This is a genomic window from Marinithermus hydrothermalis DSM 14884, assembly GCF_000195335.1.
Lineage (GTDB): Bacteria > Deinococcota > Deinococci > Deinococcales > Marinithermaceae > Marinithermus > Marinithermus hydrothermalis.
Genome location: NC_015387.1, coordinates 125,001 through 234,630 on the forward strand (window position 1 = coordinate 125,001; position 109,630 = coordinate 234,630).

110 protein-coding genes, 2 tRNA genes, 2 pseudogenes and 3 riboswitches (1 of these 117 running past the window's edge) are annotated in these 109,630 nt (G+C 69.1%); of the genes and pseudogenes, 63 read left to right on the forward strand and 51 right to left on the reverse strand.

The genetic code is table 11. The annotated features are described in order from the left end of the window. The first annotated feature begins 88 nt into the window (after positions 1-88). A complete protein-coding gene (locus tag MARKY_RS00680; RefSeq protein WP_013702947.1) occupies positions 89-1,642 on the forward strand; it encodes a DEAD/DEAH box helicase in 1,554 nt (517 codons plus the stop codon). Between the two features lie 57 nt (positions 1,643-1,699). On the opposite strand, the gene MARKY_RS00685 is transcribed toward MARKY_RS00680, so the two are convergent. The 4 genes from MARKY_RS00685 to glmS form a co-directional block, all read right to left on the reverse strand. Beyond that, positions 1,700-2,344: an FMN-dependent NADH-azoreductase gene (locus MARKY_RS00685; protein ID WP_013702948.1), complete on the reverse strand. Its 645-nt coding sequence runs from the start codon at positions 2,342-2,344 to the stop codon at positions 1,700-1,702. A gap of 113 nt (positions 2,345-2,457) precedes the next feature. Beyond that, positions 2,458-2,994, reverse strand: coding sequence for a peptide deformylase (locus tag MARKY_RS00690; protein WP_013702949.1), 537 nt, complete (start codon positions 2,992-2,994; stop codon positions 2,458-2,460). A 49-nt stretch (positions 2,995-3,043) separates the two neighbouring features. Further along, complete coding sequence (locus MARKY_RS00695; RefSeq protein ID WP_013702950.1) at positions 3,044-4,417, reverse strand: HD-GYP domain-containing protein; 1,374 nt, start codon at positions 4,415-4,417, stop codon at positions 3,044-3,046. A gap of 561 nt (positions 4,418-4,978) precedes the next feature. Then, complete coding sequence (gene glmS, locus MARKY_RS00700) at positions 4,979-6,793, reverse strand: glutamine--fructose-6-phosphate transaminase (isomerizing) (RefSeq protein ID WP_013702951.1); 1,815 nt, start codon at positions 6,791-6,793, stop codon at positions 4,979-4,981. A 724-nt stretch (positions 6,794-7,517) separates the two neighbouring features. Between glmS and MARKY_RS00705 the strand changes: the two genes are divergently transcribed. The 3 genes from MARKY_RS00705 (at position 7,518) to uvrB (ending at position 13,139) form a co-directional block, all read left to right on the forward strand. Then, positions 7,518-10,268, forward strand: coding sequence for an S-layer homology domain-containing protein (locus MARKY_RS00705; protein ID WP_013702952.1), 2,751 nt, complete (start codon positions 7,518-7,520; stop codon positions 10,266-10,268). Between the two features lie 76 nt (positions 10,269-10,344). Next, complete coding sequence (locus MARKY_RS00710) at positions 10,345-11,040, forward strand: tetratricopeptide repeat protein (RefSeq protein WP_013702953.1); 696 nt, start codon at positions 10,345-10,347, stop codon at positions 11,038-11,040. A 95-nt stretch (positions 11,041-11,135) separates the two neighbouring features. After that, positions 11,136-13,139, forward strand: coding sequence for an excinuclease ABC subunit UvrB (gene uvrB / locus MARKY_RS00715; protein ID WP_013702954.1), 2,004 nt, complete (start codon positions 11,136-11,138; stop codon positions 13,137-13,139). Between the two features lie 7 nt (positions 13,140-13,146). On the opposite strand, the gene MARKY_RS00720 is transcribed toward uvrB, so the two are convergent. Continuing rightward, a complete protein-coding gene (locus MARKY_RS00720) occupies positions 13,147-14,433 on the reverse strand; it encodes an E3 binding domain-containing protein (RefSeq protein WP_013702955.1) in 1,287 nt (428 codons plus the stop codon). 121 nt (positions 14,434-14,554) lie between these two features. Here MARKY_RS00720 and MARKY_RS00725 point away from each other — a divergent pair. From MARKY_RS00725 to trmH, 4 genes are all read left to right on the forward strand, one after another. Then, a tRNA-Gly gene (locus MARKY_RS00725) sits at positions 14,555-14,630 on the forward strand. A 65-nt stretch (positions 14,631-14,695) separates the two neighbouring features. Beyond that, positions 14,696-15,802 carry an ATP phosphoribosyltransferase regulatory subunit gene (locus MARKY_RS00730; protein ID WP_013702956.1) on the forward strand — a complete coding sequence of 369 codons (1,107 nt, stop codon included), beginning with the start codon at positions 14,696-14,698 and terminating at the stop codon, positions 15,800-15,802. Beyond that, positions 15,799-16,428: an ATP phosphoribosyltransferase gene (gene hisG / locus MARKY_RS00735; protein WP_013702957.1), complete on the forward strand. Its 630-nt coding sequence runs from the start codon at positions 15,799-15,801 to the stop codon at positions 16,426-16,428. The genes MARKY_RS00730 and hisG overlap by 4 nt, the downstream gene beginning before the upstream one ends. Positions 16,429-16,450: 22 nt before the next feature. Beyond that, entirely contained in the window at positions 16,451-17,122 is a 672-nt protein-coding gene (gene trmH, locus MARKY_RS00740; protein WP_013702958.1) for a tRNA (guanosine(18)-2'-O)-methyltransferase TrmH, read from the forward strand. Here trmH and MARKY_RS11750 read toward each other — a convergent pair. Beyond that, entirely contained in the window at positions 17,097-17,516 is a 420-nt protein-coding gene (locus MARKY_RS11750) for a hypothetical protein (RefSeq protein WP_013702959.1), read from the reverse strand. The two genes, trmH and MARKY_RS11750, sit on opposite strands and share 26 nt — an antisense overlap. A gap of 49 nt (positions 17,517-17,565) precedes the next feature. Further along, positions 17,566-17,650: riboswitch (cyclic di-GMP riboswitch) on the reverse strand. A 68-nt stretch (positions 17,651-17,718) separates the two neighbouring features. Next, a riboswitch (cyclic di-GMP riboswitch) is annotated at positions 17,719-17,803 on the reverse strand. A 219-nt stretch (positions 17,804-18,022) separates the two neighbouring features. Here MARKY_RS11750 and MARKY_RS11755 point away from each other — a divergent pair. From MARKY_RS11755 to MARKY_RS00760, 3 genes are read left to right on the forward strand one after another with little or no spacing between them, the layout of a single operon-like run. After that, positions 18,023-18,712 (forward strand): hypothetical protein, encoded by a 690-nt coding sequence (locus tag MARKY_RS11755; protein WP_148230383.1) that lies wholly within the window; start codon positions 18,023-18,025, stop codon positions 18,710-18,712. An 18-nt stretch (positions 18,713-18,730) separates the two neighbouring features. Beyond that, positions 18,731-19,522 carry a hypothetical protein gene (locus MARKY_RS00755; RefSeq protein ID WP_013702961.1) on the forward strand — a complete coding sequence of 264 codons (792 nt, stop codon included), beginning with the start codon at positions 18,731-18,733 and terminating at the stop codon, positions 19,520-19,522. Further along, positions 19,519-20,304 carry a hypothetical protein gene (locus MARKY_RS00760; protein ID WP_013702962.1) on the forward strand — a complete coding sequence of 262 codons (786 nt, stop codon included), beginning with the start codon at positions 19,519-19,521 and terminating at the stop codon, positions 20,302-20,304. Before MARKY_RS00755 ends, MARKY_RS00760 begins: the two co-directional genes overlap by 4 nt. Here MARKY_RS00760 and MARKY_RS00765 read toward each other — a convergent pair. The 9 genes from MARKY_RS00765 to MARKY_RS00800 are packed head-to-tail and all read right to left on the reverse strand — an operon-like array spanning position 20,301 to position 29,406. Continuing rightward, on the reverse strand, positions 20,301-23,246 hold the full coding sequence (locus MARKY_RS00765) for a carboxypeptidase-like regulatory domain-containing protein (protein ID WP_013702963.1): 2,946 nt from the start codon (positions 23,244-23,246) through the stop codon (positions 20,301-20,303). The genes MARKY_RS00760 and MARKY_RS00765 overlap by 4 nt on opposite strands. Then, a complete protein-coding gene (locus MARKY_RS11850) occupies positions 23,243-23,707 on the reverse strand; it encodes a hypothetical protein (protein ID WP_013702964.1) in 465 nt (154 codons plus the stop codon). The genes MARKY_RS00765 and MARKY_RS11850 overlap by 4 nt, the downstream gene beginning before the upstream one ends. After that, positions 23,704-24,903, reverse strand: a complete 1,200-nt coding sequence (locus MARKY_RS00770) for a type II secretion system F family protein (RefSeq protein ID WP_013702965.1) — start codon at positions 24,901-24,903, stop codon at positions 23,704-23,706. Before MARKY_RS00770 ends, MARKY_RS11850 begins: the two co-directional genes overlap by 4 nt. A 2-nt stretch (positions 24,904-24,905) precedes the next feature. Beyond that, entirely contained in the window at positions 24,906-26,561 is a 1,656-nt protein-coding gene (locus MARKY_RS00775; protein WP_013702966.1) for a GspE/PulE family protein, read from the reverse strand. Next, positions 26,558-27,745 carry a type IV pilus biogenesis protein PilM gene (locus tag MARKY_RS00780; protein WP_013702967.1) on the reverse strand — a complete coding sequence of 396 codons (1,188 nt, stop codon included), beginning with the start codon at positions 27,743-27,745 and terminating at the stop codon, positions 26,558-26,560. Before MARKY_RS00780 ends, MARKY_RS00775 begins: the two co-directional genes overlap by 4 nt. Before the next feature lie 4 nt (positions 27,746-27,749). After that, on the reverse strand, positions 27,750-28,205 hold the full coding sequence (locus MARKY_RS00785) for a PulJ/GspJ family protein (RefSeq protein ID WP_013702968.1): 456 nt from the start codon (positions 28,203-28,205) through the stop codon (positions 27,750-27,752). Then, a complete protein-coding gene (locus MARKY_RS00790) occupies positions 28,202-28,558 on the reverse strand; it encodes a type II secretion system protein (protein WP_013702969.1) in 357 nt (118 codons plus the stop codon). The genes MARKY_RS00785 and MARKY_RS00790 overlap by 4 nt, the downstream gene beginning before the upstream one ends. Further along, on the reverse strand, positions 28,555-28,983 hold the full coding sequence (locus MARKY_RS00795) for a hypothetical protein (protein ID WP_148230384.1): 429 nt from the start codon (positions 28,981-28,983) through the stop codon (positions 28,555-28,557). Before MARKY_RS00795 ends, MARKY_RS00790 begins: the two co-directional genes overlap by 4 nt. Before the next feature lie 42 nt (positions 28,984-29,025). Further along, positions 29,026-29,406, reverse strand: a complete 381-nt coding sequence (locus MARKY_RS00800; RefSeq protein ID WP_013702971.1) for a type II secretion system protein — start codon at positions 29,404-29,406, stop codon at positions 29,026-29,028. 164 nt (positions 29,407-29,570) lie between these two features. On the opposite strand from MARKY_RS00800, the gene MARKY_RS00805 reads away from it, so the two are divergent. Then, positions 29,571-30,731: a VanW family protein gene (locus tag MARKY_RS00805; RefSeq protein WP_013702972.1), complete on the forward strand. Its 1,161-nt coding sequence runs from the start codon at positions 29,571-29,573 to the stop codon at positions 30,729-30,731. Here MARKY_RS00805 and MARKY_RS00810 read toward each other — a convergent pair. Further along, positions 30,728-31,960 carry a 2,3-bisphosphoglycerate-independent phosphoglycerate mutase gene (locus tag MARKY_RS00810; protein WP_013702973.1) on the reverse strand — a complete coding sequence of 411 codons (1,233 nt, stop codon included), beginning with the start codon at positions 31,958-31,960 and terminating at the stop codon, positions 30,728-30,730. The genes MARKY_RS00805 and MARKY_RS00810 overlap by 4 nt on opposite strands. Positions 31,961-32,210: 250 nt before the next feature. Here MARKY_RS00810 and MARKY_RS00815 point away from each other — a divergent pair, with 250 nt between their 5' ends. From MARKY_RS00815 to MARKY_RS00840, 6 genes are all read left to right on the forward strand, one after another. Continuing rightward, entirely contained in the window at positions 32,211-32,627 is a 417-nt protein-coding gene (locus MARKY_RS00815) for an Hsp20/alpha crystallin family protein (protein ID WP_013702974.1), read from the forward strand. A 28-nt stretch (positions 32,628-32,655) separates the two neighbouring features. After that, complete coding sequence (locus MARKY_RS00820; protein WP_013702975.1) at positions 32,656-33,069, forward strand: Hsp20/alpha crystallin family protein; 414 nt, start codon at positions 32,656-32,658, stop codon at positions 33,067-33,069. Between the two features lie 21 nt (positions 33,070-33,090). Then, on the forward strand, positions 33,091-33,567 hold the full coding sequence (locus MARKY_RS00825) for a cation:proton antiporter regulatory subunit (RefSeq protein ID WP_013702976.1): 477 nt from the start codon (positions 33,091-33,093) through the stop codon (positions 33,565-33,567). A gap of 9 nt (positions 33,568-33,576) precedes the next feature. Next, positions 33,577-34,713 carry a cation:proton antiporter gene (locus MARKY_RS00830; RefSeq protein ID WP_013702977.1) on the forward strand — a complete coding sequence of 379 codons (1,137 nt, stop codon included), beginning with the start codon at positions 33,577-33,579 and terminating at the stop codon, positions 34,711-34,713. Then, the gene (locus MARKY_RS00835) at positions 34,710-34,982 is read left to right on the forward strand and encodes a hypothetical protein (protein WP_013702978.1); all 273 of its coding nucleotides are present in this window, start codon (positions 34,710-34,712) and stop codon (positions 34,980-34,982) included. Before MARKY_RS00830 ends, MARKY_RS00835 begins: the two co-directional genes overlap by 4 nt. Before the next feature lie 67 nt (positions 34,983-35,049). Beyond that, positions 35,050-35,892, forward strand: coding sequence for an SDH family Clp fold serine proteinase (locus tag MARKY_RS00840; protein ID WP_013702979.1), 843 nt, complete (start codon positions 35,050-35,052; stop codon positions 35,890-35,892). On the opposite strand, the gene prpB is transcribed toward MARKY_RS00840, so the two are convergent. From prpB to MARKY_RS00865, 5 genes are read right to left on the reverse strand one after another with little or no spacing between them, the layout of a single operon-like run. Next, positions 35,876-36,775: a methylisocitrate lyase gene (gene prpB / locus MARKY_RS00845; protein ID WP_013702980.1), complete on the reverse strand. Its 900-nt coding sequence runs from the start codon at positions 36,773-36,775 to the stop codon at positions 35,876-35,878. The two genes, MARKY_RS00840 and prpB, sit on opposite strands and share 17 nt — an antisense overlap. A gap of 14 nt (positions 36,776-36,789) precedes the next feature. Next, the gene (locus MARKY_RS00850; RefSeq protein WP_013702981.1) at positions 36,790-38,169 is read right to left on the reverse strand and encodes an MmgE/PrpD family protein; all 1,380 of its coding nucleotides are present in this window, start codon (positions 38,167-38,169) and stop codon (positions 36,790-36,792) included. Next, positions 38,169-39,686 carry a tripartite tricarboxylate transporter permease gene (locus MARKY_RS00855; protein WP_013702982.1) on the reverse strand — a complete coding sequence of 506 codons (1,518 nt, stop codon included), beginning with the start codon at positions 39,684-39,686 and terminating at the stop codon, positions 38,169-38,171. The genes MARKY_RS00850 and MARKY_RS00855 overlap by 1 nt, the downstream gene beginning before the upstream one ends. Further along, a complete protein-coding gene (locus tag MARKY_RS00860; RefSeq protein ID WP_013702983.1) occupies positions 39,687-40,121 on the reverse strand; it encodes a tripartite tricarboxylate transporter TctB family protein in 435 nt (144 codons plus the stop codon). Beyond that, entirely contained in the window at positions 40,118-41,092 is a 975-nt protein-coding gene (locus MARKY_RS00865; RefSeq protein WP_013702984.1) for a Bug family tripartite tricarboxylate transporter substrate binding protein, read from the reverse strand. The genes MARKY_RS00860 and MARKY_RS00865 overlap by 4 nt, the downstream gene beginning before the upstream one ends. Before the next feature lie 246 nt (positions 41,093-41,338). On the opposite strand from MARKY_RS00865, the pseudogene MARKY_RS00870 reads away from it, so the two are divergent. After that, positions 41,339-42,358 (forward strand): annotated as a pseudogene (locus tag MARKY_RS00870) (Gfo/Idh/MocA family protein); the annotation flags it as partial. Here MARKY_RS00870 and MARKY_RS00875 read toward each other — a convergent pair. Genes MARKY_RS00875 through MARKY_RS00885 form a run of 3 tightly spaced genes read right to left on the reverse strand, consistent with a single transcriptional unit; the run spans position 42,355 to position 44,935 of the window. Then, entirely contained in the window at positions 42,355-43,440 is a 1,086-nt protein-coding gene (locus MARKY_RS00875) for a saccharopine dehydrogenase family protein (RefSeq protein WP_013702986.1), read from the reverse strand. The pseudogene MARKY_RS00870 and the gene MARKY_RS00875 overlap by 4 nt on opposite strands. Positions 43,441-43,500: 60 nt before the next feature. Further along, a complete protein-coding gene (locus MARKY_RS00880; protein ID WP_013702987.1) occupies positions 43,501-43,992 on the reverse strand; it encodes a DedA family protein in 492 nt (163 codons plus the stop codon). A 7-nt stretch (positions 43,993-43,999) separates the two neighbouring features. Further along, the gene (locus MARKY_RS00885; RefSeq protein WP_013702988.1) at positions 44,000-44,935 is read right to left on the reverse strand and encodes a calcium/sodium antiporter; all 936 of its coding nucleotides are present in this window, start codon (positions 44,933-44,935) and stop codon (positions 44,000-44,002) included. A 577-nt stretch (positions 44,936-45,512) separates the two neighbouring features. Between MARKY_RS00885 and MARKY_RS00890 the strand changes: the two genes are divergently transcribed. The 5 genes and pseudogenes from MARKY_RS00890 to MARKY_RS12265 all read left to right on the forward strand — a co-directional run. Further along, positions 45,513-50,534 carry a RecQ family ATP-dependent DNA helicase gene (locus MARKY_RS00890; protein WP_013702989.1) on the forward strand — a complete coding sequence of 1,674 codons (5,022 nt, stop codon included), beginning with the start codon at positions 45,513-45,515 and terminating at the stop codon, positions 50,532-50,534. Next, a complete protein-coding gene (locus MARKY_RS00895) occupies positions 50,531-51,796 on the forward strand; it encodes a magnesium transporter CorA family protein (protein WP_013702990.1) in 1,266 nt (421 codons plus the stop codon). Before MARKY_RS00890 ends, MARKY_RS00895 begins: the two co-directional genes overlap by 4 nt. After that, positions 51,793-52,278 carry a hypothetical protein gene (locus MARKY_RS00900; protein WP_013702991.1) on the forward strand — a complete coding sequence of 162 codons (486 nt, stop codon included), beginning with the start codon at positions 51,793-51,795 and terminating at the stop codon, positions 52,276-52,278. The genes MARKY_RS00895 and MARKY_RS00900 overlap by 4 nt, the downstream gene beginning before the upstream one ends. After that, positions 52,253-53,932 (forward strand): hypothetical protein, encoded by a 1,680-nt coding sequence (locus MARKY_RS00905; protein WP_013702992.1) that lies wholly within the window; start codon positions 52,253-52,255, stop codon positions 53,930-53,932. The genes MARKY_RS00900 and MARKY_RS00905 overlap by 26 nt, the downstream gene beginning before the upstream one ends. Positions 53,933-54,054: 122 nt before the next feature. Beyond that, positions 54,055-54,189: pseudogene (locus MARKY_RS12265) on the forward strand (transposase); the annotation flags it as partial. Between the two features lie 1,899 nt (positions 54,190-56,088). On the opposite strand, the gene MARKY_RS00915 reads toward MARKY_RS12265, so the two are convergent. The 7 genes from MARKY_RS00915 to cas10 all read right to left on the reverse strand — a co-directional run bounded on the left by MARKY_RS00915 (position 56,089) and on the right by cas10 (position 62,601). Further along, positions 56,089-56,165: transfer RNA gene (locus MARKY_RS00915), tRNA-Arg, on the reverse strand. An 84-nt stretch (positions 56,166-56,249) separates the two neighbouring features. After that, entirely contained in the window at positions 56,250-57,005 is a 756-nt protein-coding gene (cas6, locus tag MARKY_RS00920) for a CRISPR-associated endoribonuclease Cas6 (RefSeq protein ID WP_013702994.1), read from the reverse strand. Positions 57,006-57,009: 4 nt separating this feature from the next. After that, positions 57,010-58,164 (reverse strand): type III-A CRISPR-associated RAMP protein Csm5, encoded by a 1,155-nt coding sequence (gene csm5, locus MARKY_RS00925; RefSeq protein ID WP_013702995.1) that lies wholly within the window; start codon positions 58,162-58,164, stop codon positions 57,010-57,012. Continuing rightward, positions 58,161-59,057, reverse strand: a complete 897-nt coding sequence (csm4, locus tag MARKY_RS00930) for a type III-A CRISPR-associated RAMP protein Csm4 (protein WP_013702996.1) — start codon at positions 59,055-59,057, stop codon at positions 58,161-58,163. Before csm4 ends, csm5 begins: the two co-directional genes overlap by 4 nt. Positions 59,058-59,060: 3 nt before the next feature. Continuing rightward, positions 59,061-59,786 (reverse strand): type III-A CRISPR-associated RAMP protein Csm3, encoded by a 726-nt coding sequence (gene csm3 / locus MARKY_RS00935; protein WP_013702997.1) that lies wholly within the window; start codon positions 59,784-59,786, stop codon positions 59,061-59,063. Next, on the reverse strand, positions 59,786-60,205 hold the full coding sequence (gene csm2, locus MARKY_RS00940) for a type III-A CRISPR-associated protein Csm2 (protein WP_013702998.1): 420 nt from the start codon (positions 60,203-60,205) through the stop codon (positions 59,786-59,788). The genes csm3 and csm2 overlap by 1 nt, the downstream gene beginning before the upstream one ends. After that, complete coding sequence (gene cas10, locus MARKY_RS00945) at positions 60,205-62,601, reverse strand: type III-A CRISPR-associated protein Cas10/Csm1 (RefSeq protein ID WP_041658141.1); 2,397 nt, start codon at positions 62,599-62,601, stop codon at positions 60,205-60,207. Before cas10 ends, csm2 begins: the two co-directional genes overlap by 1 nt. 179 nt (positions 62,602-62,780) lie before the next feature. Here cas10 and MARKY_RS00950 point away from each other — a divergent pair, with 179 nt between their 5' ends. The 4 genes from MARKY_RS00950 (at position 62,781) to MARKY_RS00965 (ending at position 66,398) form a co-directional block, all read left to right on the forward strand. Next, positions 62,781-63,998 carry a TIGR02710 family CRISPR-associated CARF protein gene (locus MARKY_RS00950; protein WP_041657745.1) on the forward strand — a complete coding sequence of 406 codons (1,218 nt, stop codon included), beginning with the start codon at positions 62,781-62,783 and terminating at the stop codon, positions 63,996-63,998. Positions 63,999-64,000: 2 nt separating this feature from the next. After that, on the forward strand, positions 64,001-64,255 hold the full coding sequence (locus MARKY_RS12185) for a hypothetical protein (RefSeq protein ID WP_148230385.1): 255 nt from the start codon (positions 64,001-64,003) through the stop codon (positions 64,253-64,255). Between the two features lie 126 nt (positions 64,256-64,381). Next, on the forward strand, positions 64,382-64,936 hold the full coding sequence (locus MARKY_RS00960) for a glycoside hydrolase family protein (RefSeq protein ID WP_013703003.1): 555 nt from the start codon (positions 64,382-64,384) through the stop codon (positions 64,934-64,936). Then, positions 64,872-66,398 (forward strand): ABC transporter transmembrane domain-containing protein, encoded by a 1,527-nt coding sequence (locus MARKY_RS00965; RefSeq protein ID WP_083804401.1) that lies wholly within the window; start codon positions 64,872-64,874, stop codon positions 66,396-66,398. The genes MARKY_RS00960 and MARKY_RS00965 overlap by 65 nt, the downstream gene beginning before the upstream one ends. Positions 66,399-66,417: 19 nt before the next feature. Here the strand turns inward: MARKY_RS00965 and MARKY_RS12190 are convergent, their stop codons facing one another. Further along, positions 66,418-66,711 carry a tyrosine-type recombinase/integrase gene (locus tag MARKY_RS12190; protein WP_169311726.1) on the reverse strand — a complete coding sequence of 98 codons (294 nt, stop codon included), beginning with the start codon at positions 66,709-66,711 and terminating at the stop codon, positions 66,418-66,420. A 4-nt stretch (positions 66,712-66,715) separates the two neighbouring features. Next, the gene (locus MARKY_RS12195; protein ID WP_281004374.1) at positions 66,716-67,021 is read right to left on the reverse strand and encodes a tyrosine-type recombinase/integrase; all 306 of its coding nucleotides are present in this window, start codon (positions 67,019-67,021) and stop codon (positions 66,716-66,718) included. 45 nt (positions 67,022-67,066) lie between these two features. Here MARKY_RS12195 and cas1 point away from each other — a divergent pair, with 45 nt between their 5' ends. The 11 genes from cas1 (at position 67,067) to MARKY_RS01025 (ending at position 74,911) form a co-directional block, all read left to right on the forward strand. After that, positions 67,067-67,600, forward strand: coding sequence for a CRISPR-associated endonuclease Cas1 (gene cas1 / locus MARKY_RS12020; protein WP_052297136.1), 534 nt, complete (start codon positions 67,067-67,069; stop codon positions 67,598-67,600). Then, complete coding sequence (cas2, locus tag MARKY_RS00980) at positions 67,597-67,872, forward strand: CRISPR-associated endonuclease Cas2 (RefSeq protein WP_013703005.1); 276 nt, start codon at positions 67,597-67,599, stop codon at positions 67,870-67,872. The genes cas1 and cas2 overlap by 4 nt, the downstream gene beginning before the upstream one ends. A gap of 497 nt (positions 67,873-68,369) precedes the next feature. Continuing rightward, the gene (locus MARKY_RS00985) at positions 68,370-68,600 is read left to right on the forward strand and encodes a hypothetical protein (protein ID WP_013703006.1); all 231 of its coding nucleotides are present in this window, start codon (positions 68,370-68,372) and stop codon (positions 68,598-68,600) included. A gap of 110 nt (positions 68,601-68,710) precedes the next feature. Further along, the gene (locus MARKY_RS00990) at positions 68,711-69,799 is read left to right on the forward strand and encodes a PDDEXK family nuclease (protein WP_013703007.1); all 1,089 of its coding nucleotides are present in this window, start codon (positions 68,711-68,713) and stop codon (positions 69,797-69,799) included. Positions 69,800-69,842: 43 nt separating this feature from the next. After that, positions 69,843-70,493: a PIG-L deacetylase family protein gene (locus tag MARKY_RS00995; protein WP_013703008.1), complete on the forward strand. Its 651-nt coding sequence runs from the start codon at positions 69,843-69,845 to the stop codon at positions 70,491-70,493. Further along, positions 70,490-70,909, forward strand: a complete 420-nt coding sequence (locus tag MARKY_RS01000) for an archease (protein ID WP_013703009.1) — start codon at positions 70,490-70,492, stop codon at positions 70,907-70,909. Before MARKY_RS00995 ends, MARKY_RS01000 begins: the two co-directional genes overlap by 4 nt. 10 nt (positions 70,910-70,919) lie before the next feature. Next, a complete protein-coding gene (locus MARKY_RS01005; RefSeq protein ID WP_013703010.1) occupies positions 70,920-72,359 on the forward strand; it encodes an RtcB family protein in 1,440 nt (479 codons plus the stop codon). A gap of 15 nt (positions 72,360-72,374) precedes the next feature. Then, positions 72,375-72,995 (forward strand): HAD family hydrolase, encoded by a 621-nt coding sequence (locus tag MARKY_RS01010; protein ID WP_013703011.1) that lies wholly within the window; start codon positions 72,375-72,377, stop codon positions 72,993-72,995. A 1-nt stretch (position 72,996) separates the two neighbouring features. Next, entirely contained in the window at positions 72,997-73,341 is a 345-nt protein-coding gene (locus MARKY_RS01015; protein ID WP_013703012.1) for a DUF3208 domain-containing protein, read from the forward strand. 42 nt (positions 73,342-73,383) lie between these two features. After that, complete coding sequence (locus tag MARKY_RS01020; RefSeq protein WP_013703013.1) at positions 73,384-73,836, forward strand: IS607 family transposase; 453 nt, start codon at positions 73,384-73,386, stop codon at positions 73,834-73,836. A 40-nt stretch (positions 73,837-73,876) separates the two neighbouring features. Then, positions 73,877-74,911: a M42 family metallopeptidase gene (locus MARKY_RS01025; RefSeq protein ID WP_013703014.1), complete on the forward strand. Its 1,035-nt coding sequence runs from the start codon at positions 73,877-73,879 to the stop codon at positions 74,909-74,911. Positions 74,912-74,978: 67 nt separating this feature from the next. On the opposite strand, the gene MARKY_RS01030 is transcribed toward MARKY_RS01025, so the two are convergent. Both MARKY_RS01030 and MARKY_RS01035 read right to left on the reverse strand, forming a co-directional pair. Continuing rightward, complete coding sequence (locus MARKY_RS01030; protein WP_013703015.1) at positions 74,979-75,197, reverse strand: hypothetical protein; 219 nt, start codon at positions 75,195-75,197, stop codon at positions 74,979-74,981. Further along, positions 75,194-75,835 carry a hypothetical protein gene (locus tag MARKY_RS01035; RefSeq protein ID WP_013703016.1) on the reverse strand — a complete coding sequence of 214 codons (642 nt, stop codon included), beginning with the start codon at positions 75,833-75,835 and terminating at the stop codon, positions 75,194-75,196. Before MARKY_RS01035 ends, MARKY_RS01030 begins: the two co-directional genes overlap by 4 nt. Positions 75,836-75,875: 40 nt before the next feature. Between MARKY_RS01035 and MARKY_RS01040 the strand changes: the two genes are divergently transcribed. From MARKY_RS01040 to MARKY_RS01055, 4 genes are read left to right on the forward strand one after another with little or no spacing between them, the layout of a single operon-like run. Next, complete coding sequence (locus tag MARKY_RS01040; protein ID WP_013703017.1) at positions 75,876-76,622, forward strand: metallophosphoesterase family protein; 747 nt, start codon at positions 75,876-75,878, stop codon at positions 76,620-76,622. After that, entirely contained in the window at positions 76,597-77,529 is a 933-nt protein-coding gene (locus MARKY_RS01045) for a DNA polymerase III subunit (protein ID WP_013703018.1), read from the forward strand. Before MARKY_RS01040 ends, MARKY_RS01045 begins: the two co-directional genes overlap by 26 nt. Next, on the forward strand, positions 77,498-78,292 hold the full coding sequence (locus tag MARKY_RS01050) for a PSP1 domain-containing protein (protein WP_013703019.1): 795 nt from the start codon (positions 77,498-77,500) through the stop codon (positions 78,290-78,292). The genes MARKY_RS01045 and MARKY_RS01050 overlap by 32 nt, the downstream gene beginning before the upstream one ends. Continuing rightward, entirely contained in the window at positions 78,289-78,573 is a 285-nt protein-coding gene (locus MARKY_RS01055; RefSeq protein ID WP_013703020.1) for a hypothetical protein, read from the forward strand. Before MARKY_RS01050 ends, MARKY_RS01055 begins: the two co-directional genes overlap by 4 nt. A 2-nt stretch (positions 78,574-78,575) precedes the next feature. On the opposite strand, the gene MARKY_RS01060 is transcribed toward MARKY_RS01055, so the two are convergent. Continuing rightward, on the reverse strand, positions 78,576-79,502 hold the full coding sequence (locus MARKY_RS01060) for an ABC transporter permease (RefSeq protein ID WP_013703021.1): 927 nt from the start codon (positions 79,500-79,502) through the stop codon (positions 78,576-78,578). Beyond that, entirely contained in the window at positions 79,502-81,367 is a 1,866-nt protein-coding gene (locus tag MARKY_RS01065) for an ABC transporter permease (protein WP_013703022.1), read from the reverse strand. Before MARKY_RS01065 ends, MARKY_RS01060 begins: the two co-directional genes overlap by 1 nt. A 124-nt stretch (positions 81,368-81,491) precedes the next feature. Between MARKY_RS01065 and ubiE the strand changes: the two genes are divergently transcribed. The 3 genes from ubiE to MARKY_RS01080 are packed head-to-tail and all read left to right on the forward strand — an operon-like array spanning position 81,492 to position 83,422. Then, positions 81,492-82,202, forward strand: coding sequence for a bifunctional demethylmenaquinone methyltransferase/2-methoxy-6-polyprenyl-1,4-benzoquinol methylase UbiE (gene ubiE / locus MARKY_RS01070; RefSeq protein ID WP_013703023.1), 711 nt, complete (start codon positions 81,492-81,494; stop codon positions 82,200-82,202). Continuing rightward, positions 82,195-82,728, forward strand: a complete 534-nt coding sequence (locus MARKY_RS01075; protein ID WP_013703024.1) for a hypothetical protein — start codon at positions 82,195-82,197, stop codon at positions 82,726-82,728. Before ubiE ends, MARKY_RS01075 begins: the two co-directional genes overlap by 8 nt. Positions 82,729-82,738: 10 nt before the next feature. Further along, positions 82,739-83,422 carry an FAD-dependent oxidoreductase gene (locus tag MARKY_RS01080; protein ID WP_013703025.1) on the forward strand — a complete coding sequence of 228 codons (684 nt, stop codon included), beginning with the start codon at positions 82,739-82,741 and terminating at the stop codon, positions 83,420-83,422. Here MARKY_RS01080 and MARKY_RS01085 read toward each other — a convergent pair. Genes MARKY_RS01085 through MARKY_RS01110 form a run of 6 tightly spaced genes read right to left on the reverse strand, consistent with a single transcriptional unit; the run spans position 83,387 to position 88,085 of the window. Beyond that, positions 83,387-84,367: an A/G-specific adenine glycosylase gene (locus MARKY_RS01085; protein ID WP_013703026.1), complete on the reverse strand. Its 981-nt coding sequence runs from the start codon at positions 84,365-84,367 to the stop codon at positions 83,387-83,389. The genes MARKY_RS01080 and MARKY_RS01085 overlap by 36 nt on opposite strands. A 10-nt stretch (positions 84,368-84,377) precedes the next feature. Continuing rightward, positions 84,378-84,809: a CoA-binding protein gene (locus MARKY_RS01090; RefSeq protein ID WP_013703027.1), complete on the reverse strand. Its 432-nt coding sequence runs from the start codon at positions 84,807-84,809 to the stop codon at positions 84,378-84,380. A 4-nt stretch (positions 84,810-84,813) separates the two neighbouring features. Beyond that, positions 84,814-85,644: a metallophosphoesterase family protein gene (locus tag MARKY_RS01095; RefSeq protein WP_013703028.1), complete on the reverse strand. Its 831-nt coding sequence runs from the start codon at positions 85,642-85,644 to the stop codon at positions 84,814-84,816. 3 nt (positions 85,645-85,647) lie between these two features. Next, positions 85,648-86,496 carry an NAD+ synthase gene (locus MARKY_RS01100; protein ID WP_013703029.1) on the reverse strand — a complete coding sequence of 283 codons (849 nt, stop codon included), beginning with the start codon at positions 86,494-86,496 and terminating at the stop codon, positions 85,648-85,650. Further along, complete coding sequence (locus MARKY_RS01105; protein ID WP_013703030.1) at positions 86,493-87,353, reverse strand: nitrilase-related carbon-nitrogen hydrolase; 861 nt, start codon at positions 87,351-87,353, stop codon at positions 86,493-86,495. Before MARKY_RS01105 ends, MARKY_RS01100 begins: the two co-directional genes overlap by 4 nt. 6 nt (positions 87,354-87,359) lie before the next feature. After that, entirely contained in the window at positions 87,360-88,085 is a 726-nt protein-coding gene (locus tag MARKY_RS01110) for an alpha/beta hydrolase (protein ID WP_013703031.1), read from the reverse strand. Positions 88,086-88,177: 92 nt separating this feature from the next. Between MARKY_RS01110 and MARKY_RS01115 the strand changes: the two genes are divergently transcribed. The 10 genes from MARKY_RS01115 (at position 88,178) to MARKY_RS01160 (ending at position 97,103) form a co-directional block, all read left to right on the forward strand. Continuing rightward, positions 88,178-88,975: a DUF4388 domain-containing protein gene (locus tag MARKY_RS01115; protein ID WP_013703032.1), complete on the forward strand. Its 798-nt coding sequence runs from the start codon at positions 88,178-88,180 to the stop codon at positions 88,973-88,975. 29 nt (positions 88,976-89,004) lie between these two features. Next, positions 89,005-90,360 (forward strand): alanine/glycine:cation symporter family protein, encoded by a 1,356-nt coding sequence (locus tag MARKY_RS01120; RefSeq protein ID WP_013703033.1) that lies wholly within the window; start codon positions 89,005-89,007, stop codon positions 90,358-90,360. Between the two features lie 21 nt (positions 90,361-90,381). Further along, positions 90,382-90,693, forward strand: a complete 312-nt coding sequence (locus tag MARKY_RS01125) for a hypothetical protein (RefSeq protein WP_013703034.1) — start codon at positions 90,382-90,384, stop codon at positions 90,691-90,693. Further along, a complete protein-coding gene (locus tag MARKY_RS01130) occupies positions 90,690-91,253 on the forward strand; it encodes a UbiX family flavin prenyltransferase (RefSeq protein ID WP_013703035.1) in 564 nt (187 codons plus the stop codon). Before MARKY_RS01125 ends, MARKY_RS01130 begins: the two co-directional genes overlap by 4 nt. After that, a complete protein-coding gene (gene ispD, locus MARKY_RS01135) occupies positions 91,238-91,903 on the forward strand; it encodes a 2-C-methyl-D-erythritol 4-phosphate cytidylyltransferase (RefSeq protein WP_013703036.1) in 666 nt (221 codons plus the stop codon). The genes MARKY_RS01130 and ispD overlap by 16 nt, the downstream gene beginning before the upstream one ends. After that, on the forward strand, positions 91,891-92,727 hold the full coding sequence (locus MARKY_RS01140; protein WP_013703037.1) for a 4-(cytidine 5'-diphospho)-2-C-methyl-D-erythritol kinase: 837 nt from the start codon (positions 91,891-91,893) through the stop codon (positions 92,725-92,727). The genes ispD and MARKY_RS01140 overlap by 13 nt, the downstream gene beginning before the upstream one ends. Positions 92,728-92,773: 46 nt before the next feature. Then, positions 92,774-92,881: riboswitch (TPP riboswitch) on the forward strand. 25 nt (positions 92,882-92,906) lie between these two features. Next, positions 92,907-93,950: a thiamine ABC transporter substrate-binding protein gene (locus tag MARKY_RS01145; protein ID WP_013703038.1), complete on the forward strand. Its 1,044-nt coding sequence runs from the start codon at positions 92,907-92,909 to the stop codon at positions 93,948-93,950. Between the two features lie 9 nt (positions 93,951-93,959). Continuing rightward, complete coding sequence (locus tag MARKY_RS01150) at positions 93,960-95,513, forward strand: ABC transporter permease (RefSeq protein ID WP_013703039.1); 1,554 nt, start codon at positions 93,960-93,962, stop codon at positions 95,511-95,513. A gap of 49 nt (positions 95,514-95,562) precedes the next feature. Continuing rightward, positions 95,563-96,480, forward strand: a complete 918-nt coding sequence (locus MARKY_RS01155) for an ABC transporter ATP-binding protein (protein ID WP_052297188.1) — start codon at positions 95,563-95,565, stop codon at positions 96,478-96,480. Beyond that, positions 96,477-97,103 carry a thiamine diphosphokinase gene (locus tag MARKY_RS01160; protein ID WP_013703041.1) on the forward strand — a complete coding sequence of 209 codons (627 nt, stop codon included), beginning with the start codon at positions 96,477-96,479 and terminating at the stop codon, positions 97,101-97,103. Before MARKY_RS01155 ends, MARKY_RS01160 begins: the two co-directional genes overlap by 4 nt. Here MARKY_RS01160 and MARKY_RS01165 read toward each other — a convergent pair. Continuing rightward, positions 97,094-97,582, reverse strand: coding sequence for a hypothetical protein (locus tag MARKY_RS01165; protein ID WP_013703042.1), 489 nt, complete (start codon positions 97,580-97,582; stop codon positions 97,094-97,096). The two genes, MARKY_RS01160 and MARKY_RS01165, sit on opposite strands and share 10 nt — an antisense overlap. Before the next feature lie 40 nt (positions 97,583-97,622). On the opposite strand from MARKY_RS01165, the gene MARKY_RS01170 reads away from it, so the two are divergent. Together MARKY_RS01170 and MARKY_RS01175 are read left to right on the forward strand one after the other, a co-directional pair. Further along, positions 97,623-97,859, forward strand: a complete 237-nt coding sequence (locus MARKY_RS01170) for a hypothetical protein (protein ID WP_013703043.1) — start codon at positions 97,623-97,625, stop codon at positions 97,857-97,859. A gap of 54 nt (positions 97,860-97,913) precedes the next feature. Next, positions 97,914-99,029 (forward strand): C39 family peptidase, encoded by a 1,116-nt coding sequence (locus MARKY_RS01175; RefSeq protein ID WP_013703044.1) that lies wholly within the window; start codon positions 97,914-97,916, stop codon positions 99,027-99,029. 19 nt (positions 99,030-99,048) lie between these two features. On the opposite strand, the gene MARKY_RS11355 is transcribed toward MARKY_RS01175, so the two are convergent. From MARKY_RS11355 to MARKY_RS01200, 5 genes are all read right to left on the reverse strand, one after another. Further along, positions 99,049-99,690 carry a hypothetical protein gene (locus tag MARKY_RS11355; protein ID WP_148230386.1) on the reverse strand — a complete coding sequence of 214 codons (642 nt, stop codon included), beginning with the start codon at positions 99,688-99,690 and terminating at the stop codon, positions 99,049-99,051. A 115-nt stretch (positions 99,691-99,805) separates the two neighbouring features. Next, the gene (locus MARKY_RS01185) at positions 99,806-100,027 is read right to left on the reverse strand and encodes a hypothetical protein (protein WP_013703046.1); all 222 of its coding nucleotides are present in this window, start codon (positions 100,025-100,027) and stop codon (positions 99,806-99,808) included. 128 nt (positions 100,028-100,155) lie between these two features. Further along, positions 100,156-101,073 (reverse strand): arginase family protein, encoded by a 918-nt coding sequence (locus MARKY_RS01190; protein WP_013703047.1) that lies wholly within the window; start codon positions 101,071-101,073, stop codon positions 100,156-100,158. A 195-nt stretch (positions 101,074-101,268) separates the two neighbouring features. Beyond that, on the reverse strand, positions 101,269-102,738 hold the full coding sequence (gene guaB / locus MARKY_RS01195; protein WP_013703048.1) for an IMP dehydrogenase: 1,470 nt from the start codon (positions 102,736-102,738) through the stop codon (positions 101,269-101,271). Positions 102,739-102,772: 34 nt separating this feature from the next. Further along, positions 102,773-103,036 carry a hypothetical protein gene (locus MARKY_RS01200; protein WP_013703049.1) on the reverse strand — a complete coding sequence of 88 codons (264 nt, stop codon included), beginning with the start codon at positions 103,034-103,036 and terminating at the stop codon, positions 102,773-102,775. A gap of 137 nt (positions 103,037-103,173) precedes the next feature. Between MARKY_RS01200 and MARKY_RS01205 the strand changes: the two genes are divergently transcribed. From MARKY_RS01205 to MARKY_RS01225, 5 genes are all read left to right on the forward strand, one after another. After that, positions 103,174-104,307 carry a M28 family peptidase gene (locus tag MARKY_RS01205; RefSeq protein ID WP_013703050.1) on the forward strand — a complete coding sequence of 378 codons (1,134 nt, stop codon included), beginning with the start codon at positions 103,174-103,176 and terminating at the stop codon, positions 104,305-104,307. 22 nt (positions 104,308-104,329) lie between these two features. Then, the gene (gene panC, locus MARKY_RS01210) at positions 104,330-105,163 is read left to right on the forward strand and encodes a pantoate--beta-alanine ligase (protein WP_041657752.1); all 834 of its coding nucleotides are present in this window, start codon (positions 104,330-104,332) and stop codon (positions 105,161-105,163) included. Next, entirely contained in the window at positions 105,160-106,239 is a 1,080-nt protein-coding gene (locus MARKY_RS01215) for a type IV pilus twitching motility protein PilT (protein WP_013703052.1), read from the forward strand. Before panC ends, MARKY_RS01215 begins: the two co-directional genes overlap by 4 nt. 62 nt (positions 106,240-106,301) lie before the next feature. Further along, entirely contained in the window at positions 106,302-107,327 is a 1,026-nt protein-coding gene (locus MARKY_RS01220; protein ID WP_013703053.1) for a tagatose 1,6-diphosphate aldolase, read from the forward strand. 45 nt (positions 107,328-107,372) lie between these two features. Then, the gene (locus MARKY_RS01225; protein WP_013703054.1) at positions 107,373-108,650 is read left to right on the forward strand and encodes a thymidine phosphorylase; all 1,278 of its coding nucleotides are present in this window, start codon (positions 107,373-107,375) and stop codon (positions 108,648-108,650) included. On the opposite strand, the gene MARKY_RS01230 is transcribed toward MARKY_RS01225, so the two are convergent. After that, positions 108,647-109,579: an L-lactate dehydrogenase gene (locus tag MARKY_RS01230; protein ID WP_013703055.1), complete on the reverse strand. Its 933-nt coding sequence runs from the start codon at positions 109,577-109,579 to the stop codon at positions 108,647-108,649. The genes MARKY_RS01225 and MARKY_RS01230 overlap by 4 nt on opposite strands. Before the next feature lie 14 nt (positions 109,580-109,593). After that, positions 109,594-109,630: the final stretch of an amidase gene (locus tag MARKY_RS01235; RefSeq protein WP_013703056.1), read on the reverse strand. It continues 1,415 nt past the right edge of the window; only the last 37 of its 1,452 coding nucleotides appear in the window; the start codon falls outside the window, past its right edge — the gene reads right to left on this strand; the stop codon is at positions 109,594-109,596.

Here is a 109,630-nt window from a genome sequence, read left to right on the forward strand (position 1 = left end):
CCATACTGGAGGGGTTTAGGGACGACCCCACCCCCCTTGCGTTACCGGTTCCGGGCCCGCGAGGCAGGTGGGTCCCGGAAAGGAATGCATGCAGTTTAACGAACTTTCTTTAAAGCCGGAGGTGCAGCAAGCCCTTCGCGAGCGTGGGTTCACCACGCTGACCCCGGTCCAGGCCGCTACCCTACCCCACGCCCTCGAGGGCCGGGACGTGATCGCGCAGGCCCGTACCGGCACCGGCAAGACCCTGGCGTTTGCCCTGCCGATCGCGGAGCGCCTCGAGCCCGCACGCGCTAAGGGGCGCGCCCCGCGTGCCTTGGTGCTGGCGCCCACGCGGGAGCTGGCCCTCCAGGTAGCGGGGGAGCTGGACTGGGCCGCGCCGCACCTCGAGGTCCTCACGGTTTATGGGGGGACCGGGTACGGGCAGCAGGCCCAGGCTTTGCGCCGGGGGTGTGACGTGGTGGTGGCTACGCCGGGGCGGGCCTTGGATTACCTGAGGCGGGGCGTGCTGGACCTTGCCCGCGTGGAGGTCGTGGTGCTGGACGAGGCGGACGAGATGCTCTCCATGGGGTTCGAGGAGGACGTGGAAGCCTTGCTCGCCGCGGCGGTCTCCGCGCGCCAGACCCTGGTGTTTTCCGCGACGATGCCGTCTTGGGCGCGTCGTTTGGCTGAGCGACACCTGAAGGATCCTTTTGTGGCGAACCTCGTGAAGGACGAGGCCGTGACGTACCGCGAGCTCGCGATCGAAGCGCCGACCGCGACACGCATAGCGGTGCTTTCGGACGTGCTGCACGCGTACGGGGCGGGCCGTGCGATCGTCTTTACCCGCACCAAGGCGGAGACGGACGCGTTGGCTACGGCCCTCGCGGGGAGGCGGCATGCGGCGGAGGCGGTGCACGGGGACCTTAGCCAGGCTGCGCGGGAGCGCGTGGTGGCCCGTTTCCGCAAGGGGCTGGTGCGGGTGCTGGTCGCGACGGACGTCGCCGCGCGCGGCCTGGACGTGCCTGAGGTCGAGCTGGTGGTGCACTACCGCTTGCCGGAGCGGGTGGAGGTGTACCAGCACCGTTCCGGCCGGACCGGACGGGCGGGCCGTACGGGCACGGTGGTGTTGCTGTATGGCCCGCGCGAGCGGCGGACGGTGGCGGACCTCGAGCGCGCCTTGCGCCGGCGGTTCGAGCGCCTTGCGCCTCCCACCCCTGGAGAGGTGCAGCGCGCGCAGCTGGCCGCGCTGCTCCAGCGCGCGGCGGCTCAGCCCGAAGCGGACCGAGCGGTGTGGCGGGAGGTGGCGCGGGACTGGGTGGCCCGCGGGGACACCGAGTCCCTCGCGGGGTTGCTCGCGATGCTCCTTGGAGGCGCCCCGCCCCAACGGAGCCTCCTGACCGGGGAGGAGGGCTGGGTGACCCTCGAGCTTAAAGGGCGTAACCTCACGACCGCGCGGGTGGTGGGGGCGTTGCGGCACGCGGGAGCGGGGGAGGTCGGCCGGGTGAGCGTGGGGAGTACCGCTGCGGTGGCGTACGCGGACCTCAGGCCCGCGGACCTCGAGACGCTGGACGCGAACGCGGCGCGGGGGATCGCGATGCGTGTGGCGGAGGCGGTGCAGACCGAACCGCGCCCTGTACGGCCTCGCCGTGCGGTAGCGCGGTAGGGTGTTAGGTGGTGAACGCCCCGGGGTGAGCCCCGGGGCGTTGTGTTTGCTGGGGGGTTAGGCCCCGACGGGTTCCGCGAGCTTTCGCGCGAGCGCGGCGGCTTGATCGAGGGCTTCTTGGATGATGGATTGGGCGCGGTCGGGGTGCTGGTTCATGCCTTCGGCGATGACGGTGTGCACGTCGGTGATCCCGATGAAGTTGAGGGCGGCGCGGAGGTAGCTTTGGGTGTGCTCGAAGGCATTCATGGGCGGGGTGGAGTACACGCCGCCGCGCGCTTCGAGGATCACCGCGGTTTTACCTTTGGCGAGGCCTTCGAATCCGGACTCGGTGTAGCGGAAGGTCTTGCCGGCCACGATGACCGCGTCCATGTAGGCCTTGAGGAGGGGGGGGTAGCCGAAGTTCCACATGGGCGCGGCGAAGACGATGAGGTCGCTCGCGAGGAACTCTTCGACGAGTTCGTTGAGCCGGGCGGTCTTCGCGGCTTCCGTTTCGGTAAGGGGAGTGTTTTGGGCGAGTTTGTTCCAGGCGTTGAAGACGTCGGCGTCCAGGAGGGGAAGGTGGGTGGCGTACAGGTCGAGTTCGGTGATCTGGGCGTTGGGGTTGGCGGTGCGGTAGGCCTCGAGGAAACGCTGGCCGAGCTGGAGGGAGACGGACTGATCGAGGGGTTTGGGGTTCGCTTTGACGTACAGGACGTTTCGCATCGTGGTACCTCGCTTCGCGTGTGGGTTTGGGCCTGGGGGATGACCGATCCCAGGCCGCTATACGATCTAAACCGCTTTACAAAAAAAAAGTTTGTGAGGTGTGTCACCAGGGCTTAGCGGGCGTAGGGGCTGTGCGCGCGGTAGCGGCGCTCGAACTCCTGGCGCGTAACGATCGTTTTCACGTCCACCACGCGATCGATCGCCAGGATGCCGTCCAAGTGATCGATCTCGTGCTGCAAAAGCTCGGAGAGGTTGTGCGCCTCGCCAGCCCGCACCTCGTGCCAGGTCCCGCGAAGGTCCTGGTACCGCACGGTGACCTCGCGGTGCCGCTCGACCTGCATGAAAATCGAGAGGAAGCTCAAGCAAGCGTCCCAGACCACCATCGTTTCCGGGCTTTTCGCGGTGATGGTGGGGTTGATCAAGGGCCAGGGACCGAGCTCGGGCAGGTTCAGGAAGACGATGCGTTTAAGGACGCCTATCTGCGGTGCGGCGATCCCCCGGCCGTACGTCGTGGTCGCGCGCCAGTGCGCGAGGGTGTCCCGCAGGTCCTCCACGATCCGCGCGACCTCGGGGCTCGTGGGGTCCTCGACCGGTTCGGAAACCTCGCGCAGGAGGGGGTTGCCCAGTTGCAGCACCTCGCGTACCGCCATCGCGTCTCCCGTTACCGTCTTACCGTCTAGTGTAAGGCCTCCGCGAGGGCTAGGGGGAGTCCTCGGGGGCGGAGGGCTCGAGGAACGGGAGGCTCGAGGCGGTGGCCTGGAGGAAGACCTCCCGGTCCTTCCAGATGGGGTCGGTCTTCCAGATCTCGTGGAAGAGCCGGGCCAGCTTGGGGTCGAACTGGATGCCGGCAAGGTCGAGGATTTCCTGCATGGCTTCCTCGGGGGTCTTGGCTTTTTGGTAGGGGCGGCCGGCGGTCATGGCCTCGTAGGCGTCGGCGAGAGCGACGATGCGCGCCCACAAGGGGATTTCGTGGCCGGCGAGGCCGTCGGGGTAGCCGCGGCCGTCCCAGCGCTCGTGGTGGTGCTTGATGATGGGGAAGACCTCGCCGAGGTAGCGCTCGGCGGGTTTAAGCAGAAAAACCCCGCGCTCGGGGTGGCTTTTGATGATGCGGAACTCCTCCTCGGTGAGGCGGGTGGGTTTGAGGAGGACGGCGTCGGGGATGCCAATCTTGCCGATGTCGTGGATCTTGCTGCCGAGCTCGATCTTTTTGCGTTCGATTTCGTCGATGCCGGCGGCTTTAGCGAGGTCCACGGCGATGGCGGTGACGCGTTCGGAGTGCATGCGGGTGAAGGGGTCTTTGGCGTCCAGGGCCTTCATGAGGAGTTCGATGGTGCTGTCGAAGGCCTCGCGGAGCTTGACGAACTCGTCCCAGTGGTACCGGGAGTAGTAGAGGGGGATGAGGAAGAGCAGGACCGAGAACCCGCCCCATCCGCCGAGGAGGGGCGGGTCGGCGCTGTAGAGGCGGGCGAGGAGGAGGGAGACGGGGGAGAGGAGGAGGTAGCTGAGGGCCAGCCAGCTGACGTTTTCTGTCCAGATCTTCCGGAAGGTGGCGCCGGTGGCCAGGTGAATGGCTACGGAGACTAGGGTGATATTGATGATGAAGAAGGTGAAGGCAGCGAGGGAGATGCCTACGCCGGCGCTGAGGTCGTACCCGCCCGCGCTGAGGGGCAGGACCTGGGTGAACGTGTAGTACACCAGGGCCGCGAGGCTGGTGGCTATGCCGTTTTGCGTGCGGTTGAACAGGTCCTTGTACCAGGGGTAATGGGGTTTCCCGAAATCTTTATCGAAGGCGAAGATGAAGACGAGCAGGGGCGGGACCCAGGCGGGGAAGAGGACCACGGCCGCGAGGGCGATGATGAACAGGTGGGAGATGGAGGCGTTGAAGGGGAGGGGCACTTTGATTTGCTTGGCCCACAGGACGATCAAGCCCCAGAAGAAGACGTCGTACCAGTGATAGCTGGTGGCCCGGGGCAGGAACTGATAAAGCGCGAAGTCCAGCGCGAGGAAGGCGAGGAATAGGAAGCCGATGTAGCCCAATACTTTCGGAGGAGCTAACGGAACTTTTAACCGCATCTTGGTTCTACTGTAGCAAAAGCGCTTGCGGGTGGGGAGGGCTGCGGCCGGGATAACGGGATAAAAGGAAAAAGGGCCGACTGGCCCTCTCCTAGTTCGTTACCTTGTTGCCTAGGATTTTAGTTCCACTCGAGGCTAGCACCAGCCGCAATCCCGAGCGCCACCAGGCTGAGCACCAGTCCGAGGAGTTTCGCGAAGGTCTTCTTCATTCTGCATCCCTCCCTTCCTTTCGTGTGCCTTGAGTATACCTAGTGGGTGCAACCAGTGTCAATAGGGAGTAGCTTATATATACTTAGTAAAATATGTTTCCTAGTCACAATTATTTATATTTGTAAAGCCCCTATAACATCCAGCCCAATCGGAGCCAGATCGAACGCTCCGACCGGGGATGCCCTGGAATGCTGTATGGAATTTCAAATCCGGAAATGTCTGACGTATATGGATTCCCCCAAATGGGGGATACCCCAAACGTCCCAATCCATGATACAAAGAAAGTTTACGAATCGCTACCATAAAGCACCCTGCGCCTTAATCAAGGCGCAGGGCACAAGGATCTAGGGACTACTCCACCGTCACGGACTTCGCCAGGTTACGCGGCTGATCCACATCCCGCCCCAACAGCACCGCGATCTCGTACGCCAAAAGCTGCAGCGGCACCACGCTCACGATCGGGCTCAAAAGGGGATGCACCCGCGGCACGTAGATCACATCCTGCGCGAACCGCCGGATCTCCTCGTCCCCGTCCGTCGCCACGGCGATGATATGCCCTCCCCGCGCGCGTACCTCCTGCACGTTCGAAAGCGTCTTCTCATAGAGGGGCCCCTCCGTGGCCAGCACCACCACCGGCAGGTGCGGGTCGATCAACGCGATCGGACCGTGCTTCATCTCCCCCGCCGGGTACGCCTCCGCGTGAATATAACTGATCTCCTTCAGCTTCAACGCGCCCTCGTACGCCGTAGGCGCCTGAATGTGCCGCCCCAAGAACAAGAAATCCGTGGCCTGATGGTACTTCTCCGCCACGTGCGCCACCACATCCCGCCGCTCGAGCACCTCCTCCACCAGCCGGGGCAGGCGGCGCAACTCCCGCAGCAGCTCGAGCGCCGCCGCCTCCTCCAGCGTGCCTCGAGCCCGCCCCAACCAGATGGCGATCAAGCTCATCGCGGCGAGCATCGCGGTGTAGGCCTTGGTGGAGGCCACGCCGATCTCCGGCCCCGCGTGAATGTACAGCGTGGCGTCGGTCTCCCGGGTGATCGTCGAGCCCTTCGCGTTGATCACCCCGAGGCTTTTCGCGCCCCGGCGCTTGGCCTCGCGCAAGGCCTCGAGGGTGTCCACCGTCTCCCCGGACTGGCTGATCACGATGGCCAGGGTGCGTTCGTCCACGACCGGGTCGCGGTACCGGTACTCGCTCGCGATCTCCGCCTCCACCGGGATGCGGGCCAAAGCCTCGATCAGGTACTTGCCCACCCACCCTGCGTAGAACGCGGTGCCGCACGCGATGACGTGCACCCGATCGAACGCGTGCGGGTCCAGCTCAATCCCCAGCGCGACCTCGGCGTTTTCCTCGTGGAGCCGCCCACCCAGCGTGTTCTGCAGCGCGGTCGGCTGTTCGAAGATCTCCTTGAGCATGTAGTGCGGGTACCCCCCCTTCTCCGCGTCCTCGAGGCTCCACTCCACCTCGACGACCTCGCGCTCGAGGGGCGCGCCCTTGAGGTCCGTGACCCGCACCGCGTCGCGCGTGATGACGGCCATGTCCCCGTCGTGCAGGAAGATCACCCGGCGGGTGTAGGGGAGCAGGGCCGGCACGTCCGAGGCCACGAGGTTCTCCCCTTCCCCGAGCCCGATCACGAGGGGGCTCACGGTGCGGGCCACCACGATCTCCTCGTGGTTCTGATGCGCGACCACGATGGCGTACGCGCCCTGCACCTCGGCGAGCGCGGCGCGCACCGCGGCCTCGAGGTCCCCCTGGTAGTGCTCCTCGATGAGGTGCGCGAGGACCTCGCTGTCCGTCTCGCTCGCGAAGGTGTGCCCGCGCTCGAGGAGGCGTTCCTTTAGGGGGAGGTAGTTCTCGATGATCCCGTTGTGGATCACCACAAGCTCCCCACGCTCGGTGGGGTGGGGGTGGGCGTTGGCGTCGGTGGGGGGGCCGTGCGTGGCCCAGCGGGTGTGCCCCACGCCGAGGTGGCCCTTGAGGGGCGTTTCTTCAAGGGCACCGGCGAGGACCGAGAGCTTCCCGGCTTTTTTCGTGACGTGCAGCCGGCCGTCCGCCTTGATGGCAACGCCGGCCGAGTCGTACCCGCGGTACTCCAAGCGCCTGAGTCCGTCGATCAGGACGTCCGTTGCGTTCCGAAAACCGATGTATCCAACGATTCCGCACATGGGTCAAACTCCAAACCGTGCTTGGGTTGAGGGATCCTGGGGCCTACGAGGGGCGTAAGGAACGGCTCACGGCACACCCGCCGCGCGCGGCGCGCGCCGTTCGTGTACACCCCCATCTTGTGCAGCGTGCGGGCTTGGATCGCTCACTGGACCCTGCCCCGCGGTTGTCCCGCCCTCACGGGCATGGCTTTCCCTTGGGGCTTTCATGAGCGGGAGGGAGGGGTCCGGCCCCCTGGCGGCATCCGCGGAATCCTTCGACCTTTCCCGGGAACTCCCGGTTATCCCTCGGGCTGGCCGGCTTTCACCAGGAGTACAGCGAATCCTCATGAGGGTTCGCGTTCCGGTGTACGCTACCAGCCGTTTGGGTCCGCCACCTCGTAAGGTGAGCGTTGCGTGGCTCACCCCCTGCGCTCCCCGCGGTTAAGCGTTCTCACCTCCTCTCCCCCTTGCTCGCCCCTACCGGGGGCACCGTTAGTATACTCAAAGGGCGGAAGATTAAAAGTAAATGTGCTTGACAGCCTAGTGGGATCTGGGTAGTATGCATCCTGGATGCGTCTTGGCAAGACCCGAGCACTCTATTCCCGTCGCACCTTTGCTCGCGAGGGTCTTGTTTTGGCGTATCTGGCGCGGGCAACGTCTTGATTCGGGAGAGGAAACACGGCAACTCGCCCCGAGCCTTGCACCTCCCGCGTCGCAGGAAATCTTTTAGGAGGTGTAGGCAAGTATGAAGAAGCGGCTCGTAGTTCTTTTGGCCGGTCTCCTGACCGTGCTCTCCATGGGCTTCGGCTCGGCCCAGTTCTCCGACGTGCCGGCCGGTCACTGGGCCAAGGAAGCCGTGGAGAAGCTCGCGGACGAGGGGATCATCCTGGGCTTCCCGGATGGCACCTTCCGGGGTAACGAAGGCCTAACCCGCTACCAGGCGGCCCTCATCATCTTCCGCGTGCTGGAGACCATCCGCGAGGAGCAGCTGGCCCAGCTGGATGAGGAAACCCTCACCGCGCTGCGCAACGCGGTGCAGGAACTCGCCGCGGAGCTCTCCTCCCTCGGCGTGCGGGTGGGGGCCCTCGAGGACAACGCCGCCACCAAGGACGACGTGGCCCGCCTCGAGGCCGCCATCAACGAGCTGCGTGCGCAGCCCGTGCCGGAGCCGGGCGTGGATGAGAAGGCGCTCCGCGAACTGGCCGAGCGCGTGGAGGCCGCCAGCATCGCTGCGGACACCGCGCTGGCCCAGGCGCAGCAGCTCAACGAGCAGCTGGGCGCGGTGGAGGGCGACCTGGCCGCGCTGCGCTCCCTGGTGGAGGCCAACGCCGACAGCATCAAGGCCCTCAACGACCTCGCGGTGCTCCTGAACCAGGATGTCCTCGAGCTGCAGGACCGCGTGACCGCCCTGGAGAAGGTCGGGCAGCCTGACGTGAGCGGGCTGGCCAGCCAGGACCAGGTGGTCGCGGTGCAGGAGTTCGCGACCGCGCTCCGCAACGACCTGGTGAACCTGTCCAACCGGGTGAGCGCCCTGGACACCCAGGTCGCGGACATCGATGAGCGCCTCCAGACCGTTGAGGCGAACGTCTTCACGGTCACCGGCTCGGTGAACGCGACCTACGAGGTGCGCCGCAGCTGGGGCGCGATGGAGAACTTCGATATCGACCGCGTCATCCCGGACACCGCCTTCTCGAGCGGAGACGGGAACAATAACGATCTGATCGTGGACGAGGAGGACCTGGGCGACGTCAAGGAAGGCGCGACCGACGTCTCCGTCTCCCTGGAGTTCGCCACCCAGACCCGGGACGGCACCTCCACGCCCGGCGGGCTGAACCTCCACGAGGCCGTGGTCGAGTTCGGGATCACCCCGGACTATTTGGTCGACACCGACGGTGACGGCAACGCGGACGCGGTCGGCTACGTCTTCTACGTCAAGGACTTCGACACCGTCTTCTCCATCGGCAACGCGCCCCTGACCTTCTCCTTCGGCCAGAACCCCACCTGGAAGTTCACCGAGTACCTGGGCGACAACGACGAGAACGGGCGCGGCGACGGGTTCGTGGCCACCTTCGAGCCGGGCTTCGGCACCTTCACTGTCGTGTACGGCTCCAAGGGTGCCGACGACGGCGACAACGAATACTTCCGCGGGGCGCGCTTCGCCACCAACCTCGGCGACAACATCCACCTCGGCGCCTCCGTCCTCGAGGAAGGCGCGGACTTCCCGAACAACCCGGATCCGCGCCAGGCCTTTGGCGTGGACGCCTCCGTCACCCTCGGGCCGATCACCGCGAGCGGCGAGTTCGTGAGCTCCAAGGTTCAGAGCGCCGCTGAGGCGGACACCGTGATCGTCGCCAAGGTCGAGCTCGAGCCCAGCGAGAGCTTCTCCGCGACGGCGGCCTACTTCTCGGTGGACCCCGATTTTGACGGTACCAATAACGCGGGTATGTCCAATGACGTGACCGTCAACGGCTTGGGCGGCGACGACAACGAGGCCGAGTTCGGCGCGAACACCACTGGGTTCGAGGTGACCGCGGACGTCATGCTCGGCGCGTTCGAGGCCTCGGTCACCTACAAGAACCAGACCGACTTCCAGAACGCGAACGGCGCCTCCAGCGACGACTTCACCCGGCTTGACGCGGATGCGAGCCTCGCCCTGGGCGTCTTCACCCTCGAGGGTAACTTCACCAACTACACCAACGCGACCCAGCCCGCCGAGAGCGTGATGGGCGCCAGCGCGAGCCTGAACCTCGCGGCCTTCACCCTGAAGGGCTTCTTCGACACCACCAGCGTGGGCGGCGTCCAGGTCGAGCAGAACGCCGACGCCGGCTTTGGGGACCCCGAGGCCACCACCCAGTTCGGCGTGGAGCTCACCCACGACGGCTCGGCCGAGAACGCCCTCATCGGCGGCCTCGACCTGACCGCGCGCTACACCGCCTTCCCCGTCGCGGGCGGTGACGACAGCGAGATCCTGGTCTACGGTGACCTCGACGCCAAGCTCGGCATCATCAACCTCAACCCGATCTTCCGCTTCCGCAGCCTGAGCGGCGCCACCCCGGTGAGCACCACCAAGTTCGGCGTGCAGGCGAACACCGAGCCCTTCGCCCTGCCGCTCGAGCCGAGCCTGATGGGCGGTTACGTCACCCGCAGCACCAACGACAACAGCACGCCCGTCAGCGAGACCGCCTACTACGCCGGCCTGGAGTTCAACAAGTTCCTCTTCGAGAACTCCACCGCCAAGGTCGCGTACGGCGCCTACATGGGCTCCAACATCAACAACGTCCTCGTGGGCAGCGCCGAGAACGCCTTCGACGCCTCGGCGGACAACCTGTACGCGAACACGGGCGCCCTTGAAGGCCGCGTGACCGGGCTGTACTTCACCTGGACCTACTACGACCTCACCTTCGACTACGCCGACTTCAACGTCGACAACAACGGCACCATCACCCACGCGCAGGCCTTCAAGATGGCCTACGAGGTCGAGTTCGGCGAGAAGTAAACTCCAAGCTGATGCCGCCCCCGCCACCCGGCGGGGGCGGTTCCCACTTCTCATACCCCAAGGCTAGACTGAGAGCATGCGACGCCTCGCGGCGCTCTGCCTCACCCTCGCGAGCCTCGCGGCCGGCCAGGGCCCCCTAGGGTACGTTCACGGCCTGGTGGCGCGCGGCGAGTACGCCCTCGCCCGCATCACCCTCCAGGACGCGGTTCAGACCCACCCCACCGAGGCCTGGCGCCTCCTCGCGGAGATCGCCCTCATCGAAGGCCGCCTCGAGGAGGCCGCCCGCGCCCTCGAGGCCGCCCGAAAGGCCGGGTTGGATGCGGGGCCCTACTACTGGCTCCAGGGCCGCCTCGCCCTCGCACAAGGGGACTACGCCAAGGCCTGGAGCGCCCTGCGCGCCGCGGTGATCTACACTGGAAACGCGCGGTACGCGCTCGACTGGGGCCTCGCGGGGCTCGTGCAAGGGGACGCGGCGCGGGCCACCCAAGGCTTCGCCAAAGCCCAACGCGCCGGCGCGGACGGGCAGGCCGCGTACCTCGAGGGCCTCGCCCTTCTCGCCCAGGATCCCGAGGCCGCCCTCGAGCGCTTCCGCCAAGCGATGCGCGACCTGCCCCCCGAGCACCCCGTGGCCCTCGAGGCCCGGTACTGGGCGGGCCGGGCCCTGGAGCGGCTCGGGCGGGTGCGGGAGGCTCGGGCGGTGTACCGGGGGCTGCTCCGGATCGACCCGGACAACGCCCTCGCCCAGGCGGCGCTGGACCGGGTTGGGCCTTGAGGGGTCTACGCCCTGGGCCCGACGCGCCGCGTTCTGCCTGACCAAGGTGCCGCTGGGGGGATTCGCGCCAGGGCTTCCGGGGTAGACTAAGACACGTGTTCCGTTACCGCGGTCCAGAGCCCAAAGGAGACCAGCCCGAAGCGATCCGCGCCCTCGTGGAGGGCCTGACGGACGGGGCGCGTTTCCTCACCCTTCTCGGCGCGACCGGAACCGGAAAGACCGTCACCATGGCCAAGGTCATCGAGGCCATGGCCCGCCCGGCTCTCGTCCTCGCACCGAACAAGGTGCTCGCCGCGCAGCTCGTGGCCGAGTTCCGCGAGCTCTTTCCGGAGAACGCCGTCGAGTACTTCATCAGCTACTACGACTACTACCAGCCCGAGGCGTACGTGCCGGGGCGGGACCTCTACATCGAGAAGGACGCCGCGATCAACCCCGAGATCGAACGCCTGCGGCACTCCACCACGCGCAGCCTCCTCACGCGGCGCGACGTGATCGTGGTGGCCTCGGTCTCCGCCATCTACGGCCTGGGCAACCCCGAGGACTACCGCGCGATGCACCTCGTCGTCGAGGCCGGCGCGACCTACCCCCGCGAAGCCCTGATCGAGCGCATGGTCGAGCTCTTCTACGAACGGAACGAGGTCGAGCTCCAGCCCGGCCGCTTCCGCGCAAAAGGGGAGACCCTCGAGGTCTGGCCCGCCTACGACACCGAGCCCGTACGCATCGAGCTGTGGGGGGACGAGATCGACCGCATCAGCGTCGTGCATCCCGTCACCGGCGAGCGCCTCAAGGAACTCCCCGGGTTCGTCCTCTACCCCGCCACGCACTACGCCACCCCCGAGGCGCGCCTCGCCCCCGCGATCCGCGCAATCGAACAGGAGCTCGAGGAACGCCTTAAGGAGCTCGAGGCCCAAGGGAAGCTCCTCGAGGCCCAGCGCCTCAAGGAACGCACCCTGTACGACCTCGAGATGCTGCGCTTGATGGGGCACTGCAAGGGCATCGAGAACTACGCGCGCCACCTCTCGGGGCGCGCGCCGGGCGAGCCGCCGTACACGCTCCTCGATTACTTCCCCGAGGACTTCCTCACCTTCATCGACGAGTCCCACGTGAGCGTTCCCCAGCTGCGCGGGATGTACAACGGGGACTACCAGCGCAAGCGGATCCTGGTGGAGTACGGGTTCCGCCTGCCCAGCGCGCTCGACAACCGCCCCCTGCGCTTCGAGGAGTTCCTCGAGCGCACCGGGCAGATCGTCTTCGTCTCCGCGACGCCCGGCCCGTTCGAGCTCGAGCACTCGGACCGCGTGGTGGAGCAGATCATCCGGCCTACGGGCCTCCTCGACCCCAAGGTGACGGTGAAGCCCACCGAGGGGCAGATCGAGGACCTGATCGGCGCGGTCCGGGAGCGGGCCGCGCGGGGGGAGCGCGTCTTGGTCACGGTCCTCACCAAGCGCATGGCGGAGGACCTCACCGCCTACCTCACCGAGCACGGGGTGCGCGCGCGGTACATGCACCACGAACTCGACGCGTTCGAGCGCCAGGCCCTCATCCGCGACCTGCGCCTGGGGCACTTCGACGTCCTCGTGGGGATCAACCTCCTGCGGGAAGGGCTGGACATTCCCGAGGTCAGCCTGGTCGCGATCCTGGATGCGGACAAGACCGGGTTCCTCCGCAGCGAGCGCAGCCTGATCCAGACGATCGGGCGGGCGGCGCGCAACGCGGCGGGCGAGGTCTTCCTCTACGCGGACCAAATCAGCGAGGCCATGCGTGCGGCGATCGAGGAGACGCGCCGTCGCCGCGCCAAGCAAGAAGCGTACAACAAGGCCCACGGCATTACGCCCCAAACGATCCGAAAGGCCGTGCGGGCCATCGTCAAGCCCGAGGACTTCGGGGAGGCGGTTCTCGAGGCGGTGGGGGAGGACCCGGAGGACCTCAAGGAACAGATCGCCGCGCTGGAGCTCGAGATGTGGCGGGCCTCGGAGGCGCTGGACTTCGAGCGCGCCGCGGAGCTCCGCGACCGCATCCGCGCCCTCGAAGCCCGGCTCATGGGGTTGCCCGAGCCCGCAGCGGAACCCAAGGCCAAGCGCCGCCGGCGGCGGCGCTAGGGCGAGGTCAGGCCAGGAGGATGGGCCGCTCTAGGTAGTAGGCCACGCGCTCCAGGAGGCGTTCCGCTTCTTCCGCGGGGTACTCGCTCAGGGAGAGCAGGCCCAGCCCTTCCGGTAGGCCCGCGCGGCCCAGGGTGAGGAGCGGGGTGCCGGGGAGGACCACCTCGTCCAGCGCGGTCGCCTCCAGGGAGAGGACCGCGAGCCCCTCTCCCGGCTCGCACGCCTCCTGCAAGGCTTCGAGGGTAGCCTTGAGCCCCGTGGCGGGCGGTACGGCGTAAGCCCGCACCCGGCCCTCCTCGTAACTCCCCACGACAGGCGGGAGGGAGGCACCGAGCTCCTCCAGCGCGCACGCCGCGGCCCGGTACACGAAGAGCAGGAGCGGCACCCGAACGCCCCAGGCCTCCGCGAGGTCCCGCGCGGCCGCAGCGGCTGCTTCCAGCGAGACCACCCGGCGGTAGACCGGGCCGAGGGTGGCCGTCGCGCCCGACGCGGTGGGAGTGGGGACGGGGACGGGGGCTACCGTCGCGTCCTCGAGCTCCAGGTCGACCGCCTCGTCCTCCCCCTCGGTGCCCGCGGCTGCCAGCGCAGGCGCCGTTTCCGGAAGGGGCGGGGCGGTCTCGAGGGCGGCTTCGTCCGGGCCTAGGACGGGCGACGGCACGTCCTCCCAGGTGAGGTGCTCCGCGCCGGGCGTAGCTTCAGGGGCCAGGACGGGCGGGGCGTCCTCCACGGAGGCCTCGAGGGGCTCCTTGGCCTCCACCGGGGGGCGTTCCTCCTCCGAGGCCGTTCCGGCGTCCGGCGGGGTGCGGGCGGGCTCCTCTTCCGGCGTGAGGGCGTCGAGGTCCGGCATCTGGGGAGGGTCCGGCCACGTCAGGGCCTCTTCCGGCGAGGATTCCGCGGGAGGCGGGGCGGGCTCGGGGGAGGCTTCCGCCCAGGTCAGGGCCTCCTCCTCGGGTGGGGATTCCAGGTCGTCCAGGTCCAGCTCGAACTCCCACGTGGTGTCCTCGGGGGCAGGGGAGTCCTGGGAGGAGGTGGGCACCAGGTCGTCCAGGTTCAGGCCCTCCTTTGCCAGGGCGGCTTGCGCGGCGCTCAGGTCGGGCACCTCGGCCGGCGGTGCGGCGGCCTCCGCCGGTGCAGGGGGCAGGTCCACCTCGCCGGCCATGACCTTGGCCAGGTAGGCGAGGATGTCCCGCTCGACGATGGTGCCGTCCGGTCCGGTGCCTTTGAGTTCCCGCCAGTTGATGCCGTTCTCCTCGGCCAGCCTGCGGGCAAGCGGTGTGATCTTGGGTTCCGTCATCGTGCCTCCCCTATGAGGCTTATCATAGCAATTCTCGCCGACCGGGCGGATCATGAACGCGTGGGCCTCGAGGGGGAGTTGAAGCACCCGGCCGGGTGTGGTAGTATTTGGCGTGCTGAGCGCGGGAGTAGCTCAGTTGGTAGAGCACAACCTTGCCAAGGTTGGGGTCGCGGGTTCGAGTCCCGTCTCCCGCTCCATAGCCTTCCCCCCGCCCGTCGGGCGGGGGGTCGCCTTTCCTCGCGCCGCCCCTATACTGGGGAGGATGATTGCGGAAGGGACCCGCTACCACCTCCCCCCCGAAGCCCACTTGCGCCAGCAGCTGCTGGAGCGGCTGCGCGACCTGTTCTACGCCTGGGGGTACGAACCCATCGAGCTCCCGGCCCTCGAGGTCCACGACCTCACGCATCCCCTGGAGCGCCGCGCCTTTAAGCTCGTGGACCGGAACGGCCAGGTCCTCATGCTGCGGAGCGAGTTCACCACGGCCGTCGCTCGCCTGGTGCGCGCCTACCCCGAGGCGGTCCTCCCGGTGCGCTACCAGTACGCGGGGCCGTTGTGGCTGCGCGAAGCGGACGCGGAGCTCGGCCGCATGCGCGAGCACACCCAGGTGGGCCTCGAGCTCATCGGGGTTTCCTCCCCCGAGGCGGACGCGGAACTCCTCGAGCTGGCCTGGGAGGCCCTCAAGGTCGCCGGGGTGCCCGAGGCGCGGATCGAGGTGGGGCTGCCCTCGTTCGTGCGAGACATCCTCGAGGCCGCCCGGCTGCCGGAGGACGCCACCGAGGCCCTGCGCCGCGCGGTGGACCGCAAGAACACCCCCGAGCTCGAGGCGCTGGTGGAGGCCCACCGGCTCCGGGGGCGGGTGCGGGAGGCCATCCTGGCCCTGCCGGACCTGTACGGAGGCGTCGAGGTGCTGCGCGAAGCGCGCGGGTACGCCCTCAGCGAACGCGCCCGGATCGATCTGGACTGGTTAGAGCGCGTCCTCGAGCTGCTCCCCGAGGGGCTCGAGGTGCTCTTGGACCTGGGGAAGGCCCGGCGGTACGAGTACTACACCGGGATCCACTTCCGGGCCTACACCCCCGACTTTGGCCTGCCCCTCATGGGGGGCGGGCGGTACGACGGCGGGTTATTGCCATTCGCCGCGGGGTTCGCCTTGGGCCTCGAGCGCCTGATGGAGGCCCGCCGCGCCCAGGCGGCCCTCGAGCCCCCGGAGGCCATTGCGACAGACCGGGCGCTGGCCCGGCGTTTGCGGGCGGAAGGCAAGCGCGTGGAGCTCGCCTGGACCGCGGACCTCGAGGCCCTCCGCGCCTACGCGCGGCGGCGCGGCATCCGGTACCTGGCGCACGAGGGCCGGCTCGTGGAGGTGGAGCCGTGATCCGGGGGAAGTACCGCCTGGTGGTGGCTCTGCCCAAGGGGCGCATGTTCGCGGAAGCGGTGCGGGCCCTGGAAGCGGCGGGCCTCGAGCTGCCCGAGATGCAGGGAACGCGCGTGTTGATGCACGGGATCGAGGGCGGCGTGGCGGTCCTCGAGCTACGGAACGCGGACGTGCCGGTCTACGTCGAGCTGGGGATCGCGGACGTGGGCGTGGTGGGCAAGGACGTGCTCCTCGAGGCGGGGCGGGACGTGTACGAGCCGGTGGACCTGGGGTTCGGGGCCTGCCGGCTCTCCTTGATCCGGCACCCGGAGGCCCGGGGGCCGGTGCGGCGCATCGCCACCAAGTACCCGCGGTTCACGCAGGCGTGGCTGCGGGAGCGGGGCTGGGTGGCGGACGTGGTGAAGCTCTCAGGGAACATCGAGCTCGCGGCGCTCACCGGCCTGGCGGACGCGGTGGTGGACGTGGTGCAGACCGGTGCGACGCTGCGCGCGGCGGGGCTGGTGGAGGTCGAGGTCCTCGCGCGCTCGAGCGCGCGGCTCGTGGTGAACCGCGCGGCCTTGAAGCTTAAGCGGGAGGTGCTGCGCCCCTTGATCCGGCGGTTGCGGGAGCAGGCGCGGACGCGCTAGGGGACGGGCTAGAATAGGGGACGTGACGCCGGAGCGCTACCGCAAGCTACGCGCCGTTTTGGATAAACGCCAGCCGGACCTGACCGTGCTCATGGAGAACGTGCACAAGCCGCACAACCTCTCCGCGATCCTGCGCACGGCCGATGCGGTGGGCGTGTACGAGGCCCACGCGGTCAACCCGACGGGCGGGGTGCCCACGTACAACGAGACCTCCGGGGGCAGTGAGAAGTGGGTGTACCTCCGGGTGCACCCGGACATCGCCACGGCCGTACAGCACCTTAAGGAGCGCGGGTTTTTGGTGTACGCCGCCCATCTTTCGGACGAGGCCGTGGATTACCGTGCGGTGGACTACACCCGGCCGGTGGCGGTGCTGCTCGGGGCGGAGAAGTGGGGCGTGAGTCCCGAGGCCGCGGCCCTCGCGGACCGGCACATCGTGATTCCCATGATGGGCATGGTGCAGTCGCTGAACGTCTCGGTCGCGGCGGCGGTGATCCTCTTCGAGGCCCAGCGGCAGCGGCAGGCGGCCGGCCTTTATGACCGCGTCCGGCTGGACCCCGAGACGTACCGCCGCACCCTGTTCGAGTGGGGGTACCCCAAGCTCGCGGCCCTTTACCGCAAGGAGGGCCGCCCGTACCCCGAGCTGGGGCCGGACGGGGAGGTGCGCGCCCCTACGGGCGGGCCAGCTGCAGGGTGATCACGCTCCGGTATGTGCCCTCGGGATCCCCGGGCACGAGGCGCACGGTGAGCGGCAGCCGCGCCCGCCAAGCGCCGCGTCCAGCGGTGAGTACCCGCGGGGCGGCGGAGAGGGGCACGCCCCCGAGCCGAAGCCGCTCCGGCGGCAGCGTGGTCGGGCCGACGAGCGGGGTGCTCGAGGCCACGAGCGTCCAAGAGGTGTTGGCGATCACGAGGATCTCGAGCGCTTCCGGCGTGACCCGGCCCTCGTGCACGGTGACGGGAACCTGCTGGGTCTCGAGGCCGTTCACGTAGAGCCTGAGGATCTCCGGGATCTTGACGGCCACACCGGTTTGCGCCCAGGCCAGGCTACCCCAGAGCAGGCTCAGCGTGATCAGCACGATCAGGCGCCGCACCGCGACCACCTCCTCGCTTCGCGTTGGGGGGCCGGGGGTGCGTGCCGTTACGGCGTTCGGCCGGTTGCACCACTGGCTCCCCGTATCCCTTGGTGCCCAGGTTGGGAGTACGGTTCATCGCCTCCGAACGCTCCTTTCAGGAGACCTGGGGTCGGATCGGGCGCCTGACCGGCGGGCGTGGATTGTGAAGGGAAGGAAGGTGTACGCCCTCGGCCGGTTGCGCCACCCGCTCCACCTGCCCCAGGCGCCCAACGTGCAGGACAGGCTTCATCGCTTCCGAGGGGACGGGTCCTTTCCCGTCCACCCTTAGTGTACGCGCGTGGCGTGGCGTGGCGTACCCCTAAATGGGGGAGGGGTAGGCACGGCGGGGAGTTTATTGGTATAACTCTGTACCAGGAGCCGTAAGCGGCGATGACCCGCCCATTCCCAACTCGGGCGCCAAGGGAGGGCGGCGAGCCAGTGGCGCGACCGGCTTGCGGCCTCTTCATCTGGAGGTGATGATGCGTATGAAGAGGCGCTTACGGCTTTTGGCCTTCGGGACGGTGTTGGCCGCTATGGGGGCGATGGCCCAGAGCAGTACCGACTTCAACTTCAGCTTCCCACAGTACGCCTTCGTCTACACCAACCTGAGCTCCGTGGACTTCGACTTCACCGCCAGCGGTTCGGGCGCGAACCCCGGTCAGGCCCCGGCGGCGGACGGGGTGGCCACGCAGCCTAACCTCGAGGCCTGCATCGAGAGCATCCTGAGCACGACGGTCAGCTCGGGGAGCTTCACGGCGAACGACACTGCGGCGGGCACGACCGCGTTCGGGGGGAGCTGCACCTTCGCGCCGACCAACGTGACCCGTAGCGGCTTCACGGTGGACTGGGGCGGCCTCGCCTCCCCGGACGGCAGCCTGCTCGTCGTGACCAACATGAGCACCTGGGCGGCCAAGGCCAGCCTGGACGCGGCGAATCCCTTCGCCACCGGCGGCCTGACCCTCCAGGTGTACGACGGCACGAACTACCAGAACGTCACCACCACCCCGGTGAACGTCGGCGTGATGAACGGCACCCGCACCAACGCGTTCTACACGCAGTACGCGAACGCCTACGTGGTGCCCCTGACCTACCAGCTGGTCCTCGATGACCCGATCGGCCTCAGCCCCACGACGAACGACAGCGCGACGGTGATCTACACCGTGGGCGCGCCGTAACGGGGTAGTATAAAGCCTATGTTCGCTGGGTTGGCGCGGCTCCCCCGAGGCCTGATCGGGGGGGCCGTCCTCCTGTGGAGCTGGGCGGCGGCGCAGGCCGGGATCGGCGTGGCCCCGCCCCGCTTCGAGTTCACCGCGACGCCCGGCCAGACGCTTCCCGCCACCGTCACGGTCTTCGCGGCGGAAAGCCCGACGCTCAGGATCGTGCCCTCGGTCACTGACTGGCTCTTGGACCCCGCGGGCACCCTCCTCGTGCTGCCCCCGAACAGCCACGCCTACAGCGCGGCCCCCTGGATCCACCTCGAGGCCAGCCCCTTCGAACTGACCGCGGACGCCCCGCGGGACATCCGGTTCAACCTCACCGTCCCTGAAGGAGCGAGGGGAACCTACTGGGCGGCGCTGGCCTTCACCACCGAGCCGCAACCCGGGGTGCAGCAAGGGGTCGAGGTCCTCATCCAAACGCAGATCCTGGCGATCGTCTACGTCACCGTTGCAGGCACGGAACGCCCCGGCGCGGAGATCGCCTCGACCTTCGTGGAGACCGACGCCGCCGGCCGCCGCTACGCCGTGGCCGACGTGATCAACACCGGGAACGTGTACCTGCGCCTCCAGGGGAGGCTCACCCTGAAGAACACCCAAGGCGCGACGGTCCGGACCCTCGAGCTCGGGGAGCGGGTGCTTTTGCGGGACGGGGTGGTGCGCTACCGCGTGCCGCTACCGGAAGACCTGCCCGAGGACACGCTGCTCGCCGCCTTTGAGATCGCCGGGGTAGGCCCGGAGACGCTCTACGGTGAGGTGATGCTGCGATGAGGTGGGGGTGGCTGCTCCTCGCCTTATGGTGGGCCAGCCCGGCCGGAGCACAGACGCTCTATTACTACGAGTACCCCTTGCGTGTCGCTCCGGCCGCGCTCGAGTACCGCCCTACGGAGCAGCTCTTGTTCTGCAGCGCGATCACCCAACCCCCCGGCCCCCTGCCCTCGGGCGGCGTGACCCTCAAGAACCTCCCGGCAGCTTTCGCGGCCGGATGCCCGTTGGACGCACCGCCCGTGGTGGTGTGGGGGGAGGACCCGGCGAGCGGGCAGGTCGCGTACGCCCTCGAGGTGAGCGGTCGGTTCTGGGGGATGGAAGGGCCGGGCCAGCGCACGACCCCGGACGACCTGATCGCCCTTCTCGAGCAGGCGTACGCGCTGCGCGTGCTGGGGGAGGGGGGCGGAGCAGCCCCCCGGCTCGAGATCGCCCCCCAGCTGCGCACTCCTCCCTACGCGCCGGGTGCGGCGGACGCCTGGACGGCCCTAGAGCCGGTGCAGCTCGTGGGATTCGCCACGCCGGAGCAGCGCGCGTACCGCCGGTACCGGCCGAGGGACGGGATCTGCCAACTGATCAGCGGGGGGCGGTACCGGCGCTGCTGGAGCGTAACCTTCGTCTGGCACCTTCCAGTACGGCTCGTGCTGACGGGGGGAGAGGCGGGCCGGTTCACGCTGCGCCTTGGAGTGGACACGATCGAGCAGCGCGCCCGCGCCGCGACGCTCAGCGCGCGCGGCGGGCGGCTGGAGGCCCCGCGCCTCGAGCCCGTCCCGTTTCCCCTGCCCTAGGGCGTGCGCTCGCGCACGATGAGCGTGCGCTCCAGCACGACCTCGCTCCCATCCGGTCGCACGCCCACCGCTCGTAGCGTCAGCCGCCCTTCCGCATCCTGTGGCACCTCCACCCGCCCCGCCCAGTCCGCGCCGTTACCCTCGAGGGGTGTGGCCCGCCCCGCGATCGCGAGGCGCGTTTCGGTCATGGGCGCGTACCAGTGCACGCGGACCGGGATCGCCTGGCCGGGGGCGGCGAGCGGTGGGGCGCGCAGCACGCCCCAAGGCGCCTGGGGGTTCACGCCGAGGAAGAACGGCAGCCGGGCGACCTCCCGACCCTCGAGCTCCGCGACGACGAGTAGGGGCAGGGTGGGCGGAGCGTTCTTGGGAAGGTAGACGCGGCCCGTCCACACCTCCCCGGAGTGGAGCAAAACCCCGAGCGTACGTTCGCCCAAACGCACCCGCACGCGCGTGGGCTGGCCCTCGACCCGCACGGTGATCCGCGGGGCCGCGCCGGGCGGCAGGGTGGTGGCCTCCGGCGTTACCGAGAGCAGTTGGACGGGCCGGGGCGTGAAGGTTCGACGGGGGGGTGGCTGCACGGTAAGCGTCGTTTCCGCCGTAGCTCCCGCGGTGAGGCGTACCGTGGCCCTGCCCTCCAGGACCGACCATCCCGCGGGGAGTTGCGCTTCGAGGAGCTCGAGCGTGTAACGGCCGGGGGCGAGCCCCTCGACGTGGAAGCGCCCCTGGGGGTCCGTGCGGAGCGTGACCGCGCGGCCCGTATCGTCTTGAAGGCGCAGGAGGAATGGCGTACCCTCGATGGGCTCGGGCACCCCCTCGCGTAGGGCCACCACCCGGCCCTGCAGCGCGGCGCGCTGGGCGACCTCGAGCCGCACCCGCTGGGTTTCCTTGAGGCGCACCTCCACGACGCGTTCCGCCGTGACGGGGACGAGGCCCGCGGGCAGGCGCGCCACCTCGAGGCGCACCGGGTACTGCCCCGGCGGGAGCGCTACGCGAAACGCTCCGGTCGCGTCGGTACGGACGCGCTGGGGCCCGATCTGCACCCAGAGTCCCTCGAGGGGAGGCGCGTCCGGCCCGACCGCCACGACCCGGCCTTCGAGGAACCCCACCGCCCGGCCGCCGAGCGCCGCGCTGAGGGGTTCGGGCACCGGGAGCGCGAAGGGGAGCGTCCCCTCGAGCGCGACGCGGGTCGTGTCCTGCACCCAGTCGCGCGCGGCTTCCAGGGAGAGCAACGCGTTCCCTACGGGCGCGTGGAGGCTAAGGCCCGTGGATAACCCCGGCGCCAGGGGAGCCCAGCGCACCGTTCCGGAAGCGCCTACTCCCCCACCCCCCCACCGCACCCCGGCGGAAAGGACGGGTTGGAAGGGCGCAAGGCCCAGCTCGAGCCCCGCGGTGTACCGGGTGAGGGCCTGGGGTTGCTCGAGGTGCAGTTGCGTGGAGAGGTCCGTGCCGAAACGCCCCGCGCGGTGCGTGGCCGCGGCCTCCACCCGCACCTCCTGTAGCGGGGGAAGGAGCGGGATGCGGGCGGCGGCCTGCAATCGGCTGCCCTCGGCTCCGGTCTCGAGGCCCAGCGTGACGGGAACGGGCGCTTCCAGGCCCAGGCGGTCCAGGGTGGTGGCGGCGGCGAGGCGCCAGTCCTCGAGGCGCGGCAGGCCCTTCGGGGGACTTTCGAGCTCGAAGGCCGCGCTGAGGCTAGCGCTGCTGAAGCGGATGGTGTGCGGGGTGAGGTCGAGGCTGAACCCGATCCGGAGGGGGGCTTGGGCCTCACCCACCACGCGCAGCTGGGCGCTCCAGGGGAGGGGGGCGTTGCGCGCGGCGTAGTGCGTCTCGAACCGAGCGCGCAAGGGTTCGGGCCGGAGGGTGAAGGCGTACTCGAGGCTGCGGTTGGGATCGGGGCGCTCGAACCCCAGGAAGGAAAACTCGGCCCACTCCTCGAGGCTCACGCGGAAGGCGTACTGCCGTCCGGGGGGCGTCCAGCGGAAGGCGCCCTCGGCGCGAAAGGGAGCGGGTTGCAGGGCGAGGTCCGCCTGGAAGGGACCCGTCCCGGCACCCCCCGCGAGTTCGATGGCCTCCCCCGCCTTAAGGCGCAGCCGCCAGGTCTTCCCCTCCAGGCGCGCCTCGGCCGAGGGAGGCTGGCCTAGGGCGTAGGTGGTGCGCGCGTTGAGGGCCACGAAGTCCGATACCTGGCCGCTTAGCCCGAAGGCCAGCGTGGGGGGGGTGGGGGGGGCGTAACGCGTTTGCGCCGCGCCCAGCAGACGAAAGGGCTCCTGGGGCGCGGCCTGGGTTCCGGCGGGCGCAACGCGCACCACCCCTTGAACGACCGTCTCCGGGGCGCGTTCGGAACGCACCTGAACCCGGAAGGTCCCGAACCCCTCCACCCGCAGCTCCAGGGTGCGGGCGGCCCCGGCCTCGAGGGCGACCGTCTGGCGGGCGACGAGCCGCCCCCGGGCGTCCGCCAGGCTCACGTGGAACCGGTCCGGGCCGTTCCCTTGGTTCTCCACCCGCACGGGCACCGCGCCGTACCGGGTGAGGGGCCGGACCTCCTCGGGCCACTCGGCCTCCAGCCCCGGCCGGAACCCCACCGTGCTCACCACCCGCGCCTGCGCGCCGCCCAGCCGGAGGGTGAGCTGGTGCCGGGTGCCTTCCCGCGCGTTCGGGGGAACGCGCAGCGTGACGGCGAGGAACGCAGGGCGGTCCGGCTCGAGCGCCAGGGGCTCGAGCCGGGACAAGAGGGGCCAGCTGGGGGACTGGGTCAGCTCGGGCGCGACGCGACCCGGCGCGGGGCTTTCCAGTTGGAAGACGTGCGTGACGGTCTGGCCGGGCAGGACGGTGCGCGGGGTGGGGGATCGGACCGCTAGGTGCACCGCTGCGGGCTGCGCGAGGGCCAGGCCCAGCCCCCCCAGAACCCATCCCCAGACCCAAGCCAGGATCCGGCCGCGCTTCACGGTTCTTCCTCCTCTAAAGGCGCGTCCTCGAGGCGCACGCCGAGCTCTAGCTCGAGGGTGAGGCGGTCGCCGCGGGGGGTGAGGGGGGTGAGGGTGTAGCGCTCCACCCAGACGGGGTAGTCCAGGGTGGGCAGGGCTTCCAAGAACCGCACGACCTCCGGGTAGGTGCCCTCGAGCGTGAGGTGGAGCTGGGGCGGGCTGGGGGTGAAGGCGTTCAGCGTGGCGCCGCTCGCCTCGAGGGTTTGGAGGATCACGTGGTACAGCTCGTTGAGCCGCGCGGGGGGCAGGGGGCGGGCGCGCTGGGCGGGGGGCAGTAGCGCGGCGCTGAGGGCGTCGCGGCGCGCCTCGAGGGCCTGCGCTTCCGCGACGAGCCTCTGGTAGCGGGCCCAGCTCGTTTGGATCCACACCCCTCCGAGGGTGAGGACGACGAGCGGGATGAGCCAGGCGAGTCGTGCGTTCATCGTTGCGTGATCAGACTCGACAGATCGAAAAGCGGCAGGTACAAGGCCAGGGCGACGAGGAGGATGCCCACGCCGAGGAGTACGGTGAGGATCGGTTCGATGCTCGCGGAGAGGCGCTTGACGGCGTAGTCCACCTCCCGCTCGAGGTGGCGCGCGGCCTGGTCCAGCATCGCGTCCAGGCCGCCGGACGCCTCGCCGACCGCGCTCATGCGGGTGAAAACCGGTAGGAAGACCTCCGGGTGGCGCGCCAATGCGGCGGAGAAGGACTCTCCCCGGACGACGCTTTGCAGCACCTCGTCGACGGCGTGCGCGATGAAGGCGTTCCCGGCCAGGTCGCGGGTGGCCTCGAGGGCCTGCGTGATGGGCAGGCCGCTGGCGTAGAGGGTGGCGAAGGTGCGGCCGAAACGGCCCAGCCCCGCCTTGTGCAGAATGGGGCCCAGCACGGGCAGGCGCAACGCCAGGCGGTCCAGGCGGTACGCCCCGGCGGGGGTGCGGTAGTAGGCGCGCAGGGCGTACCCGGCGAGGAGCAGGCCCAGGCCGATCAGCCAGCCGTACGTTTGCGCGAACGCGGAGGCGGCGAGCAGGGCTTGGGTGGGCCAGGGCAAGGCGGCGCCGGCGCTGCTGTAGAGCCGGGCGAAGACCGGGATGACGACGAGGAGCAGCACCGCGAGGGCGACCCCGACCACCGCGAGGACGAACCCCGGGTACATCAACGCGGTGCGGATCTTCTGGTTGAGTTCCTCCGCTCGCTCCAGGTACTCCGCGAGCCGCGCGAGGGTCACCTCGAGGGCGCCGCCCGCCTCCCCCGCGGCGATGAGGTGCCGCATGAGGGGCGGGAAGACCTCCGGGTGGTGCGCCATCGCGTCGGCGAGGGACTCGCCCGCCTCGATGCGCTCCCGAACCTCGCGCGTGGCCTGCCGGAGGGCCGGACTGGGGCTTTCCTGCGCGAGCGTGACGAGCGCCTGGGTCAGGGGCACCCCGGCCGCGACGAGGGTAGCGAACTGGCTGGTGTACAGCGCGAGCGCGCCGAGCGCGGGCCGGCGCACGAAGCGCCGGAAGGGTTCACGCCGGAGGCGCAGCGGGTAGAGCCCCATCTCCCTAAGGCGCAACCGCGCCTCGCGGGGACTGCCTGCCTCGAGCGTCCCCTGATAGAGTTGCGTTCCGCTGGCGTCCGTCGCTTGATAACTGAACCGCATCCTTACCCCTCAAGCATACCGATAACCCGCATCAGTTCGCTCACCGTAGTCTGCCCTTCCCGGACCTGCCGTACGCCCGCGTCGCGCAAGGAGCGGTGCCCGGACTCCTGGAGGCGCGCGCGCAGGACGGCTTCGTCCGCCCCCTGGCCGATCGCACGGAGCAGCTCGGCGTCCGGCGCGAAGATCTCGAACAACCCGATCCGGCCCTTATACCCCAGGCCGCGGCAGTACGTGCACCCCGCGCCTTTTCTTTGCGCCTCGGGTGCGGCCTCTCCCAGGAACGCGGCCTCCTCCGGGCTTAACGGGCGCCACTCCCCGCACTGCGGGCACACCCGGCGCACCAGGCGCTGCGCGACGGCCCCGATCAGGGTGGAGGCCACCAGGTACCGCTCCGCCCCCATCTCGAACAACCGGCTGACCGTGGAGACCGCGTCGTTGGTGTGCAGCGTGGCCAGGACCAGGTGTCCGGTCAACGCCGCGCGCAGCGCGGTTTCGAGGGTTTCCGCGTCGCGCACCTCGCCCACGAGGATCACGTCCGGGTCCTGGCGCAGGATGGCCCGCAGGATCTCCGCGAACCCCAGGCCGAGCCGAGGCTGTACGGGGATCTGGTTGATCCCCTCCAGCGGGAACTCCACCGGGTCCTCGATCGTGACGAAGTTCCGGGCTGGGGTGTAGATGTGCTCGAGCGCGGCGTACAGCGTGGTGGTCTTGCCGCTCCCGGTCGGGCCGGTCACGAAGAGGATCCCGTACGGACGGCGCAGCAAGGTCTCGAAGCGCGCCAGATCCTCAGGGAACATGCCGAGCTCGGCCAGCCCGATGCGCACCCGGGTGGGGTAGATGATGCGCGCGACGAGCTTCTCCCCCCACAGGGTGCCCATGGTGGAGAGCCGCACCTCGTGCCGCCGCCCCTCGAAGACGAAGGTGAAGTGCCCGTCCTGCGGCCGCCGCCGCTCCGCGATGTTCAACTGGGCCAGGACCTTAAACCGCGCGATCAAGGGCGGCTCCTGCTCTTTAGGGACCCGCCGGACCTCGGTGAGCACGCCGTCGATGCGCAGGCGCACCGCGAGGTAATGCTCGCGCGGCTCGAGGTGCAGGTCGGAGGCTCCCGCGGCGATCGCTTCGTGCAGTAGCGCGTCCGCGAGTTGCACGGCCGGCGCGGCGCCCACGGCCGGGTCGGGCGGGGCGGCCTCGAGGGCTGGGGGTGGCTCGGGCGCCTCGGCGGGCGGCTCGGTGCGGCGGTGTTGGTCCAGCACCTCGAGGATTTCCGAGTCCGGCGCGAGCTTGGGCACGATCTCCTTGCCGGTGATGTACCGCAGCTCGTCGATCAGGGCGAGGTCGGAAGGGTGGGCCATCGCGACGTAGAGGCGGTTGCCTTCCAGGCGGTACGGCAGCACCCGGTGCGCCCGCGCGAAGCGGGGGTCGACGAGGGCCAGGGCCTTCGGGTCGATCTCGAGCTGCTTGGGGCGCACCAGCTCCGCGTGCTGCTGGTCGGCCAGGACCTGGGCGAGCTCCTCCTCCTTGATCAGGCCCTTGCGTAAAAGGACCTGGCCCAACCGGTCCCCCGTGCGGCGCTGTTCGGCGAGGGCCTCCTCGAGCTGCTCGGGGGTGATGCGCCCCAAGGCGACCAGCAACTCGCCGAGTTTAGGGTTGAGCGTCAAGGTTCACCTCCCACGCGAACACCTCCGCGTCCCGCTCGATGCTGGCCAGCTCCCCGTGAAGCCGGGCCGTGAGGGTGACGGGCGCGTACGGGTCCAGCGCCTTGCCCACGAGGCGCACGCGCGCGGGGTCCGCCTCGAGGCGCTCGAGCCAGAGGGTGGGGGGCATGGGCCTGGACGACCTGGCGCAGGGTGTGCACCCCGACCCCTTGCGGGAGCGGGTCGGGCTGGGCGAGAAGGGCGGCCTCGAGGGCGGCGACCTCCTGACGGAGCTGCCGGTTCATCTCGGCTTGCGCGTGGATGCGGTGCGTGAGGTACCCTTGGCCGAGGCCGGTGAACGCCAGAAGGACCGCGGAGGTGAGGAGCGCGCGCTGCACGCTTTTCGGGAGGCCTTCCCCGGGGCGCGCGCGGCGGTAGCGCAGGTCGAGGTGAGGGGGGGTGGTGCGCCAAGCGGCCTCCGCGAGCGCTGGGGTGGGGCCTTCCTGGAGGACCTCGTGGGCGGGCAGGTCGGGCGGGACGGGGAGGGGGGCGGGGAGGTCGAAGAGGTACGCGGCGTCTACAGGGGTGGTGCGGCCGAACAGGTGCAGCGAACGTTGGACCTCCTGGGTGAGTTCCGGGGTGGCGTCCCGCGCGGGTAGGTTCAGGAAACGGAACCCGATGAGCCGCCCGGCCTCGAAGAGCGCCAGGGTGTTGCTCGCGCCCTCCAGGACGAGGAAGCTCTCACGGTCATCCAGCTCGGCTTTGGCCCGGCGCCAGATCAGGAGGGGAAGGGGTTCGATGCGCCGGGGGCGTAGCCGCCGGGTGAGGAGCCGAGCGGCCTCGAGCGGCCAGGCGGCGAACAACACCTGGATGCGCCCGGGGCCCTCGGGGTAGAGGGGGTCGTAGTCCGTGAATAACTCGTGCGCGCCCCAGACGGGGTTGCGCTCGGCCTCGGCCAGCACCGCTTCCGCCAGGGAAAAGCCCTCGAGGGCGGGGAAACGCGCCATGCGGAGCAGCACGAACTCCGGGGAGAGCCCCAGGTACAGCGCACTTGAGCCTCCCGCGGCCTTGCGGGCCTCGTGCAGGTGCCACGCTAACCGGTCGTAGCGCGGCGTGCCCGTTTCGTCCAGCAGGTCCTCCGCCGCGTAGAAACGGGTTGGTTCGCCAAGCGCGTAGATGCCGCGGGAGGTCGCGAGAAGCTCCGGCATGGTTCTAGGGGTATAGTACCCGCCGCGTGGCCTCGATGGGCGGGAGGGTAAGGCCTTCGGCCGGCGTTCGGGTGAGCACGAACCGCACGCTCCGGCCCTGCGCGCTAAACCGCCCCGCGTACCCCTCGAGGAGGGTGAGGGGCGTGCCGGAGCGGCACCCTCCCCGGGGGTCACGGTAGACGCGCCCCCCCTCCAGATAGTAACAGACCCGCCCGGCGGCCCCCTCCAAACGCAGGCGTTGCCCGCCGTTTTCGACGCGCGCGGCGCGCGCGCGGCGCACGTCCTCCCCGAGATGGCGGCGTAGGTCCGCGTAGTCGGTTTGGGCCTCCAGAAGGACCTGCCCGAGCTGCCAGGCGCGCGCGCCTTGCGTGACGAGGAGGGCCGCGCCCAGGGCGAGCACGCCCGTGAGGGCGAGGGCGACGGCCATCTCGGGGAGGGTAAGGCCCAAGCTACGCTTCATGGCAGGCGCAAGACAACCGCAGCGGCGAGGCGGCCCTCCGGGTCCCGGAACTCGACGCGGTACGCGGTGAGGCGCGGTCCGGGCGCGGCGCGCAGGGTGCAGGTGTAACCCTCGAGCCCTGGGGCCTCGTTGGGGTCAAAGCGGGGGCAGGGCTGCCCGTCCCGAATGGTGTGGGGATGGGCGCGGAGCCACTCGGCGTTGTTCTCCAGCACCGCGGCGAGCATCCCGGCGCGGCGGGCGGTGAGGCTTGCGGCCTGTACGGTGGAGAGAGCGTGCACGACGAGCACGCTGGCCACGCCGAGCACCACGAGGGTCACGGCCACCTCGACCAGGGTGAAGCCCCGGCGGTTCATGGGTTCTCCTTCCACCCGAGGATGCGCCCCCGGCCGTCGAAGCGGACCTCGAGGGTCACCTCGACCTCGGCGCCGTAATTGAGGGGCCCGCCCGCGGTTCGTCCGCGGGCGCAGTACACCCCGGGCCGGACGCGGCCGGCGGTGAGGGTGCCGAGGACCTCCCCCTGGACCGTGACGGTCTCGGGGGGCGGCCAGGCGGGGGGCGGGCAGCTGGGCAGCCGCACGCCCGCGAACCGGCCGAAGCGCGCCTCGTAGATCCCGCTTTCGGCCAGGTACCGGGCTTGCACCGCGGCGAGCGCTGCCGCTCCCGCTCGCGTGGTCCGACTGAGGAGCAGGTTGAGGGGCGGGACCACTGCGAACAGGAGGAGGAGCAGTAGAAGCGCGAGCAGCAGCGTGGAGCCTTGAGCGATTCGCACGACGGTCAAAAGGCCCGCGGGCCGGGAGGGCCGGCCCGCGGGAGCACGGGGTTACTGGAACTTGACGTGGTACGCCGAGCTCTTCTTCGTGTAGGTCTTGGCGTTGGGGTTGAAGACGTACACGTCCGAAGCCGGGTTCCCGTCGCAGTCCACCTTGAGGTTGGCGTCCTTGGTGCCCGTGGCCTTGTCGCCCTTCACCGTCAGCTCGCCCACGCTCGAGAGCAGCTCGTTACAGGTGGGCTTTTCGCCCTTGTTCTCCGCCAGGTAGATCGCGTACGCGGACTTGATGGCGCTGGCCGTAGCCTCGACCTGCGCGTCGATCGCGCTGCCCGTGGTGCTCAAGAAGCGCGGCACGGCCACCGCCGCCAACACCCCGATGATCACGATCACGATCGCGAGTTCGACCAGCGTGAAACCCGTGGTTTTCTTCATGATGCCTCCTTTCGCGTCTGCAGGGCGTTCATCTCTATCCGGGAATCAATATAGGTAACCTCGCGTTCTTGCAACACCCCCAGATGGGGGAAAGGCAGGGTGGGTAAGCTGCAAGACCCTGTACGTAATGCGGGGCGCGCTAGCATGAAAACAAGGGGGGGCTTATGAGGATGCTGCAACGGGCGGGGGTGGCGGGCGCGCTGCTGAGCGGCCTCGCTATAGCCCAGATCAACGCCGTCTTCGTCACCCACGAGCGGGTGCTCGAGGACGGCCAGGTCCGGGTGTACACGGGCGCGCGCGCCTTCACGGTGCACAGCGCGGCGGACCTCGAGCCGCTCGTGGCGCGGCTTGCGCGCGAGGCGCGGCCGGCGCGGTTCGTGTACGACGCGGCGCGCGGCTGGATCGCGGTGGAGAAGTTGGGGTATGGGTTCGACCTGGACGAGGTGCGCGCCGCGTACCGCGAGGCCCTCGAGGCAGGCCGGACGCAGTTCGTGCTGCCGGTGCGAGTTGTGGAGCCGGAGGTGAGCGTGGCGGACCTGGCGCGCTGGGGGGTGCGCGAGTTGCTGGCCGAGGGGCGCACGAGCTTCCGGGGTTCCTCGGCAGGCCGGGTGCACAACATCCGGTTGGGAGCTCAGAAGATCGACGGTACCCTCATCCCGCCGGGAACGGTGTTTTCCTTTAACGCGGCGGTAGGGCCGATCACGCGGGAGGCGGGGTTCGGTGACAGCCTCGTGATCGTGGGGGACCGGACCGAGCTCGGGGTGGGCGGCGGGATCTGCCAGGTCTCGACGACCGTGTACCGCGCGGCGTTTTTCGCCGGGCTGCCGATCGTGGAGCGCCGCGCCCACAGCTACCAGCTGGCCTACTACCATCCGGTGGGCCTGGACGCGGCGGTGTACCAACCGTGGCTGGACCTGAAGTTCCGGAACGACACCCCCGGGTACATCCTGGTGCAGGCGCACGTGCAAGGCCAGGAGCTCGTGGTGCGCTTCTTCGGGACCCGGGACCGCACCGTGGACTGGGAGGGGCCGTTCATCTCGGACCGGCACCCTCCGCCCGAGCCCCGGTACGTACTGGACTCGAGCCTGCCGCCGGGCGCGGTGAAGCAGGTGGACTGGGCGGCGGAGGGCGCGACGGTGCGGGTGGAGCGCACCGTGCGGTACGCGGACGGCCGGGTGGTGCGGGAGGTGTTCACCAGCCGATACCGGCCCTGGGGGGCCGTGTACCTCGTCGGGCCCGAACCGAAGCCCGAGCCCGAACCCCAGGCGGTGGGGGCAGCCGGTCAGGCCGCTCTGCCCTTACCCCCCATGCTGAGCCCGCCTTAAGCCCCGTACTTTTGCAGCTTCCCCGCGTGGGCCAGAAGGAGCGGCATCAGCTCCACGCCGCGCAGGTGCCCGAGCGAGCCTTTTCGGGCCTCGTCCTCGGTGAAGCGCGTCGCGGTGTCGTTCCGCAGGTACGGGCCGTATAGCAGGAGGGGCACGGGGTGCCAGGAGTGCGCCTTGAGGACGGCGGGGGTGGAGTGGTCCCCGGTGATTGCGAGCACGTCGGGTTTAAGGGCGAGCAGCTCCGGCAGCAGGGCGTCGAACGCCTCGATCCGCGCGACCTTGGCCGCGAAGTCCCCGTCCTCTCCGGTGGAGTCCGTCTTCTTAAAGTGCAGGTAGAAGAAGTCGAAGGCCTCCCAGTGAGCCTTGAGGGCCTCGAGCTTCTCCTCGGGGGCGTCGCCCTCGCCCCGCACCTCGAGGGGCTGCATGCCGACGAGGGCGGCCACGCCGCGGTACATGGGGTAGCTGGCGATCGCGGCGGGCGTGAGCTTGTACACCTCCTGCATCTGGGGGAAGGCGGGGCGTTTGGAGGCCCCGCGGAGGAGCACCCCGTTGATCTGGGGTTCGTCCTTGAGGGCTTCCTCCGCGAGCTGGGTGAAGCGGTTCAGCACCCGCGCGGTTTTGGCGCTCGCGGCGTCCTCGGGGGATTCCGGGAGGGCCTCGAGGGGCGGGACGCCGGTGCGCTGCGGGTCGGTGTCCTGCACGCGGTCGCCGAGGTTTTCGCCGCTAAGTACCAGCACAAAACGGTGCTCGCTCTCGGTGTAGAGGCGGATCTGAACCCCGTCGATCTCAGAGATACGGGCCTGGAGCTTTTGGAGGACGCGGCGGTTTTCCTCGGTGGAGGGACGGCCCGCGCGGCGGTCCTGGACGGTGCGGTCGGGGGCGAGGGTGGCGAAGTTGCCGCGCACCGCGACGTCCCCCGGGCCGAACTCGGCCCCGATCCCGATGGCGGAGAGCGCGCCGCGCCCCACCTGGTAGGTGAAGGGGTCGTACCCAAAAAGCGCGAGGTGCCCCGGCCCCGACCCGGGGGCGAGGCCGGGGTGGACCGGGGTGAGGAGGCCTAGGGCGGAGCGCTGCGCGAGCGCGTCCAGGTTCGGGGTGCGGGCCGCGGCCAGCTCGGTGGGGCCGCCGGGCGTTTGGGGCAGGCCGCCCACCCCGTCGAGGACCACGAGGAGGATCTTCGAGGGCGTCTTCCGGCTGAGCTCCGCGATGTGCGGTAGGAGATCCAGCATGGCTTTATTGTAGCCCGGCCTTTCCGTGAGGCGCCGGGAGAACTCGCCAGCAGCGCGTTGGGCGGATCGGCCGTGTGGCCCTCCCGAGGGTGTGCGGGGCAGGTGCCGCGCGCGCCGTTGGTGGGAGCGCTTGCGGGACGGCGGAGTCCGAGGGGTGGGCGCAATCTAGTTGACAATATCATTATCAAATGTTATGATCTGAATTGGTGAAGATTGTGGGACACGCGCCCTTTCGAGGAAAGGAGGCAGTATGATGCGCTGGGACCCCTTCAAGGAGATCGAAGAGCTACAGGAACGGCTAGGTCGCATGTTCACCCCGCGCCCCGGGGAACGCGAGACCTTCGCGCCCCTCGTGGACGTGACCGAGGACGAGGCGGGCCTCCACCTCGCGGTCTACCTGCCGGGGGTGGAGCCGGACCGGGTCGACGTGATCGCCGAACAGGAGACCCTCACGGTCCGCGGCTCGAGGCCCCTGGAGCAAAAGGAAGGCGTCGCGTACCACCGGGTGGAAGGCCCCTACGGCAACTTCGTGCGGAGCTTCTCCATCCCCTCCGTGTACGACCTCTCCCGGGTCCAAGCCCGCTTCAAGCACGGGGTCCTCTACCTGGACGTACCCCGCGCCGAAGCCACCAAACCGCGCAAGGTCCAGATCCAGGTGGAAGGCTAACCCCGCCCGCCGGGGAAAGGAGGCGCGCATGCTCGAGCGCTTCTGGCCCTTCAAAAAGGGCCGGTTCCGCCGCGCGATCGAGGGCGTGCTCGAGCGGGTCTGGAGTGAGGGCCTCGAGTCCCTAGAGCCCAAGGCCGAGCTCCTGGAGGAGGAAGGCCGCTACCGGCTGCGCCTCGAGGTGCCCGGCCTCGGCAAGAACGACCTCAAGGTCTACCTCGAGGGGGATTACCTGGTGGTGGAGGGGGAACGCAAGGAGGAGCGCCGTACCCGGCGGTACTCCGAGATCCACTACGGCCGGATCTACCGGGCCTTCCCCCTCCCCCCGGACGCCCGGCGCGAAGGGCTTAAGGCCCGGCTGCGTCGCGGGGTGCTCGAGGTGAGCATCCCCCGCGAGGCCCTGCCCCGGCACGAGGTCGAACTGGAGGAGATCGACCTCGAGTAAGGGCGAGTGGGAGGAACGGCGATGCGCATCGAGGAAAGCGTGCTGCCCGGCGTGGGGCGCAAGTACACGATCCACACCCGCTCCAACGACCGTCTGGTCGTCGTCGTGCACCACTCCGGGCGGCGGGAGGTGTACTTCTACCCGGACGCGCAGGAGGACCCCACCGCGACCCTGGAGCTCAGCGACGAAGAGGCCCGCGAGGTCGGCGCGATCCTCTCCGGGGTCCTCTTCCACCCTGAGGCGGTCGGGGAGGTCAAGACCCACCTCGCCCGCCAGACGATCGAATGGATCGAGATCCCGGCCGGCGCGCCCTGTGTGGGACGCCCCCTCAGCGCCTGCCAGCCCCAGGTCTCCGGCGCGCACGTGCTCGCGGTGCTGCGGGAAGGGGAGGCCCTGTTGCCCAACCCCCCGCCCGACACCCGCCTCGAGCCGGGCGACACCCTGGTCGTGGCCGGGCCACGCGAAGCGGTCGACGCCTTCAAACGCAGCTTGCAGTAGGAACCATCCATGAGCGAATCGGTACTGGACTTCACCCTGGCTGCCGCCTTGCTCGCGCTGGGAGCGGCCCTCGTGCACCGCTTCCGCTTCCCCCCGCTCCCCGCGTACCTCCTCGTGGGCCTCGCGATCGGCGCGCGGCTCGACGTGGAGGCCCTCGAGCCCCTGCCCAGCCTGGGCCTGCTCCTCCTCCTCTTCTCGGTCGGGCTCGAGTTCGGCCTGGACCGGCTCGGCACCCTGGCCCGCTGGGGCACGCGCGCGGGCGGGTGGGACGCGCTCGCCCTGGTCGCCGGGAGTTTCCTCGGGTTGATCCTGGGACTGGACCTGTACGCCGCGGTGCTCCTCGGCGGCGTGCTCTACGCCTCCTCGAGCGCGGTGATCGCCAAGCTCATCATCGACCTGCGCCGCGCCGCGAGCCCGGAGAGCGAGGTGGCCCTCACCGTCCTGGTCTTCGAGGACCTGGTGATTGCCCTGGTCCTCGCCCTTTTCGGCGGGCACGGGGACCCCGCCGCCCTGGTCTGGGGGGTGGCGCTCGCGGCCGGGTACCTGGCCTTCACCCGCTGGGGTGCAGGGCGGCTCGTGCCCTGGGTGGAGCGCTTCTCCGACGAGCTCGTCCTTCTCCTCGGCGCGGCCTTCGTGACCGGCACCGCCACCCTCTTCCACGCGGTGGGAGCTTCCGGGGAGGTGGGCGCCTTCCTCGCAGGAGTAGTGGCCGCGGGGCTGGGGCTTCGCGAGCGGTTCGAGCACCTCTTTGCCCCCGTGCGGGACCTCGCGGTGGCCTTCTTCTTCCTCACGGTGGGCGCCCAAGCCCTCGGCCTCCTCGCGGGCCTCACCCTCCAGGCGGTCCTGCTCGTGGCGCTCGGAGTGCTCCTCAAGCTGGGGCTGGACTACCGCGCGGGCCGCGCCGCCGGGCTGGACGCCCGCCACAGCGCCCTCGCCGCGGCCTACCTCGTGCCGCGCGGGGAGTTCAACCTGATCCTGGGCGCCCTGGCCCTCCAGGCGGGGCAAACGCTCGTGGCGCAGGTCGCGGTCCTCTCCGTCCTGGTCACGGTGCCCTTGGGCGCCCTCCTCATCCGGTACGCCCCGGAGTGGACGCGGCGCCGGGCTACATCCACGCGAACGCCTAGCGTGAAAGGAGGTGAAGCATGATCCGTGCCATACCTCAACCCCAAACGCGGCGAACACCCTTCGCTACGCGTCGTCGCGGCACGCAGGTGCTCCCCCGACGCCAGGCTTACGCGCCGGCCCAACCCCAGGACCCGCGCCTGACCTACCTCACCCGCGTGTACACCGTGGACCGCGGGGTTGCACGGGAGCTCCTCGCCAGCCTCGAGGCCGCCGGTCAGGCCCAGCGCCTCTACCCGGAGGTCCTCGCCCGCGAGGCCTACGCCCCCCTCACCCCCTCCGGGGTGGGGTAACGCCCCCGCGCTGCGGCTCGAGTGCGCTATCCTCTGAAACAAATCCCCTGGGTTTGGAGGTGCCCCTATGGATATCTTCTTTCAGTTGTTCTGGCTTTTCTTTATCTTCTCGGCCTTGAGCCCCTATATCACGCAGCAGACCCTGTTCTCCGCCCGAGCGCGTAAGATCGCCGAGCTCGAGCGCAAGCGGGGCAGCCGCGTGATCACCCTGATCCACCGGCAGGAGTCCGTGAGCCTGTTGGGGATCCCCTTGAGCCGCTTCATCAACATCGACGACTCCGAGCAGGTCCTCCGCGCCATCCGCATGACCGACAAGGACGTGCCGATCGACCTGGTGCTGCACACCCCGGGCGGGCTGGTCCTCGCGGCGGAGCAGATCGCGGAAGCCCTCAAGCGCCACCCCGCCAAGGTCACGGTCTTCGTGCCGCACTACGCCATGTCCGGCGGGACCCTGATCGCGCTGGCCGCGGACGAGATCGTGATGGACGAGAACGCGGTCCTCGGGCCGGTGGACCCCCAGCTCGGCCAGTACCCGGCGGCCTCCATCCTCAAGGTCCTCGAGACCAAGGACCCCAAGGACATCGAGGACCAGACCCTGATCCTCGCGGACGTGGCGCGGAAGGCCCTCGATCAGGTGAAGCGCACCGTGAAGGGCCTCCTCGCGGACAAGTTCGGGGAGGAGAAGGCCGAGGAGGTCGCCGCGCTCCTCAGCCAAGGCACTTGGACGCACGACTACCCCATCAGCGTGGAGGAAGCGCGCGCGATGGGCCTGCCGGTCTCCACCCAGATGCCGGCCGAGGTGTACGCCCTCATGGACCTCTACCCGCAGGCGCACGGGGGCCGGCCCAGCGTGCAGTACGTCCCGATCCCCCAGCAGCGGGAAACCCCACGGCCTACGGGGCGTCGCTAGCCTCGCCCAGCGACCGGTCCAGCGCCTCGTACGCCGCGTACCCAAGGAGCGCGTACAGCTCCGCGCGGGTCTGCATCCGCGGCACCCAGCGGGCCGCGGACCCCTCCCGCCGCAGTGCGGCCAGCACCCCCTCCACCGCCTTCATCGCCGCGCGGAGCGCGGTGACCGGGAAGATCACGATCCGGTACCCCCACGCGAACAACCGCGCCGCGGGCACGAGCGGCGACCGCCCGAACTCCGTCATGTTCGCGAGGAGCGGGGCCCGCACGCGCCGGGCGAACGCCCGGAACTCCGCCGCGGACTCGAGCGCCTCCGGGAAGACCACGTCCGCCCCGGCCTTCAAGTACAACTCGGCGCGCGCCACGGCCGCCTCGAACCCCTCCGGGCCGCGCGCGTCGGTGCGCGCGACGATCACCAGGTGCTCCCGCGCCCGGCGCGCCGCGGCGATTTTCTCGGCCATGACCTCCGCCGCGACCACCGCCTTGCCCGCCAGGTGGCCGCAGCGCTTGGGCATCACCTGGTCCTCGATCTGGATCGCCGCGGCCCCCACGGCCTCGAGCTCGCGCACCGCGCGCGCCACGTTGAGCGCCCCGCCGAACCCGGTGTCCGCGTCCACGATCACCGGGAGGTCCACCGCGCGCGTGACCCACCGCACCCCGTGCACCACGTCCTCGAGGGTCAACAGGCCCACGTCCGGCAGCCCCAGGCTCGCCGCGTACGCTCCCCCGGAGAAGTACAGCGCCTTAAACCCCTGCCGTTCGGCCTCGAGCGCCACGAGCGCGTTGAACACGCCGGGCGCGAGCAACGCCTCTTCCGCCTCCAGGTGCCGCCGGAGCCGAAGGGCGGCGGGTTCATTCGTCTTGGGTTTCACGAGCCAGCTCACCGGGCCTCCTTCGCTTACACCACCATCCGCGCGGACAGCGCCCCGACCTCCCCTAGCGCCTCCAGCTCCCAGACCATTCCCTCCACGGCCTCGGCCTGCGCCGCGCTGAACATCCCCTGCACGTTCGCGCGGTACTTCGCGCGCACCTCCGCGTCGCTCATGGGGTTCGCCGCGTGCCCCCGCGGGTGGCGCACCTCCTGGGTCAGCATCCGGCCGTCCGTGGTGTGCACCGTGATGCGGTGGGGCACCCCCTCCGGGTACCCCCGGCTCAGCTCGGGGGCCTCCTCGAGGGTGACCTTCTCCGCGAGGAAGGCCCTAAGCCTCGGGTCCTGGATCCGCTCCGGGGCGAACGTCGCCCGGCTCACCGCCCCGTCCAGCAAGGCCACCGCGACGATGTAGGGGAGGGAGTGATCCGCGGTCTCCCGCGTCGTGGGGGCCCACTTCTCCGGGTCCTTCGCGATGATCTCGTAGGCCGTGCGGAAGGTCTCGATCCGCACCCTGGCGATCCGCTGGGGGTCCCCGAGGGCCTTGTGGAGTGCGAGGGCCGCCTCCACCGCGCTTTGGGCGTGGTACTCCACCGGCCAGCGCTTGAGGTGCGTCTTCAGGACAGCCGTGGGCGGATGGCCCGCCTCGAGGCCCGCGAACGCCGCCTCGTCAAAACCCGCGCCTCCCAGGAGCTGCTGCACGAACCCCATCTCGCCCTCGAACGCCTGGGGCGGGCCGGTCACCCCGTGCGCGGCGAGCGTGGCCGCGAACACCCCGCCCCGCGCGGCCGCGGCGGCCGCCGCGCCCTTCCACATGGAGAGCTCCCCCGCGCGCGTCGCGCGCATCGCGGCGTGCGGCACGACCGCGAGGGCCAGGGCGTGCTCGAGGGCCGCTGCCTCGAGGCCCAGCAGCCGGGAAGCCCCGAGCGCGGTGCCGATGGTGATGTAGTTCACGTGGTCCCAGCCGTGCGCCCGGAGGCTCGCCGCGTCGCAGAGCCGCACCGCGACCTCGTACGCGAGGGCCGCGGCGACGAGGAACGCCCGGCCATTCGCGCGCCGCCACTCGGCCACAGCGAAGAGCGCGGGGAGCATGTCGCTCGGGTGCAGCGGTTCCCTGGAGAGGTAGGTGTCGTTGTAGTCCAGGTACCGCACCAGCACGCCGTTCGCGAAGGCCGCGACCTCGGGCGCGGCGCGCGCGGGCGTGCCCCAGAGCCGGGCCCCTTCGGGGTGCGGCCGGGCGTACGCCCAGGCCCGCGCGGCCTTGGGCAGCGCCTCCGTGAAGGCGGCGATGCCCACGCCGATCGAGTCCAGCACGCGCCGCTTGACCTCGTGCACCGTGGCGTCTGGAAGGTCCTCGTACCGCAGCTGCGCCGCGTACGCCGCGAAGCGCTTCAGGTACCGGTCCCCCATCACGCCTCCCCCTCCTCTCCCTGCGGTACCCGGACCCGGAAGAGGCGGCCCAACAGCCACGGGGCGATCAGGCTGAAGGCCGCAAGCGCCCACAGGGCGATGGCGATTGGGCTTCCGAACAGGATTCCAAGGTCCCCGTTGCTCAGCGCGAGCGCCCGGCGGAAGTTCACCTCCATGAGCGAGCCCAGGACCAGCCCCAGGATCACCGGGGCCAGGGGGAAGTCCATCCGACGCATCAGGTACCCGAGGAGGCCGAACGCGCTCATGAGGAGCAGGTCGAAGGGGCTGTTGTTCACCGCGTACACCCCGATGAAGCTGATCGCCACCACCGCGGGCACCAAAAACCAGCGGGGCACGGTCAGGATCCGCACGAAAAGCCCCACGAGCGGCAGGTTCAGCACAAGGAGCATCAGGTTCCCGATGTACATCGAGGCGATCAGCCCCCAGACCACCTGGGGGTGCTGCTGGAACAGCAAGGGGCCCGGCACGATGTTCATGCCCATGAGCGCCCCGAGCAGCACCGCGGTCGTCCCGCTCCCGGGCACCCCCAGCGTCAACAAGGGGATCAACGCCCCGCCCGAGGCCGCGTTGTTCGCGGACTCCGGCGCGGCCACCCCCCGGATATCCCCCTTGCCGAAGGTCCCCTCCCGGTCGGAGTAGCGTTTTTCGAGGGTGTAGGAGATGAAGCTCGCGATCGAGGCCCCCGCCCCCGGAAGCACCCCGATGAAAAACCCCAGGACGCTCCCCCGCAGGATCGCGCCCAGCGAGAAGACCAGCTCCTTAAGCGAGATGTAGGTCCGCTCGACCCGCGCGCGCACCGGCCGGATCAACCGGCTCTCCTCGAGCAAGAACAGCACCTCGCTGATCGCGAACAACCCGATCGCCACCACCAAAAAATCCATCCCGTCGTACAGCTTGAGCTGCCCGAAGGTGTACCGGGGCACGGCGCTGCCCGGATCGAGCCCCACCGTGGCCAGCATCAGGCCGAGCAGCGTCGCGATCAGGGCCTTGGCCAGGTTCCTTCCGGCGAGGCTCGAGATCGTGGTCATCGCGAAGACCATGAGCGCGAAGTACTCCGCCGGCCCGAACCGGATCGCGAGCCGCGCGAGCCACGGCGCGAAGAACATCAACCCGATCACCGACAGGGTCCCCGCGACGAACGAGCCGATCGCCGCGACCGCGAGGGCCGGACCGGCCCGGCCCTGGCGGGCCATCTGGTACCCGTCCAGCGTGGTGACGACCGAGGCGGTCTCGCCGGGGACGTTGAGCAGGATGCTCGTGGTGGACCCCCCGTACATGGCCCCGTAGTAGATGCCCGCGAGGAGGATCAGCGCGGACTCCGGCGGGAGCCGCAACGCGAAGGTGAGCGGCACCAACAGCGCCACCCCGCTGATCGGCCCGATCCCCGGCAGGACCCCGATCAGGGTCCCCACGAGCGCGCCCATAAAGGCCAAGAGTAGGTTCAGGGGCTGGAGGGCCACCTCGAACCCCAGGGCGAGGAAGGATAGGACCTCCATCTACCCTCCGAAGACCCGCCCGACGGGCAGGGGGATCCCCAAGGCCCACACGAACAGCGCGTACAACCCCAAGGAGAGCGCGAGCGCGGCGGGAAAACTCGCCCGGGCCCGCCCCCCGAAGAGCAGGCCTAAAAACCCCACCTCGAGCGTGGTCGCGAGGATGAACCCCAGAGGCACGAGGAGGTACGCGTACCCCACCAGGCTCCCCAGGGCGAGCCCGGCGTTCAGCCAGACCGCCGCCTCGGGCCACGCCGGCTCGGGGTCCGGCCGCGCGAGGAGGTAGGTGCTCGTGAGGGCGAGGAGCCCCGCGAGGAGGAGCGGGAAGGCCTTGGGGCCTACCGGGTCCGTCACGAAACCGACCTTGAGGCGAACCGCCTCAAGGCCGTACCACAAGGCCAAACCCCAAAGGAGTGCGCCGACGATCCGGTCGGTCATTGGATCAGGCCGAGCTCCTCGGAGATCTCACGGATGGACTGGACCTGCTCCTTGACGAAGGCTTCGAACTCCGCCCCGACCATGAAGAAGGGGGCCAGCCCGTTCTGCTCGCGCACCTCGGCCCACGCCTCCGACTGGCCGAGCTGGGTCAGGGCCTCCACCCAGAAGGCGTAAGCCTCCTCGGAGATTCCGGGCGGCGCGTAGAACCCGCGCCAGTTCGCGCCGATCACGTCCACGCCCAGCTCGCGCGCCGTGGGCACCTCCCCCAGCGCCGGGATCCGCTCGGGCGAGAGGACCGCCAGCACGCGGATGTTTCCGGCTTCCGCCTGGGCGACCACCTCGGAGACGTCCCCGGTAAAGGCCTGCACCCGGCCGCCCAGCAGCTCGATCATCGCCGAGCCGCCACTGCTAAAGGACACGTACCGGATCGACGCGAGGTCCGGAATGCCCGCGGCCCGCGCGAGCAACAGGACCTTCAAGTGGTCCCAACCCCCGGCCGCACTGCCACCCCCGAAGACGATCCCGTTAGGATCCGCCTTAAGGCGCTCGAGCAGCTCCGCGAGGGAGGTGATGGGGGAGTCCTGCGCCACGGCGATCACGCCGAAATCCGCGCCGAGCGCGCCGAGCCAGCGCACGTCGTCCGCGGTAAACTCCGCGTACAACCCCTGCGCGAGGCGCGTGGTGGTCGCGGTGCTCGCGGCCACCAAAAGGTTCTCGTCCCCCCGGCGTTGGGTGACCGCGTGGGCGAACCCCACCCCGCCCCCGCCGCCGGGCATGTTGGTCACCTTGATGGGGCCGGGCACGATCCCCAGCTCAGGGAGCAGCCGAGCCGCGATCACGCGGCAGGTGAAGTCCCAGCCCCCGCCGGGATCCGCCGGGGCGATGCACTCCACGTTTTTCGGCGTGAAGGCCAGCGCGCTGCCTGTAAGCGCGAGGGCCACCAGGGTACCCAGTACCGTGAACCGGTTCATACGCCTCCCTTCTCCACCCCCAAGCCGGGGGAGGCCCGCACGTCAGCGCAACCCAAAAACAGGTTTGCTCGCGATGATGCAATCTATTCTACACCACGCGTCCTCTCCCGCACAACGCGGTAAAGCAACGCCCGCCGGGCCGTGTTGACAGGCCCCTCCCGCCGGGCGTAGGATTGCGCTACCCACGCGCGACACAGCCGAACCGCCGGCGCTCCTCCCAGCGGCCAGCGCGCGAGAGGGGAGGCGAAGATGGTACGCATCGGGATCATAGGCGCGGGCTCATGGGCCAAAAAAGTGCACGCCCCGGCCTTCCACGCCGCGGGAGCAAAGATCATCGGGGTGTACTCCCGCACCCCCGCGCGCGCGAACGCCCTCGCGCAAGCGTACGGCGCCCGCGCGTACAGCGCGTACGAAGCCCTCCTCGAGGATGTGGACGCGGTCACGATCGCCACCCCGGACGACACCCACGCCCCCTACGCGACCCAAGCCGCGGCGCGCGGGGTGCACGTTTTCGTGGAAAAACCCCTGGGGCGCAACGCCGCCGAGGCCCAGGCCCTCCTCGAGGCCGTCCGGAAGGCCGGCGTGATCGGCATGACCGCCCTCACCGCGCGCGGCGACCCCGCGGCCGCGCACGCCCACGCCCTCCTCGCCTCCGGCGCGCTGGGCACGCTCTACTACCTCCGCGGCGTCTTCCACGGCGCGTACCTTGGGGACCCCACGACCCCCACCCCCTGGCGGGCCCAGGCCCAAATCGCCGGTCCCGGCGGCGTGGTGGGGGACCTCGGCCCGCACCTCTTCGACCTCGCCCGGCACCTCACGGGCCTCGAGTTCCGCGAGGTGCTCGCCCGCACCCAAGTCTGCCTCGAGCGCACGCCCCCCGCCACGAACCCCGACGCCGCGGCCATCCTGGCCCGCATGGACGGCCTGGACGCCCTCCTCTCCCTAAGCCGCGTGCACGTGGGGGAACCCCAGCGCCTCGAGCTCGAGCTCCAGGGAAGCGCGGGCGCCCTCAAGCTCCGCCTTGGTCCCGAGGGCGGTGCCCTCTGGCGCGCCGAACGGCCCGGCACCTACGCGCGGCTCGAGCCGCCCATCCCGCCCACCCAAGGGTGGGGCCGCCCCCAGTTCCTCACGCTCGCGCGGCGGTTCCTGGAGGGGATCCGGCAAGGCACGCCCCCCCAGCCGAGCCTCGAGGACGGCCTCGCGGCGCAACGGGTGGTGGACGCCGTAGTGCGCAGCGCGGAACGGCACGCCTGGCGCGCGGTCTAGTCCACCGGCGCTGCCTCCGCGCGCACGCCGTACGCCTCGAGCGCCTCCCAGAACGCCATGTGCGGGAACCCCTCGGCCTCCGGAGCGAACGCGCCCGTGCGCTCCACACGCCCCTCTGCGAGGAACAACGCGCCCAGCGCGAGGGGTACCCCGGTCAGGTCCCGCATGCGCCCCGCGCCCCAGTACGCCTTGCGCTGGCCTGCGTGGCTCCCCTCGACCCGCCAGGCCGAGGCCGCCACCCCCGGCGAGAGCCGCTCGAGGGGCGGGAGGAGGGGCTTGAGGAGGCGCGAGACCCGCTCGCGGCGCGCGTGCGTGCGGAACAACCCCAGCCGCGCGAGAACCCCCCCCAGGCTGTTCAGGAGCTGCTCGGAAAGCCCGCCCTTCAGCTCGACGCGCGCCACCGGCAGGTACCGCGGCAGGGTCACGGGCTCCGGGTGGCCCAGGTAGTAGTTCAGGACCGTCCCCACCGGCGGAGGGAAGGCCACGGGCTCCGGCGCGCTGCCCGCCGGCACCCACTCGAACAACCCGTCCACGAACCGGGGCACGAACCCGTTAAAGGCGTACAGGGTGTGCAGCACGACCGCGTGCCCCTTCGCGTCCGCCGAAGCCCCCGCCCAAAAGATCCGCACCGCCTCCAGCCCCCCAAGCTCCGCATAGAGCCGACGCGCGGCCAGGTTCGTGAGGCCCGGCGTCCAGCCCAGCCCCGTGATGATCGCGATCCCCTTCTCCCGTGCTGCCGCGTCCAGCTCGAGCACGGCCTTGGCCGCCTCGTGGTCGTCGCACAGCGAGACGTACGGCACCCCCGCCTCGAGGGCCGCTTCGGCCAGGGGCCGCTCGAACAGGTAGAACGGCCCCAGGGCGCTGGCCACCGCGTCCAGGCCCGCCAAGGCCGCCACGAGGGACGCGCGGTCCCGCGCGTCCACGGCCTGGAAGCGCACCCGTTCGAACCGCTGCTCGAGGGCCCGCCCGGCCTCAGCGTTCGCGTCGAGGACCCGGACCTCCTCCACCTCGGGGCGCTCCGCGAGGACCTCTACCGCCCGGCTCCCCATGTCCCCGCACCCGCCGAGCACGCCGATCCGCATACCCGCCTCCCTTCCCGTGCTTACCCTCAGGGTAGCACGCCCAAAGCGCGGTCGCGGCGCTTAGCTCACGAGCTTTAAAACCCCTTTGGCCAGCGCGTACCCGAGAAGCACCAGCCCCCCGCTCCACGCGAGGCTAGCCAACGCCACCCACAGCACATACCGCCCCCACGGCACGCCCGCCGCCCCCATGAGGAACGGGACCAGCGTACGCGCCACGGGCACGAACGGCGCGAGGAGGACCGCCCCCGCCCCGAACCGCCGCACGAACCGCCGGGCGCGCTCGAGGTGCTCCGGCCGCGCGCGCCGCTCAAGGGCCGGCCCCAACCGCCGCCCCCAGAAGAACCCCAGGACCTGCCCCAAGAACGCCCCGGCGTACGTCGCGGCCAGGAGGGGAAGAAGCTCGAGATGCCCCGCGGCAGCGAGCCCCCCCAGGGCGAGGAGCAGGCTGTCCCCCCCGGGCACCACAACCCCGAAGAGGAACCCGGTCTCCGCGAGGAGGATTACGAAACTCCCCAGGTAAGGCGCTTGCTGGATGAACTCCGCGTACCCCATGGGGCCCCTAAGCGTACAGGAGGATGACGTACCCCAGGTACGCGAGCAAAAGCGCCGCGCCTTCCCGACGCCCCAGCCGGTACCCGGTATAGAGGAACGGCCAGACCAGCACGCTGAGCCCCAGCATCACCCCAAGATCGAGCTGCACCGCGTGCGTCGCGACAGGCACGGGACGGACCAGCGCCGTGACGCCCAGGATCGCGAGCACGTTAAACACGTTCGAGCCCACGAGGTTCCCCAGCACGATATCGCTCTCCCGCCGCGCCGCGGCCACGAGCGCACTCGCGAGCTCCGGGAGGCTGGTCCCCACCGCGACCACGGTAAGGCCGATCACCCGCTCGCTCACCCCGAACCCCCGCGCGAGGTCCACCGCGCCCTCCACCAAAGCGTCCGCGCCCAGCACCAGCAGGCCCACCCCCGCCCCGACCCCCAACAGGTCCCTCCACACAGGCACACGGTCCGCGCCGTACGCTTCCACGAACTCGGCCTCCACCTCCGGCGGCTCCCGCTCCTGCCTCAAGAGGTACACCAGGTACACCCCCAACAGCAGCAGCAAAACCGCGGCGTTCGCTCGAGTCACCATGCCGTCCTGCACCAGCCCGAACATCAGGACGCTCACGCCCAGCATGAAGGGCACCTCGCGGCGCAAAAACCGCGCCGTGGTGCGTAGGGGGGAGATCAACGCGGCCAAGCCCAGGATCAACCCCAGGTTCGCGATGTTCGATCCCACCACGTTCCCCAGCGCGACCCCCGGCGCGCCCTTAAGGGCCGCGGTCACGGTGGCCGCGAGCTCCGGGGCCGAGGTCCCAAAGGCCACCACCGTGAGCCCCACCACCAGGGGAGACACCCCCAGGGCGCGGGCCAGCCGCGTCGCGCTCCGCACGAGCGCCTCCCCGCCCAAATACAAGAGCAGAATCCCGAGAACCAGCAGCACCCAACTCATCGGGCCTTAGCCTACCCGAAGCCCCGCCGCGCCTGTACCCGGTCTGCACCCGGTTGGGGAAGCGAACGCTTGGGGTGGGGGGAATAGACGCACCTTCCCGCACCCGTCACCGCCCGGGCCGCGGCCCTCGCTCCCAGATCCTGCGCGTGGTGCCCCTAGAAGGGCAGGCGCTCGAGGCGGCGCGCGCGGGGGGCTTTAGGAGCTTGCGTTGGGCGCGACCGAGGCCCTAGGGGTAAGGGAGGGCCCTGCCCTGACTGACAGGGGTGGGGTTACGTACATACAAGGCGGACGCGGCGGTTCGCTGTAGCGTGGGGGGCAAGCCTCGTGCTGACTAACTTCGCGGTGATGCGCCTTCCTAGCTGGGGAACAGTCAAGGTGTTCCGACCCTTCCTACACCCAGCTTGGCCGTGGGGTCCATACCTCCTTTACAACCGGGGGGAAGGATAAGAAGGTCGCCCTGCACCGCATGTGCTCGCGGGATTCCGCCACCAAGCGGCATACGTTCGACCGCCTTTGGGAGAGGCTAAAATAACCCAAGTACGGAAGAATTCGTAGCTAGAATTGTGCACGTAGGGCAATGAAACCGTACGTTTTTATCGACTTAGAAGCGACGGGTACGGACCCTAACCAAGCTCAAATCCTGCAGATCGTAGCGTATAAAGAGGGCGCTGCTCCCTTCGAGGCTTTCGTTGACACTCCCGAACCCGTTTCGGATACGGACGAGATCTGGGGGTTTGTCGGATTTTCCCGGGAAAAGTACGATCGCCACAAGCGCCCGTTGGAAGAAGTATTAAAGGAGTTGCTCGAGTACGTGGGCGATCAACCGCTCGCCGGTCATAACATCCTCTTCTACGACATCCCCCTCCTCGAGCGCTGGCTAAGGGCGTGCGGCCTTGCCTTACCGCCCACCCCTGCGCTGGATACCCTGCGCTTGGCCCACTTGATCTTCCCGACCCCTCCCGACGAACGGCTTCGCGGTTATGGGCTGGGCGACCTGTACGCCTACTTTTTCGGGCGGCCCCTGGTCGGGGCGCACGATGCGTTGTTGGACGTGGCTGCTAACCGCGAGGTGGCTCGAGAGCTTTACAGGGTTGGAAAGCAGCGCGTGCCTCCGCCCGTTTTGGCGTTATGGGCCCACCTGGGGCTGGAAGAGGCGCGGTTTCTAGGGGCGGATCCCCCGGAAGACCCCGCCCTTTCCCTGCAAGAGGTGCTGAAAACCAAGCCCGGCATACCGTGGGTCTATAACGAGCACACGGAGGGCACGAGGGGGTTCCCTCGGGTGTGGGAGGATCCCGAAGCCCACCTTTCGTTACTCGGTTCGGTGCGTCCTCCGCAGATCGAGATGATGCGAGCGGTTCACGCGGCCTTCCAGGAGGGACGGCCCGTGATCGTTCAGGCGCCCACGGGGACGGGAAAGACGCGGGGGTACCTGTTCCCCACCCTGTACCAGTATGCTTCCCGAGCGGGCGGAGACGACATCCTGCCCACCGTCATCGCCACCCACACCAAGGTCCTACAGGATCAAGCCATCCGAGAACTTGAACGCATCCGGGATGCCGGCTACCGTGTTTCCGCGGTCAACATCAAAAGCGCACGGGATTACTTGTGCCTCGAGGCTTTAAAGGAGTTGGTTGAGGAGCACCCGTTCGTAGATGAGGCCGAGCGGGCCGCTACGGGGCTTTTGCTGCACTACGCATTCCGGGGAGGGTACGACCTGGAAGCCTTGCCGTTCTACTGGCATGGGTCTTCCGGATACCGGGCGGCCCTGTTTAAGGCACGCACCCATCCCGAGCGGTGTGTCCGGGGTAGGCACCAAAACTGCGCGTACTACATCGAGCTGGAACGGCGGAAACGGGCCAATGTATGGGTCACCAACCAAGCCTGGCTGCTGGCCCACTTCGGGGGAAACCCTGAGGGGGATGCCGAAGCGTCAAACGAGGACGCAGAGGAACCACAAAAAGCGTTCTACTTAGTGATCGACGAGGCGCATAACCTCGAGCATCAAGCCACCGAGGCCTTTACCCGTAGGGTGAGCGGTGAGGCGTTGTTGCTCCACCTCCAGCGCCTCTACAACCCCCAAAGGCGCACCGGGCTGTTCCGTGATGATGCCCGCCCTCTGCGGATCCTGGGACAGGAAGCGGAAGACGCGAAGCAGATAAAAGAGAGCTTCTCTAAAATCAGGAATCAACTGGTTCCTGAAGCGCTAGAAGCCCTCGAGGCTTACAGCGCATCGATCGTCCACTTCGTGAAACAACACGGCCACGGGAACCCCCAGTACCAACTCACCCTAGAGTACAGTCCCAGGCTACAGCAAAAAAAGGAGTGGCCGGAACTGCGCCGTGATGAGGAACGGCTGGTCGCTCGCTTGAAGGCCCTCACCCACACCCTCCGCCAAGCGGTGCCTAAGAACAGCCGGTTGTGGTTCCGGGTGAAGCCTACCCTCGAGTACTTCAAGGCGTTCTGCGATCTTGCGCGGGAGCGGGCGGGACTGTTCAAGGACGGTATGGACCCGAGCGTAGAGAACTTTGTGTACGAGGCCCGGGTTAACCACGAAGGGCTTTGGGAGCAGGTCGCCCAGCCCGTGGACATCTCGGTTGCTCTCGGTCGCTTATGGGAGAGGGCCAAGGGGATCGTGCTCACGAGCGCGACGCTGGACCTAGGGGACGAGTTCAGATACGTCAAGCGGGTGCTGGGCCTCGAGAACGCCAAGACCCTGAAGCTCGAGTCCACCCTGCCCTATCACAAGGCCCACCTCATCATCCCCACCCACCTCCCCGAGGCGCGCGGAAGCATGATGCGGCGCTTTTCGGGGATGCTCCACGAGGAACTCAAGCACCTCCTGCCGGCCGCGCATCGGAGCCTCACCCTGTTCACGTCGAAGCAACGGCTGCACGAAGCTAAAAAAGCCCTGGAGGAACAGGTGCCCCACCTCCGCGCCCCGCTACGGCGTACGGAACGGGAGGAAGCCCTTCAATTCATGGCGGACGGGGCGAGGCCGGGGCATATGCTGGGCTCCCGTTCCTTCATGGAAGGCGTGGACTTCCCCAACCTCAAGCTGGTGAACCTCGAGCGCATCCCGTTCCCCGTTCCCTCCTTGCTGCTTTCCAGGCGCGGCGATCTAGCGGAAAGCCAGGGGTTGGATCCGTGGGCGGACGTCTACCTCCCCCAGGCCATGCTCGGTTTCGTGCAGGCGTTTGGCCGCCTGATCCGGGACGATCGCCAGGATGCGGGTGAGGGGGCGTTCGTGCTTTGGGACAAACGCATCATCAACGCCCTTTACCAAACGAGGTTCTTCAACGCCCTACCAGACGGTGTGCACCAGCACGTGCCCGTTTCCCGGGACGCGTTTTATGACCTGCTCGCCCCCGTTCTCGAGGTGGAGCGCGCCCGCCTTCCCCAAGGCGAGCTCCTGGACGAGGACCTCAAAGCATTACGCCGCATTCAAGAGGGGCCAGGCACGCCCCTCGAGAAGGCGCTCGAGGTGGTTCGCACCTTCTGGAAGAACCTGGACCTAACCCGGGATGCGCGGGGTCGGACGCAGCTCGAGGGCATCGAGGCGGCCCTCAAAGGACGGCACCTGTTTGTGTTCTTACCCACGGGGTACGGGAAAAGCCTGATCTTCCAGGTACCTGCCCTGGTGCAGGGAGGGCTGACCGTCGTGATTTCCCCGCTGAAAGCCCTGATGTACGACCAGGTGGAGAAGTTGCGGGACCGGGGGGTTCCCGCGGCCCGCGTGGACTCGAGCATGCCGGCCGCGGAACGAAAGGCCGTCTACGACGAGGTCCGCAGGGGACGCGTCCACCTGCTCTACACCAGCCCGGAGCGTTTAACCAAGGACCAGAACCTCAAGCGGTTGCTGCAGGAGATGGCCCGGGCCGGCCAGCTCCACCGCTTCGTGTTCGACGAGGCGCACTGCGTCGTGGAGTGGGGGCACGACTTCCGCCCCGATTACCTGGAGGCGGCTCGGTACGTCCGTGAGGAGGTCGGTAGGGAGGTGCCCATCACGGCTCTGACGGCCACCGCTCCCGTGAAGCTGCGCAACCAGTTGCGGGAGGCGCTGGGCCTGCAGAACGCCGAGGTCACGGTCCTGGAGCGCTCCCACGACCGGCCAGAGATCCGGTACTACACCTTCGCGTACCGGGGGAGCGACGCGCCGATCCAGAAGCTCGCCAAACTGACCCAGATCCTCGAGTGGATTGACGGCCAGGAGCCGGGGGGCAGCGTGATCGTTTATGTAGCCACGCGGAGGATGGCCGAGCGGTTGGCCTGGGCCCTGCGGCGCCTTGGTTTTGTGAGCGAGGCTTACCACGCAGGCCTGTCCGACGTGATCCGCGCGGAGGTGCAGGGGCGGTTCGAGGAGGGGGAGACCCCCATCGTCGTGGCCACCAACGCCTTTGGCATGGGGATCGACAAGAGCAATGTACGAGCGGTCATTCACTTCGATCCCCCGCAGAGCCTCGAGGCCTACCTCCAGGAGTCGGGACGGGCGGGACGGGACCGCCGTCCCGCCTACGCGGTGCTGTTGCACGCCAGTAACGATTGGGGCTTGATCCGGTGGCTCGCGAAACGCTTGGGCCACGATGAGTCGCACCTGGACGAGCTGCTCGAGTACCTCCGTGAGGAGGGGCCGTACTGGGGGTACCACAGGGACCTCAAGAAACGTCTCGACGACGCGGTAGGAGAGGGGGGACCAAGCCTGGACTCCCTGGACCGCCTGCTCAGCCACGCGGCCCGGTACGACCTCGTCCGGTACGAGTACAAGCCGGGGCGCATTGGCATCGTGGTGGAGGATCCGGAAGCGCTGGATGGGTTCTTGGGCCCGGAGGCCGCCCAGGAGCTGCGCAAAGCCAAGGTCGGCAGCGTGCACCAGGGGGCGGTTGTTCTGGATATGGCCCGGATCTCCCCCAAGAAGGCGGAGTCGCTCGCCGACAGCCTGTACCACGCCTGGCGCGAAGGGGTGGTTCGGAGCTTCGTGTACTGGGAGCCTGCGCTCTACGTAGAGCGCGGCAGCGGTGGGGAGAAAGGGCGCGCCGAGTGGCGCGAAGCGCGTCAATCCATGCAAGAACACGCCGAAGCGCGCGTTGAGGCTATGAGGAATTACGCGACGACCAACCTCTGCAAGCGGGAATTTCTCCTGCAGTACTTGGGTGAGGCAGCCTCTACGTGCGCGGGGTGTGGCGTGTGCGCGCGGAACCGCGAGCCTTGGGCCTTGGGGCGCAGCCTGGACCTAGAGGCGATCGCGCACGCATACCGTCCGGATGAGGTCATCCTGCGGTTTTTCCAGGAGGTGAGCGAACGGGGCCAGCACGGGCTGGGGTTGCGTAAAACGATCAACGCGCTGCGGGGTGTCCCGTGGCTCTTCGTCGCCGGAGAGGCGGAAGAACTCCCCCGCTGGATACAGCACAACACCCAGTTCGGTCGCCTGGCCTTTGTGCGCGAACGAGAGATCAAAAGCGCGATTGAAACCCTGTGTAAAAAGGGTTACCTAAAGAAAGAAGCATTTAAGAGTGGCTACACGTACGCCATCACCGATGCGGGCCGTGAAGCGCTGGCAAAAATGACCCGCCGCCACTTGAAGCGAAGCGAGGTGGTTGTGTGAAGGACCGCTTGCCCGAACTGGTGGAGGCCATCCTCCAGGAACCCAACCTGGAGTCGGCTCGCCTGCTTTTGAAGGCCTATCCCAAAGGAGCCTTGGCCCACGCCTTCCGAAGGTGCTTTAAACCTCACGACCCGACTGCCGCGCGCCTCGTGAGAAAACCCCTTAAGCAAGTGAAGGACGAGGACGTCCTGGACAACCTCGAGCGCATCCATGCCAGCGCGGAAGAGACGCTGAAGCACCTGATTGAGGCTTGGTTGGAGACCGCCTCGGAGCAGCTGGAGGCCCTGGCCCAAGGGCGATGGAATCCCGAGTGGAAGTGGCCCACGCCGGACTGGTGGAGGGCCGCCGCGACGGTACTGGAGCGGTTAGGGCACACCCCGCGCTGGACGGTCCTGGCGGAGGTCGCCGGCAGCGCCCCAGTGATGCAAACCGCCCCGGACGCAACGGAAGTGGAGCGTTTGCGCAGCCAGGTCCGTGAACTCCAGGACCGGGTGCGCAGGTTAAGGGAAGAGAAGAAACGCTTGGCGCGCCAGTACGAGGAGCGAGAAAGGGCGCGCGCGGCCCAAGCGCGAGAGGTGCATGAGCGCGTGGAGGCCGAGCGGGACGCGTGGCGGCAGCAGGCCGAGCGGCACCAGGAGGCGTTGCGGCAAGCCCAGCAAACCCGGGCGGAGCTCGAGCGGCGCCTTCAGGACCTGCAGGAGGCAGTGGCGCGCCGGTTGAGGGAGGTGCAGGAACTCCAGGAGCAGTGCCGCGAGTACGCGCGTACGGTGGCGGAGCTACAGCGGGAGAACGAACGCCTCCAGGCCGAGCTCGAGCAGGCCAAAACCGCCCTGCAAGACGAGTGCGAGCGTAGGGGGGAGCTGCAGCGGGAAAACGCCCAGCTCCAAACTGAGCTTAGGCAGGTCAAAATCGCCCAAAAGGCGCAGGTGTCCCTGCCGGGCGCGGCGTTGGAGCGGGCGTGGGTCATCCCTTACGAGGAACTCGGGGGGACCTCCAGGGAGCGCCTCATCCACCTAATCGAGGTCTACCAAGCCGCCCTGGATCGCCGGCCGAACCCGCTGCTGTACGAGCGCACCAACTGGGCTGCTTTCTCCGCCGAGGAGCCCGAGGGGGTGCTGCTGTTGGGAGCCGAGCGCTTGCTCTGGGATTTGGCTTGCCTCCCGATCGCTCGGCTTTTACGCAGCGAGATCCTCGATAAAGAAGCCCTGTTCTACGCCCTGACGCACCGGTACTGCTCGCCTCGCCTCGAGGAGCAGCGATGACCCCTTGTGAAGAGCGCCTACGCCACGCGGAACACGCCTGGAAGCAGGAACGGCAACGCGCGGAGCGCCTGGAACAAGAGTGCCGACAGTGCCACGAACGCCTGGTCGCGCTCAAGGGCGAACTCACCAGGATGCGTGGCCTGGAGGACGAACTCCGCCGGTGCCGGCAAAAGCTTGAGGATCTGGAGGCCTTCAAGGCGCGCGTTACCCGCCCGCGCTTTTGGGTGCGGGAGTTCGCCGAAACCTTTGCCGAAGAGCTGGACAAGCTCGAGCCGCTCCTCACTCCCGGCGGGACCGGTTCTGCCTCGGGGGAGGCGGTGGCTTGGGCTGAGGGGCTGGTGCGCCTCCTGAGGGCCCTAGAGGATCAGGGGTACGAGCGGCAGCGGGTGGAGGACGCCCGGCGGTTGCTCCTCGCCCTTTGGGTCTGGCTGCGTTGGGAGGAGGTGAAGCACCTCTTTGAACTCGACGAAAACCTGGGATGAGGTCCTGGCGCAACTCAAGCGGGAAGGGCCGGTAACCGCTCGCCTGAGTCTGGAAACCTACGAGCTCCTCAAGCAAAAAGCCTCCCGGATGTGGCGGCGGTTGCGGAGCGGACGGTACTCCGGGTGGGTGCGCTGGAGCGAGGAGGAAAAGCTGGCGTTCCTGGGGTTTTTGCGGGGGTACACCCTGTACCGGGAGGTTCCCGAAAACGAGCGGCAGTTTTGGGCTCATTTCCACCGGGAGCTGGGGTTAAAAGCCGGAGCACAGGTGCGCCAAGCCCAGTACGACGCTTTATGGGACGCCCTCAGCTCGCACCCTGAAACCCGCCCCCACCTGGTGGTGACGGACGGACGGCGTCTTTTCGTGCAGACCATCGACCGCATCTGGGGCGTGCGCGGTTTGCGGGCCCGTGAGTTTGCGGATCTGTGCCGCATGTACCTGAAGGACCACGCGGGCCGCTCCGTCGACGCCGAGCTGCTGCGGAAACTGAACCCCACGCTACCCGAGGGGGTGCTGCGCCAAGCCCCGACCTACGACCGCATCCTGCGGGGCTTGGTGCACGCGTTGGATGCGCTCAAGGAAAACCCCGAGATCGCGGCCGCGTACCTCGAGGGCAAAGCCTCTAAAGCGGATCTGGACGCCTACTTACGGGGGTGCGGCCTGATCTTTTCGCAGCCCAACCCCCTGATGTTTTTACGGCACAAGTCCGAAGCGACACTGCGGCAGCTGCTTCAAGAAGCCCTTGACGCGAGGGGGTCCGGCCGAACGGTCACCGCCCAGGACGGGCAGCAATCGAGGGGAAGGGCGGACCCGGTGGTGGTGTCTCTCGAACGCCTCGAGAACCCCGAGGACCTTGAACTGCAGATCATCCCCAACGTCGAGGGGGCCGTGCTTGCGGAGGGCGTTTATGTGACCGGGGAGGTGCAGCTCATGGATGGGCGCTGGGCCCGCTTCCAGTGGTGCCCCCGTTGTTCCCCGGACGGGGAGGCGGAATGGTCCCGGCCCGAGCCCTCCCCAATCGAGGTCGGCAACGTACGCTTGGAGTTTTCCCTGAAGGCACCGGAGGCGGCGGCCGTGCGCCTGAGGGACGCTCGCACGCACCAACCGCTCGAGGTGCTGCGAAGCTGGGGCGAGGAATGCATCGAGTTCCTCCTCTTTGGCCAGGCTAAAAACAAGCCACTTTACTTTTCCTTAAGGAGCAACCCGGTCGCGCGCGCACAGAACCTCAAAGCCCTGGTGCCGCGTTCCGTGGACGAGCTGCTGATCGAGTACGACGCGGGGCATAAACACTTCGTGTTGCTGGGGCGTTACCCTGTTCGGCTCGAGCCGCGGATCCTGGACCTCCGGGCTATTTGGGAGGGCCAAGAGATAGTGGTGGAGGTGCGCTTTCAACCGATGCGAGATGGGGGGTTAGAGATCTGCGTCGAGGCCCCCCTTCAGGATACGGGAGTTGCGCGTTCCTTTGAACTCAATGCTGAAGGGTACGTTAAGGCGCGTATCGACGGTTTGTCCCGGTGGGTTCCGCTCACCGTTAGGGCCGTGGTCAGCGCCCCTACCGGAAAATCGGAGCGATGCATAGAGGTTCCTGTAAACCTGGACCTTAAGGAGCGGATACGTACGGGAATCGCTTGGGCGGGTCGGATACGGCCGGGTTGACATGTCGAATCACTTCTATGTGATACCCTCGTTTGCGACTTGACCTGAGGGTTTTGATCAAGCCAAAGGGGGGGCTGTGATGCGGAACGATCGCGAACAGCCCTTGACCCCGGTCAGCCCGTGTGGAAGGGGTGAAGACGCCGCCGTACCGCCTTCGGGGAGGGAAGGTGGTGGATACGGCCTGGTCCCCCGTCATGGGCCGGACGCGGAACTGGCTCGAGTCGCGGTTTAGCGTGCTGATGCGTTCCTTTGGTCTTTTGTGGCCCGGGTGAGCCTTGATTTCGCCACCGACGTTGGCGGAGTTGTGTATGCTATGACCAAACTTAGGAAGCTTCTGTTTTCCTTGAAACATCCTGTGTTTGGTAAGGGAAGGGGTATTGTTGTGACTTGTTTGGTGTGCCGCCTTATACGGCTATTGCCGGCAAAGGATAGCTGCTCGTTGGTGGGGTCATTGCTCTGATAGCGTTCCTAGCATTTGCCGAAGGGCTCCTCCACTTCCTGGTCTGGGTTGCGGGGTACGACCTGGGCTACACGGACGGGAGGGGGAGAAGCGTTTCGTGATCCGCACCGGGTCGATGAAGCCTAACCCTGATCCACTGGGGAAAGCGGCCGCATGGCTGCTGTTGCTGCTTCTATACCTTGAGCTTCTGATCCAGCGCGAGAGGATGAGGCGGCTAAGTAGGGAGCTGATCCTTGAGCTTAAAGCGGGTTTGTATGCATGGGGTGGAAAAGTAAAAGGTTTCAGTCAGTGCAGCTCGCCGCCTTTCCCCGCAACCCCACTCTGGAAACGCCCACATACCTCTACGATCACCGCGCAGAGCGCGTCCATGGCGCGAAAGCGTTGGCGCCAGTCCAAAAGTGTAGCCGAGAGCAGGAGAATGAAAATTATGATGAGCAAATCTAACCTGCGCTCCACGACCCAGTTAACGGACAAAGCTCCAACCCAAACCGATGATAGAGCAAAAACCTTTCCCAGCCGCCCAAGTCGGCCCCTGCAGCTTTTCTCTTCGAAGAATCGTGCATAGCCCTCCCCTGAGGAAGGAAAGTAATCAATTAACGCGACGTGCGTAATAAACATTAACGTGGGGGACAGAGCCAAAAACCCCAAAAGAGCATCGGCCGCCCCCCCTCCGAAAGCGAGCGTCACGACCACGGAAGTGGCCGACAAAAGGACAAACTTTTTGGCTACCTCCACCATTACTGGTCCCAAATCGCTGATTTCACGCGGCCATACAAGCTAGCGAGGGATGCGGGAAAGCACAAGGACGACCCTGTTCGCGCACCCCGCGTGTAGCACTCTAGCCCTATCCATTTCCAGAGAAAGCTTTATTCATAGCGCTTCTAATGACGCGCCCTGTTTCGTAGTTGCCTATCTGGGCGAGTGCGCTAAGGGCGGTTGCTGCTGCCCTTGAGAGACTGGCAACGGTCGCTGCTGCTTCTGCATACGCAGATACGGTCGTCCCCATAACGGCACCGACAAATCCGGCGGCCACTTTTCCACCTAAAGAGCATGAATTACATTCCCTGACCGCGGTATAAGCACCCACAATAGCACCGGCAACAGCCCACCAAGCCTTTCCTTCTACCTCATCCAGTTCTTGGTCCCCCAAAGGATCACCTTGGGGAACAACTAAATACAGTGCGGAACCCTCTGGTACCACACTGCTCGCAACCTCTTCCCGCGCTGGAGCCGCGGCGCTCAGGTGTTTCCCCGCGGCCAGGGTGGGGCTCACTCCTGTGAGGAGAAGACCAAAGATCAAAAACGTTGCAAAGATTCTCCGTACACGGATCACCTCCGATAATATCGAAGGGCCCGAGCCTCGGTTACAGAGGTAACACACGCGTGAATATCTTGTCAAGATTCTGATTTACGGTAAAGTACCATGGTTTTCCCATCTTTAAGCAAGATGTTGGGAGTGGCGCTCTTAGCTGCGGGCCCACCTTGCGGTCCAAGGTTTTTGCAAGGTGTGCGTCGCGCGAAGCCGCCCGGTTCTGGCTGGGGAAGGAGGGCGGGGCACACCTGAAGCTCACCCTTCTGTTGCCGCTTCCCAAGCCCCGGTTCTCAAGGTGAAGAGAGGGTAGCGCCTCCAGACATTCAGTAAAGGTGATAAGACGCTACCGGGGCTAGCAAAGCCCCGGTAGTTCACGTCTTAGTGTGGCGGGCCCGAGAGGATTCGAACCCCTGACCTGCTGATCCGTAGTCAGCTGCTCTATCCAACTGAGCTACGGGCCCTCGCCGTGTGCGCGGGGTTTCCCCCAAACGCAGAGTTGAGTCTAGCACAGCTCGGGGACCTTGTAAAGGGGGAGGTTGCCCGACTCACGGCCCCGGCGGCGCCGCGCTGGGCGCGAGGAGAGGGTACGGGCGCACCTGGCCGAACCCCAGCGTGGTCTTCGCGCCCACCCCGCTGAAGAACGCGAACCGGCCCAGTGCCGCCAGCCACCGCGCTTCCTCCGTGGAGGCTCGAGGCAGGTGGTACGTGACCCGCCCGCGGAACCCCACGGTGCGGTCGTGCCCTACCGCACTGACCGTGTGGCCCTTTAGGTAGCGGAGGGTGGTGGCCTCCACGAGCCGCTCGGCCACCTCCGGCGGGACGGGGGTGGGGGCGTGGGCGTTCCAGCGTTCGATCAGGGACCCTAGGACCAGCCGGGGTTCCGGCAGGGGGTAGTTCGCGCCCTGACGGCGGAAGAAGGTGGGGCTCGCGAACTCCAGGCCCAGGTCCGGCCCTGCCTCCCCCTGGAAGAGCCGGGGCCAGGTCGCGAGCCCCGCCCAGGGGTGCTCCGCCTCCAGCACGGCCTTGATGCGGTACGTGTCCTCCCCCAGGCGCACCTCGAGGCCCACCTGGCTCCAGAGGCGGGGGGAGAGGGCCGCGTACACCTCCTCCGCGAGGCAGGTGAGGCGCACCCAGACCGCGTTGGGGCGGCCGCCTACCCCTACCGTGAAGGGCTTGGGCCCTTCGGCGTCGTGTATTTCCGGCGCGGCTTCGCGCAGCAACCGGTACACCCATCCCCTTGCGTGCAGGGGTTGGGGGCGGTCCGGGCCCTCGAGCGGCAGAACGAGCGCGGCGAGCAGCACGGGTTTACTCTAGCACCTCGACCAGCACCCACCCTAGGGGCTGGTCTTCCGCGAGTTTACGGCTGACGGGGGAGCGGTAGTCTTTCAGGAACTCCGCGAGGCGCAGCGTCGAGTCTCCTGAGCCGAACCCGAGGCGCAGGGGGAAGCGGTAGGGTTGCCGCAGCTTTCCGTTCCCGTCCAAACAGGCGTCCACCGCGTCCAGGACGCGCTTCATGGCGCTCGTGGCCTCGCGCCACCCGCGCTCCTCGTACTCCGCGTACTCCTGCTCCGCGAGGTAGGCGTACCGGTTGAAGGCGTCGATCGCGATGTCCTGTAGCCGGGGCTTCACCGCGTGGCGGTATATCGAGCGGTCCTGGAAGGCCTCGTGGATGCGCAGCGTGACCTCCACGCTTCCCTCCACCCAGGCCTCCGCTAGGAGGTGGATCCCGGTGGGGCCGCTGGGGTTTTCTCGCGTGCCCTGCACGGCGATCTTGAGGAAGGTGGTTTCCGGGAGGGGCTCCGAGTCCGTGAAGGCCACGGTGCGCAAGGGGTCCGCGCCCTGGTTCGGGCGCTTCCTCTGGTTGAGGTTCTTGAACACGTGGGCTTCGAAGGCCTGGTTCACCGAAACCCACCCGTTGCGTTTCCGGGGAGGGCGGACCCAGCCGCGCCCCGGCTGGTGCGTCCACTCCCTGTGGGCGTACACCAGGTCGTACCGGCCCTCGGCCTGATCGGGATCGTACTCCAGCTCCTTTTCGAGCTGCGCTGCGAGCAGCGCCGTGCGCACCGCGCCCTTGAGGCTCGAGCCCGGCAGGTACGCGCCGAGGGGAGAGCGGGGCAGGGTGCGCACCTCGAGCTCCGCCTGGGGGTGGGCTTCTTCCAGGCGTTGCGTCACGTACGCTTGGAAGCCTCGGCTGGCCCGGGCCGTCCAGGCGCTCACCGCTTTGAGGTCCAGCCCTCGCGCTACGAGGCGCGCCACGTGGTGCCGCGCGGCCAGGGGGCCTTCGCTGATGGCGGCGAGGTACGCTGTTTGCTCTTGGGGTTCGAGGTGCTCGAGGAGGCGCGGGAGGGAGAGGACGTAGACCCGGTCGTTCACCAGGGCGTACTGGTAAGGCTCGAGGGTTTCGCCGCTCCCCACGTGCACGGGGGTGAGGGGGGTGAGGCTGAGGCGGTGGGTGCTCATGCCTTGACCTCCACACCGACGGGGAAGGCCCACAGGTACTCCCAGATTCGCGCGTCTGCTTCCGGGGGGGTGCTGGGGGTGACCTCGAGGAGGCCGCCCGTGTGGGTTAGGGGTAGGACGGAGCCCTCCACGGCCCGGAGGTGGGGGCGTTTGAAGGGTTTGGCGTGCGTGGCGTACGCGCCGCCGAGCCGGCCCCAGTAGGGCTCGAGCCGCCACCAGCCCGCGCCTTGGGTGGGGGGGAGGGTGGGGGCGAGGGTGACGGCGTGCGTGGGGTGGGGGGCTTCGGGCAGGGTGTAGGGCCGCACCTCCGCTACCGTGAACTGCCCGAGGCCGATGCTCGCGCGGCCCCCGTACCCGAGGCGGCCCACCCACTCGAGGAGCCGTACCGCGTCCTGCACGGCCTCCTCCGTGCCGTTCAGGTAGACGCTTAGGGTTCCGGCGGCGGGCCAGTAGGCTGGCTCTGTGTACAGGGCGCCTTCCTTGGCCGTGCCGCTCCGACGGTCGATCGCGAGGCGCGTGCGGGCGTGCGCCGTCCACGCGGGGGCGGGCGAGGGTTCCGTTCGCGCCCACGCCACGAGGGCTTCCATCCCGTGCGTGGCGACCTCCTGGAAGACCTCGAGGGGCAGGAGGTCCAGGTTCTTGAGCCGCTTGCGCAGCGCGGTGTTCTCCACGTGCGGGAGGGGCAGCAGGGGGCGCGGGAGGAAGCCCGTGGGGTACGCGGAGGAGATGCGGAAGGGCGGGGGGTCCGCGCGGAAGCGCTCGAGCCACGCCTCGAGGGCCTGGGGCCCCTCGAGGTACCGTAGCGCCCAGGCCATCTGGCCCCACAACCCTGGGGCGCGGGGCGGTTCGCGGAAGGGCGCGGTGGGCTTGAGGCGCACCTCAACGACCGGCACGCGTTACCCCTCCCGCACGGGCTCGAGGCGGGTTTCCTGCCCGGTTTGGGCGTCGATCTCCAGGATCTCGAGGTTCCTAAAGCGGATCTGCCCGTACCCGCGGCTGGTGGAGCCCCCGAGCGCGTCGAGCTCGAGGAGCCGAAGGCCTTTTTGCACGATTTCTTCGAAGTACTGTTCGTCCGTTTGGCCGCCGTCTCCGGTGTCGAAGACCTTGTACACCATCTCGAACTCGAACCGGGTCCCGGCGGGCACGCGCTCCATGGTGCGGGGGTTCGCGTCCCCGCCCAGGCGCGGGATGAAGACCTCCTGCTTGATCTCGGTGAAGAGGGTGCCGCGCTCGAGGTTCATCTCCTGGAGGGCCTGGCGGCTTGCGGGGGTGAGGTACGCGTCGCGCACGATGAGGCGGGTGGGGCCGCGCACGCCTTGGTCCGGGCGGGAGTCCGCCGCGGTGGAGCCGAAGACCCGGCAGACGGGGCAGTCAGCTCGGGTGCAGGAGTGCGTGTGTTTCGTGTCGTCCACCAGGTACTCGTCCCCCAGGCTCCACTCGATCAGGCTGCGCATCTTGCCTTTGATCGAGGAGCCGGGCACGTACGGTTCGCCCGTGAGGGGGTTGCGGATCACGGGGTTGTCCACCCCGCCGATCTCCAAGCCTTCCCGGCTGCCGCCGATCCGGAGGCCGGTCTTGGCCTCGAGCTCACCGCGGATCACTTTGAGCTTCAAAAGCCGCATCAGCTTCTCCTTTCTGCGTCCGGCGTGAAGTACGCCACCACCGCCTCCACGTACTTGACCATGGCCTCGAAGCTCTTGGGGTCCTCCACCCCGTCCAGGCACTCCGTGAGGAAGGTGGACAGGGTGAACATGTCGTTCGGGCGATTGTTGTTGTTCCGCCGCCCGTAGTAGGCCTTGGCCTTGAGGAGGCCCAGGTACGGGCGGATCTCCTCGAACGCTGCTTCCGCGCCTTTCTCGTGCTTGAGGACGTTGTAGCGCGCCTGGAGCGCGCGGATCTCGCCGAAGTACCGCCGCACCTGGGTGGTCGCCACGCGGGCTTTCACGAGCCGCTGGGCATCCCGGTAGGCCTCTTCGCTGAACAAGTCCGCGCGCAGCCGCTGTTTTGTTTTGTCCTGGTAGTACACCTTTGCCTTGCCCATCACTTACCTCGCGTCTTGTAGGTCGCCCACTGCACCCACACGGGCAGGTGGCGCATCTCGAGGGACTGGTGGTTGAAGAGCGGCTCGAGGAACGGCCGTTGCGCCGCCAGGTCCTCCCGGCGGAAGAGGTAGTGCAGCTGGGGCTTGTACCGCAGCCCCTCCGGGTCCTGGGCCTCGTCCCAGCGCCGCCACAACCGCCAAAGGTCCAGCAGCCGGTACGCCATTCCTCGCGGCACGCCCTCCTCGAAGCGGTGCGCGAGGGCCTCAGCCCGCTCGGCGAGCGAACCCAGGTCCGCCCAGCGCACCGGGTGCCCGAACACGCTCAAGCGGTCGCGCCCCGCGTGCTTCGCGGCCTTCTCCGCCGCGTGCGCGGACGCGGCGAGGTGCGGCACGGGGGTCTTGGGCCGCACGAGCACGAACCCCCCGGAGAGCGTGAAGGTGGGGTTTTGCGTGTACAGGCGGTAGAGCCGCTCCAGGTCCAGGGCGAACTCGAGCACCGCGTCCCACGGGCCTAAGAGGAAGACGTCGTCCCCGCCCGCGTACACCGAGTAGATCAGGGGGTAGCGCCGCTGCTTCCAGGTTGCGCGGGCTCCCCAGCCGAGGCGCTGGGCGTATCGTTCCGGGTGCCGGATGAGGTTCGGGACCTCCACCGCGAAGAACTGCTCGAGCATGCGGCTGAGGCTCGCGATGCGGCTGGGGGTCGCGTAGTCCGTTTCGGCCCAGGCGAACCCGCGGCTGAACACCTCGCCCATGCGGTCCGCGTCCAGCATGAGCACGCCCAGGTACGGCACCCCCTCCGAGAGCGCCGCGAGCTCCCCGAAGGTCAGGGGGCGTTCCGGGGCGGGGGAAAGGCCCTCGTTCGGGTCATCCTCCTCCCCCGCGAGGCCCTGTTGCTCGAGCCACGCTGCGTAATCCGTGCCTTCCGGTAGGGCGCGCTGCGCGTCCTGGACGGTGGGCAGGTGCCCCAGCAAGGGGCGCACCTCGAACGGCGTGGCGCTCGGGGCGGGGTTGGGGTGGGCCCGCAAATGGTACGCGCCGCCCTTCCCGAGCGCGACGGGCACGCCGGGGAAGGCGTAATCCGCGCGTTCGGCGAAGAGGGCGATCACGGTTTCGCGCGGGAGCCGTTTCCCCACCTCCTGGTCGCGCTGGCACCCGCGGCACAAGGCGCCCGCCTCGTCCCGCACGGCGGGCCGCACCCCGCACGCCGCGCACGGCCGCAGCGCGGCCTCCCCGAAGGGGTACGGGGTGTGGAGTTGCGTGGCGAAGGGGCGGGCCTTGGCTTGGGCGAGGGCCTTGTGGGCGGCCTGAAGCACCTCCGGGAAGGCTCGGAACCCCGCTGGGGGGAAGGCGTGCGCCGCGAGGTGCGGCACGAGCGTCGCGCCTTCCCCGAGCGCCCACGCCTCCCACGCCGCGCGCGCCGCTTCCAGGGCCTTGTGCGCTGTGGGGGTGTTCGGCAGGAGCAGGTAAAACCTGCCCCCCGCGCTCATCACGCGGTTCAAGGGCGGGAGCCCCACGCGCGCCAGCACGTCGAAGGCCAACGCCTCCGTCGCGAGGGCCACCTCGAGGCTGCGGGCGCGCAAGCGCTTCGCGATCCCGCCCGTGCCGGTCTGGGCGCTTTGGATGCGGTAGATGTGCTGCTGGATGCCGCCCAGGTCCCCGAGCACCAGGAGGAACTTCGCCTCCACCTCGCGCTCAAGGCCCTCCGGCGTGACCTGGCCGTCGGTCTCGGCGTGGTACGCCCAAAGCGCCGCGCTGATCGCCGCGGTGAGGCGCAGGTGGTCGAACAACGCGATGTCCGGTTCGCTCTGCGTGTTCGAAGGCACGCACCAAGCGACCTCCTGAAGGAACGCGGTGAGGTTCGCGAGGAGGGCCTTGAGGTCCGCGTCCTGCCGCGCGAGCTCGAGCATCCGCTCGTCCAGCCGCTCTGCGAGTTGCGCGTACGCCTCCGGGCGGACGTTGGGGTGTGCGCTAGGGTACGCGGCGTTCGGGGTGTGGGGCGCGAGGTCGTACCCCAGGCCGCTCGCTTTCGGCGGGCCGCTTAGGGAGACGCGTTGAAAGACGGGCGTGAGCGGCGTGGTGGGTGTGTGGGGCTCCTCGTTGTCTTCTTGGCCCGCGTAGTTGTCCGCGTAGTACACGGTCCACGCGAGGGGCGTGTCGGGCGCGTATCCTTTCGGGGTGCGTAGGTGGTGGTGCGCCGCGTCGTGCGCGAGGCGGTCCGGCTCGAGCCCCGCGTTCGCGAAGGCCTGGCGGTGTCGCTGCACGAACCACGCGGTGTACGCGGTGTGCGTGCGGTCGGGCAGCTCGGGGGGCGGGTGGTTCCAGTACGCCCGCTGGTACAGCTTGCCCACGTCGTGGAGTAGGCCCGCGAGGGCCGCTTCATATACCGGATCCGGCATATCCTTTTCCAGGAATAGCACGGGCGCGGCGGACGGCACGTGCGGTGGCGCACACCGCGGGCTTCGTAACCCCCTGAGGCGCTAGGAAGCGCGGCGCCGTCCGGTATGGCCGGGGAGTGCTCGTTCCGGAGGGAATCGAGGCAAGGACGGCGCTGCAACGAGCTTTATAGAATGCACTTATGCAACAAGGAGAAGTACCCCAGGTGCTGATCGCCACCGTAGGGCAGACCCCGGACCCCGTGCTCGCCAGCCTCATGGAGCACGCCCCGGACGGCGTGATCTTCATCGCGAGCCAGGACAGCCACCCCACGGCCGCCCTGATCCTCTCGGAGTTCAAGCGCGAACTCAAGCACCACACGATCCTCATCGAGGAACCCGAGTCCCTCACCGAAAGCTACCAAGCGGCCCGCAAAGCCCTCAAAAAAGCCAAGGAGTGGGAGGCCCGCGTCATCCTCGCGGAGATCACCGGCGGCACGAAACCCATGATCGCGGGCCTGGCCCTCGCCCTCACCGGCCAAGGCGTGACCTTCAGTTACGTGGGCGGCACCCGGCGCGACGAGGCCGGCCGCGTGGTGAGCGGACACGAAAAAATCCGCCTCCTCGAGGACCCCACCACCCGCTACTACACCCAGGAATGGAGCGCGTTCCGCCAAGCCTGGAACGCCGGGCGCATGCTCGAGGCTCAAGCGTGGCTCGAGCGCATCCTTTCGCGTCCCCTCACGCCTTCGGAGGAACGGTTTCACCGGCACCTCCTCGGGATCACGCGCGGCATGGACGCCTGGGACCGGTTCCAGCACGCGGAGGCCCTGGAGCGCTTCCGCGCGCACCTCGAGCCGGCCCTCGCCGTTGCGGAGGCCTGGCATCACGGCGCGAAGGTCCGGGTCCTCACGGCGCTCGAGGCGGCCCAGGGCTTCCTGGAGCGCATCGTGCAGGCCAAGGGGAAGCCTGTCCCGGAGTTGTTGCAGGACCTCCTCGCGAACGCGGAGCGACGCGCGCAGGCCGGGCGGTACGACGACGCGCTCGCGCGGCTGTACCGCGCGGTGGAGCTCGCCGCGGAGGTGGACTTGTACGAGCGGCACCAGCTTTGGCTTCGCAAGCCGGACGCTTGGCCGCAAGGCGTGCCGGAGTACCTGAAGGAACGCGCGCGGGGGATGCTGGGGCTTAAGGAGGTCCTGGATTTAGCGTTTGACCTGGACCTGCACTTTGGCGCGTCGGGCACGCTCGCACAGGTCCTGCGCGGCGATTACGAGCGGAAGCTCCGCCCCCTGCTGCAACGGCGGCACGAGAGCATCCTCGCGCACGGCACGCGCCCCGTGACCCGCGAGGATTACGAGAAGATGCGGGATTACCTGCACAGCCTGGGCCTCGAGCCGGCCCCGGAGTGGCCGAGGTGGTGAGCGTGAAGACGTTGGACGCACGCTGGGCGGCGTACAAGGCGATCCATCGGGAAAAAGGACAGGCCGAAGCGCAGCGGTACTACCGGGAGGAGGTCTGGCCGCTCGTGCGCGAGGCGTGGCGGGAACACCCGCGCGTCCCGGAGGAGATGCCGTCGTTCGCGGCTTCGATTCACACGCTGGGCAGGAGCCCTGAAGCAACGATCCTCGCGATCCTCGGGACTCGAGCCGCGAGAGCAGGTGGGGCGAAGCACCCATGATGGGGGCGCTCGGCCCGACGGGAAGCGGCAAGACCGTGATTGCCCTGTACCTCACGGCCCTTAAGGCCCTAGGGGGTGTGGAGTCAAAAATAATCTTAAGGGGAGTGTACTTAGAATAAACACAGTATGACCTGCCATAGCGGTGTAGAAACCTTACGGTTCCTCGGCCTGACCCTCCTGGCGTCCGCTTCGCTCCCCCGTCCTGTCCACCTGGTGCTGGACGCTCCCTGGGGCTTCGCCCTGTGGGGTTTGGCCCAGCTCCCGCGGCCCTGCCTCGACCTTAGCCGCAAGTACTCGGTGCTCCCGGGCCACCTGTTTGGTGTGGCCGGAATCATCGACACCCTCCTCGACGCCTACCTGCTCACTAGGGAGCCGATCTACCTTGCGCGGCTGGAGCGCCAGCTGGAGGGGCTGCGCACCCTCCACCTCTTCGAACCGTCCGTATGCGCCAGCCTCCTACCCCAGGGACGAACCCTGGAGGGATTGGCCGCCCCCGGTGAGGGTCTGCTGCGGGTCTCCTGCGACTTTGCGACCGGTTGCGCAGGGGTTCTGCGGGTGCTGCACCGGGTGGTGAATCCCGGCCCCGCCGACTTTATGCTGGATGAGGTGACGCCCGATGAGGACGTTATGGACCCTTCTGGAGGGGCGCAGGGGCGAATTCCTGCGCCTGCTGGCGGTTAGCAGCCTGGTGAGCGCGGCTGAGGCCCTGCTTCACCCGTTGATGCTCAAGTGGCTCTTCGACGAGGCCGTGGTCACGCAAGACTTCCGGCGCTTCGGGCTCCTGGGGCTCGCCTACCTCGCCGCGGGACTGAGCCTGATCGCCCTGTTCTGGGCCGTCTCGCTCTGGCAGAAGGCCTTCGTCAACCGGGTGGTGCTCGAGGTAGAGGGGCGGCTGCTAGCCAAGGCCCTCCGCCTCGACTGGCGAGACTTCAGCCGCGAGGGGGCCGGGGCCTTCGTGAGTCGGGTTCACCAGGACGTCCTCGAGGGGCTGGTCCCCGCGGTTTCTCTCCTGGTCGCCGTGGCCCGCCAGGCCCTGGCGGCCCTGGCCTTCCTGGGAGTGCTGCTGTACCTGTCGTGGCAGGCTACCCTGGCCCTGGCGATACTGGTCCCGCCGCTGCTGTGGGTGGCGCAGCGGGTCGGGACGAGGGTTCGCCGGGCCGCCGAGGACGAGCGGGAGGGGGAGGCCCGCTACCTCGAGGTCCTTTCCCAGTCGCTTAAGGCCTTCCGGGCCCTGCGCGGCCTACCCCGCCTCCTCCGTCCGACCCTGGCCGCCAATCGGGAAGCCCTGGGCACCTACCTTGACGACACCTACCGCAGCCACCGGCTGATGGAGGCCCAGCAGGCTTGGAGCGACGTGTTCATGAACCTAGCCAATACGCTCGCACTGATCGTGGGCGGCTACTTCGTGCTGGCCCGCGTGCTGAGCTTTGGCGGGTACCTAGCCTTCGTCAACGCCTTCTGGCGGGCGGTGGACAACACCTTTGCCCTGCTGCGTAGGGTGCCCGAGTTCCACCGTCACGCGCAGGTCCTTGAGCGCATCCACGGGCTGCTCTCCTCCGCACCCACCCCCTACGCGCAGCCGGCCGCCGAAGCCCGTCTCGAGGGGGTGCGGCTGGCTTATGCGGGCGGGGCCCTGCTGGAACTGCCGCAGGTGGAAATCCGTCCGGGTGAGCGCCTGCTGCTCGTGGGGCCCAACGGTGCGGGCAAGTCCACCCTGCTGCACGTGCTGTCGGGGTATCTAGCCCCCCAGGAGGGCGAGGTGAAGCTGCCCGCGCGGGTGGCCGCGCTCACCGCTCCCCCTGAACTGCCGCCCCTGACGGTGCGCGAGCTGGTCCCCGACGCCAGGCTCCGCCGGGAACTGGGGCTGGAGGGCCTGGAAGACCACCGCCCGGAGGCCCTGTCCTCGGGGCAGCGGCAGAGGGCCGCCATCGGCGCGCTGTTGTGCGAGGAGGCCGACCTCTACCTCCTGGACGAACCCTTGGCCAATCTGGATCCTGAGAGCCGTGAGGGGGTACTCGACCTCATCCTGCGCCGGACCGCGGGAAAGGCCCTGGTTGTGGTGCTGCACGGGGACGAAGCGCTGCACAACCGCTTCGATCGGGTGGTGGAGCTGGCGGGCCCGCAGGTGCCGGATCCCCGGTAGCGGCCGTGTTTAAATGCCGCTACGTGCGCCAGCGCTTTACGGAGCTCGCTTGGGGAAAAGGTGACCGAGCACCTTGCTCCAAACGCCTGATTGAGGGGCACCCGATCACGTCCGGCATCGTGCGGGCGGCCTCCTCGAGGCGCCGCTGGGACACGTGGACGTAGACCTGGGTGGTACTGATGGAGCTGTGCCCCAGAAGCTCCTTCACCTCGTTAATCCCCCGGCCCGCCTCCACCAGGGCGCTGGCGTAGGAGTGGCGGAGCTTGTGGGGGGTGATCCGGTGCCAGTCCTCGAGGCCCGCCCGCCGGGCCACCGCTTCACCATGGCCTCCACGGAGCGGGCCGAGAAGGGCTTCCCCCGGTTGGGCCTGGAGGTGTGGCTCCAGATGTAGGGGTTCGTGGGAGCTCCTCCAAGTTCCGGTGCTTCAGCCACTGGTAGCGGGCCCGCTGGGCCGTGGGGGAGAGGACCATCACCCGCTTCTTGTCCCCCTTGCCCCAGACCCGGATGGCGTGGGGGATCCCGTCCTGGTAGGTGATGTCCGAGTAGGTGAGGTCCAGGGCCTCGGAGAGGCGCAGGCCCGTGCCGTAGAGGAAGGCCAAAAGGGCCCAGTCCCGGAGGCCCACCCGGGAGGAGCGGTTCTTGTAGGCGGCCTCGAGCGCCTGCGCGGCGTGGAAGGCATCGCTACCCGCACGTACTTTGAGGGACTCGCGAGTGGATTGGGGCCGTACGGGTTTGGGGGGCGTTCTCGCCGCCCGCCTCGGGACGCGCCGAACGCGGCGCTTTCGTACGGGTACGCGTTACTCCTGGCGCGGGCGTGGTTGGCGGTGGTGCTGGCGGGGCTTCACCCGGAGGTGGGGTTCTTGCACGTGGAAGGCCGGCGGAACCCTGCGCTGGCCTTGGACCTCATGGAGGAATTCCGGGTGCCTGTGGTGGACGTGACGGTACTCCGGGCGTTTCAGGAGGGGGTGCTGGACCCCGCGCAGCATTTTGAGGCGCGTGGCGGGGGCGTGTACTTGAACGAGGGGGGACGCAAGCGCTTGGTTCGGGTGCTGGCGCACCGCCTGAACCAGGAGGTGCGCCACCCGGATGGTTCTAAACGCACGACCTACGCGGGAATGATCGCGTACCAGGGCGTGCGCCTAGCGGCAGCGGTGGAGGGCCGCCGCGCCTACCACCCGTTCTTCTTGGAGGCGTCACGGTGAGGAAAGGCGTGCTTTACACGGTAACGTACGACGTTCCGGATGACAGAAGGCGCGTCAAGATCGCGAACCTCCTCAAGAGCTACGGGGAACGCGTGCAGCTTTCCGTCTTCGAGTGCTGGTTGAACGCGAGTGAGGTGGAGGCCTTGAAACAACGGCTGGAGCGGGTGATGGAGCCCTCGGAGGACAGCGTGCGGATCTACTCGGTTCGGGGGGCGGTGCAGGTCTTGGGGGTCGGAAAGATTACGGAAGAAGAAAACGCATTTATTGTTTGAAAATTCGCGGGAATCGTGTAATATTTTGAGGGTAGGCGCGGGCTTCACCCCGCACGGACCTTGAAAACGCGGGCTTTAGCGTCAGGGACGGGATTAACGCGATGTTGCATGCTCCGCTAATTCCGAGCTATCCACAGAGGATTGCCTGTGGATAACTGGGGGGGTGTCTAAAACGCCCTCAAAAACCCCGTCCAGGACGGGCCTCCGAAACGGCAGAGTTGCAAAAAGGTCAGCCTCGTAAGGGGATTGCAACCAGGTCCTCCCGGGCCTCGGTGCGGGTCTCCACCCCCAGCACGTTGCAAAAAGGTCAGCCTCGTAAGGGGATTGCAACCACTTGGCAGGTCCTTCAGGAGCGTAATACTGCAACTCCTGAGTTGCAAAAAGGTCAGCCTCGTAAGGGGATTGCAACAAAAACCCTATTTCGGGAACCCACTAGTTGTAGACTCAGGGAAGACCAACCTCTGCAAATAACGATTCATAGGATTGGAACGGCAAACATGCACGATGACCACGAAAACAAACAAACGGACGAAGAGAAGAAACTCCACCAAGAACTAGAAGAAGCCCTGAAGGATCTCTACGAACTCATTGATCTCCGCGAAAGCATGTCTGGGGGAACCGTGACCATTGGGAAGAAGCCTCTTGGGAACTTCGCAGACCACCCCGAGATTCACGAAGCACACAGAACCCCCAAAAAGAACGAAAAGAACGAAGAAGAAGAAAGCTAAGCCCCGCACAAAAACCCACCTCCCCAAAAGGCCGCTGCAGCTCCGGCCTAAAAACGCGCTTCACGCGCCCCGCACCCCCTTAAGGAAGCGAAAGAAAGTATAATGCCCCCATGGGCATCCTTACCCGATACCTCGCCAAAGCCATGGAGCGCGCCCGGTACGATCTCCTAGCCGCGGGCCGCTATGCCGCCGACATCCCCGAGTTCTCCCTACACGTCGAAGCCAACAACCTCGAGGCCGCCCGCCACGCGCTCCAAGAAGCCCTGGAAGAACGCGTCCTTGAAAGCCTCCGCTTGGGTCTACCCCTCCCCGAACTGGACGGGCTCACCCTCGGCCCCACCACCCCCAAAGCCGAACGCTTCCGCCAACTTGTGCTCGAGCTTTGGCAAATGATCCAAGGCGAAGCGCCCCCAGAAGAAGCGCCCGAGGCGCCCCCGCCCCCCAAACGCGCGGGCCCCAACACCCTCGAGGAGTGGCTCGCCTCCCGCGGGATCAAGATCCAGCGGCGGCCCACAGAGGAAAGCGAGGAGGACCGCGAACGCGAAAAAGTCCTCGCGCGCCTCGCGCTCTTCCTCGGGGACCGGTACCCCACCCTCACGCGCGTCTACGAGAAGCTCAAGCAAAGCCTCTCCACCAAACGCCAGTTCCAGCTCTCCCTAACCGACGCGAGCCAAGAAGAAATCAGCAACTCCACCCAGTTCTGCACCTCCCTCAAGCAATACGCCCTCCTCACCAGCTACCACTACAAAAGCGAGGAACGCCGCCTCCGGGCCAAGGCCAGCACCGAAGGCTGGGTACAGAACTTCCTCACGGGCGGGTGGCTCGAGAGCTACGTCATGCAAAAAATCCAGAAGGCCCTCCGCTCCAAGAACCTCCCCCACGAGGTAGCGCGCGGCCTTCAAGTCACCCTCCCGAACGGGGACCAGACCGAGCTGGATGTGCTCGTCCTGGTGCAGGGCCGCGTCTTCTGGTTCGAGACCAAGACCGGGGACTTCCAAGCCCACATCGCCAAGTACTCCAAACTCAAGAAAACCCTCGGCCTCTCCGCCAAAGAAAGCTTCCTGGTGCTGCTCGGGGTGGACAAGGCCCGCGCCCGCGAGCTTTCCGCGCTGCACAACGTCACCGTCGTGAACCAAGCCACCTTCCTCGACGCGTTCCTCGAGGCGCTAGGCCTGGTGGAAACCCCGGCTGAAGCCTAACCCGGCCACGCACCGATAGGGTAGAAGGTGCGAGAATGAGGGCATGGACCTGCTCCTTATTCTGCCGCACCCGGACGACGAGGTCTTCGGCGCGGGCGGCACCCTGATCCAGTACGCGGAACGCGGCCTCAAGACCGGCCTCATCACCCTCACCCGCGGGGATCAGGGCCGCACCCTAGGGCTCTGCACCCAGGATGAGTTGCCCCAGGTGCGCGAGGCGGAACTGCGCCGCTCCGCCGAGCGCCTCGGGATCCAGCACCTGGAGGTGCACACCTACCCGGACCGCGGCGTGGCCGAGCACCCCGAGATCACGGAGATGCTGGTGGACCGCCTCCGCGCCCTAAAGCCCCGCGCGGTCCTCACCTTCCCCCCCAACGGGATTAACGGCCACCCGGACCACGTCGCCACGAGCCGCTGGGTCACCCAAGCCGTGCAGCAAAGCGGGATCCAGACGCGGCTCTACTACTACGCGCCGCCCGAACCGTACCCAGGGCACGAGGCCGGGTACCTGCCCCCCACGCACACCCGCCGCATCCCCCCCGAGATCCTCCTGCGCAAACTAAACGCCATGGCGCAGCACAAGACCCAAGCCCTCTCCGTCCTGAACTTCATGGACCGCTTCCCGCACCGCCTGGCCGTGGAGACCTTCCACCTCGTGGGGTACACGGGCCCCGAACAGCACGAGCTCATATGATCCGGATGCTGGACCACACCGCCGACGTGGGGTTCGAGGTCCGCGCCCCCACCCGCGAAGCCCTCTTCGAAACCGCGCGCGAAGGCCTCCTGCGCCTCATGTTCCAACACCCCCCCACGCAAGGCAGCGCGACGCGCGAGGTCACGCTCCAAGCCCCGGACCTCGAGTTCCTCCTGGTGCGCTGGCTGAACGAACTCATCTACCTCGTACAAACCGCGGGGTTCGTGCCCGCCCGCGCCGCGATCACGATCACGGAGGACGCCCAAGGCTTCACGCTCCGCGCCCGGCTCGAGGGCCAGCCCTTCGACGCGGAAGCGATGGGCTGGCAAGGCGAGATCAAAAGCGCGACCTTCCACGGCCTCGAGGTGCGCCCCGAAACGAGCGGCTGGTGGGCGCGGGTGGTGCTGGACGTGTAGGAGGTGAACCATGGACAACGTGCCGTTCGAACGCCTGGACCGCTACACCTACCGCATCCCCCGCCACGGCAAGATGTGGGTGGACGCGGTGTTCTACGCCAACGACGAGATTCTCGCGCAGCTCGAGGCTGAAGGGTACGCCTCCCTAAAGCAACTCGTGAACGTCGCGACCCTACCCGGGATCGTCGGGCCGGCCCTCGCCATGCCGGACATCCACTGGGGGTACGGCTTCCCCATCGGGGGCGTGGCGGCCTTCGACCCCACGGCGGGCGGCGTGGTCAGTCCCGGCGGGGTGGGGTTCGACATCAACTGCGGCGTGCGCCTCCTCACCACGCGCCTCACGCGGGAGGACCTCGAGCCCCGAAAAACCCGGCTCGCGGACGCCCTGTACCGGCGGGTCCCGGCGGGCGTAGGCTCAGCGCGGCGGGACGTGCGCTGGAGCCCCAAGGACCTCAAGACCGTGCTGCGCGAAGGCGCGCGGGCCCTCGTCGCGCAAGGGTTCGGGGAGGCGGCGGACCTCGAGCGCATCGAGTCCGGGGGGCGGCTGCCCCTCGCGGACCCGGACCGCGTGAGCGCCCGCGCCTTGGAGCGGGGCGGGCCGCAGCTCGGCACGCTCGGCTCGGGGAACCACTTCCTCGAGGTGCAGTACGTGGACGAGGTGTACGACCCCGAGGCCGCGGAGGCCTACGGGCTTTGGGTGGGGCAGGTCACCGTCCTGATCCACACCGGCTCGCGCGGCCTGGGGCACCAGGTCTGCCAGGATTACGTGGAGCGCTTCCTGCAAGCCGCCCGGCGCTACGGGATCGAGCTCGTGGACCGGCAGCTCGCCGCCGCGCCCATCGAGAGCCCCGAAGGGCAGGACTACCTGCACGCGATGGCCGCCGCGGCGAACTTCGCGTTCGCGAACCGGCAGCTCATCACGCACAACGTGCGCCTGGCCTTCGAGGATGCCGGCTTCCTCCCGCGGGACCACCAGCTGCGCGTCCTGTACGACCTCGCGCACAACAACGCCAAGTTCGAGGAGTACGCGGGCCGGCGGGTCCTGGTGCACCGCAAGGGCGCCACGCGCGCTTTCGGGCCCGGCGCGCCGGACGTACCGCCCGCCTTCCGCACGGTGGGGCAGCCCGTCCTCGTGCCGGGGGACATGGGGCGGTACTCCTTCGTCCTCGCGGGCACCCCCGGCGCGATGACGCGCACCTTCGGCTCGAGCTGCCACGGCGCGGGCCGCCAGATGAGCCGACACAAGGCGAAGAAAGCCGCGCGGAAACGCAACCTGATCGCGGAGCTCGAGGCGCAGGGCATCCTGGTGCGCGCCGCGAGCCGCGCCACGGTGGACGAGGAGATGCCCGAGGCGTACAAGGACGTGGCCAGCGTGGTGGACGTGGTGCACGGCGCGGGGATCGGGAAAAAAGTCGCGCGGCTCCGGCCCCTCATCGTGGTCAAGGGGTAGGGTATACTCGCGCGTATGGAGCTGCGAGGCGTGCTGTTCGACTGGGGCGGGGTGTTCACCGTGGGTACCTTCGACGGCCGCGTGGTGCGCACCCTCGCGCAGCACTTCGGCCTGGAGGAAGCCCGGGTGGCCGAGGCGTACTTCGCGCGGGTCGCGCACCTCGAGGTCGGCGCGTGGAGCCTCGCGGAGTTCTGGGAGGCGCTCGCGGAGGCCTTGGGGGTGGAGGCGCCGTACGCGAGCTTCGAGCTGTTGTTCCTCTCCTGCGTCGCGCCGCGCCACGAGATGTACGCCCTCCTCGCGGCGTGGCCGCCGGAACTGCGGGTGGGGCTCCTCTCCAACAACTACCCGGTGATCTCCCAGTACCTCCGCTCGGGGCCGCACTTCGACCGGTTCGACGCGGTGGTCTTCTCCAACGAGGAAGGCGTGAAGAAACCCGACCCGCGAGCCTTCCAGCTGGCGTTAGAGCGGCTGGAGTTACCGGCGGAAGCGGTGTTGTTCGTGGACGACAACGCGGAGAACCTCGAGGCGGCCCGGCAACTCGGATTCCGCACGCACCACTTCCAGGACCCGGAAGGGTTCCGGGCGGCCCTTAAGGCCGAGGGCGTGACGCTCCCCGCCGCGCCCCAAACCCCCTAGCATGCGGGCGGTCAAGCTCTTCCAAGGGTACCTGTGGCACCCCAAGGACCGGGGCCTCGAGGGGCGCGCGTTGCTGCCCGAGTGCCTCGAGGTGCCCTTCGCGGGAGGCGCGGCGCGGGTGTGGGTCCTGGTGGACGCGGTGCCGCCGCCCTTCGCGTTTTTTGAGGACGGCACGCCCACCGCGACGCAGGCCTTCTACCAGGTGACGCTCCTCACCAAGACCGAGCGGGCTCCCGCGGAGCTCAAGCCCCTCTCCGAGGCGGTCGCGGCGCGGCTCGAGCCGTTGCTGAACGCGCTGCCCGAGGGGGTGGGGTGGCTCTTATTGGAGGACCTGCGGGAGGTTTAAACAGTTGAAAAATAGCCAACCCTGCTTTACATCATCTCTCAGATGGATCCGCTTCTCCTTACAGCACACCAGATCCGGGAGCGCTACGGCCTCCACCGCAACACCCTGTACAAGTGGGAGCAGCAGGATCTTCTGCACCCCGTCCGCACCCCCGGTGGCCGCAGGCGGTACCGGAGGGAGGAGATCGAGCGGCTTCTCTCCCTGGGGCTGGAGGCTCCCCCGGCGAAGCCGAAGCCCCGCACCGTGCTTTACGCCCGGGTGAGCACGAGGAAGCAGGAAGCGTTTCTCAAGAACCAGATCGCTCGGCTGGAGGCGTTCGCCAGGGAGCGGGGTTGGACGTACGAGGTCATCGCCGAGGTCGCGAGCGGGGTGAACGAGAACCGGCGGGGGCTCGTCAAGCTCCTGAACCGGGCCAAGAACGGGGAGGTGGAGCGGGTGGCGGTAAGGTTAGGTCCACATCCTGGTGGTGGGCCGGTGTGCACTAGTGTGCACTAATCCTAACCAGGTATGAACCCCCGGGTATAGTGGGGGTGCTATGGCGCTGGATTACACGCTCTTGAAGGAACTCACCGAAACCCCGGGGATTCCCGGTTGGGAGGACCGGGTGCGCGCGCGGGTGCTGGAGGCGGTCAAGCCCTTGGTGGACGAGGTGCGCACCGACGCGCTCGGGAACGTGATCGCGCACAAGCGCGGCCGAGGCCCGCGGGTGATGCTCGCAGCGCACATGGACGAGATCGGGTTCTACGTGCGCCACGTGGACGCGCGGGGGTTCCTGCGCTTGCAGCCCGCCGGGGGGTTCGACGCGCGGAACCTGTTCGCCCGCCAGGTGGTGGTGCACGCCCGTGAGGGGGATTTGGTGGGCGTGCTGAACCCTGGGGGGCGGCCAATCCACCTCTCCACCCCGGAGGAGCGCAAGAAGGTCCCCGAGATCCGGGAGTTTTTCGTGGACCTCGGTTTGCCCGCGGACGAGGTGCAGGCCCGGGTGCGCGTGGGGGACCCGGTCACGCTGCGCCAGGAGACCCTGGATTTGGGCCGGGTCCTGACCGGGAAGGCCATGGACGACCGCGCGAGCGTCTTCCTGTTGATCGAGGCCCTCAAGGCCCTCGCCGGGAAGACCCCGGCTTACGACGTGTACGCGGTCTTCACCACGCAGGAGGAGGTTGGCCTCCGAGGCGCGGTGACCAGCGCGTACGGGGTGGAGCCCGAGATCGGGATCGCCCTGGACGTGACCCTCGCGGTGGACACCCCCGGCGCGCCGGAGGAGGAGGCCGTGACCCGGCTCGGGGAAGGCGTGGGCATCAAGGTCATGGACGGGGCCTCGATCAGCGACCGGCGGCTCGTCACGACCTTCGTGGACCTCGCGGAGAAGAAGAAGATCCCCTACCAGATGGAGGTCCTGCCCCTGGGCGGCACCGACGCAGGCGCGATCCAGCGGGCGCGCGCGGGCGTGCCTGCGATCACGCTCTCCATCCCCACGCGGTACATCCACACCGTGACCGAGACGGTGCACAAGGCGGACCTCGAGGCGGGCGTGAACCTCCTCGTCGCGTACCTGCTGGGCGAAGCGTAACCCTCGAGAACCGCGAAACGCCGCGCGGCCGGGACGTGTTCCCGGCCGCGGCTTGTAGGGTGGGGGGTTATAGGGGCGGGGCGATCTCGTCGATCTTGCCCAGGATCAGCATCGCGCTGATGGTGAAGGCCGCCAGGATGATGAGCGCGAGCACGAACCCGATGAACCGCAGGTCCACGTTCTCGCCCTCCACCGCCACGCTCCGCGGGCTGAGCGCCACGTAGAGGACGTAACCCACCACGAGAGAGCCGATAAAGAACAGCGTTACGTACCACACCCAGCTCATGACTCACCCTCCAAAAGGCCCCACGTGCCCAGTAGGGCCGCGAGCGTCTCGCTTAAGCTTACCAGACCCACGCCGTAGGTCGGCACGCCCCGCGCCCAGGCCGCGTGCCCCTGGTGGGGGCCCTCGAGCAACGGCAGGCCCTCGGGAGCCGGAGCTTCCCAGGCCGGGTAGCGGCGTTCCTCCACGTACACGAGGCCCGTCGGGGCGGTGCGCTGCACGGCGTCAGCGGGCTCCGGGGCCTCGAGCGGCCGGCGCTCGCCGTTCACGGCCTTCCAGCCCCCAAACCGCGCGCCGACCCCTCGCCCCTCCACCACGATCAAGGCGCGGCGCGGGGCCGTCCAGTACAGGGCCCGCTCAAAGGGGGCCAGGTCGCCCGGGGAGGCGTCCAGCGCGAGCACCACGCGCCCCCGGTACCTTAAGGGGCGCAAGGCGCGCAGCGCCTCCACCGCCCAGGCGCGCGGCGCCCATAAGAGGACGGTCTCGCCGCCGTACCCGCCCTCCAGGTACGCGTAACTCGTGCCGTACTCGTCCACGAAACTCTTCGTGAAGCTCGAGAGGACCTCGAGGTCCGCCCAGATCGCCTCGAGCGCTGGCTCCAGGGGTTGGGTTGGGGAAAGGGACGCGCCGGGTGCTTGCATGACACCTTAGGATACCAATTTCTCATGCTATCCTGCTAACGTGCGTTACCTGCTCCTGGCGGACATCCACGGCAACCTCCCCGCCCTGGAGGCGGTGCTGCGCCACGCGGAGGTGCGGGGGTTCGACCGGGTCCTATTCCTAGGGGACGCGGTCGGGTACTACCCGGACGGGGACGCGGTCCTCTCCCACCTGCGGGCCTTGGGGGCCGAGGGGGTGCTCGGCAACCACGACGCGTGGCTCCTCACCCTGGACGCGCTGCAAGGCGGGGGGTACGTCTTCGAGATCCTGCGCTGGCAGCGCGCGCGGCTTTCCCCCGAGAACCGCGCGTACCTCGCCGCGCTCCCCTGGGCCCTCCGGCCGGAAGGCGCGGACTGGGTGGCGGTGCACGGCAGCCCGTGCGACCCCCTGGTGTACGTGGACGAGCTCGAGGCTGCCCGCGAAGCGTTCGCGTGCACCCCGGCCCGCTGGGTGTTCCACGGGCACACCCACCTCGCCGGAGCCTTCCTTGCGCTGGACGGCCCCAAGGGGCCGTGGGTGCGCTACCAGGCCTTCACCGAGGCGGAGCAGGAGCTGGTGGTAGCCCCCAAGGCCCGCGCGCTCGTGAACCCCGGCTCGGTGGGGCAGCCCCGGGACGGGGTGCCCCTCGCGGGGTACGCGATCTGGGACACGGACGCCGCGTGCGTGGAGGCCTACCGGGTGCCGTTCGACCTGGAGCGGGTGCGCGCCCGCCTGGCGGCGGCGGGGTTCCCCGAGGGGTTGTATGAGCGGTTACGGTTGGGACGGTGAACTCCTCGGGCACGAGGAGGTCCGCGCGCGGCTGCCCACCTTCCGCGCGCAGAGCTTCCTCTTCACCGGACCGGAAGGCGTGGGCCGCCGGCAGGTCGCCCGCTGGTTCGCGTACGGCCTGAACTGCCAGGAGGGGTTCCCGCCCTGCGGGCGCTGCGCCTCGTGCCGCCTCGAGCCGCACCCCGACTACCTCGAGATCCGCCCGGAAACCGAGACCAAAACCGGCCGCAAGGCGCGCCGCGCCGTGATCCGCCTCGAGCAGATCGTGCCGCGCGCGGAGGAGGACCGGGAGAGCCTGGTGGGGTGGCTCGAGACCCGGCCCCGGTTCCGCGCCAAGATCGCGGTGATCGACGGGGCGCACCACCTCGGAGAGAGCGCGGCGAACGCGCTGTTGAAACTCCTGGAGGAACCCCCCGGGTACGCGCGGCTCATCCTGATCGCCCCGAGCCGCGAGCTCGTGCTGCCCACCCTGGCCTCGCGGACCCTCGAGGTGCGCTTCGGGCCGGTCGATGAGGCGACCCTTTCCCGGTTCACGCAGGACCCCGCGCTTTTGGCCTATGCTGAGGGAGCGCCGGGGCGGCTCGTGGCGGCCCTCGCCGACCCCGGGGGGCTCGAGCGCATGCGGGCAGCGGTGGACCGGTTGTTGGAGGCGCTCGAGCGGCCGGCGGAGGCCCTGGAGGCCGCGCTCGAGGTGCGCGCGGTCGCGGAAGGGCCGTTTGCGCCCTGGGCCTACTGGGCCTGGCGGCTTTCCGAGTGGCCGCCCGCCGCGCGCGCGGAGGCCCTCGAGGTCCTGGCGGAGCTGCAGGAGGCGCTCGAGGCGTACGTCAGCGAGGAGCTGGCCTATGCGTGGGCCGTCCTGGAGCTGAGGAGGATTCATGCAGCGATGCGTCGGGGTACGCTTGAATAACGGGTCGCACAACCCGAAGCTGTACGACTGCGCGTTTGAGGGGGACCCGCCCCCGGTCGGGTGCTGGGTGGTGGTGCGCACCCCGCGCGGGCTCGAGCTGGGCAAGGTGCGTTCCGAACCGCGCGAGGCGAACAAACCGTACGGGGAGGTGGTGCGCCTCGCGCGCGCGGATGACCACGAGCGCGCCGCGGTGTTGAAGGAGCGGGCGGAGGAGCTCAAGTGGTGGCTCAAGGCCCGCATGCGCCGCGAGGGGGTGGGCGTGAAGGTCCTGGGCTGCAGCTACACCCTGGATGGGGGGCACGTGGTGGTGCATTACGCGGCGGAGTCGCGGGTGGACCTGCGGCGGTTCGTGGGGGAGATCGCGCGCCGTTCCGGGGCGCGGGTGGAGTTCGCCGCGATGGGGCCGCGGGATCAGACCGCGTACCTGGGCACGCTGGGGGCGTGCGGGATGGAGAGCTGCTGCAGCACCTGGCTGCAGGAGTTCGCGCCGGTCACGATCCGCATGGCGCGGGACCAGCAGCTTCCCTTGAACCCGGAGAAGATCTCCGGGCCGTGCGGACGGCTCCTTTGCTGCTTACAGTACGAGCACGCGATGTACAAGGAGCTCCTCGCGGACCTGCCCAAGAAGAACGCTCGGGTGTGCAGCAAGGACGGAGTGTGCGGCAAGGTGCAGAAACTCAACCCCCTCGCGGGCACGGTGGACGTCCTGACCCAGGAGGGCGCGGTCGTGACCGTGCCGAAGGAGGAGCTTGAGCGCGAATGACCGCCCGGGTGGTCGAGGCGGCCCTCGCGGGCTTTCGGGTGAACCGGCAGGGAACGGAGGCCCAACTCCTCTTCGCGGACGGTAGCTGGTGGCACCTGCGCAGCGACGGGTTCGCCCGGTGGCACCAGGCCGCGGGGAGTGGGGAGGCCGCACGCCTTGCGGATCGGGTGGCGCGGTTCGAGATCACGCGGCGGCGGTGCGTGGTCTGGTTTGGGGACGGGAGCGTCCTCGAGGTGCGCGTTGCGGGGCGCCGCTGGGTCGCGGCGCCCCGGGAAGGGTGAGCTTACTTCTCGTAGGGCTTCCCGATCGCCGCGGGCGGACGGGCCCGGCCGATGAACCCGGCGAGGACCAGCATCGTGACCACGAAGGGGAAGGCCTGGATCAACGCGCCCGGCAGGATGTTCGCGCTGCCCAGCTGGATCGCCAGGGCGTCCGCGAACCCGAAGAGGAGCGTGGCCCCCAGGATCCCCAGGGGGTGCCATTTCCCGAAGATCATCGCCGCGAGCGCGATGAACCCCTTACCCGCGGACATGTTGCGGATGAACTGGTTCAGGAACCCTACCGAGAGGTACGCGCCCGCGAGGCCCGCGAGCACCCCCGAGAGGATGACCGCGGCGTACCGCATGCGGTAGACGTTCACCCCCATCGAGTCCGCGGCTTCGGGGTGCTCCCCCACGGAGCGCAGCCGGAGTCCCCAGGGGGTGCGGAACAGGACGTACCACGTGACCGGCACGAGCAAAAAGGCCAGGTACACGAGCGGGCTGAACTGGAACGCCCCCACCCCCCAGGTGGGCAGGCGGTTCACCACCTCCTGTGAGCTCGTGGTGTTCCCGTACAGGTAGGAGAGGATGATCGAGGGCAGGCCGAAAGCGAGCAGGTTGATCGCGGTGCCGCTGATGATCTGGTCGGCCTTGTAGCGGATCGAGATTACCGCGTGCACCCAGCCCACAAGCCCGCCCACAACCGCACCGATCAGCACCCCCACCCAGGGGATCCACCACACCCGGCTGTTCGGGTCCGCCGCGAGGTACGGGGCTTCCAAAAGCTGGGTGCTGACCGCGGCGGCGAGCGCGCCGAAGAGGATGATGCCCTCGAGGGCGATGTTCACGACGCCGCTCCGCTCGCTGAACATTCCGCCCAGCGCGGTGAGGAGGAGCGGTGCGGTGGAGCGCAGCGTCGCGGCGAACAATGCGATCAGGAAAGCTTCCATCACACCACCTCTTTCCCGGCCTGCTCCTCTTTAGCCGCGAGCAGCGGATCCACGAAGTACCGCGGGAGGAAGCCGCCAGCAGCGATGAAGAGCACGATCAGGGCCTGGAGGATCGTGACCAGTTCCCGGCTGATGCCCAGCTGCAGGTTGAGTTGCAGGCCACCCGTGAGCAGCACGCCGAACAACAGCGCCGAGAGGAAGACCCCAAGGGGCGTGTTCTGGCCGAGCAAGGCCACCGCGATCCCGTCGAACCCCACGTTGGTGGGCAGGGACTGCTTCAGGCGGTACTCGTCGATCCCCCCGCCGAGCACGTAGTGCGTCGCGGCCAGGCCCGCGAGCGCCCCCGAGATCGCCATGGCGAGCACGGTCTTGCGGGCGATGTTCACCCCACCGTACTCCGCGGCCTTGGGCGCGAGGCCTACCGCGCGGAGCTCGTACCCGCCCTTGGTGCGCCACATGAAGTAGTTGTAGAACCCGACCGCGAACAGCGCGATCAGGAAAGCTCCGTTCAGGCGCACGGAGGCGAGGGAAGGGGAGACCTCCATGGGGATACCCGGCAGATACCCCCCCACCAGGTACCCCAGCACCCCCGCGCCCAGTGCGGCGAGGAGCCGGTGGCCGAGCTCGAGCCGCCGCAGGAGGAGGTAGGCCAGAAGGCCCAGGACGCCCGCGAGGGGCAGGGCGAGGGAGAGGTGGCCGGGCCCCGCCCCGTCAAAGCCCAGGAGGTGGAGCATCATGGGGATGCGGGCCTCCTCCTGGATCTCGTAGCTGCGCGCCTCGTACCCGGGGTACTTGAAGGGGAGGTGCACGGTGTACCCGAAGAAGGTGTACTCGTTCGCGGAGATCAGGAAGAGGAAGATCGAGGCCGCGACGAAGTTCATCATGATGGTGTTGATGACCTCGTGGGCCCCGAAGCGAGCCTTGAGCCACCCGGGGATTGCGCCCCAAAGCGCGCCGCCCGCCGCGGCCGCGGCGATGGCGAGGGGCAGGACGATCACGCGTGGGCCGGGCAGGTACACGCCCACCAGCATCGCGGCGATCGCGCCCATCGTGAGCTGTCCGGGCGCCCCGATGTTGAACAGGCCGGCCTTGAACCCGAAGGCGACCGCGAGGCCGGTGAAGATGAGCGGCGTGGCGAGGAGCAGGCTCTGGAAGATCCCCGAGAGGGAGAGGACGGGCCCGAAGAGGAGCTGGAAGGTGTAGGTTACGGTGTCCAGCTTGATCGTGAGGTACGCGAGCCGGCCGGCCCCTTCGGGGGCCGGTACGTCCTTGAGGAGCCAGACCACGCCTGCGCCCGCGAGGACCGCGAGGAACATGGAGACGAGCGGGACGACCACCCCGCGCCAGCGCACCAAAAACGCCCGGCCGCCTGGGAGCTGCAACCGGCCCGCGAGGATGAGGGCCAGGCTGTAGAAGAACCCCGCGTACGCGCCGAGCGAGAGGGTGTAGCGCTTTAGGGGCAGTCGCCGGGGGGAGACGCCCTCGGCGAGGGCGGTGTTGTTCACCGCCCAGACCGCCTGGTAGAACAGGTACGCCTCCACGAGGAACGCGGCGAGCCCCACCCCCCCCAGGAGGTACAGGCCGCGCGCCCGCTGGCGGGGCGTGCCCACGAAGCTCAGCAGCGCCGCCGCGGTGGCCAACACCACCCAGAAGACGAAGAACGGCCCTAGCCAGCCCAGCTCGGGCAGGGTGCTCGCGCGGCCGGTCAGGTCGATCACGGACCAGGGCGTGACGAGCACGCCCTTGCCGCCAAAGGCCCGGTTCGCGACGACCCACGGGGCCACCGCGAGCAACGCGATGAATCCTAGGCTGGCGAGCGGCAACCAAAGGCGGTTCAGGAAGAGTCCAGGAGATCCCTTGCTCATAGCAGACGCGGTTCCTTATGTGTGATTCCAGCCCCCGTCCCCTTTGTGGGAACGCAAGGCTCACGCCCTCGATTGTACCCCAGGCGTCCGTTTACGGCACGCGGGATGGTAGACTCTGGGCTTGATGCCGAACTCCGAGACGCCCAAGGCCCAGGCTGTACAACAGATGTTCAGCGAGATCGCGCCGCGCTACGACCTGCTGAACCGCGTGCTCTCGCTCGGTGTGGATCAGCGCTGGCGCAGCGTCGCCGCGACCCTCGCCCTCGAGCCCGCCCCCACGCGGGTGCTGGACGTCGCGACCGGGACTGGGGACCTGGCCCTCTTGATGAAGCGCCTGCGCCCCGAGGCCGAGGTGATCGGGCTGGATTTCGCCGCGCCGATGCTCGAGCGCGCCCGGGAGAAGGCCGCCCAGCTTGAGCTCCCCGTGACCTTCATCGAGGGAGACGCGCTGGCCATGCCGTTCCCCGACGCGAGCTTCGAGGCCCTCACCGTGGCCTTCGGGTTCCGTAACTTCGCAGACTACGCCCAGGGCCTCGAGGAGTTCTACCGGGTCCTTACCCCCGGGGGACGCGCGGTGATCCTCGAGTTCCCCCCGCCCCCCGCCGGGCTGCTCGGGCGCGGGTACCGGCTGTACTTCGAGCGGGTCCTGCCCCGCATCGGCGGGCTGATCTCCGGAAAGCCCGAAGCGTACCGGTACCTGCCCGCTTCGGTTGCGCGCTTCCCCAAGCCCGAAGCCCTCGCCGCGATGATGCGTGAGGCGGGGTTTAGGGTGCGGTACCGCCTACTCACCGGCGGAATCGCCGCGGTCTTCGTGGGGGACAAGCCGTATGCTTGAGGTCAACCCGTACCGGGAGCTGGTGGAGGCCCTCGAGCTGGGCCCGAACCGCGAGGCCCTTCAGGAGCGGTACGGCCTGGCCTTGGATTACGCGCGTGAGGCGGTGCAGGGCCGGGTGTACGAGAACGAGGCGGTGCGGCTCGTGCACGGGCCCCGGGGGCTGTTTTACGAGCTGAAGGCCGTTCCGGAGGTTTCGTACGCGCGTTTCGGCGTCACCGCGGGGGAGTTTGTGGACGCTCGGGAGGTGCAGGGGTTCGTGTGGTACGCCCTCACCCTCGCCGAGGCGGGGGAGGCCGAGGTCCTGGTGATTTACGGTCCGAACTACCTCGAGGACGACGAGGACCTCTTCATGGCCTACACCCTGGACGGCGAGCGGTACTACCGCGGCGAGCCGCGCCAGGCCGAGCCGCTCTTCGTGCGGCTCGAGGCCCGCACGGGCGCGGAGGTGCTGGTGCGGGCGGCGGAGGGGTACCTGCGCTTCACCCTGGACCGGGGGGTGCCGGTGCTGGGGGGCGTGCACGAGTAGAATCGGAGGCGTGGAGTACGACGTTCTGATCGTCGGCGCGGGATTCAGCGGGGCCGAGGCCGCGTACGCCCTCGCGCGGCGCGGGGCGCGCGTGGGCCTCATGACGCAGAGCCTGGACACGGTGTACCTGCCCTTCACGCCGGTGCCCGGCCCGGCACCCGAAGGGACCCTCCTCGCCGAGATCTGGGAGGCGGGGATCGCGCCTTGGGAGCTGCACCGAAAGGCCAAGTACGCCCTCGAGGCCGAGCGCAACCTCCACCTCTTCCAGTCCTCAGCGACCCGCCTCCTCGTGGAGGCGGGGCGCGTGGTGGGGGTCGCGACCTGGGAGGGGCCGCGCCGTCTGGCTGAGAAGACCGTGCTGGCCGTGGGCAGCTTCCTGGATCCCAAGCTGTACGTAGGGATGGTGGTGGAGGCGGCCGGGCGGCTGGCCGAGGCGGCCTATCCTGACCTGTACGAGGACTTGGTGCGGCACGGGTTCACCTTCGTCACCCGCGAGGAGGCGGTGGCGGCCCAGGAGGGCCAGCCCGCCTACCGCGTGGCCTACGCGGCCTTCGCGCCGGGCGAGTGGCGGCGGGAGGACTTCCGCCTGGTGCGCCTGGAGGGCCTGTACGGCGTGGGGCTTTGCGTGCTGGGGCGCGGCACCTACGCCGAGATGGCCCTAGAGGGCCGGCGGCTCGGGGAGGCGCTCGAGTAACGCCAGGATCTTCCGGTCGAGCTTCGACAAGGGGCGCGCGTGGGGGTCCTCCCCGGCTTGGGCGGTCCGAGCGTACCACACCGCGACGGTGAGCTTCTTGTGCGTAAACGCGTGCCGCACCGTCCCGACCCGCCGCGCCGCGCGCACCCCGTACCGCGCCTGGAGGCGCTCGAGGGCGGCCTCTCCCTCGGCCAGGGGGAACCCCCAAAGCCCCCCGAGGCTCTTCCCGTCGCGCCGCTCGAGGACGTACCCCGCGCGGCCCGCGAGGACGAGGGCCGCGGCCGGAACGCTCCGGGCGGTGCGGGGTTTCGGGGCGGGGTAGCGCTCGGGGGTCGCGCGGCCCCGGCACCAGCGGGCCGCGGGGCAGGCCGCGCACCGGGGGGCGCGCGGCGTGCAGACCGTCGCGCCGAGCTCCATGAGGGCCTGGTTCCACTCCCCGGCCGCCTCGCGCGCCAGCAGGGCCTGGGCCGTTTCCCTAAGCCACGCCGGGCGAGGCTCGGGAACGGCGAAGAGCCGCGCCAGCACCCGGCGGACGTTGCCGTCCACCGCGGCGACCGGCTCGCCGAACGCGATCGAGGCCACCGCGGCCGCGGTGTACGGCCCCACGCCGGGCAGGGCCAACAACTCCCGGTAGGTGCGGGGCAGGCCGTGCGGCGTGGCCTCGGCGAGGCGCTTGAGGTTTCGGGCGCGCGCGTAGTACCCGGCGCCCTCCCAGGCCTTCAGCACCGCCTCCTCCGGGGCCTCGGCCAGGGCTTGGAGGGTGGGGAAGGCCTCGAGGAACCGGTGGTAGTAGGGGATCGCCTGCTCCACGCGGGTCTGCTGCAAGAGCACCTCCGAGAGCAGGATGCGGTAAGGGTCGGTCTCGCCCCGCCAGGGCAAGGCCCGCCGGTGCGCGCGGTACCAGGCGAGGACCGCGTCTTGAAACGGGCGCAATTCGCGCAGCATAGCGCCTCCGTTAACGGCTCCCGAGGAGCCGTTGGTGCTCCGCGAGCGTGCAGCGGTCCTGCACCACCCGGATGCCGTGCGCGGTCAGCGCCGCGGCGACCGCGTCGTTGCGGATGCCGAGCTGGAACCACACCACCCGCGGCCGGGGGTGCATCGCGAGCAGGTCCGGGAGGTGCGCCGGCAGGGCCTCGCTCCGGCGGAACACGTTCACGATATCCACGGGCTCCTCGAGCGCCTCGAGCGCGGGGCGCACCACCTCGCCCCACAGGACGCGCCCCGCGTACACGGGGTTCACCGGCAGGACGCGGTACCCTTGCCGGTGCAGGTACGCGGGCACGTAATGCGCGGGTTTTTCCGGGCGGACGTGCGCCCCCAGCACCGCGATGGTGCGGGCCGTTTCGAGCACGGCCTTGATCTCCTCGTCCGTGCGGAGCTCGTGCATGCCCTTACCCTACCGGACTGAACCGCTCAGGCGCCGCTTGCTGATAGGCCCGCCAGGCCTCCGGGCCGAACGCGCGGCCCTCGCGCTCGAGCCACAACAGGAACGGCACCAGGTGCGAGCGCGCGGTGCGCAGCTCGGTGTAGAAGATCTCCGCGACGAGCCCGACCTCCGCGAGGAACCCGCTCGTGTGAAAGGCGCGCAGGGCCGCCTCGCGGTCGTAGGGGAGGTAGCGGTGCTCGAACCGCACCGCCTCGGACGTGATCTCGAGGAGGAGGTACTGCGCCCGGGGGTCGGCGTTGAACGGCGCGCCGACCGCGCCGGTGTTGAGGACGAGCGTGCCGCCGTGCTCCAGGACGAAGGGCTTGTGCGTGTGCGAGCCCACGAGGACGCGGGCCGGGTAGGCGCGCGTGATCTCGGCGAGGGCGGCCTCGTTCAGGTGGGGGCCGTACCCCTCGCGGTAGTGGCGCGGCGAGCCGTGGTGGACGCGGAGGCCGAGCGTCTCGAGCTCCACCCCGAACGGAAGGGTTTGGATCCACTCCAGGTGCGCCGCTTCTAGCTGCGCGGCCGTCCAGGCGAGGGAAGGGGCGAGCGGGTGGTCCGCGGCGAGCGCGGGGTCGCGCTGGGCCCAGCGGCGCACCAGGTCGTCGTGGTTCCCTAGCGTGAACCGGAAGGGGGCCTCCCACACCCGCTCGAGGACCGCGCGGTTCATGGGGCCCCGGTGGATCAGGTCCCCGTTCACCACCACGAGGTCCGGCCGGACGGCCTCGAGGTCCTCGAGGACCGCCTCGAGGGCGGGCAGGTTCCCGTGAATGTCGGCGAGGACCGCGAGGCGCACGACTCACTCCGTCCGGTAGTCCAGGGGGCGCAGGTAGAACTCGTGGATCGCGGTGGTGCTCACCAAGGCCACCGTGGGCAGGGCGCGTTTCCAGTGCGTGCGGTTCACGCGTTGCTTTACGAGCGCGATCTCCTCGGGGGTGTACCCCAGCCGGCGGATGTACGCGTCCGGGTACCCTTTGAGGTAGTGCTCGAGGATCACGTCCGCCCGGCGGTACTGCACCCCCAGGTCGGCCTCGTCCGTCTGGCCGGGGATGAGGTCCGCGGTGGGGGGTTTCTCCACCACCACCTCCGGCACCCCGAGGTACCGCGCGAGCGCCCAGACCTGGGTCTTGTACAGGTCGCCCAGGGGGTTGACGGGCGGGGTGTCGTCCGCGTTCCAGGTGAAGTACCCGAACAACCGCTCGGTCTTGTTCCCGGTGCCGAGGGGCAGGGCGTGGTACGCCATGGACTTGTCGAACAGGACGATCATGCGGCAACGGGCCATCACGTTCCCCTTGCGGTGCGGGGTCAGGTCCGGGGTCTGGGCCGCGTACCCCTCCACCATCGGGGTGATGTCCACCACCTCGAGGGCCACCCCGAAGGTCTGGGCGACGAGCCGGGCGTGCTCGAGGGACTCGGGGCGCGAGTCACGGTGGGGCAGGGCGAGGGCGTGCACGTTCTCGGGGCCGAGGGCGCGCACGGCGAGGGCCAGGGTGGTGGCGGAGTCCACGCCGCCCGAGACGGCGACCACGGCCTTGGTGTACCCGCGCCAGGCGAGTTCCTCGCGGATGAACCGCGTGAGGTAGTCCGCCACGAGCGGGTAGTTCAGCTCGAGGACCTCGCCTTGGGGGGGCTTGCGGATGATCTTCATAGCGCCTCCACGATCCGCTTCAACTCGGGGAAGACCAGGGGCAGGCCCGACTTGAGGTCGGCGAGGAGGGGGTTGTCGTAGCGCACGGGGGGGATGCGCTCGAGGTCGATCTCGGTGAGGAGCAGCGCCTCCTCGAACAGGGGGGCTTCGGCGAGCAGGCCGCCCTCGGGGCCCGCGACGACGCTGCCGCCGGAGAGCATCTTGCCGCCCTCCGCGCCGACGAGGGAGGCGAGCACCACGTACAGGCCGTGCTCCGCGGCGACGGCCGCAGCGAGCGCCTTCCAGCGCGCGACGTTCGCGGGTTCCTTCCCGGTGAACCCCCGCGCGGGGCTCGCGGAGGGCACGTAGATCACCTCCGCTCCGTCGAGGGCAGCGATCGTGGCGGTGATCGAGTGCCAAAAATCCTCGCAGATCAGGACCGCGGCGCGGCCGAACCGGGTGTCGAAGGCCCGCACGTCGTGCCCACGGGCGAGGAAGCGCTCCTCGTCGAAAACCCCGTAGGTGGGCAGGAAGACCTTGCGGTGCACGTGCAGGATCCCCCGCCCGCCGAGCTCGAGGTAAGCCGCGCTGTTGTAGTACTCCCCCCCGTCCCGCTCGTAGAACCCGATCACCAGGTCGAGGGGGTCCTTCCAGACCTCGGCGTGCAGCTCGGCGAGGGCTTCGTGGAGCTCCTCCTGGGTCAGGGCGAGCTCGCGCACCCCGCCTTGCAGGAAGTACCCGGTGGGGTAGGCTTCGGGCAGCACCACCACCTCGGGCCGCTCGGGCTTCAGGGCCAACAGGGCCTCCTTGAGGTGGGCCAGGTTTTGCTTAATGTGGCCTTTCTCCGGCCGGAGTTGCAGTACGGCGTGGCGTATCATCCGGTCTTAGTCTACGCGCTCGGGCGGGCTGGGCGGGGTGGGGGCGAGCACCCGAACCAGCCAGTCCGTGACGAAGGCCGCCACCCGCTCGTCCTCGAGGTCCAGCAAAAGGTCATGCCCGCTTTCGGGGAAGCGCACGTGCTCCTTGTGCGTGCTGCCGAGCAGGGCGTGGTAGCGCCGCACCGCCCGAGCGGGTACGACACGGTCGTGCCCGGCCTCCACCACGAGCGCCGCGCACCAGACCTCTGCCAGGCGGGCGGGCGTGGCCCGGGCGAGCTCGAGGAGCTCGACGAAGGCGCGGGTGGGGAAGTACGGGTAGTTAGGGTTGCGGCGCTTACGTTCGGGGTCCCGGATCGAGTCCGGGCCGGGGAAGCGCGGGATGAGCGGGGCGAGGTAGGGCGCGAGGGGCGCGAGGGGGTTCGCGAAACCCAGCGCGGGCGCGAGGGCCACGAGGGCCCGGGCCTCGCCCTCTGCCGCGATCCAGGCTGCGAGCAACCCCCCCATGCTCAGCCCCACGACCGCGCGGGGTTCGGGCAGCGTCGCGTACGCCGCCCGGGCGTCCTCGAGCCAGTCCTCCCAGCGCACTCCCGCGAGGTCCTCGGGGCGCGTGCCGTGTCCTCTTAGGGCGGGCTGGGCGACGGTGAACCCCGCGGCGCGAAGCCGCTCGGGTAGGGGGCCCATGGTGCGCTCGGGGTGCGAGGTGAAGCCGTGCAGTACGAGTACGCCGGGCATACGCTCATTATGCCGTAGGGGTTGGGGAAGCCGGAGGCGCGTGTTTAGAATAAAAGGAAAGTATGCCAGGGGTATAGCTCGCGGGAGGGAGCGTGTTCAAGGGTAACGTATCGGATTTCCCACTGGGAACGCTGGTGCAGACGCTGTGCGCGGCGGGGCGGAGCGGGGTGCTGGTGGTCCGGCCCCCATGGTTCGAGGGGCGCGTCCGCCTCGCCGGCGGCCGAGTGGTGCACGCGGTTGTCGAGGCGCGGGAAGGCATGCCGGCCCTGGCCCTGCTGGCCGGCTTGAAGCGCGCGCCCTTCGAGTTCCTCGTCCAGGAGGAGCCCGACGGGAGGACGACGATCGAGACCACGACCGAGCTCCTGCTGACTCACCTGCTCGAGGCCACCGCCCGCTGGGAGGCGCTCAAGCACATCCCCGAGGACTGGGGGGAGGTGCTCCGGCTCCGGGACGGGAACGGTCAGCAGCAGCTCCGACCGGAGGACGTCCAGGTGCTGAGCCTCGCCGAGGGCCAGAGCGTGTGGCGGGTGCTCGTGCACGGCGAGGTCCCGCCCCTCGAGGTCGCGGTCTCCCTCGACCGGCTGATCGCCTCGGGGGTGCTGCGGTCCGTGCCGCCCCTGGCTTTCGAGGCGCAGCGGCTGGTCGCGTTGCCGTTGTACGGACCGGAGCGGGGGGTGGCGTACGTGGATGAGGCCCTGTACAACGAGTGGGCCCGCGCCCTCAAGCGGGGGTTCGGGGTACGGGTGCGCACCCCGAAGGGCGTGGAGGCCACCTTCGCCCTCAAGGCGCGCGCTGGAATCCCGCAGCGTATCATGCTGAATGACAAGGACCTCCGTCAGCTCCGGCTCGGGCGGGGGGTGGAGCTCGAGGTATGGCCTGAGGTGTTGTAGCGCGACGTATTCGCACGCGGGAGGTATGCATGACCTTTATGGACCTGGTGGGGTTAATCACCCGGTGGGTGTTCGGTAGGGAAGCCTTAGCGGTCTTCCTCTTGGTCGGCCTGTACATGAGCTGGCGCACGGGGTTCGTGCAGTTCACCCGTTTCGGGGTGGTGCTGCGCGAGACATTGGGCGCCGTGCGCGAGCGCGCCCTCGGCTTCGGGGGGGAGATCACCCCCTTCCAAGCCACGATGGTCGCGATGGGCGCGACGGTCGGGGTGGGGAACATTCTCGGGGTGACCGTCGCGATCCTCGCGGGTGGGCCCGGCGCGATCCTCTGGATGTGGGTCGCAGCCCTCGTGGGGATGGCCACCAAGTTCGCCGAAGCCACCCTCGCGGTGCACTTCCGCCAGCAGTTCGCGGACGGTTCCGTCTCCGGCGGGCCGTTCTACTACATCGCGCGGGGTCTGGGCCTGCCCTGGCTGGGCGGGATCGTCGCGATCTTCGTGGCGCTGGCGGCGTTCGGCGCGGGAAACCTCGCCCAGACCAGCGCGGTGGCGGGCAGCCTCGAGCAGGCCTTCAGCGTGCCCACCGCGATCACCAGCCTCTCGGTCGCCTTGATCGTCGCGGTCGTGCTGGGCGGGGGCATTAAGCGCGTGGCGCGGTTCGCGCAGGCCGCGATCCCCCTCATGATCCTGCTCTACGTGGTCTTGGCCCTCGGGGTGATCGTGCTGAACGCGGACGCCCTCCCCCAGGTCCTCGCGCAGATCTTCCAGAGCGCGCTGGGCGTTGAGGCCGCCGCCGGGGGGATCGGCGGGTACGCGCTGATACAGGTGGTGCAGGCCGGCGTGGGGCGCGGGATCTTCTCAAACGAGGCCGGGCTGGGTTCGGCCGCGATCGCGCACGCGCAGGCCCAGGTGGACCACCCGGTACGCCAGGGGTTCTGGGGCGTGGTCGAGGTCTTTCTGGACACGATCGTGATCAACACCCTGACCGCCCTCGCCATCCTCTCCGCGGGGGTGTGGCGGGAAGGCTCGGGCGCCTCCGCCGTCGCGGTCGCGACCTTCTCGACCTTCCCGGCCGGCGACGTCCTGTTTGCCCTGGCGGTAGCCTTGTTCGCCTTCACCACGATCGTGTCCTGGGGGTTTTATGGGGAGGAGGCCGCCTCCTTCCTCTTCGGGGACGGGATCCGGTGGCCGTACCGCCTGACCTTCATCACCCTCGCCTTCGTGGGCGGCCTCGGGGGTTTCGAGGCCTTCCTCGCGGTTTCGGACATGCTGATCGGCCTGATGGCCATCCCTAACCTGATCGCGCTGATCGCACTGGGCGGCCTCGTGGCGCGACTCGTGCGCGGCTTCTTCCAGGGCGAGCCGTGGACGCCCCCACGGGATGCGTGAAGCCCGCCTACAATAGTAGGCATGGTTGGGTTGCACATCGGTCTGGGATACACGGTTTTGCTCATCGGTCTGCTGGTCGGGGCGTACCTCCTCACGCAGCGGGAGACGCCCCGCTGGGCTCGAGGCCTCGCGGGCCTGTACGACCTGCTGATCCTTTTGGGGGTCCTCGCGTACTTCGCGCTGCCGCCCGTGGCGCGCCCGCCCCTCACGCACCCCTTCGTTGCGGTGCTCGCCGCGATCGGGGTGCACCTGGGGACGCGCCGGGACGCCCGCACCGCCGGGGTGAGCTACCTCGCGGCCACCCTCCTCATCTTCTTGTTCCGGCCCGCATGAACCGGGTGGTGGTCGGCATCAGCGGCGCCTCCGGCGTCCCGTACGCCGCGGACCTGCTCGAGACCCTCCGGCGGATCGAGGGGGTGGAGACGCACCTCGTCCTCACCCAAGGGGCCAAGCGCGTGATCGCCGAGGAGCTAGGAGCCAGCCCGAAGCAGCTCACCGCCCTCGCGGACGTGGTGCACGACGACCGCGACGTCGGCGCGCCGATCGCTTCGGGCTCCTTCCCCACGCGGGGCATGGTGGTGATTCCCTGCAGCGCCACCACGCTCGCTAAGGTCGCGCACGGCCTCGCGGACAACCTCCTGACCCGCGCGGCCTACGTGCACCTCAAGGAACGCCGCCCCCTCATCCTCGTGCCGCGCGAGGCGCCCCTCCCCCTCCCGAGCCTGCGCGCCATGGTCCAGGCCGCCGAGGCCGGCGCGGTGATCCTGCCCGCGAGCCCCGGCTTTTACCACAAGCCCCAGACGATCCCGGACCTCCTGGGCTTCATCACGCAGCGGGTCCTGGACCTCTTGGGCCTCGAGTACCCGAGGAGCCCCCGGTGGAAAGAGGCGTGATCGCGCACTCGGTCTCGGTGCTGCTCCCCGCGGCGGGTCAGGGCACCCGGCTCGGCCGGGGGCCCAAGGCCCTCGTCCGGGTGGGCGGGAAAACCCTGCTGGACTGGGCCCTCGAGGCCTTCGCCTGGGCGGACGAGGTGCTCGTCGCGCTGCCGCCCGGCCTCGAGCCTCCCGCCAGGGGCGCGAAGGTGCGGTTCCTCCCGGGGGGGCGCACGCGCCAGGAGAGCGTGTACACCCTCCTCACGGCCGCGGAGGGCGGGTACGTGCTGGTGCACGACGTGGCCCGGCCCTTCGTGGTACGGGCGGTGGTGGACCGCGTGCTCGCCGCCGCGCGGCGCGAGGGAGCCGCCGCGCCCGCGGTGCGCGTGCCCGACACCCTGATCGAGGACGAGCGCGGGCATTACGGGCCGGCGCGCGACCGCGAACGCCACCGGCTCGTGCAGACCCCCCAAGGGTTCTTCCGCGCGGTGCTCCTCGAGGCGCACGAGTGGGCCCGCGCCAAGGGCGTCCAGGCCACGGACGACGCGCAGCTCGTGCTGGGCCTCGGGTACCCCGTGGCCCTCGTGGAGGGGGACCGGCGCATGTTCAAGATCACCTACCCCGAGGACCTGCTCCTCGCGGAAGGACTCGCGGCGGTATGGAGACCCTAGCCCACGCCAAGGTCAACCTGGGGCTCAGCGTCCTTGGCCGCCGGCCGGACGGGTACCACGAGCTGCACACCCTCTTCGCCACGGTCAGCGTCGCGGACCGGGTCGCCCTCGAGCCCCGCCCCGACGGCATCCGCCTCGAGGTGCGCGGCCGGTCCCTCCCCACGGGCTCTGCGAACCTCGCCTACCGCGCGGCCCAGGCCTACCTCGAGGCCGCCGGGCACCCGGGCGGCGTGCGGATCGTGCTGGAAAAACACCTCCCGATCGCGGCGGGGCTTGGGGGCGGCTCGGCGGACGCCGCGGCGGTGCTCCGGGGCCTTGCGGCGCTGTACCCGGCGGGGGTGGCCCTCGAGCCAATCGCGCGCGCGCTCGGCGCGGACGTGCCCTTCCTCCTCCGGGGCGGGCTCGCCGAGGGGCGCGGGGTGGGGGAGCGGCTTGTGTGGCTCGAGCCCTTGGAGGCGCACCTCGTCCTCGTGAACCCCGGGGTGCCGGTGGCCGCGGCGGAGGCGTACCGTCACCTGCGGCCGGAGGAGTGGGGGGAGGCCCTACCGGTCGCGGCGGTGCGGGCGGCGCTTCTGGCTGGGGAGGCGCCCCCGTACTTCAACAGCCTCGAGGCCCCCGTCTTCCGGCGCTACCCGGAGGTGGCCCGCTTGAAGGCCGCGCTTGTACGGCGGGGCTTGCGGGGCGTGTTGATGAGCGGCTCGGGCTCGACGGTCTTCGGATTGGCCCGGGACGCGGAGGAGGCCCGGTGGTTCGCGGCGCGGCTCGAGGCGGACTTCCCAGGGTTCTGGGTGCGCGCGGCGCGGCTTGTGGTGCCCAGCCCGTAACGGAGCCGCGCGCTCTTTTCGCTGTAGGGGGCGTGGCGTATACTCGTAGCGTCACCGGGGGTGCTCCCCTAGGGGGGCTGAGAAGGCCGACCGGCCTAACCCTTGGAACCTGAACCGGGTAATGCCGGCGTAGGGAAGGTGACGGCGCCTTCCCCTTCCGGTGACGGAAAGGGGGTATTATGCTGCGAACCCTACTGCTCGCACTCACGCTCTTCCTGGGTACGGCCTTTGCGACCGAACTCACCGTACTCACCCACTCGAGCTTCAGCCTGGACGAGGCCCTGATCCAGCAGTTCCAGGAGGAAACCGGGATTCAGGTGCGCTTCATCGAGGGCGGCGACGCGGGCGAGACCCTCAACAAAGCGATCCTCTCCAAGGGCGCCCCGATCGCCGACGTGATCTACGGGTTCGACAACACCTTCCTCTCCCGCGCCTTGGAGGCGGGCATCCTCGAGCCGTACGTCTCCCCGGAGATCCGGAACCTCAAGAGCGAGTTCCTCCTCGACCCCACCTTCCACGCCATCCCTACTGATTTCGGGTACGTGGCGCTGAACTACGATAAGGCCGCGTTCGACGCGCTGCCCTTACCCCAGCGCTTCGAGGACCTGACCCGCCCCGAGTACGCCTCTCGGCTCGTGGTGGAGAATCCCGCGACCTCCAGCCCGGGCCTCGCGTTCCTGATCGCGACCGTCGCCGCGTTCGGGGAGGACGGGTACCTGGATTTCTGGGCCGGCCTCCGCGACGGCGGCGTCAAGGTAGCCCAAGGCTGGAGCGAGGCGTACTTCAGCGCCTTCACCCCCTACGGCGGGGACCGCCCCCTCGTGGTGAGCTACACCACGAGCCCCGCGGCCGAGGTTTACTTCTCCGAAGGCCGGTACACCACGCCCCCCACCGGGAACCTGCTCCTCCCCAAGAGCAGCTTCCTGCAGGTGGAGTTCATCGGGATCCTCAAAGGCACCAAGAACCGCGAGGCCGCGGAGCGCTTCATCGACTGGTTCCTCTCCAAACCCGTGCAGGAGAACATCCCCACCGAGATGTTCGTCTACCCGGTGCGGCGCGACGCCGAGCTCCCCGAGTTCTTCCGCTGGGCAGACGTGCCCCTCGAGCCCGCGCGGGTGGACCCCGAGGTCATCGCGCAAAACCGCGAGCGCTGGATCCGCGAGTGGACCCAGGTGGTGCTTCGCGGCGCGAGCCCGGACGAGGTCGAGGCCGCCCGACGGTAGCGTGACGCGATGCCCCGCTGGACCCCGCACCTTCTGGCCCTCCCCGTCGCGCTGTTCCTACTCTTTGCGCTGGGGTGGCCCCTGGTGCGGGTCCTGCATCTAGGCACGGGCTACGGCCTGCAAACCGCCCTCCAGGACCCCTACTACTGGGGGCGGCTCGTCTGGAGCCTCGAGTACGGGCTTGGCTCGAGCCTCCTGGTCCTGCTGCTCGCCGTGCCGCTCGCGTACGCCTTCCGCTACGCCTTTCCCGGCCGGGACCTCCTCCTGGCCTTCGCGACCGTGCCGTTCGTGCTGCCCACGATCGTGGTGGCCATGGGGTTCCTGGCCCTGGTCGGGCCCCGGGGCGTGCTCGGGGTGGACCTTTCCGGCACCCCCTGGGCGTTGTACTGGGGCGCGGTGTTCTACAACCTGGGCCTGGTCCTGCGCATGCTCGTGGGGGTCCTCGCGCGGGTGGGGGAGGGGCTGGAGGCGGCCGCGCGGGTCCTGGGCGCGGGGGCCGTGCGGGCCTTCCTCCGGGCGAGCCTGCCCCTCCTCGCGGGGGCGATGCTCGCGGGGGGCGGCCTGACCTTCGTGTACACCTTCGCGAGCTTCGGGCTGCCCCTCCTCCTGGGCGGGCCCCGGTACGCCACCCTCGAGGTGGAGATCTACACCCTTCTCGCCTACCAGCTGGCCTTCTCCGAGGCTGCGGCGTTGATCCTGCTTCAGCTCGCGGTCACGGCCCTGGTGAGCCTGGGGTACCTGTGGGCCCAGGAGCGGCTCGCGGTGGATTTCCGCGCGGTGCGGGCCGCGCGACCCTTGAGTGGCTGGAAGCGCTGGGGCGTGGCAAGTGTGGTCTGGGTGTTCTTCCTCGCGCTGTACGCCCCGATGCTCGCCCTCCTCGCGAAGAGTTTCGTGGAGCCGGAGGGGCTAGGGTTCGGGAACTACCTGCGTCTGCTCGAGCCGAAGGCCGGCCTGTTCGTGCCGTCGCTCGGCCTCGCCCTCGGAAACACCCTGCGCTGGGCGGCCCTCGCGCTGCTTGTGGTGCTGCCCGTGGGGTTCCTCTACGCTTACGCGGTGTGGAAAGGCGCCCGCTGGCTGGACCTGGTGGGGTTCGTGCCCCTACTCGTGAGCCCCGTCAGCCTAGGGGTGGGGTACCTCCTCGCGTACCCGGAGCTGCGCGGCTCGGTCGCGCTGCTCGTGACGGCCTACGCCCTCCTCGCCTACCCTCTCCTCGCGCGCGCCCTACTGCCCGCGATGCGCGGGATTCCTCCCGGCCTGCTCGAGGCGGCCGCCACGCTCGGCGCGCGGCCCTGGCGGCGTTTCCTTAGGGTCGAGCTACCCCTGCTTCGGCCCGCGCTGGCCTCCGGCACGGCCCTCGCGCTCGCCGCGGTGGTGGGGGAGTTCGGCGCGACCCTCGTGCTCACGCGGCCCGAATGGGCCACGATGGTCGTCGCGATCTACGAACGGCTCGGCAAGCCCGGCGCGGCTAACTTCGGGGAGGCCCTTGCCCTTGCGGTGCTGCTCGCTCTGCTCTCCGCGGGGCTCTTCCTCCTCGTGGACCGCGGCCGGGGCCGGGTGGGGTGAAGCCGTGCTGACGCTGGAAGGGATCGAGAAACGCTACGACGACGGGTTCATGGTTCGGGTGGACCTCGAGGTGCGCCGTGGCGAGACCCTGGCGCTCCTCGGCCCCTCGGGGAGCGGCAAGACCACCGTGCTGCGCCTCATCGCGGGGCTGGAACGCCCCGACGCGGGCCGGGTCCTCCTCGCCAGCCGGGAGGTCACGCGCCTTCCCCCGGAACGCCGCGGCCTCGGGTTCGTCTTCCAGGACTACGCCCTCTTCCCGCACCTCTCGGTCCGGGACAACCTGGCCTTCGGCCTGGTGGAGCGCCGCTGGCCCCGGGAGCGCATCCAAGCACGGGTCGCGGCCCTGCTCGAGCTCGTCCACCTCGAGCCCCACGCCCACAAGCGCCCCCAACAGCTTTCCGGCGGGGAGCAGCAACGCGTGGCCCTCGCCCGCGCCCTCGCGCCCGAGCCCGAGGTGCTTTTGCTGGACGAACCCCTGGGCGCGCTGGACCAGCGGTTGCGGGAAGGGTTGCTCCTCGAGCTGCGCCGCCTCCTGCGCCACAGCCAGGTCACCGCGGTGGTGGTGACCCACGACCAGACCGAAGCCTTCGCGCTCGCGGACCGCGTCGCGGTGATGCGCGCGGGTCGCGTGGTGCAGCAGGGCACTCCGGAAGCGCTTTATAATCGACCCAAGGACACCTGGACGGCCCGGTTTCTGGGGCACAAGAACGTCCTCGAGCCCCGCGAGGCTCGCGCGGTGGGGCTCGAGCCGCGCCCGCACGTCCTGCTTCCGGGCGGGGTGGTGCTGGGGCGGGGCGACCGAAGGATGCGCGTGACCGAACGCCTGTTCCTGGGTGGACGGGTCGGGCTTTGGCTCGAGGACCGCGCGGTGCGCCTGTACTGGGAGGGCACGAACCCCGGCGTGCACGAAGGGGCGGAGGTGCGGGTGCAGGTGGTGCGCGAGCGGGCGGTGGAGGTGGCTCCGTGAGCTGGACCTGGGTGCTCCTCGGGGGGGAGCTCGAGGTGAACGCGCGCCTGAAGCGCGAAGCTCAGGCGGCCGAGCGCGTCATTGCGGCCGACGCCGGCATCCGGCACGCGGAAGCTTTGGGCGTGACGGTGGATTTGTGGGTGGGGGATTTCGACTCCGCTCCCCCCGCCCTCATGGCGCGGTACGCGCGCGTCCCCCGCGAGGCCTTCCCCCCGGATAAGGACAAGACCGACGGGGAGCTCGCGATCCTCGCCGCGCTAGCGCGCGGCGCGCGCCGCATCGTGCTCGCGGGCGCCCTGGGCGGGGAGATGGACCACGCCGCCGCGCACCTCCTGCTCGCCGTGCGCCTCGCGGAGGAGGGCGTGGCGGTACGCCTCACGCGCGGGCGCGAGGAGGCCTACCCCCTCGTGCCCGGCCGGCTGGCCCTCGAGCTCACCCCCGGCACGCGCTTGAGCGTCCTGCCCCTCACGGACCTCGAGGGCCTCACGATACGCGGGGCCCGCTGGCCGCTCGAGCGCGCCCGGGTCCCGTTCGCCTCCACCTGGGTTCTCCGCAACGAGGCCCGCGGAGCGGTGACGCTTGAGCTGACGCAGGGACGGGCCGTGGTCTTCGTTTACTCGTAGACCGGGTGGAAGGCGTCGAGGAATAAGCCGAGCCGCTGCCCAAGCCCCTCCTGCTCCTCCAGGATGGCCTCGAACGTCCCGGGGTCCATGGCGCGCGGCAGGCGCAACCACCCCAGGTAGTACCGGCCCGCAAGGCCCGGTTCCAGCAACCGCCGCCGCTCGCTCGGCGTGAGCAGCTGCTCGAACGCTTCCGGCGAGCTTAACAACGGCGGCGCGGCGGGGGGAAGGTGGTGCAGGAAGGCCTCGAGCGCCTCGGGGTTGGACCAAAACCCGTAGTGTAGCAGCTCGCTCAGCGTGTCTAGACGCTTGAGCAGCGCCGGCGTACCGTGCCCCTCTACGAGGCGCGCGGCCAAACGATTGCGCTCCAAGCGCAACCCAGCGTACCCGGCAAGGGAGAGGAGCGGCCTCCGCGGGAGCCCTAGCGCCCGGCGTAACCGGTAGGCCATCACGTAATCCTGGTACTCCCTGTAGGGGTCCACCCCCTTATTCTTGCCGGAGACCGGCGGATAAGATGATGGCATGGATACCAAAGGCTGGGTCCTCGAGGCGGTGCGGAAGCTGGGGTGGGCCACGGAGAAGGAGATCCAGCGCTACCTGGACGAGGAGGGCGAGCCCTTGAGCCGCAAGGAGCTACGCGACGCGCTGGACGCCCTCGCGGCCGAGGGGAAGCTCGAACAAAAAAACGACCTGTACCGGATCGCCGCCCTCCGCAAGGCGCGCGAAGCCTTCGAGCGCTTGTTCGAGGACCCCGAGTAAAGAATGTCGGGCAGCCCCTACCCTCGCCCGCGACGAAAGGGTAGGTAAAAGCGTATGCGACGCGCCTGGCTCCTTCTCTGGATCGCGGGCGGCGCGGCGGGATTGTGGTGGGCGGGGAACGGGACGGAACCCCCCACCGCGCCCGCCCCGGCCCCCGCGCAAGAACCCACCCCGCCCGTCATTCGAGTCAAGGCCGAGGCCCCCACCCCGCCCCCGGAGCGCGCGGCGGTGCTCGAGCCCGAACCCCTCCCACTCCGGGTGCGGCTCGAGGGGGTACCTCACGAGTACCAGCGCCTCAACAACTGCGGTCCGGCTACCTTGGGCATGCTCCTCAGTTACTGGGGCCTCCCGACCAACCAGTACGAGATCGCGCCAATCCTCAAGCCCTACGCGCCCGACCGGAACGTCAGCCCCCACGAACTCGCCGCGTACGCGCGCGCGCAAGGCTTCCAAGCGCACGTGGGCGTCGCGGGCACCCCGGACCTGCTGAAGCGCCTACTGGCGAAAGGGTACCCGGTCATCGCGCACACCTGGTTCGTGACCGAGGACGGCGGCATGGGGCATTACCGCCTCCTCTTCGGGTACGACGAAACAGCCGGGGTGTTCTACGCGCAGGACTCGTTCTACGGCCCGAACCAGCGGCTCGAGTACACGCGGTTCGTTGAGCACTGGCGGGTCTTTAACCACACCTACCTGGTGGTGTACCCTCCCGAGCGCCGGGCGGAGATCGAAGCGATTCTGGGGCCGTACCGGGACGCGGCGTGGATGTGGCGAAAAGCCCTGGAAACCGCTGAGCGGGAGGTGGCCGCGCGGCCGGAGGACGCCTTCGCGTGGTTCAACCTGGGCACTAGCGCCCTCGCGCTAGGGGACGCCGAACGCGCCGCGGAAGCCTACGACCGCGCCCGCGCCATCGGCCTGCCCGCGCGCATACTCTGGTACCAGTTCGGTCCCTTCGAGGCGTACTACCGCGTGGGGCGGTACACCGACGTGGGCAACCTGGTAGCGGAACAACTCGAGCGCGTACGGGACATCGAGGAATGGTACTACTGGCGGGGAAAGGCCCGCGTCGCGGTGGGTAACCTCACGGGGGCCCGGCAGGACTTCCAGACCGCCCTCGAGTACAACCCGGGATTCACAGCGGCTCGGGAGGCGCTCGAGCGCCTCCCGTAGCTCCGCCGCGTCGCGCGGGTTACTCGTCGTCGCTGCTGTCCTCCTCCTCGTCGTGGTTGTCGTCCCCGGCGTTGGTGCCGTGGTCGTCCTCGTCCTCGACCTCGCCGCTGCTCGGCCCGCGGTTCCGGCCGTGGTCGTCCTCCTCAACCTCCGCAGCGTCCTCCGTCTCCTCAGCGTGCTCGTTTTCCTCTTCAACCTCACCGCCACCCGGCCCGGGGTTGTGCTCGTGCTCCTCCTCGACCGCTTCGTGGCTCCGCTCGTGCTCCTCCTCGATTTCCTCCGCTTCCTCGGCTTCTACGGGAGCCTCGTCCCGCAGCTCGTCCAGCGCGTCCGCGAGCACCTCGACAACCCCAGGGTCCGTGATGACCTCCGACAAAGCCTGCGCGTGCGCGATCGCCGCGCGGTAGGCCTCGAGGAGGGCAGGGTCCTCGCTGGCTTCGTAAGCCTCGAGCAGGTTGCTCGCGTAGTACGCCCACAGCAAGGCTTGCGTGGCCGGGTCCGCCACGGACTGGATGAACTCCGGGGTCAGGTCGAACACGTACGAGCTCGGTAGATGCGCTGCGAGCTCGGCCCGAACCTCGGCCAGGGTGTCGCTCTCGTTCCCGTGCGCGTACCCGAGTACCGCTAGACTAGCCAGCGCTGCGATCAGCGTTTTCCGCATGTTCATCACCCCAGGAACCAGTGTGGGGTGCGTTCCTTAATCAGGCCTTAAGAGCCTAGGAGACAGGGGTTCGCGCTTTCAGGAACGAGAACGAGCCGTACCTGATGAAGCGGGGTTACTCGGGCGTGCGGTCGCGCTTGCGGGAGTCTTTGATCAGGCTGTACGCCAGGAAGCCAGCGGCGGTGAAGGCGAGCACGGCAAGCCCCACCCCCACCCAGACCAGTACCTTGAACACTCCGCGCTCCACCTCAGGGTCCGCGACCAGGTTCTGGGTTTGGGTGTGGCCCGCGAAGGCCCACCCGACGAACAAGGGGGTCCAATGCACGAGGCGCTTCATGCCGGTCCTTATCTTAACGCAGGTGTTTCGAGGCGGGGGTGAACGGGCGCGTGCAGTCCCCACCGCGCCGGAGGGTTGGGTGGTGCGGGGGCAGGCCCTCGGGATGCGCTGGGGTCGCGAGGGCCCGGTTACCCCCACCAGAGCGCCACGGCTTCGGCGAGCAGCCGCGCCCCCACGAGGGCGGTGCGGCCCGTGGGGTCCAGGTTCGGGGCGAGCTCGGTAAGGTCGAGCCCCACCAGCTCGTTGTGCGCGATTACGTGCGCCACGACCCGCATCGCCTCCCCGTAGGTGAGGCCCTCCACCTCGGGGCTCCCCGTGCCTGGAGCGAGGGCGGGGTCGAGCGCGTCGATATCGAAGCTGAGGTAGACCCGCTTGCCGCGCGGGAGGCGCTGAAGGGTGGCCTCGAGGTCCGCTTTGACCTGGCGGGCGAAGACGAGCGTGTGCCCGCGGGCCCGGGCGGCCTCGAAGGCCTCGCGACTCGCGCGCAACCCCCGGAGGCCCACCACGGTGATGTGCTTGAGGCCGGGGACCGCCTCGACCGCGCGGCGGAACGGGGAGGAGTTCGCGTAGCGCGTGCCGTTCCGGGCGTCGGTGTAATCGAGGTGCGCGTCGATCTGCACCACGTACAGCTCCTCCAGGTCGTCGTAGGCCCGCAGCACGGGGTAGGTGATCGTGTGGTCCCCCCCTACGAAGACCGGGAGCCGCACGCGGCCGCGCAAGGCGCGGGCGGCCTCGGTGATGCGGCGGAAGGTCTCCGCGTACTCGAGCTGCGCGGGGTCCACGTCCCCCGCGTCCACGAGGCGCGCGCCTTGGAGGCGGTGCGCGTTGGTTTCCGGGTCGTAGTACCCTTCAGGGCCGGGCGCGTACCGTCCCGAAGCTTCCCGGAGGGCGTTCGGCGCGAAGCGCGCGCCGGGACGGTACCCCACCCCGAAGTCGTACGGCAAGCCTAAAAACCCCACGTCGGCCTCCCAGGTTTCGGTGAGCGGCTTGTGGGGGGCTTTGAGGAAGGTGGCCGGTCCGGTGAAGGGCAGCTCGGTGTGGCGCATGCTACCGTTAGTCTAACGAAGACGCGGCGTTTCTACGTGGTGAAGCGCCTCGCCGGCCTTGAGGCAGCGTGTTGCGGGCTGGTAAGCCCGAGCCCGGTGCGGGGCTACGCGCCCCATCGCGGGATCCCCCGCCGCGGAAACCGCCGCGGCGGGGGACCCAAAGGACGGCTGAGTGCAGGCGCTCGACCCGGGCGCTTAGCGCGAGTAGTTCGGGGCTTCCTTCGTGATCCGCACGTCGTGCGGGTGGCTTTCGATCAGGCCGGCCATCGTGATGCGGATCAGGCGCGCTTTTTCGCGCAGTTCCTCGATCGTGGCGCACCCGGTGTACCCCATGGCCGCCCGCAGGCCGCCTACGATCTGGTAGATCACGTCCCCGACCGGGCCCTTGTACGGCACCATGCCCTCGATGCCTTCCGGCACGAGCTTCTTGGCTTCGGACTGGAAGTACCGGTCCGAGGAGCCCCGTTGCATCGCGCCTAGGGAGCCCATGCCGCGGTAGCTCTTGTAGCGGCGGCCGTCCTTGAGGACCTCCTCGCCTGGGGCTTCCTCGGTGCCCGCGAGCATCGAGCCGAGCATCACGGTGTGCGCTCCGGCAGCGATGGCCTTGGCTACGTCCCCAGTGTACTTGATGCCGCCGTCCGCGATCACCGGGACGTCCGTGCCTTCCAGGCCCCGCACGGCCTCCATGATCGCGGTGATTTGCGGCACGCCCACGCCCGTCACGACGCGGGTCGTGCAGATCGATCCGGGGCCGATCCCGACCTTGACCGCGTCCGCGCCGCGTTCCGCGAGGGCCCGCGCGCCGTGCGCGGTCGCGACGTTCCCCGCGATGACGTCCACCCGGTCCCCAAACGCCTCCTTCAGCTGCACCAGCGCGTCCAGGATGCCCTGGGAGTGCCCGTGCGCCGAGTCCAGGACCAGCGCGTCCACCCCGGCCTCCACCAGGGCGGCGGCGCGTTCCATGAGGTCGCTCGAGGCGCCCACCGCGGCCGCGACGAGCAGCCGGCCTTGGGGGTCCTTGGCGGCGTTGGGGAACTGCCGGCGCTTGACGATGTCCTTGAGGGTGAGGAGGCCCTTGAGCTTGCCGGACTCGTCCACCAGGGGGAGTTTTTCGATCTTGTGCTGGCGCAGGATCTCCTCGGCGTCGTCCAGGGTGGTGCCCACGGGCGCGGTGACGAGCCGCTCCCGGGGGGTCATGACCTCGGTCACGGGGCGGTTGAGGTCCGTCTCGAAGCGGATGTCGCGGTTCGTGACGAGGCCCAGGAGCGTGCCGTACAGGTCCACCACCGGCAGCCCGCCGATCTTGTACTCGGCCATGAGGCGCTCCGCGTCCTCCAGGGTCGCGGTGGGCGGCAGCGTGATCGGGTCCGTGATCATGCCGGCCTCGCTGCGCTTGACCTTGCGCACCATGGCCGCCTGCTCCTCGATAGAGAGGTTCTTGTGCAGCACCCCGATCCCGCCCTCGCGGGCGACGGCGATGGCCATGCGGGCCTCGGTCACGGTGTCCATCGCCGCGGATAGGATGGGGATGTTCAGCTCCAGCCGCCGCGTGAGCCGGGTGCGGGTCGAGACCTCCCGAGGTAGGACGGTGGAGTGGTCGGGGAGCAACAGCACGTCATCGAAGGTCAGGCCTTCCCCCACGATTTTGCGCGAGTAATCCAGCATATTGCCCTTGATTATACCCGTTGAAGGGATGGGTTTACAGCTTGGGGGGCGGGGGCCGGAACTCGCGCATCAACCAGCGGTAGGCCAGAACGTACCCCAGGGTGTACACCGCGATCTGCGCCCAGAAGTTCTGGAAGACGTCCAGGCCGAAGCCCACCGCCACCCCCATCAAAAGCCCCAGGCCCATGATGAGCACGAACGTCTTGAGGAACAGGCGCAGCAGCTTGCCCAGCGTGGGTTTGCGGGCTTCCTCGAGCTGGCGCCGGTACAGTTTCTTCAACCGTTTCTTCTTGCCCACGCCGCCAGTTTACCGTAGGGCTTCTCCCGGGGCGCGGGGGATCTCGGTGAGCGTGACCATGGGGCTTCGGGGGGGCGGGTTGGGGAGAGGCCAAGGCCTCAGGGTGGGGCTGCGCCTGATGCAGAGTAGTTTGAGCGATGATCTTTCGGGCGCGCCTACCTGGGGGTTGGGGCGTCCCGCCCTATACTGGGGGCGTGTACCGGTTGATCGAGGCGCTCGTGGCGCTGCCGCACCGGGGCAGCGCCACGCCAGAAGAAGCCCAAGCCGCGGCGCGGCTCGAGGCCTACCTCGCCGCGCACGGTCATGCGGTGGAGCGGCAGGCCTTTCGCGCGCCGCGCACGTACGGTTGGGAGCTTTTCGCCATTAGCGCGTTGCTGGCGGTGGGGGGGGTGTGGCCCTCCTTGGGGCTGGCGCTGGTGGGGGCGTACTGGTTCTGGGCGTATTTTGGCGGGTGGGGGGTGCCGTGGAGCGGGGTGTTTGACCGCTACCCTTCCCAGAACCTGATCGCGCGGGCCGGGGCGGGGCCGCGCACCCTCGTGTTGATGGCGCACTACGACACCGCAAAGACGTGGTTCCTGTACCACCCGCGGCGGGTGCGGGGGTTCCGGACGCAGTTCCTCATCAACGCGCTTCTGGCCACGCTGGTGCCCCTTCTGCTCCTCGCGTGGCCTTTGGGGGCGCGGGTTTTGGACGCGTACTTCGCGGTGCAGGGGGTGCTGCTCCTCTACCGGGAAGCGCGCGCCCCGTACGTGAACGGCGCGAACGATAACGCGAGCGGTGTGGCCGTCGCCACGCGGTTGTTTGTGGAGCTCGCGCGGCGCGTGCCAAAGGGATGGCGGGTGGTGCTGGCCTTGACGGGCGCGGAGGAGGTGGGCGCGAAGGGGGCGCGGGCCTTGTTGCGCGCAGGGAAGGTGCCGCGGGACGCGCTCATCCTGAATATCGATAACGTGGGGCGGGGCGCCCTGCACTTCGTGGAGGGGGAGGGGATGCTCCGCTACTACCCGTACCGGGGGGCGCTGGTGCAGGCCGCGCGGACGCTGGAGGGGGCGCGGCCGGTGGCGTACACCCTCGCGTACTTCGACACGCTGCCCTTCGCGCGCGCCGGGTACGCGTGTCTTGGCCTGATCCGCCTCCAGGATGGGGTGCCGCCCCACTGGCACTGGCCGACGGACCGGATGGCGCACCTGGATTACCGGGCGGTTGAGGAGACCCTGGCGTACGCCCGCGCCTTGGTGGATCGGGTGTTGCAGGATGCGAGGGTGACCGCGTAGCGGGTGCACTATACTGAAAACCGTGAGGATTATCAGAAAGGTGCAGGACCTCAGGGCAGCGCTCGAGGGCGCCGAGGTCGGGTTCGTGCCGACGATGGGGTACCTGCACGAAGGGCACCTGAGCCTGGTCCGACGGGCTCGTGAGGAGAACGGGACCGTCGTGGTTTCGGTCTTCGTGAACCCACTCCAGTTCGGTCCGAACGAGGATTACCAGCGGTACCCTCGCGACCTCGAGCGCGACGCGCGCCTCGCCCGAGCGGCGGGAGCCGACCTGTTGTTCGCGCCGGAGGTAGCCGAGGTCTACCCCGAGGGGTTCGCGACCCGCGTGGTCCTCACGGGCGGCCTGGTCGAGCGCTGGGAGGGCGCGCACCGGCCGGGGCACTTCGACGGGGTAGCGACGGTCGTGGCGAAGCTGTTCAACATGGTGCGCCCTCGCCGGGCCTACTTCGGCGAGAAGGACTACCAGCAGCTCCAGGTGATCCGCCGCCTGGTGCGCGACCTGAACTTCCCGGTGGAGGTGGTGGGCGTGCCGACCGTACGGGAGCCGGACGGGCTCGCCCTCTCGAGCCGCAACGTCTACCTGACCCCCGAGCGGCGCGCCCAGGCCACGGTTTTGTACCGCGCGCTTGTGGCGGCCCGGCGGGTGGCCGAGGCGGGCGGCACGGTTCAGGAGGCGCTGGCGGCTGGGGAGCGCGTGTTGGCGGAGGTGCCCGAGTTCCAGCCGGATTACTTCGCGATCGTGCACCCCGAGACCCTGGAGCCCCTCGAGGCGTGGGTGCCGGGGGCGCGGGGGATCGGGGCGGGGCGGTTCCCGGAGGTGCGCTTGATCGACAACCTGGAGGTGTACCCGCGATGACGGTCGTGGAGATGCTCAAGGCCATGGTGCAGCAGCGCGCTTCCGACATCCACCTGCACGCGGGCGCGCCTCCCACCATGCGGGTGGACGGGAAGCTCAAACCGTTCACGAACAAGGCCTTGACGCCGAGAGAGGTCGAGGCGATCGTGCGGAGCCTGTTGACGCCGGAGCAGTGGGAGCTGTTTGAGTACCAGAAGGAGATGGACTTCGCCTACACCATTCCCGGCGTGGCCCGGTTCCGCTGCAACCTCCTGCGGCAACGCGGCTCGGTGGGGCTGGTGATGCGCGTGGTGGCCGAGGCCATCCCGAGCTTCGAGACGCTCGGCCTGCCCCGCGAGGTGATGGAGTACTTCGCGGCGCAGGAGCGCGGCCTGGTCCTGGTCACGGGCCCCACCGGCTCGGGCAAGTCCACCACCCTCGCGGCGTTGATCGACCACATCAACGTGAACTACGCGCGGAACATCATCTCGATCGAGGACTCCATCGAGTTTTTGCACAAGAACAAGAAGAGCCTGGTGATCCAGCGTGAGGTCGGGGTGGACACCGACTCCTTCCAGACCGGCCTGAAGTACGCGATGCGCCAGGACCCCGACGTGATCCTGATCGGGGAGATGCGCGACCGGGAGACGGTCGAAGCGGCGATCACCGCGGCGCAGACCGGCCACCTGGTCTTCTCCACGCTGCACACCCTGGACACGATCCGCACGATCAACCGCATCATCGACTTCTTCCCGCTGCACGAGCACCGGCAGGTGCGGACCCTGCTCGCCGAGTCCCTCCTCGGGATCCTCTCCCAGCGCCTGCTGCCCCGCGCGGACGGGCAGGGGCGGGTTCTGGCCCTCGAGGTCCTCGTCGCCACCCCCTTGATCCGCGAGTACATCAAGGACGAGGAAAAAACCCCGCAGATCAAGGAGGCCCTCATGGAGGACAACCTCAAGGGGATGCGCACCTTCGACCAGCACCTGGTGGAGCTGTACACGGAGGGGCTCATCACCCTAGAGGACGCCCAGGCAGCGGCGACGAGCGCGCACGAGTTCAAGCTGCTCCTCACCCGCCGGACCGGGCAGACCTACTGAGGTGTGGGCGGATGGGGTCGGTATAATCGGGTGCGGAAGATCGGCTTCGGGAGGGAGACCGGATGAGCAAGGTGAAACTCAGCCAGGGTAAGATCGCCGGGATCGAAGCATGTGCGGACGAGCGCGGCGTGATCGCCGCCGCCGCGATGGACCAGCGCGGTTCCTTGAAACGCGCCATCACCAAGGCCAAGGGAACCGACGCCACGCCGGAAGACCTCCGGGCTTTTAAGGAGGCCGTGGTCGAGGTGCTCACACCCCACGCCTCCGCGATCCTGCTCGACCCCGAGTACGGCCTGGGGGCCGCGGCAAAGCGCGCTGAGGGCGTGGGGCTCCTCCTCGCGTACGAGAAGAGCGGGTACGACCACAGCGCGGGCGGGCGCCTGCCCGACCTACTCCCCGAGCAGACCGTGCGCAAGCTGGTCGAGGCCGGCGCGAACGCGATCAAGATCCTCGTGTACTACAACCCCTTCGACGACGAGCGCATCAACGCCCAGAAGCAAGCGTTCATCGAGCGGGTGGGCGCCGAGTGCAAGGCGAACGACGTGCCGCTCTTCCTCGAGCCTTTGGCCTACGACGAGCGCGTCGGGGACGAGAAGGGCCTCGAGTTCGCCAAGGTCAAGCCCAAGTACGTCGCGGCCTACATGGAGGAGTTCTCCAAGCCGCACTACGGCGTGGACGTGCTGAAGGTCGAGTTTCCCGTGAACGTCAAGTTCGTCCGGGGGATGCGTTCCTTCGCGGGCGGGGAGGCGGCCTACGACCGCGAGGAGGCCAAGGAGCACCTCCAGCGCGCGGCCGAGGCGGCGAAGAAACCCTTCATCTACCTCTCCGCGGGCGTGGACATGGACGAGTTCATCGAGTCCCTCGAGCTCGCGGCCGAGGCCGGCGTGCCGTACAGCGGGGTGCTGTGCGGCCGGGCGACCTGGAAGGACGGGATCGCGGTGTACGCCCAGGAGGGCGTGAGCGGCCTGCGGCGCTGGCTCGAGACCAAGGGCGTGGAGAACATCACCCGGTTGAACGAAACCCTCGCCGCGGGCGCGAAACCCTGGCACACGATCTACGGCGGGGTGGACGCGATCGAGCGCGTCTAAACACAGCCTGACGCGCCCCACCGGACGAGCCCGTATGCTAAGGGCATGCGTCCGGTGGATTTTATTCGCGCGAAACGCGACGGAAAAGCACACACCCCCCAGGAGCTCGAGGCCTTCGTGCGGGCGTACGTGGCCGGGGAGGTTCCCGACTACCAGGCGGCGGCCTGGTTGATGGCCGTGTACTTCCAGGGCATGACCGAGGCGGAGACCGTGGCCTTCACGCAGGCCCTCGCGCGCTCCGGGGAGGTGCTGGACCTTTCAGAGCTCGGCCTGACCGTGGACAAGCACTCCTCGGGCGGGGTGGGGGACAAGACCACGCTCGTGGTGGCCCCCATCCTCGCGGCGAGCGGCGTCACGGTCGCGAAGATGAGCGGGCGCGGCCTGGCGCACACCGGCGGGACGATCGACAAGCTCGAGGCCATCCCCGGCTGGCGCGGGGAACTGGACGACGCGACCTTCCGCCGCATCGCGCGGGAGGTGGGGCTCGTGGTGGCGGGGCAGTCTAAGGCCCTCGCGCCCGCGGACGGGATGCTCTACGCGCTGCGTGACGTCACGGCCACGGTGGACGCCCTGCCCCTCATCGCGAGCTCGATCATGTCCAAGAAACTCGCGGCGGGCGCGCGCGTGATCGTGCTGGACGTGAAGGTGGGGGCGGGCGCGTTCATGAAGACCCGGGAGGAGGCCCGCGCCTTGGCGGAGCTCATGGTCAAGATCGGACGGGAGGCGGGGCGCGAGACGCGCGCCGTCCTCTCCCAGATGGACCAGCCCCTCGGCCGCGCGGTGGGGAACGCGATCGAGGTGCGCGAGGCCATCCAAACCCTGCGGGGTGAGGGGCCGGAGGACCTCGTCGAGCTCGCCCTGACCCTCGCGGGCGAGGCCCTAAAGGCCGCCGGCCTGCCCGCAGCGCGCGCGCGGGAGGCGCTCGAGTCGGGCGCAGCCCTCCGGAAGTTCCGCGCCTTCGTGGAGGTCCAAGGAGGGGATGGGCGCGTGGTGGAGGAGCCGGAGCGGCTCGAGCTCGCCCCGGAGGTCCTCGAGGTGCGGGCGGAAGCGGGCGGGACGGTGAACCGTCTGGACGCGATGAAAGTAGGGCTCGCCGTGCTGCGGTTGGGCGGGGGGCGCGAGCGGAAGAACCAGCCGATCGACCGCGGCGTGGGGGTGTACCTGGAGAAGAAGCTTGGCGATCCAGTACGGCCCGGGGAGGTCCTGGCCCGCGTCTACCACCGCGGCCGGGGCGTGGAGGAGGCCCTAACCCTCCTCCGCGAGGCCTACGGGGTCGGCCCGGAAGGCGCGCGTCCCCCCTTGGTCCTCGAGGTCGTGCGCTAGTATCCCAGGGCTTCCGCGGCGCGCTTGAGGAGCGCCGCGCTGGCCTGGAGGGCCTCGCGTTCGGCGGGGTCGAGCGGGGGGGTGAGGGTCTGGAGCGCGCCCGCCGCCCCCACCACGCGCGGGAGGGAGAGGGCGACCTCCGGCACCCCCTCAACCTCCGGGGTGATGATGGAGACCGTGAGGACCGCACGTTCGTCGTTCAGGATCGCGCGCACGATCCGGGCCAGCCCCGCGCCGATCCCGTGGTAAGTCGCGCCTTTGCCCGCGATGATGCGGTACGCGGCGCGGCGCACGCCGTCATCGATCCGGGCTTTCACCGCCTCGGTCAGAACGCGCCCGGTCTGCCGGGCGAAAGCCTCGAGGGGCACCCCGCCCACGAGCGCGCTGGACCAGACGAGGACCTCCGAGTCCCCGTGCTCGCCCAGCACGTACGCGTGCACCGAGTGCGGGGCGACGCCGAGGAACTCCCCCAAAAGCGCGCGGAACCGGGCGGTGTCCAGGATCGTGCCCGAACCGATCACCCGTTGGGGCGGTAACCCCGCGACGCGCGCGGTTACCTGCGTCATCACGTCCACGGGGTTCGTGGCGACAATGAGGATCGCCTCGGGGGCCGCCTCGAGCACTCTGGGCACCACCTCCTGGAAGACCCGGGCGTTGCGGCCGAGCAGCTCGAGCCGCGTCTCCCCGGGGCGCTGGGCGACGCCGCAGGCCAGGATCACGATCCGGGCGTGCTCGAGCGCCGTGTATTCCCCGGCCTGGACGCGCACCGGGTGGGCGAAGGGCGTGGCGTGCAGGATGTCCTCGGCGTGCGCGCGGGCTCGGGCTGGGTCGCGGTCCACGAGGACGATCTCGCTTGCTACGCCCGTGAGGGCCAGGGCGTAGGCGGCGGTGGCGCCCACCTGTCCGCTGCCGACGATGCCGACCTTCACGCCGCTCCCCTCCCTCACAATACCGGGGGTTTTCGGGCGTGTGTGCCTTGC

Bases quoted from the DNA above. Each gene is read 5' to 3' on its own strand.
- MARKY_RS01100 (WP_013703029.1), bottom strand. From the start codon at position 86,496: ATGAAGATCATCCGCAAGCCCCCCCAAGGCGAGGTCCTCGAGCTGAAC.
- MARKY_RS01060 (WP_013703021.1), bottom strand. From the start codon at position 79,502: ATGGAAGCTTTCCTGATCGCATTGTTCGCCGCGACGCTGCGCTCCACC.
- MARKY_RS01150 (WP_013703039.1), top strand. From the start codon at position 93,960: ATGCCCCGCTGGACCCCGCACCTTCTGGCCCTCCCCGTCGCGCTGTTC.
- MARKY_RS00820 (WP_013702975.1), top strand. From the start codon at position 32,656: ATGCTCGAGCGCTTCTGGCCCTTCAAAAAGGGCCGGTTCCGCCGCGCG.
- MARKY_RS11755 (WP_148230383.1), top strand. From the start codon at position 18,023: ATGAAGAGGCGCTTACGGCTTTTGGCCTTCGGGACGGTGTTGGCCGCT.
- MARKY_RS00810 (WP_013702973.1), bottom strand. From the start codon at position 31,960: ATGCTGGATCTCCTACCGCACATCGCGGAGCTCAGCCGGAAGACGCCC.
- guaB (WP_013703048.1), bottom strand. From the start codon at position 102,738: ATGCTGGATTACTCGCGCAAAATCGTGGGGGAAGGCCTGACCTTCGAT.
- cas10 (WP_041658141.1), bottom strand. From the start codon at position 62,601: ATGCCGGATCCGGTATATGAAGCGGCCCTCGCGGGCCTACTCCACGAC.
- MARKY_RS01035 (WP_013703016.1), bottom strand. From the start codon at position 75,835: ATGCAAGCACCCGGCGCGTCCCTTTCCCCAACCCAACCCCTGGAGCCA.
- glmS (WP_013702951.1), bottom strand. From the start codon at position 6,793: ATGTGCGGAATCGTTGGATACATCGGTTTTCGGAACGCAACGGACGTC.
- MARKY_RS01125 (WP_013703034.1), top strand. From the start codon at position 90,382: ATGGTTGGGTTGCACATCGGTCTGGGATACACGGTTTTGCTCATCGGT.
- MARKY_RS01190 (WP_013703047.1), bottom strand. From the start codon at position 101,073: ATGCGCCACACCGAGCTGCCCTTCACCGGACCGGCCACCTTCCTCAAA.
- MARKY_RS00815 (WP_013702974.1), top strand. From the start codon at position 32,211: ATGATGCGCTGGGACCCCTTCAAGGAGATCGAAGAGCTACAGGAACGG.
- MARKY_RS00885 (WP_013702988.1), bottom strand. From the start codon at position 44,935: ATGAGTTGGGTGCTGCTGGTTCTCGGGATTCTGCTCTTGTATTTGGGC.
- MARKY_RS01220 (WP_013703053.1), top strand. From the start codon at position 106,302: ATGAGCAAGGTGAAACTCAGCCAGGGTAAGATCGCCGGGATCGAAGCA.
- MARKY_RS01045 (WP_013703018.1), top strand. From the start codon at position 76,597: ATGAGCGGTTACGGTTGGGACGGTGAACTCCTCGGGCACGAGGAGGTC.
- MARKY_RS00830 (WP_013702977.1), top strand. From the start codon at position 33,577: ATGAGCGAATCGGTACTGGACTTCACCCTGGCTGCCGCCTTGCTCGCG.
- MARKY_RS00755 (WP_013702961.1), top strand. From the start codon at position 18,731: ATGTTCGCTGGGTTGGCGCGGCTCCCCCGAGGCCTGATCGGGGGGGCC.
- csm2 (WP_013702998.1), bottom strand. From the start codon at position 60,205: ATGGGCAAGGCAAAGGTGTACTACCAGGACAAAACAAAACAGCGGCTG.
- MARKY_RS01025 (WP_013703014.1), top strand. From the start codon at position 73,877: ATGGCGCTGGATTACACGCTCTTGAAGGAACTCACCGAAACCCCGGGG.
- MARKY_RS01015 (WP_013703012.1), top strand. From the start codon at position 72,997: ATGCGGGCGGTCAAGCTCTTCCAAGGGTACCTGTGGCACCCCAAGGAC.
- MARKY_RS00860 (WP_013702983.1), bottom strand. From the start codon at position 40,121: ATGACCGACCGGATCGTCGGCGCACTCCTTTGGGGTTTGGCCTTGTGG.
- MARKY_RS00960 (WP_013703003.1), top strand. From the start codon at position 64,382: ATGACCTGCCATAGCGGTGTAGAAACCTTACGGTTCCTCGGCCTGACC.
- MARKY_RS01030 (WP_013703015.1), bottom strand. From the start codon at position 75,197: ATGAGCTGGGTGTGGTACGTAACGCTGTTCTTTATCGGCTCTCTCGTG.
- MARKY_RS00805 (WP_013702972.1), top strand. From the start codon at position 29,571: ATGAGGATGCTGCAACGGGCGGGGGTGGCGGGCGCGCTGCTGAGCGGC.
- MARKY_RS01110 (WP_013703031.1), bottom strand. From the start codon at position 88,085: ATGCCCGGCGTACTCGTACTGCACGGCTTCACCTCGCACCCCGAGCGC.
- MARKY_RS01020 (WP_013703013.1), top strand. From the start codon at position 73,384: ATGGATCCGCTTCTCCTTACAGCACACCAGATCCGGGAGCGCTACGGC.
- MARKY_RS00720 (WP_013702955.1), bottom strand. From the start codon at position 14,433: ATGACGGAACCCAAGATCACACCGCTTGCCCGCAGGCTGGCCGAGGAG.
- MARKY_RS01175 (WP_013703044.1), top strand. From the start codon at position 97,914: ATGCGACGCGCCTGGCTCCTTCTCTGGATCGCGGGCGGCGCGGCGGGA.
- MARKY_RS00690 (WP_013702949.1), bottom strand. From the start codon at position 2,994: ATGGCGGTACGCGAGGTGCTGCAACTGGGCAACCCCCTCCTGCGCGAG.
- MARKY_RS01205 (WP_013703050.1), top strand. From the start codon at position 103,174: ATGATCTTTCGGGCGCGCCTACCTGGGGGTTGGGGCGTCCCGCCCTAT.
- MARKY_RS00680 (WP_013702947.1), top strand. From the start codon at position 89: ATGCAGTTTAACGAACTTTCTTTAAAGCCGGAGGTGCAGCAAGCCCTT.
- MARKY_RS01050 (WP_013703019.1), top strand. From the start codon at position 77,498: ATGCAGCGATGCGTCGGGGTACGCTTGAATAACGGGTCGCACAACCCG.
- MARKY_RS00760 (WP_013702962.1), top strand. From the start codon at position 19,519: ATGAGGTGGGGGTGGCTGCTCCTCGCCTTATGGTGGGCCAGCCCGGCC.
- MARKY_RS11355 (WP_148230386.1), bottom strand. From the start codon at position 99,690: ATGCGGAAAACGCTGATCGCAGCGCTGGCTAGTCTAGCGGTACTCGGG.
- MARKY_RS01215 (WP_013703052.1), top strand. From the start codon at position 105,160: ATGACGGTCGTGGAGATGCTCAAGGCCATGGTGCAGCAGCGCGCTTCC.
- MARKY_RS01090 (WP_013703027.1), bottom strand. From the start codon at position 84,809: ATGCACGAGCTCCGCACGGACGAGGAGATCAAGGCCGTGCTCGAAACG.
- MARKY_RS00855 (WP_013702982.1), bottom strand. From the start codon at position 39,686: ATGGAGGTCCTATCCTTCCTCGCCCTGGGGTTCGAGGTGGCCCTCCAG.
- MARKY_RS00990 (WP_013703007.1), top strand. From the start codon at position 68,711: ATGGGCATCCTTACCCGATACCTCGCCAAAGCCATGGAGCGCGCCCGG.
- MARKY_RS00825 (WP_013702976.1), top strand. From the start codon at position 33,091: ATGCGCATCGAGGAAAGCGTGCTGCCCGGCGTGGGGCGCAAGTACACG.
- MARKY_RS00695 (WP_013702950.1), bottom strand. From the start codon at position 4,417: ATGCGGTTAAAAGTTCCGTTAGCTCCTCCGAAAGTATTGGGCTACATC.
- MARKY_RS01065 (WP_013703022.1), bottom strand. From the start codon at position 81,367: ATGAGCAAGGGATCTCCTGGACTCTTCCTGAACCGCCTTTGGTTGCCG.
- MARKY_RS01120 (WP_013703033.1), top strand. From the start codon at position 89,005: ATGACCTTTATGGACCTGGTGGGGTTAATCACCCGGTGGGTGTTCGGT.
- ubiE (WP_013703023.1), top strand. From the start codon at position 81,492: ATGCCGAACTCCGAGACGCCCAAGGCCCAGGCTGTACAACAGATGTTC.
- MARKY_RS00875 (WP_013702986.1), bottom strand. From the start codon at position 43,440: ATGCGGATCGGCGTGCTCGGCGGGTGCGGGGACATGGGGAGCCGGGCG.
- MARKY_RS01155 (WP_052297188.1), top strand. From the start codon at position 95,563: ATGGTTCGGGTGGACCTCGAGGTGCGCCGTGGCGAGACCCTGGCGCTC.
- MARKY_RS00730 (WP_013702956.1), top strand. From the start codon at position 14,696: ATGATTGCGGAAGGGACCCGCTACCACCTCCCCCCCGAAGCCCACTTG.
- MARKY_RS00835 (WP_013702978.1), top strand. From the start codon at position 34,710: ATGATCCGTGCCATACCTCAACCCCAAACGCGGCGAACACCCTTCGCT.
- MARKY_RS00710 (WP_013702953.1), top strand. From the start codon at position 10,345: ATGCGACGCCTCGCGGCGCTCTGCCTCACCCTCGCGAGCCTCGCGGCC.
- csm3 (WP_013702997.1), bottom strand. From the start codon at position 59,786: ATGCGGCTTTTGAAGCTCAAAGTGATCCGCGGTGAGCTCGAGGCCAAG.
- MARKY_RS00865 (WP_013702984.1), bottom strand. From the start codon at position 41,092: ATGAACCGGTTCACGGTACTGGGTACCCTGGTGGCCCTCGCGCTTACA.
- MARKY_RS01055 (WP_013703020.1), top strand. From the start codon at position 78,289: ATGACCGCCCGGGTGGTCGAGGCGGCCCTCGCGGGCTTTCGGGTGAAC.
- MARKY_RS01005 (WP_013703010.1), top strand. From the start codon at position 70,920: ATGGACAACGTGCCGTTCGAACGCCTGGACCGCTACACCTACCGCATC.
- MARKY_RS01170 (WP_013703043.1), top strand. From the start codon at position 97,623: ATGGATACCAAAGGCTGGGTCCTCGAGGCGGTGCGGAAGCTGGGGTGG.
- MARKY_RS00840 (WP_013702979.1), top strand. From the start codon at position 35,050: ATGGATATCTTCTTTCAGTTGTTCTGGCTTTTCTTTATCTTCTCGGCC.
- MARKY_RS00790 (WP_013702969.1), bottom strand. From the start codon at position 28,558: ATGAACCGCCGGGGCTTCACCCTGGTCGAGGTGGCCGTGACCCTCGTG.
- MARKY_RS01185 (WP_013703046.1), bottom strand. From the start codon at position 100,027: ATGAAGCGCCTCGTGCATTGGACCCCCTTGTTCGTCGGGTGGGCCTTC.
- MARKY_RS01000 (WP_013703009.1), top strand. From the start codon at position 70,490: ATGATCCGGATGCTGGACCACACCGCCGACGTGGGGTTCGAGGTCCGC.
- MARKY_RS00995 (WP_013703008.1), top strand. From the start codon at position 69,843: ATGGACCTGCTCCTTATTCTGCCGCACCCGGACGACGAGGTCTTCGGC.
- MARKY_RS11850 (WP_013702964.1), bottom strand. From the start codon at position 23,707: ATGAACGCACGACTCGCCTGGCTCATCCCGCTCGTCGTCCTCACCCTC.
- MARKY_RS01130 (WP_013703035.1), top strand. From the start codon at position 90,690: ATGAACCGGGTGGTGGTCGGCATCAGCGGCGCCTCCGGCGTCCCGTAC.
- MARKY_RS00685 (WP_013702948.1), bottom strand. From the start codon at position 2,344: ATGCGAAACGTCCTGTACGTCAAAGCGAACCCCAAACCCCTCGATCAG.
- MARKY_RS00890 (WP_013702989.1), top strand. From the start codon at position 45,513: ATGAAACCGTACGTTTTTATCGACTTAGAAGCGACGGGTACGGACCCT.
- MARKY_RS00950 (WP_041657745.1), top strand. From the start codon at position 62,781: ATGCAACAAGGAGAAGTACCCCAGGTGCTGATCGCCACCGTAGGGCAG.
- MARKY_RS01225 (WP_013703054.1), top strand. From the start codon at position 107,373: ATGCGTCCGGTGGATTTTATTCGCGCGAAACGCGACGGAAAAGCACAC.
- MARKY_RS00985 (WP_013703006.1), top strand. From the start codon at position 68,370: ATGCACGATGACCACGAAAACAAACAAACGGACGAAGAGAAGAAACTC.
- MARKY_RS01010 (WP_013703011.1), top strand. From the start codon at position 72,375: ATGGAGCTGCGAGGCGTGCTGTTCGACTGGGGCGGGGTGTTCACCGTG.
- MARKY_RS00900 (WP_013702991.1), top strand. From the start codon at position 51,793: ATGACCCCTTGTGAAGAGCGCCTACGCCACGCGGAACACGCCTGGAAG.
- MARKY_RS00800 (WP_013702971.1), bottom strand. From the start codon at position 29,406: ATGAAGAAAACCACGGGTTTCACGCTGGTCGAACTCGCGATCGTGATC.
- MARKY_RS01105 (WP_013703030.1), bottom strand. From the start codon at position 87,353: ATGATACGCCACGCCGTACTGCAACTCCGGCCGGAGAAAGGCCACATT.
- csm5 (WP_013702995.1), bottom strand. From the start codon at position 58,164: ATGAGCACCCACCGCCTCAGCCTCACCCCCCTCACCCCCGTGCACGTG.
- MARKY_RS00965 (WP_083804401.1), top strand. From the start codon at position 64,872: ATGAGGACGTTATGGACCCTTCTGGAGGGGCGCAGGGGCGAATTCCTG.
- MARKY_RS00770 (WP_013702965.1), bottom strand. From the start codon at position 24,903: ATGCGGTTCAGTTATCAAGCGACGGACGCCAGCGGAACGCAACTCTAT.
- MARKY_RS01140 (WP_013703037.1), top strand. From the start codon at position 91,891: ATGGAGACCCTAGCCCACGCCAAGGTCAACCTGGGGCTCAGCGTCCTT.
- MARKY_RS00780 (WP_013702967.1), bottom strand. From the start codon at position 27,745: ATGCCGGAGCTTCTCGCGACCTCCCGCGGCATCTACGCGCTTGGCGAA.
- MARKY_RS00880 (WP_013702987.1), bottom strand. From the start codon at position 43,992: ATGGGGTACGCGGAGTTCATCCAGCAAGCGCCTTACCTGGGGAGTTTC.
- MARKY_RS00785 (WP_013702968.1), bottom strand. From the start codon at position 28,205: ATGAAGCGTAGCTTGGGCCTTACCCTCCCCGAGATGGCCGTCGCCCTC.
- MARKY_RS00705 (WP_013702952.1), top strand. From the start codon at position 7,518: ATGAAGAAGCGGCTCGTAGTTCTTTTGGCCGGTCTCCTGACCGTGCTC.
- MARKY_RS00850 (WP_013702981.1), bottom strand. From the start codon at position 38,169: ATGGGGGACCGGTACCTGAAGCGCTTCGCGGCGTACGCGGCGCAGCTG.
- MARKY_RS01145 (WP_013703038.1), top strand. From the start codon at position 92,907: ATGCTGCGAACCCTACTGCTCGCACTCACGCTCTTCCTGGGTACGGCC.
- MARKY_RS01075 (WP_013703024.1), top strand. From the start codon at position 82,195: ATGCTTGAGGTCAACCCGTACCGGGAGCTGGTGGAGGCCCTCGAGCTG.
- MARKY_RS01085 (WP_013703026.1), bottom strand. From the start codon at position 84,367: ATGCTGCGCGAATTGCGCCCGTTTCAAGACGCGGTCCTCGCCTGGTAC.